The organism is Halorarius halobius (genome assembly GCF_024298865.1).
Classification (GTDB): Archaea; Halobacteriota; Halobacteria; order Halobacteriales; family Haloarculaceae; genus Halorarius; species Halorarius halobius.
This window is the reverse complement of sequence record NZ_CP101161.1, coordinates 388,972-496,385: the sequence shown is the minus strand read 5'-3', so window position 1 is coordinate 496,385 and position 107,414 is coordinate 388,972. Positions and strand designations below refer to the sequence as shown.

Annotated in this window: 119 protein-coding genes and 1 pseudogene (2 of these 120 only partly in view); 54 read left to right on the top strand and 66 right to left on the bottom strand. The window is 69.2% G+C overall.

The genetic code is table 11. The features are described 5' to 3' along the window. Window positions 1-361, top strand: partial view of a WD40/YVTN/BNR-like repeat-containing protein gene (locus NL112_RS02550; RefSeq protein WP_255151063.1) — the 3' portion only. Its footprint begins 620 nt before the window's first position; 361 of the gene's 981 nt are visible here — the last part of the coding sequence; its start codon lies beyond the left edge, outside the window; its stop codon occupies window positions 359-361. A 4-nt stretch (window positions 362-365) separates the two neighbouring features. Here NL112_RS02550 and NL112_RS02545 read toward each other — a convergent pair whose 3' ends face one another. After that, window positions 366-1,010: a helix-turn-helix domain-containing protein gene (locus tag NL112_RS02545; RefSeq protein ID WP_255151062.1), complete on the bottom strand. Its 645-nt coding sequence runs from the start codon at window positions 1,008-1,010 to the stop codon at window positions 366-368. Window positions 1,011-1,093: 83 nt separating this feature from the next. On the opposite strand from NL112_RS02545, the gene hutU reads away from it, so the two are divergent. From hutU to hutH, 4 genes are read left to right on the top strand one after another with little or no spacing between them, the layout of a single operon-like run. Further along, window positions 1,094-2,833, top strand: a complete 1,740-nt coding sequence (gene hutU, locus NL112_RS02540) for a urocanate hydratase (RefSeq protein ID WP_255151061.1) — start codon at window positions 1,094-1,096, stop codon at window positions 2,831-2,833. After that, window positions 2,830-3,759, top strand: coding sequence for a formimidoylglutamase (hutG, locus tag NL112_RS02535; protein ID WP_255151060.1), 930 nt, complete (start codon window positions 2,830-2,832; stop codon window positions 3,757-3,759). Before hutU ends, hutG begins: the two co-directional genes overlap by 4 nt. Further along, window positions 3,756-5,000: an imidazolonepropionase gene (gene hutI / locus NL112_RS02530; protein WP_255151059.1), complete on the top strand. Its 1,245-nt coding sequence runs from the start codon at window positions 3,756-3,758 to the stop codon at window positions 4,998-5,000. Before hutG ends, hutI begins: the two co-directional genes overlap by 4 nt. Further along, on the top strand, window positions 4,993-6,630 hold the full coding sequence (gene hutH / locus NL112_RS02525; protein ID WP_255151058.1) for a histidine ammonia-lyase: 1,638 nt from the start codon (window positions 4,993-4,995) through the stop codon (window positions 6,628-6,630). The genes hutI and hutH overlap by 8 nt, the downstream gene beginning before the upstream one ends. 22 nt (window positions 6,631-6,652) lie before the next feature. On the opposite strand, the gene NL112_RS02520 is transcribed toward hutH, so the two are convergent. Both NL112_RS02520 and NL112_RS02515 read right to left on the bottom strand, forming a co-directional pair. Beyond that, window positions 6,653-7,003, bottom strand: a complete 351-nt coding sequence (locus tag NL112_RS02520) for a nuclear transport factor 2 family protein (protein ID WP_255151057.1) — start codon at window positions 7,001-7,003, stop codon at window positions 6,653-6,655. Window positions 7,004-7,124: 121 nt separating this feature from the next. Then, entirely contained in the window at window positions 7,125-7,538 is a 414-nt protein-coding gene (locus NL112_RS02515) for a DUF8146 domain-containing protein (RefSeq protein ID WP_255151056.1), read from the bottom strand. Window positions 7,539-7,642: 104 nt separating this feature from the next. Here NL112_RS02515 and NL112_RS02510 point away from each other — a divergent pair, with 104 nt between their 5' ends. Continuing rightward, complete coding sequence (locus tag NL112_RS02510) at window positions 7,643-8,512, top strand: universal stress protein (protein WP_255151055.1); 870 nt, start codon at window positions 7,643-7,645, stop codon at window positions 8,510-8,512. Next, window positions 8,509-9,711, top strand: a complete 1,203-nt coding sequence (locus NL112_RS02505) for an inorganic phosphate transporter (protein WP_255151054.1) — start codon at window positions 8,509-8,511, stop codon at window positions 9,709-9,711. The genes NL112_RS02510 and NL112_RS02505 overlap by 4 nt, the downstream gene beginning before the upstream one ends. Here NL112_RS02505 and NL112_RS02500 read toward each other — a convergent pair. The 5 genes from NL112_RS02500 to NL112_RS02480 form a co-directional block, all read right to left on the bottom strand. Beyond that, window positions 9,708-10,136: a universal stress protein gene (locus NL112_RS02500; protein WP_255151053.1), complete on the bottom strand. Its 429-nt coding sequence runs from the start codon at window positions 10,134-10,136 to the stop codon at window positions 9,708-9,710. The two genes, NL112_RS02505 and NL112_RS02500, sit on opposite strands and share 4 nt — an antisense overlap. A gap of 127 nt (window positions 10,137-10,263) precedes the next feature. After that, the gene (locus NL112_RS02495) at window positions 10,264-10,860 is read right to left on the bottom strand and encodes an RPA family protein (RefSeq protein WP_255151052.1); all 597 of its coding nucleotides are present in this window, start codon (window positions 10,858-10,860) and stop codon (window positions 10,264-10,266) included. Window position 10,861: 1 nt separating this feature from the next. After that, entirely contained in the window at window positions 10,862-11,785 is a 924-nt protein-coding gene (locus NL112_RS02490) for a replication factor A (RefSeq protein WP_255151051.1), read from the bottom strand. Between the two features lie 114 nt (window positions 11,786-11,899). Next, window positions 11,900-12,739: an alpha/beta fold hydrolase gene (locus tag NL112_RS02485; RefSeq protein WP_255151050.1), complete on the bottom strand. Its 840-nt coding sequence runs from the start codon at window positions 12,737-12,739 to the stop codon at window positions 11,900-11,902. A gap of 34 nt (window positions 12,740-12,773) precedes the next feature. Further along, window positions 12,774-13,340 carry a GNAT family N-acetyltransferase gene (locus tag NL112_RS02480; protein ID WP_255151049.1) on the bottom strand — a complete coding sequence of 189 codons (567 nt, stop codon included), beginning with the start codon at window positions 13,338-13,340 and terminating at the stop codon, window positions 12,774-12,776. A gap of 180 nt (window positions 13,341-13,520) precedes the next feature. On the opposite strand from NL112_RS02480, the gene NL112_RS02475 reads away from it, so the two are divergent. Together NL112_RS02475 and NL112_RS02470 are read left to right on the top strand one after the other, a co-directional pair. Then, a complete protein-coding gene (locus NL112_RS02475) occupies window positions 13,521-13,808 on the top strand; it encodes a DUF7091 family protein (protein WP_255151048.1) in 288 nt (95 codons plus the stop codon). Window positions 13,809-13,837: 29 nt separating this feature from the next. Further along, on the top strand, window positions 13,838-14,827 hold the full coding sequence (locus tag NL112_RS02470) for a mannose-1-phosphate guanylyltransferase (RefSeq protein WP_255151047.1): 990 nt from the start codon (window positions 13,838-13,840) through the stop codon (window positions 14,825-14,827). On the opposite strand, the gene NL112_RS02465 is transcribed toward NL112_RS02470, so the two are convergent. From NL112_RS02465 to NL112_RS02445, 5 genes are all read right to left on the bottom strand, one after another. Continuing rightward, window positions 14,824-15,609, bottom strand: coding sequence for an SDR family oxidoreductase (locus NL112_RS02465; protein WP_255151046.1), 786 nt, complete (start codon window positions 15,607-15,609; stop codon window positions 14,824-14,826). The genes NL112_RS02470 and NL112_RS02465 overlap by 4 nt on opposite strands. A 44-nt stretch (window positions 15,610-15,653) precedes the next feature. Further along, window positions 15,654-16,898: a sensor histidine kinase gene (locus tag NL112_RS02460; protein WP_255151045.1), complete on the bottom strand. Its 1,245-nt coding sequence runs from the start codon at window positions 16,896-16,898 to the stop codon at window positions 15,654-15,656. Then, the gene (locus NL112_RS02455) at window positions 16,898-18,088 is read right to left on the bottom strand and encodes an FIST signal transduction protein (RefSeq protein WP_255151044.1); all 1,191 of its coding nucleotides are present in this window, start codon (window positions 18,086-18,088) and stop codon (window positions 16,898-16,900) included. The genes NL112_RS02460 and NL112_RS02455 overlap by 1 nt, the downstream gene beginning before the upstream one ends. A 63-nt stretch (window positions 18,089-18,151) precedes the next feature. Next, the gene (locus NL112_RS02450) at window positions 18,152-18,622 is read right to left on the bottom strand and encodes a Tfx family DNA-binding protein (protein WP_434084201.1); all 471 of its coding nucleotides are present in this window, start codon (window positions 18,620-18,622) and stop codon (window positions 18,152-18,154) included. Continuing rightward, window positions 18,610-19,089, bottom strand: a complete 480-nt coding sequence (locus tag NL112_RS02445; protein ID WP_255151042.1) for a TRAM domain-containing protein — start codon at window positions 19,087-19,089, stop codon at window positions 18,610-18,612. The genes NL112_RS02450 and NL112_RS02445 overlap by 13 nt, the downstream gene beginning before the upstream one ends. 121 nt (window positions 19,090-19,210) lie before the next feature. Here NL112_RS02445 and NL112_RS02440 point away from each other — a divergent pair, with 121 nt between their 5' ends. Beyond that, window positions 19,211-19,876 (top strand): hypothetical protein, encoded by a 666-nt coding sequence (locus NL112_RS02440; RefSeq protein ID WP_255151041.1) that lies wholly within the window; start codon window positions 19,211-19,213, stop codon window positions 19,874-19,876. A gap of 8 nt (window positions 19,877-19,884) precedes the next feature. On the opposite strand, the gene NL112_RS02435 is transcribed toward NL112_RS02440, so the two are convergent. The 3 genes from NL112_RS02435 to NL112_RS02425 are packed head-to-tail and all read right to left on the bottom strand — an operon-like array spanning window position 19,885 to window position 23,932. Continuing rightward, window positions 19,885-20,877 carry a radical SAM protein gene (locus tag NL112_RS02435; protein WP_255151040.1) on the bottom strand — a complete coding sequence of 331 codons (993 nt, stop codon included), beginning with the start codon at window positions 20,875-20,877 and terminating at the stop codon, window positions 19,885-19,887. A gap of 54 nt (window positions 20,878-20,931) precedes the next feature. Continuing rightward, window positions 20,932-23,277, bottom strand: a complete 2,346-nt coding sequence (locus NL112_RS02430; RefSeq protein ID WP_255151039.1) for a hypothetical protein — start codon at window positions 23,275-23,277, stop codon at window positions 20,932-20,934. A 58-nt stretch (window positions 23,278-23,335) separates the two neighbouring features. Beyond that, window positions 23,336-23,932, bottom strand: a complete 597-nt coding sequence (locus NL112_RS02425; protein WP_255151038.1) for a YbhB/YbcL family Raf kinase inhibitor-like protein — start codon at window positions 23,930-23,932, stop codon at window positions 23,336-23,338. A 77-nt stretch (window positions 23,933-24,009) separates the two neighbouring features. Between NL112_RS02425 and NL112_RS02420 the strand changes: the two genes are divergently transcribed. Together NL112_RS02420 and NL112_RS02415 are read left to right on the top strand one after the other, a co-directional pair. Beyond that, the gene (locus tag NL112_RS02420; RefSeq protein WP_255151037.1) at window positions 24,010-25,332 is read left to right on the top strand and encodes an MFS transporter; all 1,323 of its coding nucleotides are present in this window, start codon (window positions 24,010-24,012) and stop codon (window positions 25,330-25,332) included. A 55-nt stretch (window positions 25,333-25,387) separates the two neighbouring features. Continuing rightward, on the top strand, window positions 25,388-26,488 hold the full coding sequence (locus NL112_RS02415; RefSeq protein ID WP_255151036.1) for a DUF373 family protein: 1,101 nt from the start codon (window positions 25,388-25,390) through the stop codon (window positions 26,486-26,488). 277 nt (window positions 26,489-26,765) lie between these two features. On the opposite strand, the gene NL112_RS02410 is transcribed toward NL112_RS02415, so the two are convergent. Then, complete coding sequence (locus NL112_RS02410) at window positions 26,766-27,608, bottom strand: polyprenyl synthetase family protein (RefSeq protein WP_255151035.1); 843 nt, start codon at window positions 27,606-27,608, stop codon at window positions 26,766-26,768. Window positions 27,609-27,693: 85 nt separating this feature from the next. Here NL112_RS02410 and NL112_RS02405 point away from each other — a divergent pair, with 85 nt between their 5' ends. Next, window positions 27,694-27,996, top strand: coding sequence for a hypothetical protein (locus NL112_RS02405; protein ID WP_255151034.1), 303 nt, complete (start codon window positions 27,694-27,696; stop codon window positions 27,994-27,996). Between the two features lie 69 nt (window positions 27,997-28,065). Here NL112_RS02405 and NL112_RS02400 read toward each other — a convergent pair whose 3' ends face one another. The 3 genes from NL112_RS02400 to NL112_RS02390 form a co-directional block, all read right to left on the bottom strand. After that, window positions 28,066-29,037 carry an electron transfer flavoprotein subunit alpha/FixB family protein gene (locus NL112_RS02400; protein WP_255151033.1) on the bottom strand — a complete coding sequence of 324 codons (972 nt, stop codon included), beginning with the start codon at window positions 29,035-29,037 and terminating at the stop codon, window positions 28,066-28,068. After that, entirely contained in the window at window positions 29,034-29,828 is a 795-nt protein-coding gene (locus NL112_RS02395; RefSeq protein WP_255151032.1) for an electron transfer flavoprotein subunit beta/FixA family protein, read from the bottom strand. Before NL112_RS02395 ends, NL112_RS02400 begins: the two co-directional genes overlap by 4 nt. A 117-nt stretch (window positions 29,829-29,945) precedes the next feature. Continuing rightward, entirely contained in the window at window positions 29,946-31,154 is a 1,209-nt protein-coding gene (locus NL112_RS02390) for a helix-turn-helix transcriptional regulator (RefSeq protein WP_255151031.1), read from the bottom strand. 150 nt (window positions 31,155-31,304) lie between these two features. Here NL112_RS02390 and NL112_RS02385 point away from each other — a divergent pair, with 150 nt between their 5' ends. Beyond that, window positions 31,305-32,561, top strand: coding sequence for a carboxypeptidase-like regulatory domain-containing protein (locus NL112_RS02385; protein ID WP_255151030.1), 1,257 nt, complete (start codon window positions 31,305-31,307; stop codon window positions 32,559-32,561). A 21-nt stretch (window positions 32,562-32,582) separates the two neighbouring features. After that, window positions 32,583-32,684, top strand: a pseudogene (locus NL112_RS23015) (archaellin/type IV pilin N-terminal domain-containing protein); the annotation flags it as partial. A 353-nt stretch (window positions 32,685-33,037) separates the two neighbouring features. On the opposite strand, the gene NL112_RS02375 reads toward NL112_RS23015, so the two are convergent. Next, window positions 33,038-33,697: a methyltransferase domain-containing protein gene (locus NL112_RS02375; protein ID WP_255151029.1), complete on the bottom strand. Its 660-nt coding sequence runs from the start codon at window positions 33,695-33,697 to the stop codon at window positions 33,038-33,040. Between the two features lie 217 nt (window positions 33,698-33,914). Between NL112_RS02375 and ahaH the strand changes: the two genes are divergently transcribed. From ahaH to NL112_RS02315, 12 genes are all read left to right on the top strand, one after another. Next, window positions 33,915-34,247, top strand: coding sequence for an ATP synthase archaeal subunit H (ahaH, locus tag NL112_RS02370; protein WP_255151028.1), 333 nt, complete (start codon window positions 33,915-33,917; stop codon window positions 34,245-34,247). Continuing rightward, complete coding sequence (locus NL112_RS02365; protein ID WP_255151027.1) at window positions 34,234-36,507, top strand: V-type ATP synthase subunit I; 2,274 nt, start codon at window positions 34,234-34,236, stop codon at window positions 36,505-36,507. Before ahaH ends, NL112_RS02365 begins: the two co-directional genes overlap by 14 nt. Window positions 36,508-36,664: 157 nt before the next feature. Next, window positions 36,665-36,928: a hypothetical protein gene (locus tag NL112_RS02360; protein ID WP_255151026.1), complete on the top strand. Its 264-nt coding sequence runs from the start codon at window positions 36,665-36,667 to the stop codon at window positions 36,926-36,928. Window positions 36,929-36,952: 24 nt separating this feature from the next. Then, entirely contained in the window at window positions 36,953-37,537 is a 585-nt protein-coding gene (locus NL112_RS02355; protein ID WP_255151025.1) for a V-type ATP synthase subunit E, read from the top strand. Then, the gene (locus NL112_RS02350) at window positions 37,534-38,592 is read left to right on the top strand and encodes a V-type ATP synthase subunit C (protein WP_255151024.1); all 1,059 of its coding nucleotides are present in this window, start codon (window positions 37,534-37,536) and stop codon (window positions 38,590-38,592) included. Before NL112_RS02355 ends, NL112_RS02350 begins: the two co-directional genes overlap by 4 nt. Next, window positions 38,589-38,918 (top strand): V-type ATP synthase subunit F, encoded by a 330-nt coding sequence (locus NL112_RS02345; protein WP_255151023.1) that lies wholly within the window; start codon window positions 38,589-38,591, stop codon window positions 38,916-38,918. Before NL112_RS02350 ends, NL112_RS02345 begins: the two co-directional genes overlap by 4 nt. Further along, window positions 38,915-40,672: an ATP synthase subunit A gene (locus NL112_RS02340; RefSeq protein WP_255151022.1), complete on the top strand. Its 1,758-nt coding sequence runs from the start codon at window positions 38,915-38,917 to the stop codon at window positions 40,670-40,672. Before NL112_RS02345 ends, NL112_RS02340 begins: the two co-directional genes overlap by 4 nt. A 2-nt stretch (window positions 40,673-40,674) precedes the next feature. After that, window positions 40,675-42,090, top strand: coding sequence for an ATP synthase subunit B (locus NL112_RS02335; protein WP_255151021.1), 1,416 nt, complete (start codon window positions 40,675-40,677; stop codon window positions 42,088-42,090). A gap of 161 nt (window positions 42,091-42,251) precedes the next feature. Beyond that, window positions 42,252-43,625, top strand: coding sequence for a wax ester/triacylglycerol synthase family O-acyltransferase (locus NL112_RS02330; RefSeq protein ID WP_255151020.1), 1,374 nt, complete (start codon window positions 42,252-42,254; stop codon window positions 43,623-43,625). A 43-nt stretch (window positions 43,626-43,668) separates the two neighbouring features. Continuing rightward, on the top strand, window positions 43,669-44,307 hold the full coding sequence (locus NL112_RS02325) for a DUF7504 family protein (RefSeq protein WP_255151019.1): 639 nt from the start codon (window positions 43,669-43,671) through the stop codon (window positions 44,305-44,307). Window positions 44,308-44,334: 27 nt separating this feature from the next. Then, window positions 44,335-45,027, top strand: a complete 693-nt coding sequence (locus tag NL112_RS02320) for a V-type ATP synthase subunit D (RefSeq protein ID WP_255151018.1) — start codon at window positions 44,335-44,337, stop codon at window positions 45,025-45,027. A 79-nt stretch (window positions 45,028-45,106) separates the two neighbouring features. Further along, window positions 45,107-46,357 carry a hemolysin family protein gene (locus NL112_RS02315; protein WP_255151017.1) on the top strand — a complete coding sequence of 417 codons (1,251 nt, stop codon included), beginning with the start codon at window positions 45,107-45,109 and terminating at the stop codon, window positions 46,355-46,357. 9 nt (window positions 46,358-46,366) lie between these two features. Here NL112_RS02315 and NL112_RS02310 read toward each other — a convergent pair whose 3' ends face one another. The 6 genes from NL112_RS02310 to eif1A form a co-directional block, all read right to left on the bottom strand. Next, window positions 46,367-46,960, bottom strand: coding sequence for a cupin domain-containing protein (locus NL112_RS02310; RefSeq protein WP_255151016.1), 594 nt, complete (start codon window positions 46,958-46,960; stop codon window positions 46,367-46,369). A 164-nt stretch (window positions 46,961-47,124) separates the two neighbouring features. Then, window positions 47,125-48,798, bottom strand: coding sequence for a thermosome subunit alpha (gene thsA / locus NL112_RS02305; protein WP_255152629.1), 1,674 nt, complete (start codon window positions 48,796-48,798; stop codon window positions 47,125-47,127). Between the two features lie 134 nt (window positions 48,799-48,932). Then, on the bottom strand, window positions 48,933-49,547 hold the full coding sequence (locus NL112_RS02300; protein ID WP_255151015.1) for a KH domain-containing protein: 615 nt from the start codon (window positions 49,545-49,547) through the stop codon (window positions 48,933-48,935). A 103-nt stretch (window positions 49,548-49,650) separates the two neighbouring features. Continuing rightward, window positions 49,651-50,139: a GNAT family N-acetyltransferase gene (locus NL112_RS02295; RefSeq protein WP_255151014.1), complete on the bottom strand. Its 489-nt coding sequence runs from the start codon at window positions 50,137-50,139 to the stop codon at window positions 49,651-49,653. 48 nt (window positions 50,140-50,187) lie between these two features. Continuing rightward, window positions 50,188-51,042 (bottom strand): serine/threonine-protein kinase Rio1, encoded by an 855-nt coding sequence (gene rio1, locus NL112_RS02290; RefSeq protein WP_255151013.1) that lies wholly within the window; start codon window positions 51,040-51,042, stop codon window positions 50,188-50,190. Between the two features lie 22 nt (window positions 51,043-51,064). After that, complete coding sequence (eif1A, locus tag NL112_RS02285; protein WP_255151012.1) at window positions 51,065-51,361, bottom strand: translation initiation factor eIF-1A; 297 nt, start codon at window positions 51,359-51,361, stop codon at window positions 51,065-51,067. A 136-nt stretch (window positions 51,362-51,497) separates the two neighbouring features. Here eif1A and NL112_RS02280 point away from each other — a divergent pair, with 136 nt between their 5' ends. From NL112_RS02280 to NL112_RS02270, 3 genes are all read left to right on the top strand, one after another. Continuing rightward, the gene (locus tag NL112_RS02280; RefSeq protein ID WP_255151011.1) at window positions 51,498-52,565 is read left to right on the top strand and encodes a zinc-dependent alcohol dehydrogenase family protein; all 1,068 of its coding nucleotides are present in this window, start codon (window positions 51,498-51,500) and stop codon (window positions 52,563-52,565) included. A gap of 246 nt (window positions 52,566-52,811) precedes the next feature. After that, window positions 52,812-53,000: a DUF7470 family protein gene (locus NL112_RS02275; protein WP_255151010.1), complete on the top strand. Its 189-nt coding sequence runs from the start codon at window positions 52,812-52,814 to the stop codon at window positions 52,998-53,000. Between the two features lie 51 nt (window positions 53,001-53,051). Further along, a complete protein-coding gene (locus NL112_RS02270) occupies window positions 53,052-53,258 on the top strand; it encodes a DUF7470 family protein (protein WP_255151009.1) in 207 nt (68 codons plus the stop codon). Here the strand turns inward: NL112_RS02270 and NL112_RS02265 are convergent. Beyond that, the gene (locus NL112_RS02265; protein WP_255151008.1) at window positions 53,255-55,231 is read right to left on the bottom strand and encodes a DUF460 domain-containing protein; all 1,977 of its coding nucleotides are present in this window, start codon (window positions 55,229-55,231) and stop codon (window positions 53,255-53,257) included. The genes NL112_RS02270 and NL112_RS02265 overlap by 4 nt on opposite strands. Before the next feature lie 100 nt (window positions 55,232-55,331). Here NL112_RS02265 and NL112_RS02260 point away from each other — a divergent pair, with 100 nt between their 5' ends. Together NL112_RS02260 and NL112_RS02255 are read left to right on the top strand one after the other, a co-directional pair. Next, window positions 55,332-55,727 (top strand): hypothetical protein, encoded by a 396-nt coding sequence (locus NL112_RS02260; protein ID WP_255151007.1) that lies wholly within the window; start codon window positions 55,332-55,334, stop codon window positions 55,725-55,727. Window position 55,728: 1 nt separating this feature from the next. Further along, entirely contained in the window at window positions 55,729-55,926 is a 198-nt protein-coding gene (locus tag NL112_RS02255; RefSeq protein ID WP_255151006.1) for a helix-turn-helix transcriptional regulator, read from the top strand. Here the strand turns inward: NL112_RS02255 and NL112_RS02250 are convergent. The 3 genes from NL112_RS02250 to rnz form a co-directional block, all read right to left on the bottom strand. Next, on the bottom strand, window positions 55,918-56,589 hold the full coding sequence (locus NL112_RS02250) for a carbonic anhydrase (RefSeq protein WP_255151005.1): 672 nt from the start codon (window positions 56,587-56,589) through the stop codon (window positions 55,918-55,920). The two genes, NL112_RS02255 and NL112_RS02250, sit on opposite strands and share 9 nt — an antisense overlap. A 93-nt stretch (window positions 56,590-56,682) precedes the next feature. Then, the gene (locus NL112_RS02245) at window positions 56,683-57,090 is read right to left on the bottom strand and encodes an HIT family protein (RefSeq protein WP_255151004.1); all 408 of its coding nucleotides are present in this window, start codon (window positions 57,088-57,090) and stop codon (window positions 56,683-56,685) included. 29 nt (window positions 57,091-57,119) lie between these two features. Further along, entirely contained in the window at window positions 57,120-58,046 is a 927-nt protein-coding gene (gene rnz, locus NL112_RS02240) for a ribonuclease Z (protein ID WP_255151003.1), read from the bottom strand. 262 nt (window positions 58,047-58,308) lie between these two features. Between rnz and NL112_RS02235 the strand changes: the two genes are divergently transcribed. Beyond that, window positions 58,309-59,769, top strand: coding sequence for a hypothetical protein (locus tag NL112_RS02235; RefSeq protein ID WP_255151002.1), 1,461 nt, complete (start codon window positions 58,309-58,311; stop codon window positions 59,767-59,769). Window positions 59,770-59,873: 104 nt separating this feature from the next. Further along, the gene (locus NL112_RS02230; protein ID WP_255151001.1) at window positions 59,874-61,352 is read left to right on the top strand and encodes a DUF4382 domain-containing protein; all 1,479 of its coding nucleotides are present in this window, start codon (window positions 59,874-59,876) and stop codon (window positions 61,350-61,352) included. Between the two features lie 165 nt (window positions 61,353-61,517). Here the strand turns inward: NL112_RS02230 and lrp are convergent, their stop codons facing one another. Further along, window positions 61,518-61,970, bottom strand: a complete 453-nt coding sequence (gene lrp / locus NL112_RS02225) for an HTH-type transcriptional regulator Lrp (protein ID WP_255151000.1) — start codon at window positions 61,968-61,970, stop codon at window positions 61,518-61,520. A gap of 127 nt (window positions 61,971-62,097) precedes the next feature. On the opposite strand from lrp, the gene glnA reads away from it, so the two are divergent. Next, complete coding sequence (gene glnA / locus NL112_RS02220; protein WP_255150999.1) at window positions 62,098-63,471, top strand: type I glutamate--ammonia ligase; 1,374 nt, start codon at window positions 62,098-62,100, stop codon at window positions 63,469-63,471. A 218-nt stretch (window positions 63,472-63,689) separates the two neighbouring features. Here glnA and NL112_RS02215 read toward each other — a convergent pair whose 3' ends face one another. Genes NL112_RS02215 through NL112_RS02205 form a run of 3 tightly spaced genes read right to left on the bottom strand, consistent with a single transcriptional unit; the run spans window position 63,690 to window position 67,035 of the window. After that, window positions 63,690-64,592 (bottom strand): phosphatase PAP2 family protein, encoded by a 903-nt coding sequence (locus NL112_RS02215; protein ID WP_255150998.1) that lies wholly within the window; start codon window positions 64,590-64,592, stop codon window positions 63,690-63,692. Continuing rightward, entirely contained in the window at window positions 64,592-65,866 is a 1,275-nt protein-coding gene (locus tag NL112_RS02210; protein ID WP_255150997.1) for a YihY/virulence factor BrkB family protein, read from the bottom strand. The genes NL112_RS02215 and NL112_RS02210 overlap by 1 nt, the downstream gene beginning before the upstream one ends. A 44-nt stretch (window positions 65,867-65,910) precedes the next feature. Then, window positions 65,911-67,035 (bottom strand): tRNA (guanine(26)-N(2))-dimethyltransferase, encoded by a 1,125-nt coding sequence (locus NL112_RS02205; protein WP_255150996.1) that lies wholly within the window; start codon window positions 67,033-67,035, stop codon window positions 65,911-65,913. Between the two features lie 394 nt (window positions 67,036-67,429). On the opposite strand from NL112_RS02205, the gene NL112_RS02200 reads away from it, so the two are divergent. Further along, window positions 67,430-67,777, top strand: a complete 348-nt coding sequence (locus NL112_RS02200; protein ID WP_255150995.1) for a hypothetical protein — start codon at window positions 67,430-67,432, stop codon at window positions 67,775-67,777. A 12-nt stretch (window positions 67,778-67,789) separates the two neighbouring features. Here the strand turns inward: NL112_RS02200 and NL112_RS02195 are convergent, their stop codons facing one another. Together NL112_RS02195 and hisH are read right to left on the bottom strand one after the other, a co-directional pair. After that, entirely contained in the window at window positions 67,790-68,002 is a 213-nt protein-coding gene (locus NL112_RS02195) for a dodecin family protein (RefSeq protein WP_255150994.1), read from the bottom strand. 145 nt (window positions 68,003-68,147) lie between these two features. Continuing rightward, the gene (hisH, locus tag NL112_RS02190; protein WP_255150993.1) at window positions 68,148-68,792 is read right to left on the bottom strand and encodes an imidazole glycerol phosphate synthase subunit HisH; all 645 of its coding nucleotides are present in this window, start codon (window positions 68,790-68,792) and stop codon (window positions 68,148-68,150) included. 132 nt (window positions 68,793-68,924) lie between these two features. On the opposite strand from hisH, the gene phnD reads away from it, so the two are divergent. From phnD to NL112_RS02175, 3 genes are all read left to right on the top strand, one after another. Next, complete coding sequence (phnD, locus tag NL112_RS02185; protein WP_255150992.1) at window positions 68,925-69,908, top strand: phosphate/phosphite/phosphonate ABC transporter substrate-binding protein; 984 nt, start codon at window positions 68,925-68,927, stop codon at window positions 69,906-69,908. 84 nt (window positions 69,909-69,992) lie between these two features. Continuing rightward, window positions 69,993-70,805, top strand: coding sequence for a phosphonate ABC transporter ATP-binding protein (locus tag NL112_RS02180; RefSeq protein ID WP_255150991.1), 813 nt, complete (start codon window positions 69,993-69,995; stop codon window positions 70,803-70,805). Continuing rightward, window positions 70,798-71,817: a PhnE/PtxC family ABC transporter permease gene (locus tag NL112_RS02175; RefSeq protein WP_255150990.1), complete on the top strand. Its 1,020-nt coding sequence runs from the start codon at window positions 70,798-70,800 to the stop codon at window positions 71,815-71,817. Before NL112_RS02180 ends, NL112_RS02175 begins: the two co-directional genes overlap by 8 nt. Here NL112_RS02175 and NL112_RS02170 read toward each other — a convergent pair. The 3 genes from NL112_RS02170 to NL112_RS02160 are packed head-to-tail and all read right to left on the bottom strand — an operon-like array spanning window position 71,814 to window position 73,170. Continuing rightward, window positions 71,814-72,407 carry a uracil-DNA glycosylase gene (locus tag NL112_RS02170; protein ID WP_350356146.1) on the bottom strand — a complete coding sequence of 198 codons (594 nt, stop codon included), beginning with the start codon at window positions 72,405-72,407 and terminating at the stop codon, window positions 71,814-71,816. The two genes, NL112_RS02175 and NL112_RS02170, sit on opposite strands and share 4 nt — an antisense overlap. Window positions 72,408-72,430: 23 nt before the next feature. After that, complete coding sequence (locus NL112_RS02165) at window positions 72,431-72,988, bottom strand: endonuclease dU (RefSeq protein WP_255150989.1); 558 nt, start codon at window positions 72,986-72,988, stop codon at window positions 72,431-72,433. After that, window positions 72,985-73,170 carry a DUF5786 family protein gene (locus tag NL112_RS02160; protein ID WP_255150988.1) on the bottom strand — a complete coding sequence of 62 codons (186 nt, stop codon included), beginning with the start codon at window positions 73,168-73,170 and terminating at the stop codon, window positions 72,985-72,987. The genes NL112_RS02165 and NL112_RS02160 overlap by 4 nt, the downstream gene beginning before the upstream one ends. 84 nt (window positions 73,171-73,254) lie before the next feature. Between NL112_RS02160 and NL112_RS02155 the strand changes: the two genes are divergently transcribed. Beyond that, complete coding sequence (locus NL112_RS02155) at window positions 73,255-73,866, top strand: MBL fold metallo-hydrolase (RefSeq protein ID WP_255150987.1); 612 nt, start codon at window positions 73,255-73,257, stop codon at window positions 73,864-73,866. A 208-nt stretch (window positions 73,867-74,074) separates the two neighbouring features. On the opposite strand, the gene NL112_RS02150 is transcribed toward NL112_RS02155, so the two are convergent. Further along, a complete protein-coding gene (locus NL112_RS02150; RefSeq protein ID WP_255150986.1) occupies window positions 74,075-74,224 on the bottom strand; it encodes a 50S ribosomal protein L40e in 150 nt (49 codons plus the stop codon). A gap of 82 nt (window positions 74,225-74,306) precedes the next feature. Here NL112_RS02150 and NL112_RS02145 point away from each other — a divergent pair, with 82 nt between their 5' ends. Beyond that, window positions 74,307-75,326 (top strand): hypothetical protein, encoded by a 1,020-nt coding sequence (locus tag NL112_RS02145; protein WP_255150985.1) that lies wholly within the window; start codon window positions 74,307-74,309, stop codon window positions 75,324-75,326. On the opposite strand, the gene NL112_RS02140 is transcribed toward NL112_RS02145, so the two are convergent. Continuing rightward, the gene (locus NL112_RS02140) at window positions 75,327-75,821 is read right to left on the bottom strand and encodes a DUF367 family protein (protein WP_255150984.1); all 495 of its coding nucleotides are present in this window, start codon (window positions 75,819-75,821) and stop codon (window positions 75,327-75,329) included. Between the two features lie 73 nt (window positions 75,822-75,894). Between NL112_RS02140 and NL112_RS02135 the strand changes: the two genes are divergently transcribed. Further along, complete coding sequence (locus tag NL112_RS02135) at window positions 75,895-76,221, top strand: nuclear transport factor 2 family protein (RefSeq protein ID WP_255150983.1); 327 nt, start codon at window positions 75,895-75,897, stop codon at window positions 76,219-76,221. On the opposite strand, the gene serS is transcribed toward NL112_RS02135, so the two are convergent. Continuing rightward, the gene (gene serS / locus NL112_RS02130; RefSeq protein WP_255150982.1) at window positions 76,218-77,597 is read right to left on the bottom strand and encodes a serine--tRNA ligase; all 1,380 of its coding nucleotides are present in this window, start codon (window positions 77,595-77,597) and stop codon (window positions 76,218-76,220) included. The genes NL112_RS02135 and serS overlap by 4 nt on opposite strands. A gap of 107 nt (window positions 77,598-77,704) precedes the next feature. Here serS and NL112_RS02125 point away from each other — a divergent pair, with 107 nt between their 5' ends. The 3 genes from NL112_RS02125 to NL112_RS02115 all read left to right on the top strand — a co-directional run bounded on the left by NL112_RS02125 (window position 77,705) and on the right by NL112_RS02115 (window position 82,589). Further along, on the top strand, window positions 77,705-78,619 hold the full coding sequence (locus NL112_RS02125) for an MBL fold metallo-hydrolase (protein WP_255150981.1): 915 nt from the start codon (window positions 77,705-77,707) through the stop codon (window positions 78,617-78,619). Between the two features lie 237 nt (window positions 78,620-78,856). After that, window positions 78,857-80,839: a cation:proton antiporter domain-containing protein gene (locus tag NL112_RS02120; RefSeq protein WP_255150980.1), complete on the top strand. Its 1,983-nt coding sequence runs from the start codon at window positions 78,857-78,859 to the stop codon at window positions 80,837-80,839. Between the two features lie 58 nt (window positions 80,840-80,897). Then, window positions 80,898-82,589, top strand: coding sequence for an aldehyde ferredoxin oxidoreductase family protein (locus tag NL112_RS02115; RefSeq protein WP_255150979.1), 1,692 nt, complete (start codon window positions 80,898-80,900; stop codon window positions 82,587-82,589). A gap of 1 nt (window position 82,590) precedes the next feature. On the opposite strand, the gene NL112_RS02110 is transcribed toward NL112_RS02115, so the two are convergent. From NL112_RS02110 to NL112_RS02090, 5 genes are all read right to left on the bottom strand, one after another. After that, window positions 82,591-83,034 carry a PaaI family thioesterase gene (locus NL112_RS02110; RefSeq protein ID WP_255150978.1) on the bottom strand — a complete coding sequence of 148 codons (444 nt, stop codon included), beginning with the start codon at window positions 83,032-83,034 and terminating at the stop codon, window positions 82,591-82,593. Between the two features lie 159 nt (window positions 83,035-83,193). Beyond that, window positions 83,194-84,216 carry a BtrH N-terminal domain-containing protein gene (locus NL112_RS02105; RefSeq protein ID WP_255150977.1) on the bottom strand — a complete coding sequence of 341 codons (1,023 nt, stop codon included), beginning with the start codon at window positions 84,214-84,216 and terminating at the stop codon, window positions 83,194-83,196. 71 nt (window positions 84,217-84,287) lie between these two features. Next, window positions 84,288-84,440 (bottom strand): DUF1059 domain-containing protein, encoded by a 153-nt coding sequence (locus tag NL112_RS02100; RefSeq protein WP_255150976.1) that lies wholly within the window; start codon window positions 84,438-84,440, stop codon window positions 84,288-84,290. 96 nt (window positions 84,441-84,536) lie between these two features. Continuing rightward, window positions 84,537-84,758 (bottom strand): hypothetical protein, encoded by a 222-nt coding sequence (locus NL112_RS02095; RefSeq protein WP_255150975.1) that lies wholly within the window; start codon window positions 84,756-84,758, stop codon window positions 84,537-84,539. Window positions 84,759-84,989: 231 nt separating this feature from the next. Further along, a complete protein-coding gene (locus tag NL112_RS02090) occupies window positions 84,990-86,144 on the bottom strand; it encodes a thiolase family protein (protein ID WP_255150974.1) in 1,155 nt (384 codons plus the stop codon). A 156-nt stretch (window positions 86,145-86,300) separates the two neighbouring features. Between NL112_RS02090 and NL112_RS02085 the strand changes: the two genes are divergently transcribed. The 4 genes from NL112_RS02085 (at window position 86,301) to NL112_RS02070 (ending at window position 89,344) form a co-directional block, all read left to right on the top strand. Continuing rightward, window positions 86,301-87,614: an ATP-binding protein gene (locus NL112_RS02085; RefSeq protein ID WP_255150973.1), complete on the top strand. Its 1,314-nt coding sequence runs from the start codon at window positions 86,301-86,303 to the stop codon at window positions 87,612-87,614. A gap of 195 nt (window positions 87,615-87,809) precedes the next feature. Further along, the gene (locus NL112_RS02080) at window positions 87,810-87,959 is read left to right on the top strand and encodes a hypothetical protein (RefSeq protein ID WP_255150972.1); all 150 of its coding nucleotides are present in this window, start codon (window positions 87,810-87,812) and stop codon (window positions 87,957-87,959) included. 240 nt (window positions 87,960-88,199) lie between these two features. Continuing rightward, entirely contained in the window at window positions 88,200-88,493 is a 294-nt protein-coding gene (locus NL112_RS02075) for a hypothetical protein (protein ID WP_255150971.1), read from the top strand. A 26-nt stretch (window positions 88,494-88,519) separates the two neighbouring features. Then, window positions 88,520-89,344 (top strand): MBL fold metallo-hydrolase, encoded by an 825-nt coding sequence (locus NL112_RS02070; RefSeq protein WP_255150970.1) that lies wholly within the window; start codon window positions 88,520-88,522, stop codon window positions 89,342-89,344. Here the strand turns inward: NL112_RS02070 and NL112_RS02065 are convergent. From NL112_RS02065 to NL112_RS02055, 3 genes are all read right to left on the bottom strand, one after another. Next, window positions 89,341-89,535, bottom strand: coding sequence for a hypothetical protein (locus NL112_RS02065; RefSeq protein ID WP_255150969.1), 195 nt, complete (start codon window positions 89,533-89,535; stop codon window positions 89,341-89,343). The genes NL112_RS02070 and NL112_RS02065 overlap by 4 nt on opposite strands. 62 nt (window positions 89,536-89,597) lie before the next feature. Beyond that, window positions 89,598-90,890 (bottom strand): aryl-sulfate sulfotransferase, encoded by a 1,293-nt coding sequence (locus tag NL112_RS02060; protein ID WP_255150968.1) that lies wholly within the window; start codon window positions 90,888-90,890, stop codon window positions 89,598-89,600. Between the two features lie 40 nt (window positions 90,891-90,930). After that, a complete protein-coding gene (locus NL112_RS02055; RefSeq protein ID WP_255150967.1) occupies window positions 90,931-91,872 on the bottom strand; it encodes a DUF5787 family protein in 942 nt (313 codons plus the stop codon). A gap of 157 nt (window positions 91,873-92,029) precedes the next feature. Here NL112_RS02055 and NL112_RS02050 point away from each other — a divergent pair, with 157 nt between their 5' ends. Further along, window positions 92,030-92,503 carry a DUF7384 family protein gene (locus NL112_RS02050; RefSeq protein ID WP_255150966.1) on the top strand — a complete coding sequence of 158 codons (474 nt, stop codon included), beginning with the start codon at window positions 92,030-92,032 and terminating at the stop codon, window positions 92,501-92,503. On the opposite strand, the gene NL112_RS02045 is transcribed toward NL112_RS02050, so the two are convergent. From NL112_RS02045 to NL112_RS01985, 13 genes are all read right to left on the bottom strand, one after another. Next, window positions 92,500-93,288, bottom strand: coding sequence for an SDR family NAD(P)-dependent oxidoreductase (locus tag NL112_RS02045; protein ID WP_255150965.1), 789 nt, complete (start codon window positions 93,286-93,288; stop codon window positions 92,500-92,502). The two genes, NL112_RS02050 and NL112_RS02045, sit on opposite strands and share 4 nt — an antisense overlap. Window positions 93,289-93,327: 39 nt before the next feature. Further along, entirely contained in the window at window positions 93,328-93,843 is a 516-nt protein-coding gene (locus NL112_RS02040) for a GNAT family N-acetyltransferase (protein WP_255150964.1), read from the bottom strand. A 105-nt stretch (window positions 93,844-93,948) separates the two neighbouring features. Continuing rightward, complete coding sequence (locus NL112_RS02035) at window positions 93,949-94,596, bottom strand: non-canonical purine NTP pyrophosphatase (protein WP_255150963.1); 648 nt, start codon at window positions 94,594-94,596, stop codon at window positions 93,949-93,951. A 205-nt stretch (window positions 94,597-94,801) separates the two neighbouring features. Then, window positions 94,802-95,080, bottom strand: a complete 279-nt coding sequence (locus tag NL112_RS02030) for a DUF5808 domain-containing protein (RefSeq protein ID WP_255150962.1) — start codon at window positions 95,078-95,080, stop codon at window positions 94,802-94,804. 43 nt (window positions 95,081-95,123) lie between these two features. Continuing rightward, complete coding sequence (locus NL112_RS02025) at window positions 95,124-96,695, bottom strand: bifunctional N(6)-L-threonylcarbamoyladenine synthase/serine/threonine protein kinase (protein ID WP_255150961.1); 1,572 nt, start codon at window positions 96,693-96,695, stop codon at window positions 95,124-95,126. A gap of 66 nt (window positions 96,696-96,761) precedes the next feature. Next, a complete protein-coding gene (locus tag NL112_RS02020) occupies window positions 96,762-96,896 on the bottom strand; it encodes a 30S ribosomal protein S27ae (RefSeq protein ID WP_255150960.1) in 135 nt (44 codons plus the stop codon). After that, window positions 96,896-97,207 carry a 30S ribosomal protein S24e gene (locus NL112_RS02015; RefSeq protein ID WP_255150959.1) on the bottom strand — a complete coding sequence of 104 codons (312 nt, stop codon included), beginning with the start codon at window positions 97,205-97,207 and terminating at the stop codon, window positions 96,896-96,898. The genes NL112_RS02020 and NL112_RS02015 overlap by 1 nt, the downstream gene beginning before the upstream one ends. A gap of 63 nt (window positions 97,208-97,270) precedes the next feature. Beyond that, window positions 97,271-99,496: a CocE/NonD family hydrolase gene (locus NL112_RS02010; RefSeq protein ID WP_255150958.1), complete on the bottom strand. Its 2,226-nt coding sequence runs from the start codon at window positions 99,494-99,496 to the stop codon at window positions 97,271-97,273. Window positions 99,497-99,595: 99 nt separating this feature from the next. Further along, window positions 99,596-100,138: a GTP-dependent dephospho-CoA kinase family protein gene (locus tag NL112_RS02005; RefSeq protein WP_255150957.1), complete on the bottom strand. Its 543-nt coding sequence runs from the start codon at window positions 100,136-100,138 to the stop codon at window positions 99,596-99,598. Beyond that, window positions 100,139-100,336, bottom strand: coding sequence for a transcription elongation factor subunit Spt4 (spt4, locus tag NL112_RS02000; RefSeq protein ID WP_255150956.1), 198 nt, complete (start codon window positions 100,334-100,336; stop codon window positions 100,139-100,141). Then, window positions 100,337-100,903 (bottom strand): DNA-directed RNA polymerase, encoded by a 567-nt coding sequence (locus tag NL112_RS01995; protein WP_255150955.1) that lies wholly within the window; start codon window positions 100,901-100,903, stop codon window positions 100,337-100,339. 3 nt (window positions 100,904-100,906) lie between these two features. Then, window positions 100,907-101,275: a type II toxin-antitoxin system VapC family toxin gene (locus tag NL112_RS01990; RefSeq protein ID WP_255150954.1), complete on the bottom strand. Its 369-nt coding sequence runs from the start codon at window positions 101,273-101,275 to the stop codon at window positions 100,907-100,909. Further along, window positions 101,276-102,490 (bottom strand): translation initiation factor IF-2 subunit gamma, encoded by a 1,215-nt coding sequence (locus NL112_RS01985; RefSeq protein ID WP_255150953.1) that lies wholly within the window; start codon window positions 102,488-102,490, stop codon window positions 101,276-101,278. 229 nt (window positions 102,491-102,719) lie between these two features. Between NL112_RS01985 and NL112_RS01980 the strand changes: the two genes are divergently transcribed. Beyond that, a complete protein-coding gene (locus NL112_RS01980) occupies window positions 102,720-103,937 on the top strand; it encodes an acyl-CoA dehydrogenase family protein (protein WP_255150952.1) in 1,218 nt (405 codons plus the stop codon). Window position 103,938: 1 nt separating this feature from the next. On the opposite strand, the gene NL112_RS01975 is transcribed toward NL112_RS01980, so the two are convergent. After that, window positions 103,939-104,262: a hypothetical protein gene (locus NL112_RS01975; RefSeq protein ID WP_255150951.1), complete on the bottom strand. Its 324-nt coding sequence runs from the start codon at window positions 104,260-104,262 to the stop codon at window positions 103,939-103,941. A gap of 106 nt (window positions 104,263-104,368) precedes the next feature. Between NL112_RS01975 and NL112_RS01970 the strand changes: the two genes are divergently transcribed. From NL112_RS01970 to NL112_RS01960, 3 genes are read left to right on the top strand one after another with little or no spacing between them, the layout of a single operon-like run. Continuing rightward, the gene (locus NL112_RS01970) at window positions 104,369-105,331 is read left to right on the top strand and encodes a winged helix-turn-helix domain-containing protein (RefSeq protein WP_255150950.1); all 963 of its coding nucleotides are present in this window, start codon (window positions 104,369-104,371) and stop codon (window positions 105,329-105,331) included. 13 nt (window positions 105,332-105,344) lie between these two features. Then, window positions 105,345-105,635 carry a hypothetical protein gene (locus tag NL112_RS01965; RefSeq protein WP_255150949.1) on the top strand — a complete coding sequence of 97 codons (291 nt, stop codon included), beginning with the start codon at window positions 105,345-105,347 and terminating at the stop codon, window positions 105,633-105,635. Between the two features lie 57 nt (window positions 105,636-105,692). Continuing rightward, the gene (locus tag NL112_RS01960) at window positions 105,693-107,024 is read left to right on the top strand and encodes an aryl-sulfate sulfotransferase (protein WP_255150948.1); all 1,332 of its coding nucleotides are present in this window, start codon (window positions 105,693-105,695) and stop codon (window positions 107,022-107,024) included. Here NL112_RS01960 and NL112_RS01955 read toward each other — a convergent pair. Beyond that, window positions 107,005-107,414, bottom strand: partial view of a PQQ-dependent sugar dehydrogenase gene (locus NL112_RS01955; RefSeq protein WP_255150947.1) — the 3' end only. Its footprint extends 517 nt past the window's final position; only the last 410 of its 927 coding nucleotides appear in the window; the start codon falls outside the window, past its right edge; the stop codon is at window positions 107,005-107,007. The genes NL112_RS01960 and NL112_RS01955 overlap by 20 nt on opposite strands.

Genomic DNA, 107,414 nt, shown 5'->3' with positions numbered 1-107,414 from the left:
GGGCCGGTCGTGGACGCGCCTCGACGGCGGCGTCGACCAGCGGTACTTCCGGTCGGCACACGTCCACGACGGCGTGCTGTACGCCGCGGGCGCGTGCAACCCCCCGAGCGAGCGGTGGGAGGACCACGAATCGGACCCCACGCTGTTCGCGTGGCGGGACGGCGGCCTCGAGCGCGTCGACCGCCCCCGACCCGACGAGATGGTCGTCGGGTGGGCGAGCGTCGGCGAGGCGCTCGTCGCCGCGACCCACCGGGGGACCGTCCTCCGGCGCGACGGCGGGGACTGGCGCGCGGTCGCCGACATCCCCTCCCCGGAGACGATAGCCGGCTGTTACTGCAACCTGGCGTGGGTCGATCCGTGACCCGTTACAGATACTCGACCAGCGCGTCGGCGAGTTTCTGCTCGGCGCGCCGGAGGTGGTGTTCGGCGGTCCGGCGCTCGATGCCGGCGCTCTCGGCCACCGCTTCGGTCGTCGTCTCGCGGGGCATCTCGAAGTAGCCCTGCCGGTGGGCCGTCGTGAACACCTCGCGCTGGCGCTCGGAGAGCGAGGGGAGAAGCGCGTCGAGCGACAGCAGGGGTTCGTCCACGCGGACGCCCGACACTTCCCGTTTCGACTCGACCGTGACGGTGTAGTCGTCGGTGATGTCGCGGTAGAACTCGGTGAGGCTCCGGGTGTCGAGCGCGAGCACCCTGACGACCTTCGCGCCGTTCTCGTAGCGGAGCGGCGGCAGGGTGAGACAGTCGTGGGCCGCGAGATACTGCTCGACGTAGTCGTCGCCGTGCTGTTTCAGACACGCCTCCGTGACGAGCAGGCGGTCGTCGCCGTCGGCGACGCGCTGGCGGACGCCCACCTCGTCGCGGATGTGGTCGAGCACGAGGCCGTCCTCGTCGCCGACGACGTGGAGCAGGTCGCAGTGGTCGTTGCACCACAGCTCGATGCCGGTGGTGCTCGCGGCCGTCGCCCGCTCGTAGGGACCCTCTCCCGAGATGTGGAACACGGCCTGGTGCATGATACCGCGTGACGACCCAAATATAAAAGAATGACCATGCGGAGACTCTATTCTCTCGGCTCTCGAGCGTGTCACTAGTCATCATGGAACAGCACCAGTCGTCGACCGAGGACCGCATCGGCGAGCCCTCCGAGCAGTGGCGCGAGTACCAGGGCGCGCCCACTGGGACGGACATCGAGTGTGAGGGATGGCGACAGGAGGCCGCCCTCCGCATGCTGAACAACAACCTCGACCCGGAGGTGGGCGAGGACCCCGAGAACCTCGTCGTCTACGGCGGGACGGGACGGGCGGCCCGCTCGTGGGACGCGTACGACGCCATCCTCGCTGAACTGCGCGAACTGGGCGACGACGAGACCCTGCTCGTCCAGAGCGGGAAACCCGTCGGGCGGTTCCGGACCCACGAGCGTGCGCCCCGCGTGCTCATCGCCAACTCCAACCTCGTCGGGAAGTGGGACAACTGGGAGCACTTCCACGAACTGGAGGCCGAGGGGAAAATCATGTACGGCCAGATGACCGCCGGGTCGTGGGCGTACATCGGCACCCAGGGCATCATCCAGGGCACCTACGAGACGCTCGCGGCCGCCGGCCGCGAACACTTCGACGGCTCGCTGGAGGGACAGATAGTCGTCACCGGCGGTCTCGGCGGGATGGGTGGTGCCCAGCCGCTGGCGGTGACGATGAACCACGGCGTCTGCATCGCCGCGGAGGTGAACGAGGACCACATCGACCGCCGCATCGAGACGGGCTACTGTCAGGCGAAGACCGACGACCTCGACGAGGCCATCGAACGCGCGGAGGCCGCCGCCGAGGCGGGCGAGGCGTTCTCCATCGCGGTCCACACGAACGCCGCCGACATGCTCGAAGCGATGCGCGACCGTGGGTTCGTCCCGGACGTGTTGACCGACCAGACGAGCGCCCACGACGAACTGGAGGGGTACTACCCGTCGGGCTACACCGTCGCGGAGGCCGACCGCCTGCGGGAGGAGGACCCCGACCGCTACGTCGAGGAGAGCCTGGACACGATGGAACGCCACGTCCGCGCGATTCTCGACCTCCAGGAGCAGGGCGCGGTCGCGTTCGAGTACGGCAACAACATCCGCGGACAGGTGCAGGAACACCGGGACGTGACGGACGCCTTCGAGTTCCCGGGGTTCGTCCCCGCGTACATCCGGCCGCTGTTCTGCGAGGGGAAGGGCCCCTTCCGGTGGGCCGCGCTGTCGGGCGACCCCGAGGACATCCACCGAACCGACGAGGCGGTCACGGAACTGTTCCCCGAGAAGGAGGCCCTGCACCGGTGGATTGACCTCGCACAGGAGCAGGTGCAGTTCCAGGGGCTCCCCTCGCGGGTCTGTTGGCTCGGCTACGACACCGACGACGACGGACTCACGGAACGCGCCCGGTTCGCGCTCCGCATCAACGAACTCGTCGCCGAAGGGGAAATCACCGCGCCCATCGTCGTCACCCGCGACCACCTCGACGCCGGGAGCGTCGCCAGCCCCAACCGCGAAACCGAGGCGATGCAGGACGGCACCGACGCCGTCGCGGACTGGCCCATCCTCAACGCCCTGCTGAACTGCGCGGCCGGCGCCGACATCGTCAGCGTCCACGACGGCGGCGGCGTCGGCATCGGCAACGCCCTCCACGCGAACAACCACGTCGTCCTCGACGGGACGGACCAGGCCGCCGAGACGGCCCGCCGCGTGTTCACCACCGACCCCGGAATGGGCGTCATTCGCCACGCCGACGCCGGCTACGAGCGGGCTATCGAGACCGCGGAGGACTCGGACGTGGCCGTCCCGATGCGCGACCGGACGGACGAATGACCGGCCTCGACACCCCTGCCTTCGACTGGACCGGCCCCTCGGGCGACCCGAACGACGAGCAGTTCGGCGACGTGGTCGAGGCGGCGACGCTGAACGACGCGGACGCGTACGACGCTGTCCTCGTCGGTGAACCGTACGACGGCGCGGTCATCGGCCGCCGCGGAGCGCGGGAGGGCCCCGCCGCGATTCGCCGCGAACTCGCCGGCGTCAAGAGCCACCAGTTCGACGCCGGCCCCGTCCGGTCGGTCGGCGACCTCGGCACCGTCCCGATACCGGAGGGCGATACCGCGGCAGTCCAGTCGGCGGTCCGGGAGACGGCCGCCGCGGTTCACGACGCCGACGCCTTCCCGGTGTTCCTCGGCGGCGACAACTCGCTCACGTACGCGAACGTCGCGCCCCTGCTCGACGGGTCGGTCGGCGTCGTCAACCTCGACGCCCACCTCGACGTGCGGGAACCGCAAGACGGGCCGACGAGCGGGACGCCGTACCGACAGCTCCTCGATGCGGGCCTCGACGCCTACGCCTGCGTCGGCGCGCGCCACTTCGAGACCTCCACGCGGTACCACGACTACGTCCGCGAGCGGGGCGGCGCGGTCGTGACGAGCGAGGAAGTCGGTGCGGACCCCGTCGCGGCGGCGGACGCGGCGCTGGACGCGATGGCCGGCGTCGACCGCCTGTACGTCTCGCTGGACTGCGACGTGCTCGACGCGGCGGCCGCCCCCGGCGTGAGCGCCCCCACGCCCGGCGGCCTCTCGACGCGGGGGTGTTTCCGCCTGTTGCGGATGCTCGCGGCCGACGACCGCGTCGCCGGCTTCGAGGTGGTCGAGTGCGCGCCGCCGCTGGACCGCGACGGCCTGACGGTCGCGGCGGCGGCCCGCGCCGTGGCCCACGTCCTAAGTGCCCGGACCGCGGAGGTGGGGGCATGATAGACGCCGTCGTCCACGGTGCAAGCGAGGTGATAGTCGACGCCGACACCCGGCACGAGTCGGCCGCGGTCGCCGTCGCGGACGGGGAGGTGGCCGCCGTCGGCCCCACCGACGCGGTGACCCGCGAGTACCCGCCGGAGAACGCCGTCGCGAGCGTCGACGCCGACGGCCGTGCCGTCGTCCCGGGGTTCGTCGATTCCCACACCCACGGGCTGTTCGCGGGTGACCGCTCCGACGAGTTCGCCGCCAAACTCCGCGGCAAGGAGTACCAGGAGATACTCGAAGAGGGCGGCGGCATCCTCCGGACCGTCCGTGCCGTCCGCGAGGCGGGCACCGAGCGCCTGCTCGGCAACCTGCTCGGCCACCTCGACGTGATGCTCGCTCACGGGACGACGACGGTCGAGGTGAAGTCGGGGTACGGCCTCGACACCGACACCGAGTTGCGGATGCTGGACGTGATAGCCGAGGCGGACGCGCGCCACCCGGTCGACGTGGTGCCGACGTTCATGGGCGCCCACGCGGTTCCCGAAGGGACCGACGCCGACGACTACACCGACGCCGTCGTCGACGAGCAACTGCCGGCCGTCGCCGAGCAGGGTATCGCGGAGTTCTGCGACGTGTTCTGCGAGGAGGGGGTGTTCTCCGTCGAGCAGTCGCGGCGGGTGCTGGAGGCCGGCGAGGAGTACGGTTTCACGCCCAAAGTCCACGCCGAGGAACTCACCCACCTCGGGGGGTCGCAACTCGCCGCCGACGTGGGTGCCGCGAGCGCCGACCATCTCCTGCATGCGACCGACGAGGACGCCGCGGCGCTCGCCGACGCGGGCGTCACGCCCGTCCTCCTGCCGGGGACGGCGTTCTCGCTGGGCGCGGAGTACGCCGACCCCGAGCAGTTCCGCGAGGCGGGCGCGACCGTCGCGGTCGCCTCCGACTTCAACCCCAACTGCCACTCGCAGTCGATGGGGATGGCCGTCGCGCTCGCCTGCGTCGGGATGGGGATGGCGCCCCGCGACGCGCTCGACGCCGCGACCAGGGGCGGTGCCCACGCGCTCGACCGGACCGGGGGCACCGGCACCCTCCGTGAGGGCGCGCCCGCCGACCTCGCGGTGCTCGATGCGCCCAGCCACGCCCACGTCCCGTACTCGTTCGGCGTGAACCGGGTGGCGACCGTCCTGAAGCAGGGGTCGGTCGTCCACGACGCCGACGGCCTGGCGGTCCCCGCCCCGGAGGCACTCGATGCGTGAGTTCCTCCCCGGGCCGGACGAGGCCGACGTGGTGCTCGACGGCGCGTCGCTGACCGTCGAGGAGGTGGTCCGGGTCGCCCGCGAGGACGCGACGGTGGCGGTGAGCGACGACGCCCGCGAGGCGGTCCGCGAGGCCCGCGCCCGCGTCGAGGACGTGGTCGAGTCCGGCGAGGCGGTGTACGGCATCAACACGGGGTTCGGCGAACTCGTCGACACCCGCATCGAGACGGACCGCGTCGACGAGTTGCAGACGAACCTCGTCCGCTCGCACGCGGCGGGCGTCGGCCGCGAACTCGACCGCGACGAGACGCGCGCGATGCTCGTCACCCGCGTCAACGCCCTCGTGAAGGGGTACTCCGGCGTCCGCGAGGTGGTGGTCGACTACCTGCTCGCCCTGTTGAACGCGGGCGTCACCCCGGTCGTCCCCTCGCGGGGGAGTCTCGGCGCGAGCGGCGACCTCGCGCCGCTGGCCCACGCGATGCTGGTCCTGCTGAGCGAGGGCGAGGCCACGGTGGACTCGGAGCTCGGCCCCCGCCGCATCTCGGGCGAGGAGGCGCTGGACCTCCTCGAACTGGAGCCGCTGACGCTCCGCGCGAAGGAGGGGCTGGCGCTCATCAACGGCACCCAGCTGACCGTCGGCGTGGCGGCGCTGGTCGTGCGCGACGCCGAGCAACTCCTGCGGGCCGCCGACGCGGCGGGCGCGCTCACGACGGAGGTGACGATGGGGACGACCGCCGCGTCGGACCCGGCCCTCCAGCGGGTCCGCCCACACTCGGGGCAGGCCGCGAGCGCCGCGAACGTGAAGCGCCTCTGTGCCGACTCCGAGATCGTCGAGTCGCACCGCAACTGCGACCGGGTGCAGGACGCCTACTCAATCCGGTGTCTCCCGCAGGTCCACGGCGCGGCCCGCGACGCTGTCGCCCACCTCCGCGATGCCGTCGCTATCGAACTCAACAGCGCGACCGACAACCCGCTCGTGTTCCCGGCCGGCGAGGTGGACCACCGCACCTCCGGCACCGACCACGCGGACGTGGTCTCGGGCGGCAACTTCCACGGCGAGCCGCTGGCGCTCCGCCTCGACTACGCCGCGGACGCGCTCACCGAACTGGCGGCCATCGCCGAGCGCCGGGTCGACCGCCTCCTCAACCCGAACGTGCAGGAGGACCACCTCCCGCCGTTCCTCGCCCGCGAGAGCGGCGTCGAGTCCGGCTACATGATAGCCCAGTACACCGCCGCCTCGCTCGTCGCGGAGTGTCGCGGCGAGGGTCGCCCGTCGACGGACAACGCCGTCGTCTCGGGCAACCAGGAGGACCACGTCAGTCTGTCGGCGACGGCGGCGTTCACCGCCCGTCGGACGCTGGGCCACGCCCGCACCGTGACGGCCATCGAACTGCTGTGTGCCGCCCAGGCCGCCGAGTTCGTCGACGACGACCTCGCACACGGCGAGGGGACGGGCGCGGCCTACGAGGCCGTTCGTGCGGTCGTCCCCGAACTGGAGGGCGACCGCTCGCCGCGACCCGACATCGTGGCGGCCAACGACCTCGTGGCGACCGGGGCGCTGGACGACGCGCTGGCGGCGGCGCTGGGCGACGACTGGGCGGCGGGCGGCGAGGCGGCCGGCGACCGCTGACGCGGCGCGGCCGCCCCGGCGTTCACTCCTTCGCCGTCGTCTTCGCCGCGAACGTCTGTGTCTCGATGACGCCGTCGCGGACGACGAACGTGTCGACCGCGTACTCGTAGACTGTCTCGGGGGTCTCCCCGTGCCAGACGATGTGGGCCGTCTCGTCGGCGACGGTCCGCTCGTCGACGTCGAGCGAGGCCTCCGTCCCGTCGAACTCCGCGAGCATCCCCTCGAACAGCGTCTCGATGTCGTCGCGACCGCGGTACGTCCCCGTCGGCGTGATGACGACCGACTCCTCGGTGTAGTCGGTCATCAACTCCGGGAGGTCACGGTCGCCGAACGCCGTCAGGTGGTGGTCCAGTACGTCGTCTGTCGTCGTCATCCCTGGAGCGTCGGCCGCGCCGGCCGATAATTATACGCCGCCTGCTGGGCGTGGGAAGCCGTAGTCACGGCTTACGGGTCCGAGAAGACGCCGACCGCAAAAGCGAGCGGGACGGTCCGGGTCAGCCCAGGCGGAAGGAGGGCTCCTCCTCCTCGCCGCCGTCGAGGTCCTCCAGTTGGATGACCTCCTCCTCGTCCTCCTCTTCGAGCCGCTGGGAGAGTTTGGTGACGTACCGCTTGTACTCGTCCAGTTGCTCGCGGAGATGTTCGGCTTCGAGTTCGAGGCGTTCGTGTTCGCGGACGAAGCTCTTCGGGACCTCGACCTTCGGCGGGAACGACTCCACGTCGGACGACTCCGAACTGTTCACCTCGTGTTCGGGGACGACCTTCACCTGACCGTCGTGGGCAACGAGCGTCTCCACGTAGTCGCGGAACACCGCAGAGAGGGAGATGTCGCGCTCCTCCGCGATTTCGCGCAGGGTCTCGAACGCGTCCTCGTTGACCCGGAAGGAGATGGTCTTGTTCTTGTTGCCCATCGTGCTAGGGACGTACGTGCCCCCTCCCTCTTAAGGGTTCGTCAGACATCTGCACGCCGCGTCTGGCACGAACGCTTTTGCCCGGACGGGTCGAACTCCGGTCGATGGAGCCACCGCGGTCCGGCAGTCCGGTGCTCGTGGGGGTAGACGACCTCGACCACGTCCAGCAACTGGTGCGGACGGCCGGCGACCTCGCCCGCCTCGGCGCGGGGACGGTTCGGCTCGTCACCGTCGCCGTCAAGGGGCGGGACTCGCCGTTCAGCGTCCTCAGCGACGAGACCATCGTCCGGGAGTTCGCCGACCCGAGCCACGAACTGCTCGCACGGGCCCGGACGCCCGAGGGCGTCGCCGTCGAACGCGACGTGCTCGTCGCGCGGTCGGCCGCGAGCGGCCTGCTCGCGGCGGTCGAGGAGACCGACCCCGCGGCGCTCGTCGTCGGGTGGCGCGAGCGGTCGGGGGCGGCCGACGCCGTCTTCGGCACCACCGTCGACACGCTCGTCGAGCGAGCGCCCTGTGACCTCTACGTCGAGCGGGTCGGGCGGGAGGCCGACGGCGTCGGCTCCGTCCTGCTGGCCGTCGCGGGCGGCCCGCACGTCGAAACGGCCGCCCGGGTCGCCGCGGCCATCGCGGCCCGCAACGACGCCCGCGTCGTCGTCTACAGCGTGGACGCGGGGGAGGGGGACGCCGAGAGCTTCGTCGCGGCGGGCCGCGAGGCCGTGACCGACGCCGCCGACGTGCCGGCCGAGACGGTCGTGGAGGCGAGCGACGACGTGACCGACGCCGTCGTCGCCGCGGCGGTCGACCACGACGTGGTGGTGCTGTCCGCGACCCGGAAGGGGGCGCTTCGGCGAACGCTCGCGGGGTCGGTGCCGCGCCGGGTCGTCGCCCGCACGGACTCGACGGTCATCATCGCCCGCGACGGCGACGTGGTCGGTGGCCCGCTCCACCGCCTCGGCCGACTCCTCAGACGATGACAGGGCCGCTGTTCTGGGCGCTGGTCGTCGTCGCCACGCTCACCAGCCTCGGCACCGCGTGGGCGCTGGGTGCAAACAGCAACTCGCCGCCCTTCGCGCCGGCCATCGGCGCCAACGCCATCTCGACGATGCGTGCGGCCTTTCTCATCGGCATCCTCGCGGCGCTGGGCGCGCTCACCCAGGGCGGCAGTATCTCCGAGACTGTCGGCTCCGGGCTGGTCGACGGCGTCGCGTTCACGTCGCTGGCCGCCACCGCGGGGCTGTTGACCGCCACGCTGTTCATGGCGTTCGGCGTCTACACCGGCTACCCGGTGCCCGCGGCCTTCGCCACCACCGGCGCGATGGTCGGCGTCGGCCTCTCGCTCGGCGGGGCGCCCGCCGTCGACACCTACCGACGCATCGCGGTGTTCTGGGCGCTCGTCCCTCCCGTCTCCGGGGGGCTGGCGTACCTCACGGCGACGCTTCTGCGCCGCGATGACGTCCCCGAGACGGTCGGGGTGCCCCTCCTGGCGGCCGTCGTGGGAGGTATCGTCGCCAACGTCCGGTTGAGCGTCATCCCCTCGGAGACGGGTGAGCAGGGGTCGGTCGCGGCGTACGTCGCGGACCTCGCCGGAAGCCCCGTCGTCGGAGGGGTCGACCTCACGGTCGTCGCGGTGACCCTGCTCGCCGCGGTTGCGAGTTTTCAGTTCATCCGCCGACGGACGCAGGAGTCGGTCGAGACGGGGGTCAAGACGTTTCTCGTGGCGCTGGGGAGCGTCGTCGCGTTCTCCAGCGGCGGCAGTCAGGTGGGGCTGGCGACCGGACCGCTGGAGAACCTGTACGGGACCGAACTCGGCCTGCCGCCGCTGGTGTTGCTCGGCGTCGGTGCGACGGGCATCCTCGGGGGCGCGTGGATGGGCGCGCCCCGCCTCCTTCAGGCCACCTCCCGCGAGTACGCCCAACTCGGTGTCCGCCGCTCCATCGCCGCGCTCGTGCCGGGGTTCATCATCGCACAGGCCGCCATCGCGCTCGGCATTCCCATCTCCTTCAACAACATCATCATCTCGGGCGTCATCGGTGGGGGACTGGCCGGCGGGTCAGCGGGCGTCTCCCGGCGGAAGGTGGGGGTCACGCTCGGCTTCTGGCTACTCACGCTCGTCACCTCGGTCGGCATCGGGTTCGGTCTCTATCGGCTGTTTGCGGCGGTGTTGGGCGGCTAGCGGACGACCGTGACGGTCACCGGCGCCTCGCTGACGACCGTCGTAGCGACGGTGCCGAGCAGGCGCTCCGCGAGCCCGGGGTCGTCGCCGTGGCCGCCCATCACGACGTGGTCGATGTCGCTCGCCTCGACGTACGCGAGGATGGCGTCGGCGGGGTCGCCCGTCTCGACGGCGGTGTCGACGCTCCGGCCCGTCTCGGCGGCCCGGTCGCGCGCCCGCTCGACGAGCGCGTCGGCCCGCTCGCGGGCGGTCGCCTCGCGCTCGTCGTCGGCCCCGAGCACGCCCCCCTCGCTCATCGGCCGGTCGAGCGGCGTCACGACGTTCAGCACCGTCACCGGGCAGTCGAACGTCTCGAGCGCGTGGACCAGCGCGTCGTCCGAGAGCGGCGACCCGTCCAGCGGGACGAGCACGTGGGTCGGGGCCATACGCCCCCTCGGGCGTCGAGCCACAAGTATGCCCCCGGTCGGGAGTTCCCTCGGCGGCCCGCACCTGCGGCTCGTGGGGACGAAAACAGGGAAAACCGACACCGGGCGTGTGCAACCCGGTGGCGCGTCAGGCCTCGGCTTCGGGTGCGTCGGCGTCGTCTTCGAGCGACTGAAGCGCCTCGAGGACGACGTCGCGGTAGTCGTCGCCGGCCCGCTCGTACTGCTCGCGGGCCATCGCGGCGTACTCGTTGTCGTCGTCGTCGAACGCCTCGATGCGGTCGAGCGTCCGGTCTGCGGTCTCGACGACCCACCGGTCGCGGGTCGTCGCGTCGACGACGCTTATCGACTCGGGACGGACGGAGACGTTGATGTCGCCCTCGTCGGTCTCGTAGGTGCGGGGCTTGCCCACCATCGCCACGTACGCGGGCGGTTCGAGGTCACGGAGCGTGCTCGCGGCCTCGGGCTGGTACTGCCCGGCGTACGTGAAGAACGTGCCAGTCGGGTCGACGATGCGACCCTGCCAGTACTCCGAGTCGTCGCCGATGTCCTCGGTTTCGGTGAGCGTGCCGACGATGAACACGCGGTTGGCGCGTTCGCCGGTCGGCAACAGCGCGTAGACGGGCGCGCGCTCGTCGTCGCTCTCCTTGAACGTGTAGCCGGCGTCGTTGAACTCGCGGGCGAACGACCGCCGGGCGACCTCTCGGGTTGGGACGTTGTCGGCCATCTCAGATCGACCTCGCGCGGATGAGGGTTGCCTCGGCATCCGGCGCACCGAGCGTCTCCATCTCGTTGACGAGGACGTACCGGCCGAGCGTCGGCCCGGTGACCCGGTAGTAGCGACCGAGGACGCCCTCGGCCATCTCGTCGGCCACGACCGTCGTGTCTAAGGCGTCCATCGCCATCTCCTTGGCCTCGTCGAGCGAGATGCCGGTCAGCCGTTCGGTGGCGTCCTGGTCGAAGATGACCTCGTGGACGGCGTCGCCGTCGTCGAGGACGCCCTTGATGCGGAGGTCGAACTCGCCCTCGCCCTCGCCGTGTTCCGAACAGCGGCCGTTCTGGAGGACGCGCGTACAGCCCTCCTCGGGACACCGCTTGATGAGGCCGCTACCGGACTGGATGTCCACCAGGGCCCCCTCGACGGTGGTGCTGTCGTCGCCGACCTCTATCTCCTCGTCGAGTTCGGTGATGGTCGTCGTCTTGTTCAGTTTCACCGAGTAGGTGCCCTCGTACTCGTCGGTCACGACGTTGCCGAGCGCGTACGACTGGCCCTCCTCGAGTTTCGGGAGTTCGCTGGTCTTGAACGAGACGAACTTGATGGTACCCGACTCGTCGCCGAGCAGGCCGACCTGCGAGATGCTCTCGGAGCGGGGCTCCCACAGGTCCGCGACGGTCACGCGGAGGTCGACCCACTGTTCGTCCTGGTCGACCTCGCCGACCAGCACCGTGTCGTTCGACCCGCCGCCGAGTTCGTCGCGCTCCATGCCGGCCTCCTCGAGGTAGTTCGAGACGACCGAGCGGCGCGCCTCCTCGACCGGGACGCGGTACTCGTTGACGAGCGTGTTCAGACGGTCTTCGACGTCCTCGACGGTGATGTCGAGCTCGTCGGAGAACTGTTCGTGTATCTCCTGGGCGTGCTGTTGCACGTTCATCGGTGGTCACGCCTCCGCTCTGTTTTCAGTGGGAGGCGTACGACGGTTGGCGCTCTATCGTATTTAAAGCTATCCGACCACGGTGAAAGTGAAAAATCGGACGGATGCGGGCGGCTACGACAGGAAATTGCGGATGGGCTCGGTCTGCTCGGGGACGTTCAGGGCGGGCGCGTGGCCGCAGTCGACGGTGACCGTCTCCATGTCGGGTTTGCGTTCCTGCATCCGCTCGAACGTCTCCGTGGCGAGGATGTCCGACTCCGCTCCGCGCACGACCATCACCGGCTGGTCGATGGCGTCGAACAGCGCCCACTGGTCGGTGTCGGTGTCCGCCGCCAGCAGGGGTTCGACGATGCGGGTGTCGTAGTTCGGGGTGAACTGTCCGTCGTCGGTGCGCCGGGCGGAGGTGCGCGCGAGATTGCGCCACTCGGCGTCGGTCATCGGCGAGAACGTGTCGTACACGTCCCGGAAGTACGCCTCCAGGTCGGAGAACCGGTCGAACGTCGGCGGGTCGGTGAGGTACTCGACGATGCGGTCGATACCCTCGTCGGCCGCGTCGTCGTCGGCCGGGTCGGGGCCCACGTCCACGAGGACGAGGTTATTCACGCGGTCGGAGAGGGGGCCGGGGACGAGCCCGATGCCGAGTTGGCCGCCCATCGAGAGGCCGAGGTAGTTCGCGGCCTCCAGTTCCAGCGCCTCGAAGAACGCGACGACGACGGCGCCGAGCGACTCGGGGTCGTACATCTCTGGGTCCCACTCGCTCTCGCCGCGGCCGGGCATGTCGGGACACAGCACCCGGAACTCGTCGGACAGCGCCTCGGCCAGCGGGTCGAAATCGCGGCCGGTCCGCGAGAGCCCGTGGACGCACACGAGCGGCGTCGCGTCGGGGTCGCCCCACTCGGTGTAGTGTATCTCGGTGTCGACGAGCGTGACGTAGCGGTGGGTCGGCGATGGCATTCTCCGGTACTATCCGGGGAACTGCCTTAGGTTTTCACTCGAGGACGGCGTCGACCCCGGCCCACTCGGAGTCGAGCAGGCCGTACCGCTCGCGGTCGACGTAGCCGCCGTCGCGGTAGATGTCGTCGCGGCTGGTGCCCTCGTGGACGAACCCCAGCCGTTCGACCAGCGCGCGGGAGGCGTCGTTGCCGGCGTCGACGTACGCCGCGACGCGATGAAGCCGCAGGTCCGCGAACCCGTACGCCAGCAGGTGCGCACAGGCCTCGGTCGCGTAGCCGTTCCCCCACGCCGTCGGGTGGAGCCACGCGCCGAGGTTCGCCCACCCGCGGCTGTCGACGACGGGTGCGAGTTGGGCCGAGCCGACAGCCTCGCCGGCGTGTTCGCCCTCCTTCGGAACGACGAGGAGGCTCGCGCTGTCCTCGTCCGCCTCGTACTGCTCGTAGAGGTCGTCGTACTCGGCGGCGGTCGTCGGCGTGCGGAACTGGTCGACGTGGCGACGGACGTCGGGGTGGTTGTGACCCTCGCGGAGGAACTCCTTGTCCTCCTCCTCGGGCGTTCGCAGTTCGAGTCGGTCGGTGTCGATGAACAGGTGTCCTGGCATGAGTGTACGAAAGCTGTCGCTTGACGGTGCGGGACGTGACGGCACCCCGACGGAAGCGCCGTCAGGAGGAGAGAACGGGCATCTCATCGGGGTGTCGACCCGGGTCTCGAAAAGCGTTCGGGTGGTGTGAGAGCGACTCACGGCCGACGGATTGTAGTGGTCCGGACCCCACGTCCGGGTATGAGCAACCGCCGGCGTCTCGCCGCGCTCGTCCGGCAGAAACTCCGGTCGGCCGGCCGTCAGTACGCCGAGGCCCGCGAGGAGTACGAGCGTGGGAAGGCCGGGCGGTTCGACCTCCCGGTCGACGAGGCGGGGGACGCTCGCATCGTCTGTCGGCGCCACGCCGAGAAGCGCACGGTAGCCGTCGACGGGCAGGGTCGTCCCGAGTGTTTCGAGGCCGGCCACCCCGACTGCGAGGGCTGTGCCGAGGACGTCCGCGAGGGCACCGTCGAGACGTGGCACCCCTGATTTATCGGCCACGGTGACGACGGTCGAGTATGCCCACCACCGTCGCCGTCGTCCTCGCCGGGGGGCGGGGGACCCGCCTGTACCCCGCAAGCACCGACGATACGCCCAAGCAGTTCCGTGCGTTCGGCGGCGACCGCTCGCTGTTGTCCCGGGCGGTCGAGCGCGCCCGCGCCGTCGCCGACGAGACGTACGTGCTGACGCGGCCGGCGTACGCCGACAGAATCCACGAGCACGCGCCCGGCGTCGCCGTCCTCACGGAACCCGAACCGAAGGACACCGGGCCCGCACTCGTCTACGCGGCCCACCGGATTCGCGAGCAGGTCACGGACCCGGTCCTGCTGTGTCTCCCGAGCGACCACCACGTCGGCGACGGCTACCGGGAGACGTTCGCCCGCGCCTGCGAGGTGGCCCGCGAGACGGGGGGGCTGGTCACGCTCGGCGTCGAACCGACGCGTACGGCCACCGAGTACGGCTACATCAAGCCCGGCGAGGACCGCGGCGGCTACCACCCGGTCGAGGCGTTCAAGGAGAAACCCGACCCCGGCGGGGCGGCCCGCTACCGCGAGCACGGCTATCTCTGGAACGCGGGGGTGTTCGCGTGGACGCCCGACGCGCTCCTCGATGCGGCCCGTGCGGGCGAACTCGGGGCGTTCGTCGACGCGCTCGGTGCCGACCCCGAGGGCGCGTTCGCGGCCGTCGACCCCGTCAGCGTCGACTACGCGGTGATGGAGGAAGCGGAGAACGCCTACGTCGTCCCCGCCGCGTTCGACTGGGACGATTTGGGGTCGTGGGACGCGCTCGAACGGATGCTCGACCCCGACGCGTCCGGCACCGTCTCGCTGGGCGAGACGCTCGCCGTCGACACGGAGGACTGCGTGCTCGCGGCGGGCGACGGCCAGCACGTCGCCGCGGTCGGCGTGAACGACCTCGTGGTCGCCACCTACGACGGCCGGACGCTCGTCGCTCCGAAACGCGAGGCCCAGCGCGTCCGCGAGGTGGTCGCCGCGCTCGACGATTAGGCCGAGCGGGTGCTCCCGCCGTCGACCGGCACGGCCGCGCCGGTGACGTAGGAAGCGGCGTCGGAGGCCAGCCACGCCACCGTCGCGCCGAGTTCCGCGGGGTCGCCCACCCGTTCGAGCGGGATGCCCTCGGACCACGAACCGAGACCGGCCTCGTAGTCGTCGAACTCGCCGCGTTCGACGCTCTGCTCGACCAGCTCCTCGATGCGTGAGGTCTCGTGGGCACCCGGCAGGACGGCGTTGACCCGGACCTCCGGGGCGAACTCGCGGGCCTGCGTCTTCATCAGGCCGATGACCGCCCGCCGCACCGAGTTCGACAGCACCAGGTCGTCGATGACCTCCTTCACCGAGCGGGAGGTGATGTTCGTGACCGTGCCGCCACCCTGTTCGAGATGCGGGTGGGCCGCACGGGTCGTCCAGACGACGCTCATCACCAGCAGGTCGTAGGCCGTGTACCAGTCGCGGTCCGCCGTGTCGAGGAACGGGCCCGACGGGGGGCCGCCAGCACTCGTCACGACGTGGTCGAGGCCGCCGAACGAATCGACCGTCGCGTCGACGAACGACTCCACGTCGGCCTTGTCGGTGATGTCGGCCTCCATCGCCAGCACGTCGCCGTCGCCGGTCGCTTCCAACCGGTCGCGCGCGTCGTCGACGTGGTCGGGCGTCGTGCCACACACCGCGACGTGACAGCCCTCGCGGGCGAGCGCCTCCGCGGAGGCCAGTCCGAGCCCCGAGGAGCCGGCGGTCACCAGTGCCGCGTCGTCGTCGAGTCCGAGGTCCATACGCGGTCGTGTGGCCGGCGGCCCAAATAGCTGACCGCTCCGGGTCAGGCCCGCTCGACGCCGGTGAACTCGAAGCGGGCGCCGTCGGCCTCGCTCTCGGTGACGGCGACCGACCAGCCGTGTGCTTGCGCGATCTCCTTGACGATGAACAGCCCCAGTCCGGTGCCCTCCTCGTTGGAGGTGTGGCCGGCATCCAGCACCGCGTCGCGCTCGTCGGCCGGGATGCCGACGCCGTCGTCGGCGACGAACAGGCAGTCGCCGTCGAGGCCGACGCGGACCGCGAGCGGCCGTCCGGCGTCGTCCGCCGGGCGGCCGTGCTCGATGGCGTTCCGGAACAGGTTCTCGAACAGCGCGAGCAGACGGCTCCGGTCGGACTGCACGGTCGCGTCCGGTACCGAGAGGTCGGCTGCGGGCGTCTCGACGTGCTCCCACGCCTCGCGGGCGGCGGGAGCCAGGTCGACAGGCTCGGGCTCGCTGATGGTCTGGCCGAGCCGCGCGAGCGTCAGCATGTCGTCGATGATGGCGCCCATCCGCTCGTGCGCCTCGGCTATCTCCTCGGCGTGTGGCACGTCGGCGTTCGACCGGGCCAGCTCGAAGTAGCCCTCCGCGATGTTCAGCGGGTTCCGCAGGTCGTGGCTGACGATGGAGGCGAACGCCTCCAGATGCTCGTTTCGCCGCCGAAGTTCCGCCTCGCGGCGCTTCTGCTCGGTGATGTCGGTGTAGACGAAGTAGGCGACGGAGACGCCGTCCGGCTCGACGAGCCCGACGCCCCGGAGCCGGTAGGCCCGGTCGTCGTCCCGCACCTCGATGTCGATGTCCTCGCCGGCGCGCACCTGCGAGAGGACGTCTGTCCACTGGTCGGCGTCGCCGGGCGGCACGTCCAGCCCGGTGACTGGCTCGCCCACGACCCGGGCCGGGTCGACGTCGAACGCCCGCGTGAACTTCTCGTTGACGCGCCTGACGACCGGCTTCCCGTCGAAGCCGAGTTCGACGACGGCGTCGGTCGTCCGCTCGAACAGCGAGGTGGCCGTCGTGTCGGTCCCCTCCAGCCGACGCAGGCGGATGCGGTTGCGGAGCGTGTTCGCCACGAGCGACAGCGACTGGTCGTGCTCGTCGGCGATGACCCGGCAGATGGTCTCCGCGTCGCCGTGGCCGTACTCGGCGTCGGCCTGCAGACCGACCTGCTCGGCGGCGGCCGCCACCACCTCCTCGGCCCGCTGGTAGCCCACCGTCTCGCTGATGCCGGCGACCAGTTCGTCGTACCCCACGCGGTCCTCTGTCAGTTGCATCACTCGGGGAGCAGCATGATGACCGTCGTGGTGTTGTGGTAGCCGCTCAACTGGCCCCGCTCCATCGCCATCTCGCCGTACGTCTCGAACCCGATGAAGGGGACGCCGAGTTCGTCGTCGATGGCGTCGACGGCCTCGGCGAAGCGGTCGCCGAGCGACGTGGAGCGACAGATGCAGTCGAACACGAGCGCGCCGGCCACGTCGGTGTCGCCGGCCAACTCGGCGGCCGACCGGGCGGCCTCGCGGGCCGACGCCACCTGCTCGTCGGTCGAACTCGCGGCGACGCGTAGCACCGTCCCTTCCGGAATCGAGCAGGTGAACTCGATGGGGCCGTCCGCCCGCGTCGTCGGCCCCGGCCAGCGTATCTTCAGCCCGGTCCCCGTCTCGAGACCGAACACGTAGTTGGTCAGCGCCGCCGCGAACGCGTCGGTGCCCGGGTCGAGGTTCTCGACGTGGCAGTCCATCTCCTCGCGGACCCGCCCGGCGACGTGTTCCTTCCAGACTTCGAAGGCGGGCCGGCCGTCGAGTTCGTGGACCGTGTTCCCCTCCGCACGGGTGACCGTCAGCGGCGGCGAGATGGGTTCGTGGCCGTGCTCGACGCTGATGACCGGCGGCGATGTCGACGCGAACTGGCCTAGGGCGACGGCGTCCTCGGCGACGGTGTCGTCGCGGAACACGCAGGTCCGCTCCATGTTCAGGTCGTCGCCCGCGGAGCCGCCGGCGAACCGCACGTTCTGCCCGAGCGCGTTGAGACACGTCAGCGACAGCTCCTCGCCTTTCCCCGCGAGCCCGTCGTGGAGGTTCACGACCGACCGGTGAGGGTAGTCGGGCACCTGCGTCGGGAGCGACCCCGCCGCCTCGCGGACGGCCGCCGTCTCGTCGTCGCGGAGGCCGGTGCCGAGTCCGGTGAAGAACCGGTGGCCCCCGCCCCCGCCCACGGCGACCGCGACGCTCCCGTCCGCGACCCGCCGGTCGGTGAACTCGCCGGCCGACGAACAGCCGACGAGCGGTGCCTCGCCCGTCTCCTCGCGCACGCCCTCGACGACGGTCTCGTAGTCGTAGCGGCTCGAACAGAAGACGACGCTGTACGCGGGGTCGCCGTCGACCCCCGACAGCGCGGCCCGCGTCGCCCGCCGGGCGACCGCCGCCCCGTCGTCCCCCCGGTCGAGCCCCGTCCCGAACTGTGCCATCGGTTCACACGGTCGGAACTCACGCTCAAGAATCTACCCCTCGAAACGAGCCCGGAAACGAGCTCAGGCGCTCCGGACGCGGACGCGTCCCTCGCTGGTGACGCCGACGACGATGTCGCGTTTCACCTCGCGGCCCTGGATGGCGTCGCCCGCCTCGTCCGCGACCAGTTTCATCAGTTCGGGTGCAGTGCGGTTCACCTTCACGTCGGCGTCGTCGCAGGCGGTGAACACGCGGCTCGGCACGTCGTAGAGGTCGGTGCCGGCCGTGACGGTGATGCGGACGGGCGCCTGGAGCGCCTCCGCGAACGCCACCGTCTCGTGGGCCTTGCGGACGTTCTCGCGGGCGCTGGCCTCGACGGAGGAGACGTTCGCCCGCGAGGTGCCCAGCTCGTCGGCGATGGCCTGCTGGGCGGCGCCCCGCTCGCGGAGCGCCAGCACCTCCGCCTGCCGCCGGGTGAGCACGTTCTCGTCGGCGTCGAACCCCAGTTCCGACAGCAGGGCGTCGGGGTCCGGCAGGTCGGTCACGACCCCCAGAAGTTCTCGCGGCTGCCCAGCCGCTCGCGGCTCGCCCGCCCCTCTTGTCCGTCGGTCGACTCCTCGTCCGTCTCCTCGTCGTCGTCGCTCGCTTCGCTCTCGTCCGCCCCCTCGTCGTCCTCGCCGTCGGGGTCCCACGCCAGACGTTCGACCTCCTCGGCGCGGGCGTGGTTCGACCGCACCTTCGTGATGCGGACCTTCGCCCGCGCGTCCGGCAAGATGCCGTCGACCAGCACGATGAACCCGTCGTCGGTGCGGCCGACGCCGGCGCCGGACTCGTGGATGTCGGTCACCTCCACGACCATCTCCTCGCCCAGTTTCACGGGCTGGGACTTCAGGTCGCGTATCGGCTGGTTGTAGTGGTTGCACCACTCGGCGCCGCCCCGGTCGCCGTAGTGCGTACACCCCATCCCCTCGATACGCTCCTGAAAGCTGGGGCAGTCGTCTGCGAGTGGGCAGTCGGGCATACCGGGAACGTGGCGGCGGGCCGATTAAACGTTTGTGGGTACGGTACGCCTACCTGTGGCGGGTTTCGGCCGCCCGCGCCGGGACCGAAACCGTTTCCGCCGGGCCGACCCTCCGACCGGTATGTCGCGCCGCGGCCGCCGCGTCCCGGAAGCCGCCCCGCTGGTGGGACTGGTCCTCGCGTTTTCGGTGGCGCTGTTCGGCGTCCTCTTCGCGCCGACGGGCACCCTCCTGCCCGTCTTCCTCGTCGCGGTGCTCGCGCTGTACGCGTTCACCGCCTACGGTATCCTCCGGTCGGACGACCCCACCGCGGTCCTGCCGCCGGACCTCGTACTCGGCGGCGGCGTCATCGTCGCCGGCCTGCTGGCGGGCTACGGCGTCGTCACCGGCGATGCCGTGTTGGGTCTGTTCGTCGCGGCCATCGCGGGCGTTCCGCCCGCACTGTATCACGCCCGCTACGGCGAAGCGGTGAATCCGCTGTCGCCGGACGCGACGCTGGCGGCCGCCGTCGTCGCGGGCCTCGTCGTGCTCGGCGTCGGCGTCCTCGCCGGGTCTCCGGCGCTTTCGGCCGTCACCGCCGTCGTCGTAGTGCTCGCGGCGGCGGACTACCGCGACACCCGCGGCGGCCCGCTCGCGCCGCGTCTGGAGTTCGCGCTCGTCGCCGTTACCCTCGGGGGCGCGGCCCTCGCCGTCGGCTACTTCGCGCTCACCGGCGCGCCCACGCTCGGCCTGCTGGTCGGGAGCGCACTGCTGGCGCTCGGGGCGTTCTTCGCCATCGGGGAGCGGTGACCCACGACTTACGCCACGGGCGTCCGCTCGACGACGGTGCCGTCGTACGTCGGGTACTGCTCGACGATCTCGCCCTTCTCCACGTCGCCTTCCTCGACCATCTCCTCGAGGAGCCACCACGCGAGTTCGACGTGGTCGGATTTCACGGTGTAGAACTCCTCGGGGACGCCCAACTCCTGCAGGCGGGCCTCGGGTTCCCACGCCTTCCCGTAGACGAGCGTCCCGTCCTCGGTCACCTCGTCGAACTCCCGGCGGATGTTCTCGGCCATCCGCTTCAGCCGCGAGCGGTGCTGGGCGGCGTCCTTGAACACGCTGGTACAGAAGTAGACGCGCTCGTGGTCGCCCATCCGTTCGAGGATGTCGTGGCTCCCCTCGACGGCGCTCATGTGGCCCTCCTTCAACTCGAAGCCGGCCTCCTGCATCCGCCGGTAGTTGCCGTCGGACATCTCGAACTCGTTGACGTTGCAAAAGTCGGCGGCACCCTCGTCGAGGAACTCGATGAACTCCTCTTCGGCGCGGATGCCGGGAATCTCGAACGCCGGGGTGAGGCCCTCCTCGCGGGCGACGTAGAGGATGTCCTCCCACTCGGTGCCGTGGAGGTCACCCCACTGCTCGAACGGCGGGTGGAACCGTATCTCGTCGAGCCCCGCCTCCGACAGGCGGCGCATGTTCTCGCGGCCGCCCGTGATGCCGGTGTAGAGATGCGTGTGGTGGTCCTCGCCGAACTCGTCTTTCAGCAGGCGGAGGTAGCGGCAGGTCTTCTCCATCGCCTCCTGGGGTTCGCCGCCGGTGATGGACGTGCCGAGCGCGTCCATCCGCTTCGCCTCCTCGATGATTTCCTCGTCGCTCTCGACGGGCCGCTCGTTGGCGTACGTCTGCGTGACGTTCTTGCGGTTCTCGCCCAGCGGGCAGTAGAAGCAGTCCCGCTGGTCGCAGTAGCCGTAGACGAAAAGCACCATCTTCCCGCCCTTGGCGCACTGTTCACAGCCCTTCGAGATCATCAGTTACCCCCAGTTCGTGTCCCGAGGCGCAAAAGTCGTGCGTTCCGCGGCCGCTCACGCCCCGGCCGTCGGGGTCGGCGTCGGCTCCAGCGGGCGAGCGAGCGTCACCCGCCGCTCGGCGACCAGCCCCCGCGGCCCGTACGCGCGGACGACGTACTCGCGGCGTTCGTTGCCGGCGGCATCGTCGACGAGGCCGTCCGAGGGTCGTCGTTGCAGGAGCAGCATCGTGTCGTCGTCGAGCCACGTCAGGTAGCCGGTCCCGGCGACACGGACGGGGTCGTCGTACACCGTCTCGCCGGTCCGCGCGTCGGTGACTTCGAGTCTGAGGAGCCCCTCGCCGGCGGGTTCGGGTCTCACCGCCGCGTACGTCAGGTCGCCGGCGTCCTCCCGGGCGTCGACGGCGACCGTTCGCAGGGGGGCGTTCGTGACGTTGGCGGCCACGTACGTCGGTCCCGAGGGAGCGCGGACGACGAAGCGGGTGACGTTCGGTCCCTCCCGCTCCGGCATCGCGGCCAGCGCGTCCGGTCGGCGGCGGACGAGCGTGCCGTCGGCTCGGAGTTCGAAGGCGATGTCGAACGCGAGCGGTCGGTCGTCGGCCGTCGGCGTCACCGCCGCGCCGAGCGTCGTCGTGTAGTTCGTGCCGTTCGCGCCGACGGCGGTGACGCGAGCACCCGCCGGGACGGTGGCGCCCACGTCGTCGAGGTGGAACGCCGCGCCGACGACCCGGCCCGACCGGTACGCGGCGACCCCCGGCTCGGCGAGGAAGCGGTCGGGGTACAGCGGCGAGTCGACGGTGACGTTCCGCCGGACGGCCGCGACGACGCGCTCGGCCGCCCGGCGCGTCGCCCGCTCGTCGGACCGCCGGAACGCGTAGTCGAACCGGACGGCGCCGTCGTCCTGCGGCACGGTCACGTTCAGACGGAGCATCGCGCGCGTCTCGCGGGCGACGAGGAGGCGTCCCCGCGCCGGGAGGTGGTGGCTGTCCCTGGGGAGCAGCCACGACTTCGCCGCGTACGCGACCGCCGGGCGACCGCGGTACGTCGTCGTGCCGACGCGCCGGTAGGCGAACCGCTCCGCGACGTCCGCCGGGTCGAACAGGCCGGTGCTGATATCGCCCCACTCCTGCACGTACACCGTCCGCGTGTCGTCGTCGCCGTGGCGCCACTCGTCGGGGTCGTCGTCGCGCCGGAGGGTCCGGTACACGTCGCTGCTGTCGGCGCTGACGACTCGGTAGACGAGCGGGCCGTCGGCGACGGCGCGCCGCTGGATGTGATAGCCGCCGCGCCGGTCGTCCGTCCACACGACGGTCCGCTCGCCGGCCGTCGCCTCCCGGATGGCGACCAGTTCCCGCTCCGTCCCGTTGGGGTGCTGGAACGCGATGCGGCCCTCGTAGACGTACGCGTCCGCGGCCGGCGTCGGCGGCGAGTCGGGGGCGTACGCGGTCGACACCTCGCTCCCGTAGGCCGTCGCTCCGGCCGCGACCACGGGTGCGGTGACGAGCAGGCCGGCCAGCACGACGCCCGCCAGCCACCGGCGGGGTCGCGCGGACGCGGCGCCCGCGACGGCCGGTCGAACCGACGACGCGTACGTCTCGACGTGGAGGACGGCCACGAGCGCCCGGCACGCCGCGACGACCCAGCCCAGCAGCAGCGCCGCGGCCATCCAGCCGACGGCCGGGCCGGGGAGGCGTCCCGACTCGACGCCGACGGCGAAGGCGGCCACCCCGACGCCGGCCGCGACCACCGTCACGGCGGACCGGGCGAGGAGGTAGCGGGCGCCGCGCCGTGGGGCCGCGAGCAGGCCGCCGAGCGCGTCGAGCGGCGCGCGCGCCACCTCGCGGCGCGTCGGCCGCCCGTCCTGGTCGAGGAGGCGGAGGTCGGCGAACGCCACCGGGAGGTACGCGAGGACGTAGCCGACGGCGACCGTCCCCATCCCGAGGATGCGAAGCGTCGAGTCGGGGAGCGGCCGGGCCGACAGCACCGCGGGGTCGCCGGTGGCCGTCGCGGCCACCTGCACCCCGACCAGAACGACCGGCGCGGCGACGACGAGCGCCGCCGGGAGCAACAGGAGCGCGGCCGCGTGGCCGGCGGCGCTTCCGGCGAGGAGGCGCGGATACCCCGACCCGACGGCCGGGAGCACGTCGCGGCGGCCGAACGGCTCCGTCCGGCAGGCGGCGTACAGCACCGCCAGGGGCACGGGTCGGACGACGAGCGCTGGACCCACGGTGAACAGGCCGACCGCGAGATACTGGAGGGGCGTCTCCGGCGAGGACGTGACGACGAGGCCGGCGGCCGCGAGACCGGCGAACGAGGCGACGGCTTCGCAGGCGACGACGGCGGCGCCGGCGACGAGGAGCCACGGTCGTGCCCGGAGGCGGGCGACGCCAGCGAGGAGGAACACGCCCCGCCGTCCGCCGCCCGCTAGCTTAGTAGTTCGGTTCGTTCGCCCGGACGAAGGGTCAGCCCCGCTCGAACGTCCCGGTCAGCGTCGTCCGCGCGAGGCTCCGGCCGTCGACGGCCGCGAGCAGGTCGTCGCGGCTCGCACCCGGGTCCAGACCGGTCGACGACTCCAGCGCGAACAGCCGGAACCGGTAGGTGTGGGGGCCGTCGCCCCGGGGTGGACAGGGCCCACCGTAACCGAGGTTGCCGAACCCGTTGGTGCCCTGTGCGGCGCCGTCGAGCGCGTCGACGCGCGCCTCTGCGGGCACCGCTTCGGGTATCGTCCCCACGTCGGCAGGCACGTCGTACAGTAGCCAGTGGACGAACGGCTCCGCCGAGGGCGCGTCGGGGTCGTCGACGAGCAGAGCCAGCCGTGCGGCCGTGTCCGGGACGCCAGCCACGTCCAGCGCGGGCGAGCGGTCCGCGCCCTCGCAGGTGTACTCGGCGGGGATGGCCGCTCCGTCGTCGAACGCCGGCGACGACAGCGACAGCGCGGTGCCGCCGTCGGGCATCGGCGTTCCGCCGTCCGGTTCGCGCGTCGGCGCGTCGGTGTCGGTGGGCGCCGAACAGCCGGCGACTGCGGCCGCGACCAGTCCGAGTGTGGTACGTCGGAACATAGCATGCAGTTCGACGCACGACCACTTCGGGGTTGCGCGGACCCGAGCGTTAAGTCGTCCGGCGGCATTCGGAGCGTATGGACCCGTCGCGTCGTCGTCGCGCGCTGGCGACGGTGTTCGGCGTGGTGTTTCTCGACCTGCTCGGGTTCTCCATCGTCATCCCCATCCTGCCGTACTACACGCGGGCGTTCTTCCCGGGACCGGGCAACGAGGTGGTCATCGGGGCGCTCGCGGCCTCGTACTCGGTGATGCAGTTCCTGTTCGCGCCGCTTCTGGGGTCGCTGTCCGACCGGTACGGGCGGCGGCCGGTCCTGCTCGTCTCCATCGCGGGGAGCGTCCTCGCGTGGACGGTGTTCGGGCTGGCGTCGGCGCTGTGGATGCTGTTCGTCTCCCGGATGCTCGCGGGCGCGATGGGCGGCAACATCTCGACGGCGCAGGCGTACGTCGCGGACGTGACGCCCGTCGAGGAGCGGGCGCAGGCGCTCGGCCTGCTCGGTGCGGCGTTCGGCCTCGGCTTCGTGTTCGGCCCGGCCATCGGCGCGGTGCTGTCGTTCCCCGAGGTGGTCGGCGCGGTCGACGGCGTCGTCGACGGCGTCGCCATCACCCGGTACAGCCTGCCGGCGTTCGCGGCCGCCGCGGCGAGTCTGGTGGCCCTGCTGGTCGGGTCGGTCGCGCTCCCCGAGTCGCGGGACCTCGGCACCGCCACGGAGCGCCGGTCGCAGGTCGCCCAGCTACGGGACGCCGTCGCCAACGACGCGGTGCGGGACCTTCTCGTGGCGTTCTTCCTGCTCTCCTTTGCGTTCGCAGGCGTCCAGACGATGTTCATCCCGTACGTCGCGGACGTGTACGGCTACTCGGAGTCGCAGGCGTCGCTACTGTTGACGTACATCGGCGTTCTCGCCGTCGTCGTCCAGGGCGGGCTCATCGGCCCGCTCACCCGCCGGTTCGACGCGGTCCGGCTCACCGCCGCGGGCACGGGCCTGCTCGCCGTCGCGCTGGGCGCCATCCCGTTCGCCCGGGAGCTGAGCGTGCTGTTCCCCGACCTCACGGGGGTCGCCGGCTTTCTGACCCCGGCGCTGTTCGCACTCCTGTTCGTGCTCGCGTTGCTGTCGCTGGGCAACGGCGTAGTGAACGTCACGCTGGCGGCGCTCGTCTCGACGCGGGCCAGCGCCGACCGGCAGGGGAGCGCGTTCGGCCTGACGCAAGGGGCCGGGAGTCTCGCCCGGGCCGTCGGCCCGGTCGTGATGGGTGGGGCGTACGCCGCGGTCGGGTTCCGTGCCCCGTTCGTGTTCGGCGCGGTGCTGGTCGTCCCGGTGCTTCTCATCGCGGCCCGCCTGAAGCGACCGGCCGACGCGGCGCCCGCGGAGGAGCAACCGACCGACCCGGGCCACGTCCGCTGACGCCGGCCGGTCGCTCCCGAAAGGACATAAACGCCGCCGACGAACGCCCCCGCAGATGCAGTTGGTGCTGTGTGTCGACCTCGACGACGACCTCGGTCGCAAGACCGACTTCGAGACGCCGGTCATCGGCCGGGACGCCGTCGAGGAGAGCGCGGTCGCGCTCGCCACCGCCGACCCCGAGGACTCCGACGTGAACGTCATCTTCGAGGGGGTCCATCTGCACGACGCGCTCGTCGAGGAGGCGGCCGAGAGCGTCGAGGTGGCGGTGGTCACGGGGCTGGCGTCGGGCGACGTGGCCGCCGACCGCAAGGTTGGCGAGGAGGTCGACCGCGTGCTCGCATCGCTCCAGACCGCCGAGGACGTGCGTGCGGTCGTCATCACCGACGGCGCACAGGACGAGTCGGTCCTCCCGGTCATCCGCTCGCGGGTCCCCATAGACTCCGTTCGGCGGGTCGTCGTCCGACAGGCACAGAACCTCGAGTCGATGTACTACACCATCAAGCAGGTGCTCGACGACCCCGAGACGCGAGGCACGATTCTCGTGCCGCTGGGCATCCTCCTGTTGATATATCCGGTCGCCATCCTGGCGGACCAGCTCGGGCTCCCGGGGTCGACGCTGGGCGTGCTGTCCGGCCTGCTTGGACTGTACGTGCTGTTCCGCGGACTTGGACTGGAGACGACGGTCGACGCCGTCATCGAGCGTGCCCGCGTCTCGTTGTACACCGGCCGGATGACGCTCGTCACCAGCGTCGTCGCGCTGGCGCTGGTCGCGGTCGGCATCGTCAGCGGCCAGGAGTATCTCGCCGCGCTGTCGGGAACGCGGGGCGCGCTCCCCGTGTTGGGCACCGTCGCCGCCGTCACCTACGGCGCAGTCGAGTGGTTCGCCGCCGCCGGCGTCGTCGCCTCGCTCGGCCGGGTCACCGACGAGTACCTCGCCGACTCACTGCGGTGGCGCTACCTCAACGCCCCCTTCTACGTGGTCGCCATCGCCGTCGTCGTCCACGCGCTGTCGGCGTACCTGCTCGAGTTGGAGTTCGCCACGCTGGGCTATCTCGCCGCCGCCCTGACCGCCGGCACCCTGCTGGGGCTGGCGAGCACGCTCGCGTTCGCCGTCGCGGAGTCGCGGCTCCCTCGAAAGCCCGACGCGGCCGCCTGACCGCTCACCGGAGTCGAGCGTCCATCAGGTCCTCCCACACCTGCAGGCACTCGGTGCACACGTACCCGGTCGACCCGTCCACGGAGTGTTTCCGGACCCGGGCGTGTGTCTTGCATCGCTCACATCGCATACCCGTTGAGCGTCGACTGTGCCCCCTATCGTTATACGTTTCTTACCACCTGTCGAGCGTTCGTTGCGGGATACTTACCAGTCGGTTCCCGGCTGGTGGTCGCTCGGCCGTAGAGCCCCGATACCGTCCCCCCGACACCGCCGCCGGTCACCGTTCGCGGACGACGACGAACTCCGCGAGGTCCCGCAGGTACGCGAGGGCTTGCGAGTCGTCCGCGTCGGTCCGTTCCAGGGCCTCGAGCGCCGCGTCCGACTGGGCGCGGGCCCGCTCGTTTGCATCCTCGGGCGTGAGGTCGGTCACCTGCACGAGCGAGGGGCGCTCCATCTCGGCGTCCTGGCCGGTCGGCTTCCCCAACTCGTCGGCGTCGGCCGTCGCGTCGAGCACGTCGTCGCGTATCTGGAACGCGATGCCGACGTGTTCGGCGTACTCGCCGAACGCCGCCACCGTCTCGGCGTCGGCACCTGCGGCGACCGCGCCCAGTTTCGCCGCCGCGCGGAACAGCGCCCCCGTCTTCCGGCGCGCCAGGTCCATGTACTCGCTCTCGTTCGAGGGCTGGGCGACCAGTTCGGTCGCCTCGCCCTCGCCGAGTTCCGCGACGGCGTCGGCGGCGATGGTCAGCGCCCGCGGCTCCGCCGAGAACAGGTTGAACGCCTCCCCGAGCAGGCCGTCGGAGGCGATGATGGCCGGCCCGTGGCCGAACTCCGCGTGGGCCGCCGAGACGCCCCGGCGTACGTCCGACTCGTCGATGATGTCGTCGACCACGAGCGAGGCGTTGTGGACCAACTCGATGCCGACGCCGAAGTCGACGGCGTCGGCCGCTTCGCCGCCGGCGGCCTCGCAGGCGAGCACCGTCACCGTCGGGCGGACGCGCTTGCCCCCCGACAGCGAGACGTGCTCGACCTGCTCGCGAAGTTCGGCGGGTTCCACGTCCGCGAGGACGGCTTCGAGCCGCGACTCGATGCGGTCCCGCCGCCGCTCGAGATACTCCATTGTCGGACGAGAGGGGCGCGCGTCGCAAGTAGGTGACGGAACGCGACATCGACGGACTCAGGTAGCCCGCGGCCCACCTATCGGTGTGTACCCGCTCCGGTTCCTCCTCGTCGTCGGGGCCGCCGTCGTGGGCCTCGCGTACGTCGCGGTCGGCTTCGCGTGCTACATCTACGGCCACCGCCGCGACCGCACCCGTGTGCAGGCGTTCGGCCGCACCGTGGTCACGTTCGCACCCGCGCCCCTGCTTGCGGCCGCAGTCGGCTTCGGCCTCCAGGTGCTGTCGAGCGCGCTGACCGTCTTCGTGGTCGCCGCGGTGCTTCTGGCCGGGGGACTCCTCGTTCCGCCCGCCCGGGGCGTGATGGTCGCGCTCGACGACGCGGCGGCGTGACCCCCGGTTTCGGGTCGAGCGCGGTGCCGCCGCTCACGACGAGGAAAAAGAGAGAGAACGGGGTGGACCTCAGACGCTCGGCGCCTCGCCGCCGAACTGTTCGATGAGTTCGGGGACGACGTCGAAGAGGTCGTCGACGATGGCGTAGTCGGCGATGTCCATGATGGGGGCGTTCGGGTCGGTGTTGATGGCGATGATGGTGTCGGAGCCTTTCATGCCGGCGACGTGCTGGACGGCGCCGGAGATGCCGATGGCGATGTAGACGTCGGGCGTCACCACTTTCCCCGACTGGCCGACCTGCCGGTTCTTCGGGAGCCAGCCGTTGTCGACGATGGGTCGGGACGACGACAGCGTCGCGCCCAGCGTCTCGGCCAGCGCCTCGACGAGCGGGAGGTTGTCCTCCTCTTCGATGCCGCGGCCGATGGAGACGAGCACGTCGGCCTCGGTGATGTCGACGTCGCCGGAGCCGACTTCTTCGAACCCGTTGACGGTCGAGCCGACGGCGTCGTCGTCGATGTCGACGTCGGCGGCCTGCACGTCGGCGTCGCCCTGGCCGTCGGCCTGGGGCCACTCGGCCGGGCGGACGGTGACGGCGTACTCGTCGGCATCGACGTCCAGGGTCGTTTCGACCTTTCCGCCGTACTGTTCGCGGGTGACGGTGAGCGCGCCGTTCGGCTCGATGCCGATGGCGTCGGTCACGAGCGGCAGGTCGAGCGCGCCGGCGACCGCGGGGGCGTAGTCGAGGCCGTTGACGGTGTTCGGCATGAGCAGTGCGGAGGCGCCGGTCTGGTCGTACAGTTGCTGGATGGCCTGGCTGTAGACGTCGTGGTTGAACTCCTCGCCTTCGGCGACGGTGTGGATGGCGTCGACGCCGTCGCGGTTCAGTTGGTCGGCGTACTCGTCGACGTCGCCGCTGATGACGGCGAGGTGGAGGTCGCCGCCCAGGGCGTCGGCGAGTTCGCGGCCGGCGGTGATCATCTCGTAGGAGACGTCGCGGAGTTCGCCGCGCCGGTGTTCGGTGACCGCGAGGACGTCGCTCATCCGTCGACCACCCCCTTGTCGCGGAGGAAGTCGGCCAGTTCGCCGGCGGTTTCGTCGGCGGCGCCTTCCCAGACGGTGGCGTCGCCCTCGCTTTCGGGTTCGTACATGTCGGTAATTTCGACGGGCGAGTGGGTGACGTCGCCGTCGAGGCCGATGTCACCGAGCGTCTGGACGTCGAGGGGTTTCTGTTGGGCCTGTCGGATGCCCCGGAGTGAGGCGTAGCGTGGTTCGTTGATGCCGGTTTGGATGGTGAGGACGGCGGGCAGTTGGACGTCGGTCAGTTCTTCGACGCCGCCTTCGAGTTCGCGGCGGACGGCGGCGATGTCGGCGTCGAGGTCGAGGTCGAGTGAGTTGACGACCGCGCCCCACTGGAAGCCGACGCGTTCGGCGAGCGCGACGCCGGTGGCGCCGAAGGAGTCGTCGGCGGCCTGGACGCCCGAGAGGACGAGGTCGGGTTGTTCTTGTTCGACGACTGCGGCGAGGACGTCGGCTTTGGTGGAGACGTCGAGGAACTGTGCGGTCTCGAGGTCGTCGTCCCAGACGCGGATGGCGCGGTCGGCGCCTTTCGCGAGGGCCATGCGGATGGTTTCCTCGGAGCGTTCGGGGCCGATGGTGACGGTGACGACTTCGACGTCGTCGTTTTCCTCGGCGGTCTGGACGGCTTCCTCGACGGCGTAGTCGTCCCATTCGTTGAGGTCGTATTCGAGGTAGCGTTCGTCGATGTCGAGTTCGCTGATTTCGAACTCGTCGTCGACTTCGGCCACCTCCTTTACGGTGACTAGTATCTTCATCGTCGTCGCGTGTGAATGACGGCCATCCGTGGTTAAACGTTTCCGAATGAAGCAACAGAACTCCGCGGTTATCGGGGTCTGACGCGGTGTGTGGTGTGTTCTCGTGCCACCAGTGGTCTACTCGTCGTCGAACTCGCCTATCTCCTCGTCCGGCAGGGAGATGAGGTTCTCGCGCCCGATGCGGAGCTTGTCGATGCGGCCGTCGTCGTCCATCGCGGACAGCAACTGCGACACCTTCGCGTTCGACCAGCCCGTCTCCTTGACGATGTTGGCCTGCTTCATTCGGCCGCCGTTCTCCTCCAGCAGGTACTCGACCCGCTCTTCGTCGGACAGCAGGTCGATGTCCGGGCCGTCGTCGTCGTCGTCGGCCGCGTCGTCCGTTGCCGGCCCGCTCGGCGGGTCGGTCGCGCCCGTCGTCGCCCGCGTGACCGCCTCACCGTCCGTGCCGCCGTTGGGGTTCGGCTCGCCCACGCCGCCCGGAGTCGGGTCCCCGTCGTCGTGTCGGGCGAGCACGTACGCCCCGACCGCGAGCGCGCCGAGTGCGATAACGACGACGCCGACGAGTCCGAGCATCGAGAAGTCGATTCCCTCGTTGGGGGTGTCGGTCACCGAGGGCGTCGGGTCGGTCCGCTCGTAGGTCAACTGGCCGAGATACCCCGGCTCGAACGCGGCCGGCCCCTCGACCGTGACGGTGCCACCCTCGGCGCCCAGTCCCCGGGGAATATCGAGCAGGGTGTAGCTCTCGGGGGGGACGATGACGAGCGTCTGGCGCTGGGTGAGCCCGGGGAGCCACGTCCCGCTCGTCGTGTTGAACGCGTCACCGACGACGAGCTGTCGACCACTGGATTCGGTGAAGTTCGTCCACCGGAACGTCATCCGAAGTCGACCGACGGTGGCGTTCTCGACGGGCGTCGTCGTCGCGTTGTAGCGGACGCGCTCGATGCGCATCTCCCGGCCGGTGGCGTTGCGGCCGGCCGCGGCCGCCCGTTCGAAGGTGGCGACATCGTAGGAGACGCCGGCGTCCCCGGAGGTGAACCCGGATTCGAGCCGCTGGAACGCCTCCCGGTCGCTCTCGTTTTCCAGGAGGAACGCCGTGGTGACGACCCACCGCGCGTCGCCGTTCGGCCGGAGCTGGATGGTCATCGTCGTCGACTCGATGGGCGCGGTGACGTTGCCGTCGTCCGTCTGTGCCACAGCCGGCCCGACCGACGGTGCGGCGGCTGACCGGTCGGCCGGTGCCGCCGCTGACTGCCCGGCGACGACACCTGGGGCGGCGGCCGCGAGCAGGAGCAAACACAGGAGGGCGAACCGCGGCCCGGACCGCATGGTTCCGAGTGGTCCCGCCTTCCGCAAAACGCTTTCCATCCCCGATGAAATGTGAGCGGGCCGCATGAATCGTCTCGTGGCCGCTCGTGGCCTCCTGTGGTACCCGGTCGGATAGGCGGATTTTTGTAGCCGCCGACACGACTGGCGGGCATGCACGGTCCCCTGCGCGTCGCGGCCGCGCTCCTGCTGGTGCTCGCCTCCTCCGCGGCCGCCGCCCCTCTCACGCTCCAGACGGACTCCGAGGAGGTGGCGGCCACCGCACCCGCACCGGTGGTACAGGAGCCGAACACGACGTCTCATCTGGTGCTTCCGGACGACGAGATGCGAACCGTCCGGTTCGGAACGGCGACGCTCGACGTGGGGGGTGCCGTATCGACCGACAACACCCGACTACACGGCCGGTACAGCGTCACGCGTCTCCGGGAGGCGTTCGAGGCGGCGGGCGACGACCGGGCCGAACAGCGAGCGGTCGTCAACCGGACGACAGAGCGGCTCAGCGACCGCATCGACGACCTCACCGACCGCGAACGGGCGGCGCTCGCCGCCTACAACGACGGCGACATCGACACCCGCGCGTATCTCCGGGAACTCGTCGCCATCCAGGCGTCCGCGGAGGCGCTCCGAAAGGTCATCAGTCAGCTGTACACGTTCGACCGCGCGGCCGGGATGCCCGTGGACGTGACACGCATCGCTCGCATGAAGGCGGAACTGGCGCCACTTAGCGGCCCGGTCCGGGGCCGGCTCACGACCGCAATGACCGGTGAGCGGACGACGCCACTGCGGGTGTACGTCGAGACGTCCGAGACCGGGTTCGTCATCTCGATGGTCGCGGAGGGACAGTTCAGCACCCACTACATCCGCGAGGCGTACTACGGTGGGGGTATCGACAACCAGTGGGCCGACAAACCGATCAACATCACCGAGTTCTCCCGGCGGTTGGGCGAACTCTACCCGTGGGTGGCGGAGAACAACGTCGGGTCGTCGTCCATCCTCACGAACACCCCGCGGTACCTTCGGGCGGGTATCTACGGCATCGCGTTCACCCATCCACACGGCATCTCCGGGAGCCGCGACCTGGTCGTCTACTACGACGCCGGTACGGACGACGTGTTCTACGAGGTTCAGCGGCTCAACACGGACGAACTGCCCAACGACCGGCTCGCCGATGCGACGGACGACGACCTCCGGGTCACGGTCAACGGCACCTACGCCAGCGGCCCCCTGTACGTGCACGTCACCGACAGCGTCACCGGCGAGCCGGTCGGCGCGACCGTCGCGGTGAACGGCGAGCGGGTCGGAACGACCGACGACGGCCGCCTCACCACCGTCGCGCCCCGCGAGGAGTTCACCGTCACGGCCAGCTACCGGGGCCGCAACGTCACTGCCACCGTGGACACCTTCATGTAGGATGCCGCGGCCACCGGCCGCGTGTCCCACCGTGGTGTCTCCCCGGTCGTCGGCGTCGTCCTGCTCGTCGCGCTGACCGTCCTGCTCGCGGGGAGCCTGGCGGCCGCCGCGCTGACGGTGACGCCGCCGACCGCCGAGGGGCCGGTCGCGGTGACCGTCACGGCCACCGACGACGGTCGGGTCGAACTCCGGCATCTCGGCGGCCGGACGCTGTCCGTCGACGCGCTCGAACTCCGGGTCATCGTCGACGGCGACCCGCTGGCACACCAGCCGCCGGTGCCGTTCGTCGGTGCACCGGGGTTCCGTGGCGCGCCGTCGGGACCGTTCAACCGCGCCGGCGACGGCGCGTGGTCGGCCGGCCAGCGGGCGGCGTTCGTCGTCGCGGGGACGAACCGCCCACCACTGACGGCGGGCGCGCGGCTGACGGTGACGGTTTCGGAGAACGGACGGCAGGTAGCGACCGCGGCGACGACGGTTCAGGCCTCGGCTTCCAGCGGCTCGGACTCGCGGTCGGCGTCCTCGGGGACCCGCGCGACGGTAGTGATGGCCCGCGGCGTCCCCCGGTGGCGTTGCTGGATGTGGTGTTCGAACTCCTCGAAGCCCGCCGCCTCGAACATCCGGTCGGCCTCCTCGTCGTCGTAGAACAGCATGATGGCGTCCGCGAGCTTCTGGAACGGCGTCGTCTTCGGGTAGTCGGGACCGACGACGAGCACGGTGCCGCCCGGCTTGGCGACGCGGCGACACTCCGCGAGTGCGTCGACCGGGTTCGGCCAGTACTCGATGCTCCCCGACGACCAGACGGCGTCGAACGCGTCGTCGCGGAACGGGAGCCGCTCGGCGTCGCCGCGGTAGAACTTCACGCGGTCGGTCTTCCCGAACTTGGCGAACGCCTTCTCCAGTTGGTCGGCGGACTGGTCGAGCCCGTGAACGTCGTCGGTGTGTTCGAGTAGCCCCTCGGTGGCGAACCCGGTGCCACAGCCAACGTCGAGCACCCGGTCGTCGGCGTCGACGTCGAACCACTCCAGCGCCTCGTCGCGCATCCGTTCGTTCCAGATGTACGGGTTGATGGTGTCGTACACCGTCGAGAGGTACCGGTAGAACACCCGGGCGCGCGCCTTGTCCTCCAGGAATCCCATCACCCGCGAGTTGGCGCTCGCCCGGCTTAGTTCCCCGGATTCGGGTCGCGGGTCGTCGCTCCGCTCCCCGCTCGCTGTTCCGTGGCCTCGCTTCGCTCGACCACGCAGTTCGCGGGTCGTCGCTCCGCTCCCCGTTCACCGTTCCGTGGCACTCGCTCGCGCCACGCATTTCGCAACTACCATATACGGCGTTGCCCAAGCGTCGCACGATACGAATATGGCGAGGCCAGAGGTTCTGGACCGAATCAAGGAGGCCGAGCAGGAGGCCGACGAGATCGTCGCCGAGGCCGAACAGGCCCGCGAGGAGATGATCTCGGAGGCCCGCGACGAGGCCGACGAGATCCGCGAGGAGGCCGAGCAGGAGGCTTCCGAGCTTCGCGACGAGCGGCTCTCCGAGGCCCGCGAAGAGATCGAACAGGAGCGGGAGGCCCTGCTCGAGGAGGGGCAGGCCGAGCGCGAGAAGCTCGAAGCTCGCGCCGCCGACCGCGAGGAGGAGGTCGTCGACGACGTCCTCGAACGCTTCGAGGAGGCGGTACATGCTCAGACCTGAGCGAATGAGCCGGGTCTCGGTGACGGGGTCGAAGTCCGTGATGGACGACGTCATCGAGGCAGTCCACGACCTCTCGCTGTTCGACGTAACGGACTACGACGGCGAGTGGGAGGGGTTCGACCCGGGCGACCCCGAAGCGGGGGCCGACGAGGCTTCCGAGAAGCTGGTCACCGTCCGCTCGCTCCAGTCCATCCTCGGGGTCGAAGAGGAGGACGCCGGCCCGACGCGCATCGTCACCGACGAGGCGCTCGACGAGGAGCTCGAGGACGTCCGCCAGCAGGTGAACGAACTCGACGACCGACGCGACGAGCTCGAGGACGAACTCCGCGAGGTCGAGGAACAGCTCGACGCTGTCGAGCCGTTCGTCGACCTCGGCATCGACCTCGACCTCCTGCAGGGGTACGACAACCTCACCGTCAGCGTGGGGCAGGGCGACTACGAGGCCGTCCGCCGCGCGCTCGTCGAGGCCGACGGCGTCGACAGACACCAGATAGAGCAGGGCGAGGACACGCTCGCCGCGTTCGTCTACCCCGAGACCGCCAACGTCGATGACGCCCTGGTCGGCGCGAACTTCACGGGACTGGAGGTGCCGGAGACCGACTCCGAACCCGAGGAGTATCTGGATGAGCTGACCCACCGCAAGCAGAAGCTCGAATCGAAGCTCTCGAACGTCGAGGACGAACTCGACAACCTCCGGCTGGAGGTCGGCGGCTTCCTGTTGGCCGCCGAGGAGAAGCTCGCTATCGAGGTGCAGAAGCGGGAGGCGCCCCTCTCGTTTGCGACGACCGAGAACGCGTTCGTCGCGGAGGGGTGGCTTCCGACCGACCGTTTCGTCGACCTCGCGGAGGCGCTCCAGAACCGGGTGGGCGACCACGTCGAGGTCGAGGAACTGGAGCGTGCCGACTACGACGAACACGGCTTCGCCAGCGGTAGCGACCAGCCGGAGGCCGGCGGTGCCGCGGCGGGCGGTGCCGCCGCCGGCGAGGTCGCCACGGACGGTGGCCACGCCGCGGCCGACACGCCGATGAGCGGCGGCGCGCCGCCCGTCGTGCAGGACAACTCCGACGTGGTGAAGCCGTTCGAGGCGCTCGTCGAGGTCATCAACCGCCCGAAGTACTGGGAACTGGACCCGACGATAGTGCTGTTCCTGACGTTCCCGCTGTTCTTCGGGTTCATGATCGGTGACCTCGGCTACGGTCTGCTGTACATGGGGCTCGGCTACTTCCTGATGTCCAACTTCGAGTCGGACGTCATCAAGTCGCTCGGCGGCGTCGGGCTCCTGTCCGGGCTGTTCACCGCCGTCTTCGGCGTGCTCTACGGGGAGTTCTTCGGGCTTCACCAGCTCGGCTACATCCTCTGGGGCACCGAGTCGAGTGCCGGACTCCTGTTGAATCTCGGCCACCCGCCGATTCACAAGGGGCTCCAGCCGCACTACATCGCGTACGCTCAGGCGTGGCTCCTGTTGAGCGTCGTCGCCGGCGTGTTCCATCTCGTCATCGGACGGACGTTCGACTTCGTGAACAACCTCAGCCACGGCGTCCGGGAGGCGTTCATGGAGAGCGCCTCGTGGATCATCCTGACGGTGAGCCTGTGGGTCTGGGTGTTCTCCCGGACCGCGCTCAACGCGAAGCCGCCGTTCATGTATGCCGTCTTCGCCAAGCCGGGGATGACCAACCCCGCGACGGGCGAGGCTATCGAGGAGAGCGCCGTCGCGCTCAAACTCGGCTTCACCGGGTTCCCGGCGATAGACCTGTTCAGCGTCGGGAGCATCGTCATCGACCTCGCGTTGGTGGTGACGTTCGTCGGCCTGGCGCTCGTCATCGCCGCTGAGGGCGGCATCGGCATCATCGAGTCCATCACCCAGGCGTTCGGACACGTCATCTCCTACACGCGGCTCGCGGCCGTGTTGCTGGCGAAAGCCGGGATGGCGCTGGCCGTCAACCTGCTCGTGTTCGGGGCGGCCGCGGAGGGCGGTGAGTTCCACCTCCTGTTCTTCGCGGACCACTCGTACCCGCAGGAGCAGATAATCTTCGGCGGCCTGCTCAACGGCGAGGGCGCCGCCGCCCTCATCCTGGGCGGGCTGGCGGGGCTTGTCATCCTCGTGCTCGGCCACCTGCTCGTGCTCGTGCTCGGCATCACCTCCGCCGGTCTGCAGGCGGTGCGTCTCGAGTACGTGGAGTTCTTCGGGAAGTTCTACGAGGGTGGCGGCCGCGACTACGAGCCGTTCGGCTACGAGCGGCAGTTCACCACCGAGGACTGAGCCCGCCGCTCGCTTTCCTGTCCGCCCGCGGACACCGGTAGTGGTATCCGTTCGCATACCGGCCGCAGACGGCCTCCTTGGCGCGTTTGGGAAGTTTTATGGGTTGTCTACTGTGAGGTACGGCTGTTCGGAGACAACCACCGAGGACTGACTACCCATGTACGAATTCGCCATTGCGCTGTTCAGCAGTATCGCACCGCTCCTGCAGAGTACGGCTCCGGCCATTCCCGCGACTTCCGCGGCCGCCCTCGCGGTCGGGCTCGCCGCCTTCGGCGCGGGGTACGCCGAGCGTGGTATCGGTGCCGCGGCGGTCGGCGCCGTCGCCGAGGACGACGAGATGTTCGGTCGCGGGCTCATCCTGACGGTACTCCCGGAGACGCTCGTGATTCTGGCGCTCGTCGTCGTGTTCCTCACGCTGTAATCACACGGACCCCCTTTTGCACAAATGAGCCTTGATACGGTCGTAGAGGACATCCGAGACGAAGCCCGCGCGCGTGCGGAGGAGATTCGGGCGGACGGCGAAGCCCGTGCCGAGGAGATAGTGGCCGAGGCAGAAGACGACGCGCAGGACATCGTCGCGGAAGCCGAACGGGAAGTGGAACAGCAGATAGAACAGGAGCGAGAGCAGAAGCTCTCCTCCGCGAAACTGGAGGCGAAACAGCAGCGGCTCGAAGCCCGCCGCGAGACGCTCCAGGACGTCCGCGAGCGCGTCGAGGCGGCGGTCGCCGACATCGACGGCGAGAAGCGCGAGGAGCTGACCCGCGCGCTGCTCGACGCCGCGGCCACCGAGTTCGAGGACGCCGACACCGTCCACGTGTACGGACGGGCCGACGACCAGGAGCTACTCGGCGACATCGTCGCCGACTACGACGGGTTCGAGGTGGCCGGCGAGACGGAGTGTCTCGGCGGCGTCGTCGTCGAGGCGGAGGCGAGCCGGGTCCGCGTGAACAACACGTTCGACTCCGTGCTCGAGGAGGTCTGGGAGGAGAACCTCCGGGAGATCTCCGAGGAACTGTTCGAGGAACGATGAGCATCAAGGAGGACGGCACCGCGAACTACGAATACGTCACCGCCAGAGTGCGGTCCCGGCGCGCGTCGCTGTTCGACGCCGACGACTACCGGAAGCTCGTCCGGATGGGCCCGGGCGAGATCGCCCGGTTCATGGAGGAGACGGAGTACGAGGGCGAGATGAACGCGCTCGGCTCCCGCTTCTCCGGCGTCGACCTCATCGAGTACGCGCTCAACGAGAACCTCGCCAAGCATTTCGACGACCTTCTCGACTGGGCCGACGGACAGCTGTACGACTACGTCGCCCGATACCTGCGGAAGTTCGACGCCTGGAACGTGAAGACGGTGTTTCGGGGACTCTACTCCGACGCCCCGAGCGCCGAGATCGAGGACGACCTCATCGAGGCCGGCGAGTTCACCGACGCGTTCCTCTCGCGGCTGGTCGACGCCAGCTCCATCGAGGAGGCCGTCGAACTCCTGTCGGGTACGATGTTCGGCGACTCGCTGGCCGACGCCCTCGAGACGTACGAAGAGGAGGGCGTGCTGGTCCCGCTGGAGAACGCGACGGACCGCGCCTTCTACGCGAACCTGCTCCAGGACCTCCCCGACGAGCCGAACCGCGCCGAGGAGCTGTACATCCAGTTCCTTCGGGCGGAGATAGATTTCCGGAACCTCCGGAACGCGCTCCGGCTCGCGCGGTCGGGCGCGGAGATCGAGCCCTCGGAGTACTTCATCGAGGGCGGCCGGCTGTTCGACGAGGCGACGGTCCGACAGCTCGCGTCCAACCCCGACGAACTCGTCGCACGGGTCCGTGAATCGCCGTACGGTGACGACCTCGACCGCGCGCTCGACGAACTGGAGGCGGCCGACGACCTCATCGGCTTCGAGCACGCGCTGGACGCGGCGCTTTTGGAGTACTCGGACAAGCTGTCGAGCCGGTATCCGCTGTCCGTCTGTCCGGTGCTCGCGTACGTCCTCGCCAAGGAGCGCGAGGTCGAGAACATCCGTGCCATCGCGCGGGGTCGGGAGGCCGGTCTCTCGACCGAGGAGATCGAGGAGGAGCTGGTGATACAATGAGCCAGGAGATCGGCGTCATCGGCAGTCCGGAGTTCACCACCGGCTTCAGGCTCGCCGGCGTCCGCAAGTGCGAGAACGTCCCCGACGACCAGAAGGACGAGCAGCTCGATAGCGTCGTCGAGGAGATGTTCGCCGACGACGACGTCGGCATCGTCGTGATGCACGACGACGACCTGGAGCACCTCTCGCGTACAGTCCGACAGAACGTCGAAACGAGCGTCGAACCCGTGCTCGTGACGCTGGGCGGCGGGGCCGGTTCGGGCGGCCTCCGCGACCAGATCAAGCGCGCAATCGGGATCGACCTGATGGAGGAAGACCAACAATGAGCCAAGCACAGGACACCGACGTCGAGCAGAACGGCGTCATCGAAAGCGTGAGCGGTCCGGTCGTGACCGCCACGGGCCTCGAAGCCAAGATGAACGACGTCGTCTACGTGGGCGACGAAGGACTGATGGGCGAGGTCATCGAGATCGAAGGGAACCTGACCACGATTCAGGTGTACGAGGAGACGTCGGACGTCGCGCCCGGCGAACCGGTCGAGAACACCGGCGAGCCGCTGACCGTCGACCTCGGGCCGGGGATGCTGGACTCGATTTACGACGGCGTCCAGCGCCCGCTCGACGTGCTCGAAGAGCAGATGGGCGCGTTCCTCGACCGCGGCGTCGACGCGCCGGGCATCGACCTGGAGAAGACCTGGGCGTTCGAACCCACCGTCTCCGAGGGCGACGAGGTCGAACCCGGTGACGTGGTCGGGGTCGTCGAGGAGACGGTCCAGATCGACCACAAGGTGCTCGTCCCGCCGGACTTCGAGGGCGGCGCCGTCAGCGAGGCGAAAGAGGGCGAGTTCGACGTCGAGGAAGCGGTCGTCGAACTCGACAACGGCGAGGAGATCACGATGCGCCAGGAGTGGCCGGTCCGGCAGGCTCGGCCCACCGCCGAGAAGGAGACGCCGACGACGCCGCTCGTCTCGGGCCAGCGCGTCCTCGACGGACTGTTCCCGATAGCGAAGGGCGGGACGGCGGCGATTCCGGGGCCCTTCGGCTCGGGCAAGACCGTCACCCAGCACCAGCTCGCGAAGTGGGCCGACGCGGACATCGTCGTCTACGTCGGCTGTGGCGAGCGTGGCAACGAGATGACGGAGGTCATCGAGGACTTCCCCGAACTGGAGGACCCCATCACGGGCAACCCCCTGATGTCGCGGACCTGCCTCATCGCCAACACCTCCAACATGCCCGTCGCGGCGCGTGAATCCTGCGTGTACACGGGCATCACCATCGCGGAGTACTACCGCGACATGGGGTACGACGTGGCGCTGATGGCCGACTCCACCTCGCGGTGGGCCGAGGCGATGCGGGAGATCTCCTCGCGGCTCGAGGAGATGCCCGGCGAGGAGGGCTACCCCGCGTATCTGGCCGCGCGCCTCTCGGAGTTCTACGAGCGGGCCGGCTACTTCCAGAACATCAACGACACCGAGGGCTCCATCTCGGTCATCGGCGCGGTCAGCCCGCCGGGTGGCGACTTCTCGGAGCCGGTCACGCAGAACACCCTGCGTATCGTGAAGACGTTCTGGGCGCTCGACGCCGACCTCGCGGAACGGCGGCACTTCCCCTCCATCAACTGGAACGAGTCGTACTCGCTGTACCGGGAACAGCTCGACCCCTGGTTCGAGGACAACGTCGAGGACGACTGGCCCGAACAGCGGCAGTGGGCCGTCGACACGCTCGACGAGGAGCAGGAACTGCAGGAGATCGTCCAGCTCGTCGGCAAGGACGCCCTGCCCGAGGACCAGCAGCTGACCCTGGAGGTCGCCCGCTACCTGCGCGAGGCGTGGCTCCAGCAGAACGCGTTCCACGACGTCGACACCTACTGTGAGCCGGAGAAGACCTACCGGATGCTCGGCGCCATCAAGACGTTCAACGACGAGGCGTTCGACGCGCTCGAGGCCGGGGTCCCGGTCGAGGAGATACAGGACATCGACGCCGCGCCGCGCCTGAACCGGATGGGCGTCGCGGAGGACTACAACGAGTTCATCGACGAACTCGAGGCAGACATCGCCGAACAGCTCCAGGAGCTGTACTGACAATGCAGAAGGAATACAAGACCATCACGGAGATCAGCGGCCCGCTGGTGTTCGCCGAAGTCGACGAGCCGGTCGGCTACGACGAGATCGTCGAGATAGAGACGCCCAGCGGCGAGACGCGACGCGGTCAGGTGCTCGAGTCGACGAGCGACTACGTCGCCATCCAGGTGTTCGAGGGCACCTCGGGCATCGACAAGGAGTCGTCGGTTCGGTTCCTGGGCGAGACGCTCCAGATGCCGCTGACCGAGGAACTGCTCGGGCGCGTGCTCTCGGGGTCGGGCCAGCCCATCGACGGCGGTCCGGACATCGAACCCGAGAAGGAGGAGCCCATCGTCGGCGCGGCCATCAACCCCACCGCACGGGAGTACCCCGAGGAGTTCATCCAGACGGGCGTGTCCGCCATCGACGGGATGAACACCCTCGTTCGCGGCCAGAAGCTCCCCATCTTCTCCGGGTCTGGCCTGCCGCACAACGAACTGGCGCTTCAGATTGCCCGCCAGGCCTCCGTCCCCGAGGAGGAAGAGGAGGGCGAGGAGAGCGAGTTCGCCGTCATCTTCGGCGCGATGGGCATCACCCAGGAGGAGGCCAACGAGTTCATGGACGACTTCGAGCGCACCGGCGCGCTGGAGCGCTCCGTGGTGTTCATGAACCTCGCGGACGACCCCGCAGTCGAGCGGACCATCACGCCGCGGCTGGCGCTTACCACCGCGGAGTATCTCGCGTTCGAGAAGGGGTACCACGTCCTCACCATCCTGACGGACATGACGAACTACTGTGAGGCGCTCCGCGAAATCGGCGCCGCCCGCGAGGAGGTGCCGGGTCGTCGGGGCTACCCCGGCTACATGTACACCGACCTCGCGACGCTGTACGAGCGCGCCGGCCGCATCGAGGGCCGGGAGGGGTCGGTCACCCAGATTCCCATCCTCACGATGCCGGGCGACGACGACACCCACCCGATTCCGGACCTCACCGGCTACATCACGGAGGGGCAGATATACGTCGACCGTGACCTCAACAGCCAGGGTATCCAGCCGCCCATCAACGTCCTGCCGAGCCTGTCGCGGCTGATGGACGACGGTATCGGCGAGGGGTTGACCCGCGAGGACCACGCCGACGTCTCCGACCAGATGTACGCCGCCTACGCGGAGGGTGAGGACCTGCGCGACCTCGTCAACATCGTCGGTCGCGAGGCGCTGTCGGAGCGTGACAACCGCTTCCTCGACTTCGCCGACCGGTTCGAAGAGGAGTTCGTCGACCAGGGGTTCGACCGCAACCGCTCCATCGACGAGACGCTCGACATCGGCTGGGACCTGCTGTCGATGTTCCCCGAGGAGGAGCTCAACCGCATCGACGAGGAGCTCATCGAGCAGTACCACGAGGGCGAGGAGTCGGAAGCCGAGGAAGTCACCGCGGACTGACGCGACCCGCGGTTTGACGGCGCGTTTTATTCTCCCTACCACCAGCAGATTCATCATCCGGTGTCCTCTGTTCTCCACCGTATTCGCATGGCGTCACAGCGCGAACGCGGTCGTGTCGAGGGGCGCGGCGGGCATCCGGAAGGAGGGCGGGAGGTGGTCACGTGACAGAGCGTGAACGGCTCTCGGGGCCGGACAACGCCTGGCTCCGGCTGGGCGAGCGGACCAATCAGATGGTCATCACCGGCGTCGTCGTGTTCGACGAGGCCATCGAGTTCGACCGGCTCGAACGGAAGTTCGACGAGACCCTGCTGTCGTTCGACCGGTTCACCCAGCGCATCGTCTACGACGCGCTCGGCCGCCCGAAGTGGGAGGAGGACCCCGAGTTCGCGCTGGAGTCACATCTCCACCACGTCGCGCTCCCAGAGCCACAGGACAAGGAGACGTTCGAGGAGTTCGTCGCCGGGCAGATGGCGACCCAGCTCCACCCGGAGATGCCGCTGTGGCAGGCGTACCTCGTGGAGGGGGCCGGCGACGGCAACGCCCTCGTGATGCGCATCCACCACAGCATCGCCGACGGGTTCGCGCTCATCTACCTCCTGCTCGGACTGGCCGACGACCCCAGCGAGATAGACCTCCCCATCGGCAACCTCCCCGACCCGCCCGACGTGGGCGAGGGTGACCCGCCCGACATCGACGACGGGGGCGGCTCACGGGACGACGCCCGGGGGTTGCGCGAGCGCGCGTCGGGGGTCGTCGACGCCGTGAAGGGCGGCGGCCGCGCGGCCGCGATGGCGGGGAAGGCCCCCCTGACGCTCGCCGACCTGCTGACGATGGACGAGGAGCCGGACACGTCGCTCGTCGGCGAACTGGGCGTTCCCAAGCGGGTCGCGTGGACCCAGCCAATCGACCTCGACGTGATAGAGGCCATCGGCGAGGAGTACGACGGCACCATCAACGACGTGCTGATGGCGGTGACGGCCGGCGGGCTCCGCCGCTACCTCCAGCGAGAGGAGGAACTGGAACTGGCGGAGGACCTCCGGGTGACGGTGCCGGTGAACCTGAAGCCGCTCGACCGCCGGACGGCGGACCTGGGCAACTACTTCGGGCTGGTGTATCTGGAACTGCCGGTCGGAATCGCCTCGCCCCGCGACCGGCTCCAGACGGTGAAATCGCGGATGGACGACCTGAAGCGGAGCCCGCAGGCGTTTCTCATCTACGCGCTACTGCTGGCGGGTGGCAACCTCCCGAAGCCGGTTCAGGACCTCGTGGAGCGGCGGTTCCACGACCGGGCGACGGCCGTCGTCACCAACGTCCCGGGGCCGACCGACTCGTTCACGTTCGCTGGCGAGGAGGTCGAGGACATCTTCTTCTGGGTGCCCCAGTCGATGGGTGCGGGGGTCGGCCTCAGCATCTTCAGCTACGACGGAAGCGTCCGTATCGGCGTCGCCACGGACGCCGGGCTCGTCTCCGACCCGGAGGCGCTGGTCGACGCGCTCCGGGCCGAGGTCGACGCGTTCGAGTCGAACGTCGAGTGAGCGCAAGCAGGGGGTTGATAACCGTGGCCCCGGTTCTCCGCGTATGAGCCAGGAGGCACGGCTCCGGGGTGAACTGGGGAACGCTCGGAGCGTACTGGTGCTCGCGCCGGGGCTCTCGGAGGCGCGGGACGCCGTCTGCGAGTCGCTGCTGGCGCGCGCGCCGGCCGACGACCTCCATCTCGTCGGGGTGACGTACAACCGTGGAGTCGACGAGTGGCGCGACCACGCCGAGGCCGCCGCCGGGGGACCGCCGGCCACCGCACGCCTCGTCGACACCGGCGGCGGCGACGGGAGCCTGCCGGGCGTCGTCGAGCAGGGACCCGAGGACCTGACCGGCATCGAGATCGCCGCCACCGACACCCTGCCGTACGACGACGGGGAGACGGCGTTCTGTTTCGACTCGCTGACCGCACTCCTGCAGTACGTCGACCCCGACCGCGCGTACCGGTTCGTCCACGCGCTCGTCGAGCGACTGTGGGCCGCCGAGGCGTACGCACATTTCCATATGGACCCCGGCGCCCACGACGCCGAGACGGTGGTGACGCTCGCGGCGCTGTTCGACGCCGTCGTCACCGTCGACCCCGAGGACGCCCCGGTCGGCGTGGACGCCACCGTCCCCGTCGGCGAGGAGTCGGTGGGCGTGGCGCGCCGCCCGGCGGTCGAACCGGAAGGAAACGCCTAACACCCTGCGAACGGAAGGCTTCGGCAAATGGCCAAGGACGTCAAGCCCACCCGAAAGAACTTGATGGCGATAGAGGATCGCATCGAGCTCTCCGAGCGGGGCCACGACACGCTCGAGAAGAAGCGGGACGGCCTCATCATGGAGTTCATGGACATCCTCGACCAGGCGCAGGACGTCCGGGAGAACATGGACGACCGCTACGAGCGGGCCCAGCGGGCCATCAACATGGCTCGCGCGATGGAGGGTGACGTCGCCGTCCGGGGCGCGGCCTCGGCGCTGAAGGAGCACCCCGAGATAACGACGGAGTCGAAGAACATCATGGGCGTCGTCGTCCCGCAGATCGAGTCCTCGAAGGTGAAGAAGAGCCTCGACGAGCGCGGCTACGGCGTGATGGGCACCTCCGCACGCATCGACGAGGCCGCCGACGCCTACGAGGAACTACTCGAGACCATCATCCTCGCCGCGGAGGTCGAGACGGCGATGAAGAAGATGCTCGAGGAGATAGAGACGACGAAGCGCCGCGTCAACGCTCTGGAGTTCAAACTCCTGCCGGACCTGTACGACGCCCAGGAGTACATCGAGCAGAAACTCGAGGAGCAGGAGCGCGAGGAGATCTTCCGCCTCAAGAAGATCAAGGCCAAGAAGGAAGAGGAGGAGGAAGACGAGGAGGTCCAGCGGCAGGGCGAACCCGCAGAGGAGCCGCTGACCGCCGACGACTGATTCGACGCAGTTCCCGCTTTTCCCGTTCTCGGTCGTCGCCGCGCGTCAGCCTCTTGGCCCCCTCACGAGAGGAGAGCGTATGGTCGCGCTCACCTCGTCGTTCGTCCTCGGTATCGTCGGCATCGTGGTCATGTTGTTGGTCTCCGCGTTCTTCTCGGGCAGCGAGATAGCGCTGTTCTCGCTGGACCCAGTCCGCGCGGACGCGATGGCGACGGACGACCCCTCGGGGGCGGCGCTCGCCCGCCTCCGGGCGGACCCCCACCGCCTGCTCGTCACCATCCTCGTCGGCAACAACTTCGTCAACATCGCCATCGCCAGCGTCGGCACGGTGCTGCTCGTCCGTGAACTCCCGGCGGGCATCGCGGTCACGGTGTCGACGCTCGTCGTCAGCACGCTCGTCCTGCTGTTCGGCGAGATCGTGCCGAAGTCCTACGGGGTGGCGAACCCCGAGCGGGTCGCCCGCCGGGTGGCCCGCCCGCTCGCCGTCGTCCAGCGGCTCCTCTACCCGCTGGTGGTCGTGTTCGACGGGCTCAACGAGGGCATCCGGCGGCTCATCGGCGGGGCCCGCGACATCGAGAAGCCGTACGTGACCCGTGAGGAACTGGCGGCCATCCTCGAGACCGCGGAGGAGACCGGGGCCATCGACCCGGCCGAGGGGACGCTCATCGAGCGCGTCCTGCGGTTCAGCGACGTGCCCGTGCGGCAGGCGATGGTGCCCCGGGCCGACATCGTGGCCGTCGACGCCGGCGCGACGGTCGGCGAGGCGGTCGACGCCTGCGCCGACGAGCGGGTGAACCGCCTCCCCGTCTACCGCGAGGGCGAGGACGTTGTCGGCTACGTCGACCTCAGGGACCTCGTCGACGCGGACCGGGACGCGCCGGTCGAGGAGTTCCTCCTCCCGGTCGTCCACGTGTTCGAGAGCCGCGAGGTGGACGAGGTGCTCGCGGACCTCCAGCGCGAGCGGCTCGAGGTCGCCATCGTGTTCGACCAGTTCGGCGCCGTCGAGGGGCTCGTCACCGCCGAGGACATCGTCGAGGAACTCGTCGGCGAGGTGTTCGACGTGGGCGAGCGCCGCGACGTCGTCGCCGTCGACCCGGGGCGGGTGAGCAGTCGCGGGCGGGTGTCGGTGACGCGCATCAACGACGAACTGGGCACCCAGTTGCCGGCCGTCGAGAGCGGGACGCTCGCCGCGTTGCTCGCCGACGAGTTCGGTCGCGTACCCGAGGTGGGCGAGTCGGTGACCGTCGGGGGCGCTCGACTCACCGTCCGGGCCGTCAGCCGGAACCGCGTCCTGCAGGTGCTCGTGGAGCGGGTCGACGACGCCGCGTAGCGTCTCCAGTCAGGTGCGGTCGGTCACGTCCTCGTGTGCGTGGGTCGCCTCGTAGCCCGCAAGCCGGCCGACGGCCGCGAGCGCGCCGAACATCGCTTTCTGGACGACGACGGGGGGAGTCGGCCGGTAGGTGTGGCCGGGGTACTCGTCGACCAGCACCGCGGTCCGAAGCAGTCCCGGCATCCCCTTCTCGTCGGTTTCGCCCGCCTGCGCGAGCGCGTAGAACGACTCGAATATCTCCGCCGACTCTCGGGGTGGCCGGTGTTCGTGGACGACGCGTATCGGCTCGGCCGTCGGGTTGAACTGCCGGTGTGGCGTGCCCGCCGGGACGGTGAGTTCGTCGCCCGGCGTCAGCCGGTGTTCGGTGCCGTCGCGCTCGATGCCGTACTCGCCGGCCACCACCTCGAACCGCTCCTCCTGCTTCGGGTGGACGTGCGGGTCGGAGTTGTCGAACAGGTGTCGTTCGTGGGCGAGTCCCCCGTCGCCCGCGCCCGGCCGCGGGTGAACCGTCACCTCGAAGCGGACGAACTCCTCGCCCGCCTCGTCGGTTCCCCCCGTGACGACCAGCGGGTCGGCGTCGACGCCCCCCGTCTGCTCGCTCATGGCTGGAGGGTTGCACGCTCCGAGCACTTAGTAGTACGTTACCGACTCGCACAACTCGTCCCGGCGACGCGCGCGGCTGTCGGGTCAGCACGCGAAAGAAAGCGGAATCGGTCGAACGGCGATACGGCGTCAGACGGTGGGGGTGGTGTGGCCTGTAGGGGCGCTCACATCGCGCCGCCCATGCCGCCCATGCCGCCCATGCCGCCCATGCCGCCGCCCATGCCGCCGCCGGGGCCGCCGGGCATCTCCTCGTCGTCGTCGTCGTCGGTGCCGCCGCCCTTCAGGTCGCCGGCGGCGATGACGTCGTCGATGCGGAGGATCATGACCGCGGCCTCCGTGGCGGACTCGACGGCCTGGGTCTTGACGCGGAGGGGCTCGACGACCTCCTCGTCCATGTCGACCACGTCGCCGGTGTAGGCGTCGAGGCCGGCGGTGGTGTTGCCGTCGTCGTGCTCCTTGCGGAGGTCGACCAGCGAGTCGATGGGGTCGTGGCCCGCGTTCTCAGCGAGCGTGCGCGGGATGACGTCGATGGCGTCGGCGAACGCCTCGACGGCGAGCTGTTCGCGCCCGTCGACGGAGTCGGCGTACTCGCGCAGACCCATCGACAGCGCGACCTCGGGGGCGCCGCCGCCCGGCAGAACCTGGCCCTCCTCGAGGGTCGTGCGGACGACGCCGAGGCTGTCCTCGATGGCGCGCTCGACCTCGTCGACGACGTGCTCGGTGCCGCCGCGAAGCACCAGTGAGACGCTCTTGGCCTCGTCGACGTCCTCGACGAACACCTTCGTGTCGCCGCCGATCTCCTTCTCGCCGACGTGGCCGGCGAAGCCGAGGTCGTCCTCGGTGATGTCGTCGATGTTGGAGACGATGCGCGCGCCCGTCGAGCGGGCCAGCGCCTTGATGTCGGACTTCTTCGCGCGGCGGACGGCGAGGATACCCTCCTGCGCGAGGTAGTGCTGGGCCATGTCGTCGATGCCCTTCTGGCAGAAGACGACGTCGGCGCCGACCGCCTTCAGCTGGTCGACCATCTCGCGGAGCTGCTGTTCCTCCTGCTCGAGGAACTGCTCCAGCTGGCTCGGGTCGGTGACGTTGACCTCGGCGTCGATCTCCGTCTCCTTGACCTCGATGGGCGTGTCCAGCAGGGCGATGTTGGCGTCCTCCTTGAAGTACGGCATGTTCTCGTGGACGCGCTCCTTGCCCACGATGACGCCCTCGACCAGTTCGGAGTCGGCGACGCTCCCGCCGACGACCGTCTGGACGTTGATGTTGTCCGTGTCGATACCGTCGTCGTCGGCGACGGCCTGCACCGCGCGGACGACGAGTTCGGCGAGGGTGTCCTTGGCGTTCTCGGCGCCCTTGCCGGTCATCGCGGTGCCGGCGATGCGCTCGAGCGTCTCGGTGTCGTCGGCGTCGACCTCGATGGCCATCTCGTCGAGGATCTCCTTGGCCTTCGCGGCGGCCTGTCGGTACCCCTGCGCGAGGATGGTCGCGTGGATGTCCTGCTCGAGGAGGTCCTCGGCTTTGGCGAGGAGTTCACCGGCGATGACGACGCTCGTGGTGGTGCCGTCCCCGACTTCCTCCTCCTGTGTCTCCGCGACCTCGACGATCATGTTGGCCGCGGGGTGCTCGATGTCCATCTCCTTGAGGATGGTGACGCCGTCGTTCGTGACGACGACGTTGCCCGTCGAGTCGACGAGCATCTTGTCCATCCCTTTCGGGCCGAGGGTGGTGCGGACGGATTCGGCGACCGCTTTCCCGGCCGAGATGTTCATCGACTGGGCGTCCTTGCCGGACGTACGCTGACTCTCCTCCGAGAGTACGATGAGGGGCTGGTTACCCATCTGCTGAGCCATAGTCGAGCGAAAGTTTGTCCACGATTCTATATAAAGGCTTCGAACCGGGTTCGGTAACCGCGGGACTGCAGGCTATCGGTTGGCGTGCGAAGGGGTGGCAAACGCGCTATTTAAGAGGGTCGTTACGGCTCCTCGAACTCCGTCCGGATTTCGAAGTCGGCCTCCTCGGCGTCGGGCGTCTCGCCTTCGCCCCCCGGGAACTGGTGGTAGCCCATCTCCTTGGCCTGCATCTCGTTGTGCTTGCGCTCGAGGAACGAGTAGACCGCGCCGTGGGGCGCGCCGTCGAGTATCATCTCGATGGCCGACCGGACGGCGTCGACCTCCTCGGGGCCGCCGATGATGCCGGCGGTCTTCCCGTAGATGACGACCGACGCGCCCGACAGCTCCTCCATCAGTTCGCGGGTGCGGCCGTCCTCGCCGATGAGCCGGCCCTTCTGTCGCTGGAGGTCCTTGCTGTTGCGCGTCGCCGCGTCGAGGTCGACGATGTCGAGCATCCGCATGTCGTCCTCGAGTAGCGAGAGCGCGTCCTCGGGGTGGAAGCCACGGCCGATGGCCTTCACGATGTCCGGTCCCTTCAGCCCCGTGATGGGGTCGCCGACCGACTCTATCTCGACGGCTCCGGTCTCGGAGTCGATGTTGAGCCGCACCTCGGCCCGCTCCTCGATCTCCCGCATCGTGTCGCCCCCCTCCCCGATGAGAGCGCCGATGCGGTCCTGCGGAATCGTCACGTGTTGCATGAGTGGCGGTACTTGCCGTAGAAATTTAAGGGTTGGTTTGCTCGGCCGTCTGGACCCGACCAGACCGGCCGCACGCGCCGTGAGCGGACGGTCCACGGCCCCATCACAGCGGCTTCTCGAACACGTCCTCCGGAACCTCCCGCTCCCCGAACGCCGCCGTCCGGGTCTCCACGCGCTCGAACCCCCGGGTCTCGACGAACGCGCGACCGACGCTGTTGCCCGAGAGGACGCCAACCCGGAGGCGGTCGGCCCCCGCCTCCGCGGCTGACGCCGCGACGCTCTCCAGCAGTGCGGTGCCGATGCCCGCCTCCCACCGGGACGGTTCGACGTACAGCGTGTGTATCTCCACCTCGTCGGCCCACGTCTGCTGGGCGGTGGCGAACCCGATTACGCCGTCGTCCTCGGCGACGAGATACAGCAGGTCGTCGCGCTCGCGCATCGCCTCGCGGACGAACTCCTCGTCGTACACCTCCTCCAGGGTCGCCTCGATGACGTCGGTGTCGAGGATTCCCGGATACGTCTCCCACCACGCGGCACGGGCGACGGCGGCGATGCCGGTGGCGTCCTCGGGGTCGGCAGGACGGACGTTCATGGACGGGGTTCGGCCCGCCGACTAATCAGCGTTGGCGACCGTGGCCGGTCACACGTCCTCGGGGTCGGCGTCGGTGACGAACGCGAGCAGGTCGTCGGCGTCCACCTCGTACCCCTGCCGACCGAAGAAGGCGGCGACGTTCCGGCAGTCGCGTTCGAGAAACTCGCGGCTGTTCGGGTGATGGACCGTCACGGCCTGCCCCAAATCGAGCACCACCAGTTCGCTGTCGTGGACGACGAGGTTGTACTCCGAGAGGTCGCCGTGGACCAGTCCCGCCGCGTAGAGCCGTCGCATGTACTCGCGGACCACCTCGTAGGTCGTCTCGGGGTTCTCGACGGTCACCTCGCTGAGCCGCTTCCCACGGGTGCCGTCGCTCCCGACGAACTCCATCACCAGAGCGTTTCGCTGGACGGCGATGGGGTCGGGCACGCGGACGCCCGCGTCGCGGGCGCGCCGGAGGTTGGCGAACTCCTTTTTCGTCCACGCGACGACCACCTTCTTCTTGTCGGAGCCGATGCCCTCGAACCGCGGGTCGCCGTCGAGGTAGTCGCGCATCGCCCGGAAGTCGGAGGCGTTGATGCGGTATATCTTCACCGCCACCTCGCCGTCGGGGCCGTCCGCGAGGTAGACGTTCGCTTCCTTGCCGGTCGAGAGCGGGCCACCGAAGGCGGTGATGTGGCCGTCCTGGACGAGTTTGTAGACGGCCGCGAGCGTGGCGTCGTCGAACACCGACGCCTCCACCTTGAACTGGTCGGCGTCCTTGATGCGTTTGCGGAACTCCAGGAACTCGCGGTCCCGCTTGCGGGCGATGCGGTCGGCCTCGTCGTCCGAGACGTCGAGTTCCTCCCACTCGTCGCCAGGGGTGTCGACGGCGTCGGCGTCGACCAGGTCGAACTCGCTCATGCGGCCGTCTGGACGGGCATCGTCAGGCAGTCTCCTGGATGTGCCCCTCCTCGCGCAACTGGTCGGCGTCCTGCTTCTCGTAGCGCCAGGTGATGTCGGCTTTCTCGTCCTGCCAGTCCCACGGTTCGACGAGCACGACGTCGTCCTCCCGGATCCACACCCGCTTCTGCATCCGGCCGGGGATGCGTGCGGTCCGCTCCGTGCCGTCCATACAGCGTACCTTCACGCGGTTCGCCCCGAGCATGTTCGTGACGACCGCGAAGACCTCGTCGTCGTCGGGCATACGGAGGTCCTTCCGGCCGCCGCCGTCGTCGCTCATACGAGGTCGTTGTGCATCGGGGCGTATAACTTCTTGTAACCTCCAGAGCCCGTCGCCCGCCCCGCAACGGGGTATGTAAACGCTCCGCCGATGGCCCACACATCACTTAAGACGGCCCACTCGCTTGGTAGGGTACATGCGAGCCGTTGTCTTTCAAGGGGCCAACGAGCCGATGGAGATAGAGGAGGTCGACCGCCCCGACTGCCCGGACGATGGGGTCGTCGTCGAGACCGAGGCCTGTGGCGTCTGCCGGTCGGACTGGCACGCCTGGCAGGGCGACTGGTCGTGGATCGGCGTCATGTCGACGCCCGGCCTGATATTCGGCCACGAGCCGGTCGGCACCGTCGTCGAGGTCGGCGATGAGGTCGAGGAGTACCGCGAGGGCGACCGCGTCACCAACCCGTTCAACCTCGCGGACGGCTCCTGTCCCCACTGCCGGGAGGGCCGACAGAACATCTGTGAACGCTCCATCCCGATGGGGTTCGTCCCGTTCTCGACGGGCGCGTTCGCCGAGGAGTACCCGGTCCGCGCGGCGGACACCAACCTCGTGCCCGTCTCCGACGACGTCGACGCCGTCGACATCGCGGGGCTGGGCTGTCGGTTCGCCACCGCGTTCCACGGCGTCGCCCACCGGGTCGACGTCGACCCCGGCGACTGGGTCGCCGTCCACGGCTGTGGCGGCGTCGGCCTCTCGGCGATTCACACCGCCGACGCGCTCGGCGCGAACGTCATCGCCGTCGACCTGAAACAGGAGGCGCTCGACAAGGCGCTCGACCTCGGTGCGACCCACACCGTGAAGGTGGACGAAGTGCAGGACGTCCCGCAGGCCGTCAAGAAACACACCCCCGGCTCGCAGGGCGCGGAGGTGTCCGTCGACGCGCTCGGCATCGCGCAGACCTGTCGTAACTCCGTCAACAGCCTCAACAAGGGGGGCCAGCACCTCCAGATAGGCCTCACCACCAGCGAGGAGGAGGGCGAGGTGTCCATCCCCGTGGACCAGATAGTGTTCGACGAACGCGAGTTCATCGGCTCGTACGGCATGCCCGCCCACGAGTACGACGAGATTTTCCGCATGATGGAGACGGGGAAGATCGACCCCGGCCGCATCGTCTCGGAGACCATCTCGCTCGAGGAAGTGCCCGACACGGTGGCGTCGATGGGCGACTACGACACGGTCGGGATTCCGGTCTGCAACGAGTTCTAGCCCACTTTTTGCTCGGGGGTCTCGCTCCGCTCGACCTCCGGCAAAAACTGGTGGAACATATGCGTGGCCTCCGCCAGCCGCGGCGCTCCCTGCGGTCGCGCCGCGTTAGTCGTCGGCCGCTACCGCGCCCCGCTCGCGCCTCGCGGTGCAGTATCGGCGTGTCGGTCGGCTGTCCGGGGTCGTGCGGTCGCTTCCGTTCCGCTCGCCATCGCACCTTTTAACACACGAACGGCGGAGACGCCGAGTATGCGTGACCGTCTCGGACTCACCGGCATCGCAGGCGTCGTGTTGCTCGTGGTCGGCCTCGCCGTCGTGGCCTACAAGTCGCCGCTCGTCGCGGGTGGCCTCGGCCTGACCATCCTCGGACTGCTGGCGCTGTTGAAGGGCGTCATCGACTCCGCGATGGCCGCCATGGGCATGGGCGGGATGTTCTGAGAAGCCTGCGGCGACCACCGCGCTTATCGGGGGCCGCTCGCAGATACGGACATGGCAGACGTCGAAGAAGCGCGCGAACGGCTCGGGTCGACCGGCGAGAAGGGCGTCCTCGTCCTGCTCGTCGGCCTGCTGATTCTCGCCACGCACGACAAGAAAGCCGCCGCCGGCACCGCCGTCGTCGTCGCGGGCCTCGGTCTGGTCGCCGGTGGTCTCGTCGACACCGCCCTCGAGGAGATGGGGATGAAGGGCGCGCTCTAACCTTCGTTGCGCCGCTCCGCGCGGTGCTCGCTGATGAGTTCGTCGACCATCGACTCGGTCTCCTCCTTCCGGCGGTCGGCGGCGCGGTCGCGCCAGTCGTCGACCACCGCCTCCACGTCGGGTTCGCTGGCGATGGCCAGTTCGTCGACCTCCTGTATCGACACGTCTTCGGCCGGACCGTAGGGTATCTCGTGGTCGTGTAGCACGCTCCGGGCCTGCTCCGGGAGCGTCCCGTCCTTCAGGACGACCCGGGGTTCGACTGCGGCCAGTCGCTCGGCCGAGGAGGTACCGGCCCCCGACGCGTCGCGCAGGAGCACCACGTCGCCCGCCGCCAGCCCGAAGTCCTCGTCTGCGGCCTCGATGGCCGCGGTCGTGAACTGCTCGACCGGCTTGACGGGGACGAGGTCCGCGCCGCCGGCCACGTCCGCGAAGTTCGAGTGGTCGAGCTTCCAGAGCCGCTTCAGCCGCTCCAGTTTCGCCTCCAGCGTCTCGTTCTGCTCGCGTGCGTCCGAGAGTTCGCCCTCCAGCCGGTCGATTTCGCGTTCGAGCCGCGTCACCTCCCGGCGCTCGCGGGCCTCGCGGCGCTCCTCGCGGCGCGCCTCCGAGAGCTTCTCCTCGTACTCGTCGATGCGCTCGTCCTTCTTTTCGACCGTGTCCTTCAGGTCGGTGACGTGGCCCTCCAGCCGCTCGACCCGCTCGCGGAGCCGCTTTATCTCCCGCTCCTCCTCGGTGAGTTCCCGGGGTTCGTGCTCGGCGCTCTCCTCGTCGGCGCCGTCCTCGTCGCCCTGCAGGTCCGCGACGACGCTCTCGACGGTGCCCTCCTCGCGCAGGACGCGGGCGGTCACCTCCCCGCGGTCGACCCGCGGAGGGACCTTCCGGGCGATGCGCTCGAACTGGTCGGCGTGGTCGTCGTACGCGAAAAGCGCCGCCGCGAGCGCGTCCCGCTCGTGGTCGTTGTCGTAGCCGACGTCCCGCGCCCGGTGTTTCTTCCCGTCGACGGGCAGGTCCCGCTCGGGTACCCAGGCGGTGGCGTCGAACGACCGCCGGAACTTCTCGACGGTCTCGGGCATCGGCGTCACGTCGGCGGCGACCAGAAGCGGCCGCCCGCGCTCGATTATCCACTCGGTCACCGCGGCGGTGTCGGCCGTCCGCGTCGAGTGGACGTCGAGCACCTCGCCGTCGAGGTCCAGAAGCGCCACCGCCGTCGTCGTCCCGGGGTCGATGCCGACGACGACGTGGTCGCGCCGCTTGGCGAGCGGCCGGAACTCGATGCCGTCGCGCTGTTCGCGCTCTACCTCGACGCGCACGTCGCCCGAGCGGCGCGGCGAGACGGGGATGTCGGCGGGCGTTCCCTCGACTTCGAAGACGGCCTGCGAGAAGCCGCCGTACTTCTCGGTCACGTCCCGCTCGTACTCGAGGTTCGCCCCCTCCAGGTCCGACTCCACCTCGCGGGTCGCGCGCTTGACGCTCCCGTGGATGCGACGGGTGTAGCGGTCCTCGCTCCATCCGCCCTTGCCCGTGGAGCGCCCCCGCGACACCTTCACCCGGGTCGTGTTCGTGAACGCAGACACCTCCTGGCCGACGTTCGCGGCCGCGAGGCGGGCCGCGGCCTCCGCTTCTTCCATCGGCTCTTTCCCGTAGGGGACGCCGTGGCGCTTGGCGACCCGCGAGAGGGGTTCCGGCCGCTCGGCGCCCGTCACCTGCACCAGTTTCGTCCCCGTCGGTAGCTCCCGCAGGAAGTGGACCAGCGCGTCCTTGTCGGGCGCGAGTTCGTACATGTTGTCCGTGGCGACCACTTCCGGTTCCTCGCGGTCGACCAGTCGCCGGAGTTTGCGGAGCGAGACCACGTCCCGGTCGACGTGCTCGCCGTCGAACGCAACCAGCGCGTAGGAGGGGGAGTCCCCACGGACGTCGCCGCTCTGGACGTCGACGCCGAACACCACGGCGTCGAGGGCACTCGTGCGGGTGCTCACGGCGTCGAGTAGGCGGCAGACGCGGATAAGTCTCCTGCCGGCGGTCGATAGAGCTAAGTGGATGTAAAGGAGACGTTACACTGTAAAAGGTGCTTTACACGTGGCCGAAACTGCAACTCCCCGACACATTGGTGGCCGAACGCTGTACGTGGCGCTGTGGGCGCTCGGGTTCGTGCTGTACGCGGGGCTCATCGTCGCCGGCTACCCCATCGCCGGCGTCGCGGGTTTCGCCGTCTGTGGCGTCGCGGCGCTGGCGTACGTCGGGACGCGCGACCGCGCGATGTTCGACGAACGCGACGGGCGCCTGCTGGGACACGCCAGCGCGAACACGATACAACTGCTCGGCGTCGTCTCGGCCGTCGTGTTCCCCTCGATGGTGGCACTCGACGCGCTCGGCGTCGCCGCGTGGCCGACGTGGCTGGGCTACTTCGGCTACTTCGTCGCCGGACTGTTCGCCGTCTGGGTCGCCTTCCTGCTGGTCGAACGCCGCCGCTGAGATGAACAACGAGATACGCGAACGGCGTGAGGCCGCGGGGCTCTCGCAGGGCGACCTGGCGGCGGCCGTCGGCGTCACCCGACAGACCATCAACGCCATCGAGCGGGAGCGGTACGACCCCTCGCTGGACCTCGCTTTCGAACTCGCCGACTACTTCGACTGCCGCATCGAGGACCTGTTCACGCCCGAGCTAGAGTAGCGACCGCACCGCCGAGGCGTTCTCCGCGCCGGCGAGTTCGCGGAGCGCGTCGGGGGCCGTCTCGTCGTCGGCCGCCACGAGGTAGACGCGACCCCGCTCGTCGCCGTACGTCGCGTGGAGGTCGTAGACGAACCCGTAGACAGTGGTCTCGTCGGGCACCTCGCCGCTCGAATCGAGAAACGCCACCTGCTCGCGGACGTTGTACTCGACGAGGCGGTCGACGACCCCCTCGCCGTCGTCGACGGGACCGGCAAGCGCCGCCTTGATGACCGGCACCAGCGGCTCGATGCGGCGCCGGATGCCCGGTGCCTCGGGCCACACGTCGTCGGTGACCGCGCCGTATGCGGCGGTGACCGCACCACAGCCCGTGTGGCCGACCACGGTGACGGTCGGGGTGCCGGTGTGGGCCACCGGGTACAGCAGGTTCCCGTCCACGTCGCCCTCCCGGTCCCACGCGAGGTTGCCGATGTTCGATGGCGTGAACAGCCATCCCGGCTCCTCGACGTTCCACATCCCCTCCTGTGAGACCCGGGAGTCGGAACAGCACAGCGAGACGACCGGGGGGTACTGCCCCTCCAGTACGTCCGCGAAGTGGTCGTCGGCGATGGATTCGGCGTGGGCGCGGTTCCGCGCGAGGAGGTCGGAAAGCGTTGCGTTCGGCATGTGCATGCTAACGGATAACAACCACTAAACGTCACCTATCGTAACAGGTGGCGTCCGGGGGCATCTACACATCTACAGGGGGCATCTACACATCTACAGGTGGTCGCGCACGCGCGAGGCCAGTTCGTCCAGGTCGTCCCGGTCGGCCGGCGTCTGGTTGCCCCGGAACACCACGCCGTCGCCCTCATGGCGCGGAATCACGTGGAGGTGGACGTGGAACACCTCTTGGCCGGCGGCCGCCCCGTCCGCGAGCAGGAGGCCGATACCGTCGGCGTCGACCGACGCTCGCAACGCCGCGGCGACGCGCTGGGCCACCCCGAACATGTGTCCGCCCGTCTCGGCGGGTAGGTCACCGAGCCCATCGGCGTGGTCGCGGGGCACGACGAGCGTGTGACCGGGGTTCGCGGGCTCGATGTCGAGGAAGGCGACGGCGGTGTCGTCGGCGTGGACGACGCTCGCGGGCGCGTCGCCCGCGACGATGGCACAGAACGGGCAGTCCATGCGCCCGCGTAGGCGCACGGGACACTAAACTATTCGTCGGGGTAGGCCACGTCGGTCTCGTCGCCGTCGTCCGGCAGGAACGCCTCGCCATCGAACACCTCGCGCGCCTCCGACTCCAGGACGCGTTCCTCGCCGGCGTACCGCGAGGAGACGTGATGGAGCGCCAGCCGCTTCGCGCCGGCCCGGTTGGCGAGTTCGGCCGCCTGCCTCGCCGTCGCGTGGCCCGTCTGTCCGGCCCGCTCGCGCCGGTCGTCGGCGAACGTCGCGTCGTGAATCAGGAGGTCCGCGTCCTCGCTGGCCTCGACGGTGGCGCCCGTCGGTCGGGTGTCCCCGGTGTACACCAGTCGGCGGCCGGGCCGGGGGTCGCCGACCACCTGCTCGGGGTCGACGACGGTGCCGTCCGCCAGTTCGACCGGCTCGCCGCGGTGGAGTTGCGAGAACTTCGGGCCGACGGGGACGCCCAGTTCCTCGGCGCGCTCGCGGTCGAACCGGCCCTTCCGGTCGTCCTCCACGAGGACGTAGCCGACCGACTTCGCGCGGTGGTCCGTCTCGAAGGCGCGTACCTCGTACTCGCTCGCGTCGAGTGCCACGTCGCCGGGGCCGACCTCGTGGACGCGGACGCCGAAACTCGGCGCGGCACCGGTCGCGGTGACGAGATTCTCGATGGTGCCACGCGTCCCGTTGGGCGTGTGGATGGCGACGGGGTCCTCGCGGTCGTTGAAGTCCCACGTCTGGAGCAGGCCGGGGATACCGAGCACGTGGTCGCCGTGGGTGTGCGTGACGAACAGGTGCGAGACGGCGAACCCGGTGCCGAACCGCATCATCTGTCGCTGGGTGCCCTCGCCGCAGTCGAACAGGAGGCGGTCGCCCTCCCGCTGGACGAACACGGCGCTGGTGTTGCGGGCCGTCGTCGGCACCGCGCCACCCGTCCCCAGGAACGTCACGCGCAGGGTCATGTACGAACGGGGGACCGCGACCGGTAAACCCCCTTCGGAACCCGCCCGAAACCGGGCCTTACTCGCCGGGGGCCACGGCCAGCGAACGGCGAGTAGAAGCCCCGTATCTCCCCCACGCCGGCCTTACCGTTCGGATGAATCCGGCTACGTTTCTGAACAGTCTGAGTCGTTTATTCGCGTTCTCGTTCTCCCTCCGGCCGCAACGATGACAACAACCAGACGGACTGCATTACTTCTCGCGGTCGTGGTAGCGCTGTCCTCCGTGACAGCCGTGTGGGCGTTCGCGGGCGCGAGCGTCCAGGCCCAGGAGGAACCCGAGGACGACGGAGCGTCGTTCACGGTCGACTCGCTCGATGCACCGGTGTCGGTCGAACAGGGCGAGACGGTCACCGTGACGGCGGTGGTGTCGCTCCCCGAGGAGGGAACCGCGACGGCCACTGACGAAGGTACAGCCACTGACGAGGGTACGACCACCGACGAAGGTACAGCCACTGACGAGGGTACGGCCACCGACGAAGGTACAGCCACTGACGAGGGTACCGATATGGGTACCGAGACGGCGGCGGGCCAGGCGACCGAGACGGAGACGGTGACCGACGAGGGCACGGAGACGGCGGTCGGCACGGAGACGACGGCCACCGAGACGGGGAACGAGACCGGTACGGCGACCGCCTCCCCGGAGGACGGGGAGGTCGGACTCGTCACTCAACTGGTGGAGTTCCGCGTCCAGGGTGACGTGGTCGCCCGCCAGCAGGTGACGCTCGCGCCCGGCGAGTCGACGAACGTCACGTTCACACTCGACACGACGGGCGTCGACATCGGTACGTACATCCACGGGGTCTACACCGAGCAGTTCGGCGAGGAGGCGACTCTGCTCGTGACCTCCCCGGCGCCGACGACGCCGACGACGCCGACGACGCCGGAGCCGGCCACCGAGACGCCGTCGGACGAGGAGACGCCGGCCACCGAGACGCCGTCGGACGAAGAGACGCCGGCCACCGAGACGCCGTCGGACGAAGAGACGCCGGCCACTGAGACGGCGGCCGACGAGGGTACCGAGACCGATATGGGTACCGAGACGGCGGCGGGTCAGGCGACCGAGACGGAGACGGCGACCGCCGAGGGCACCGAGACGGCAGTCGGCACGGAGACGACGGCCACCGGGACGCCCGTCCAGACGGACGAGCCGGTGACCGACACGCCCGCCCCGACCACGCCGACGGCGACGCCCGAACCGCTCGTCACCGGCCCGTCGTTCGACGTGGTCGGCTTCGAGGCACCGGACGAGGTGACCGTCGGCGAGACGGTCACCGTGAACGCGACCGTCGGGCTCGACGCGACCGCCGAGAGCAACGTCACCCAGACCGTCCAGTTCCGCGTGAGCGGTGACGTGGTCGACGAGGCCGAACTGACGCTGAGCCCCGGCGAGACGGCGGAGGTCCAGTTCCTGCTCGACACGACGGGCATCGACCCCGGCATCTACATCCACAGCGTGTTCACCCGCGACTTCGGCGAGGTAGCGACGCTCGTCGTCCGCTCGGAGGAGGCGCCCGAACCGACCACCGAGACGCCGACGAACGCGACGGAGACGCCGACGAACGCGACGGAGACGCCGACGAACGCGACGGAGACGCCGACGGACGGAACTGACACCGAGGCGGGCACCGAGACGCCGATGGACGGAACCGACACCGAGGCGGGCACCGAGACGCCGACCGGCTGACCGTCCCCGACCGTTCATATCGTTTTCGCCACACGACGGCGGGATTGAACGGCCCGAACGGCCACACGGCATTTATGCCAGCCGCGAGTATCCCGTCGTGAAACATGCGACGGAATGCAGTAGCAGCGGTCGCCATGGCCGCCTTGCTTGTGACCGCGGGCTGTTCGAGCATGCTCGGCCCCGGCACTGGTAGCGGCACCGGCACCGTGAACTTCTACGTGAGCGACCAGCCCGGTGCGATAGACGACTTCGAACACCTGAACGTCACCGTCGACAACGTGACGTTCGTGCGCGCCGACGGCAACCAGACGACCGTCGAGGCCAACGAGACGTTCGACCTGACCCGGCTCGAGGGGTCGAACGCCTCGCTCGTCGAGGCCTACGAGGTGGAGAGCGGCAACTACTCGAAGGTGTTCATGTCGGTCAGCGAGGTGGACGCCACCTACACGGGCGACGCCTCGGGCGACGTAAAGCTCCCGTCGGGGAAACTCCAGTTGAACCAGAACTTCACCGTCGAGTCGAACGAATCGGTCGACTTCGTCTACGACGTGATGGTCGTGAAGGCCGGCAACTCCGGCAAGTACGTGCTCCGACCGGTCGTCAGCGAGTCGGGGACCGACGTCGACATCGAGGAGGTCGACGCCAGCGTCGACGCTGACGCCGAGGCCGGCATGGAGGGCGACGTCTCGATGGCCCAGCGACAGGGCTCGCTCGACTTCTACGTCAGCGACGAGAAGAACGCCATCGACGACTTCGAGCATCTGAACGTCACCATCACCGAAATCGAGTTCCGGCGCGCGGGCGAGGACTCGGAGAACGAGTCGGAGATGGAGAACGAGTCGGAGATGGAGAACGACTCCGACGACGAGATGGAGGACGGCGACGGCGAGTGGGTGAGCCACGAGGTGAACGGCACCACCGTCGACCTGACGGAACTGCAGGGCGACAACGCGACCCTGCTCCGGACGTTCAACCTCTCGGAGGGTAACTACACGAAGGTCTTCGTCCACGTCTCGGAGGTCAACGGCACGCTGACGGACGGCTCCACGACGGAAGTGAAGCTTCCGTCGAGCAAACTCCAGTTGAACGACAACTTCCGCGTGGAGGCGAACGAGTCGGTCGACTTCGTCTACGACATCACCGTGGTCAAGCGCGGTAACTCCGGGAAGTACAACATCAAGCCGGTCGCCAGCGAGTCCGGCACGGACGTCCCCATCGACGAGGTTGACGGTGACGATGCGGACGAGCGGACGGAGCCCACCGACGACGAAGTCGAGCGGCCGGCGTCGCTGAACGCGACGTTCGTCGGCAACGTCTCGGCGGGCGAGAACGCGACCGTGGCCGTCTCCTGGAACGGCACCGCCGTCGAGAACGCGACGGTCGTGTACGACGGCACCGAGTACGCGACCGGCGAGGACGGCGAGGTCACGTTCGCGGTCCCCGAGAACGCCACGGCCGTCGAGGTGACGGTCACCTACGAGGACAGCGAGGCCGAACTCGAACGCGAGTTCGAGTCCGAATCCGGGGCCTCGACGAACGCGAACGGTAACGGGGACGGGCAGAACGCGCTCGCGCGACTGTAGCGCCACGCGACGCCGGTGGGTACGGTACGGTTCCGCGGGCCACACCATCCCTCTTCTCGCACGCGCTGACGCTCCCGAGGGTAGTCACCGTCGACCAGCGCGAGCACACGCGACGTGGAGCGCACGCGACGTGGAGCGACACGTCGAGAAGCGACGCGTCCAGGGTCAGTAGTCGAGTTCGAACTGCTGGTTCTCGACGACCGTGTTCAGGACGACGCTGGTGTTCGACTCCTTGATGTCGGGGTCGATGAGCAGTTCCTTGATCTGCTCGTTCATGTGGTCGGTGTCGGTGAACTTCCCGATGGCGATGACGTCGTGGTCGCCGGTCACCTCGTAGACGGAGACCATCTGGTCGTGTTCCTGCAGGCGGTCGGTGATGTCCGGAAGCGACGAGCCCTCGACCTTCAGCTGGATGACCGCGGTGACGTCGTAGCCGAGCTTGTCGTAGTCGACGACGGGGGTGTAGCCGGTGATGATACCGTCGTCCTCCAGCGTCGACAGGTGGTTCGAGACGGTCGTCACCGAGACGTCGAGCTCCTCGGCGAGCGAGCGGAGCGAGGCGCGGCCGTCGTTCAACAGGGCGTTGATGAGCTTCCGGTCGAGGTTTTCGTACGTCATTACACCTCACCACTCCGGGGAGCTACTATAATTTTACGAATATCCACTTCCGAGACGGGCGCGAGAGAAATTGCGAGGATAGATACGGTTTTATTACTTCGGATGGTCGGATAGGGTGTCCAAGACGATGACAGAAGAACACGCTACGCCCGACGGCGGCCTCTCGGCGGAGGCCCAGCGCGTCGTAGAGGAGATAGACGAGAAGAACGTGGACTTCCTGCGCCTGCAGTTCACCGACATCCTCGGCACCGTGAAGAACGTCTCGGTGCCGGCCGACCAGGCCGAAAAGGCGTTCACGGAGGGTATCTACTTCGACGGCTCCTCCATCGAGGGGTTCGTCCGCATCCAGGAGTCGGACATGCGGCTGAAGCCCGACCCGTCGACGTTCGCGGTACTGCCGTGGCGCAACAGCGACGAGCACGCGTCCGCGCGGCTCATCTGTGACGTCATCAACACCTCGACGGGCGAACCGTTCGAGGGCGACCCGCGCTACGTGCTGAAGCAGGCGCTCCAGCGCGCCCACGACATGGGCTACACGGTCAACGCCGCGCCCGAACCCGAGTTCTTCCTGTTCGAGGAGGACGAGGACGGCCGTGCGACGACCAAGACCAACGACGCCGGCGGCTACTTCGACCTCGCGCCGAAGGACCTCGCCTCGGACGTGCGCCGCGACATCATCTACGGGCTCGAATCGATGGGGTTCGACATCGAAGCCAGCCACCACGAGGTCGCCGAGGGCCAACACGAGATCAACTTCGAGTACGACGACGCCTTGACGACGGCGGACAACGTCGGCACGTTCCGGACGGTGGTGCGGGCCATCGCCGCGGAGCATGACCTCCACGCGACGTTCATGCCCAAGCCCATCCCGCGCATCAACGGCTCGGGGATGCACACCCACATCTCGCTGTTCACCGAGGACGGCGAGAACGCGTTCCACGACGAGGACGACGAGTTCGACCTCAGCGAGACGGCCAAGCAGTTCACCGCCGGCATCCTCGAGCACGCGCCCGCGCTGGCGGCCGTGACGAACCCGACCGTCAACAGCTACAAGCGCCTGGTGCCCGGCTACGAGGCGCCCGTTTACGTGGCGTGGTCCGACCGCAACCGCTCGGCGCTCATCCGCAAGCCCGCCGCGCGCGTTCCGGCGGCCTCCCGCATCGAGGCACGGTTCCCGGACCCGTCGTGTAACCCGTATCTGGCCTTCGCCGCGCTCATCCACGCGGGGCTGGACGGCATCGAGGACGACCTCGACTGCCCGGACCCGGTCCGCGAGAACATCTACGAGTTCGACGAGCAGAAGCGCGAGGAGTACGGCATCGAGACGCTCCCGACCAACCTCGGGGAGGCCGTCGACGCGCTCGAGGAAGACGAGACGGTCCTCGACGCGCTCGGGCCGCACATCGCCGAGAAGTTCGTCGAGGCGAAGAGGTCCGAGTTCCAGGACTACCTGGTTGACGTCTCCCAGTGGGAACTCGACCGGTATCTGGAGACCTTCTAGGACCCACTTTTTGCGCGAGGGGCTTCGCGGCCGAAGGCCGCTCAGCCCCCCGGCAAAAACGTGGGGAAAAATAGCGCCTGCTCCCTCCGCGCCTTCGGCGCGTCGGTCCGCGGGCGCTAGCCTCACTGCGTTCGGCTTCCGTGAACCGCGCTCGCTCCGCTCGCGCGGATGCGTACGTCGAATCGACCACCGAACGTACGACCCCGATCCGTGGTCGCTCACACGGGGTCTTTTCCGAGAACCTGCCGCGCCGCCAGCGGCGCCCCGAGCACCGTCGCCAGCGCCAGCCCGGTCCCGAGGAAGCCGACGACCGGTGAGGGCGTGGTCGCACCGACGCCGATGAGCGCGCCGCCGACCGGAACGGCGACGGCCAGCGCGACGGCACCCTCGCGGCGGGTCACCGCGCCGGTCGTCGCCCGCTCGCCGAACACCGTCCAGCCGATGCGTCCGCCGAGCGCGCCGCCCAGCGCCGCCAGCGTCTCCACCGAGAAGTGGATGGCCGCGGCGGCCGCGCCCGCAAGCACCGCGAGCGTGAACGCCCGCTTGACGCGCTGGCCGCCGCCGGTCGCGCGGTGGACGACGGCGAGATACGTCAGTCCGGCGACGACGCCGACCACGACGTCCAGCAGATAGTGGACCCCGATGACGACCCGCGAGAGTGCGACGAGCAGGACGGCGACGGCCGCAAGCAGGTAGCGGGCGCGGGCGCGGCCGTAGCGGACGAACAGCGCGGCGGCGCCGTAGACGGCCGCGCTCCCGGTCGCGTGACCCGACGGGAGCGCGTAGCCGTCGGCGGTGGCGAAGCTCTCGACCACCGGCACGAGCACCGCGGGGAGCCACGGCATCGGCCGGAGCGTCCCCGCACCCGGGGGTCGCGGGTGCGCGAACAGTTCCTTCAGCCCCGCGGTGACCGCCAGCGCGCCGACGGCGACGGCGACCACGGCCGCGATTCGCTCGCGCGAGACGGCGTCGCCCACGAGCGACTCGCCGAACGCGTACGCGACGGTGAGCGCGAGGAAGTAGAACCAGAGGTCACCTAGCTGGGTCACCAGCGCGAACAGCAGGACGACCGCGTCCGGGACGGAGCGGAGCGCCTCGGTGACGCCGATGCCGTGGGCCATCAGCTACGGAACTCGTCGACGCGCTCCTTCAGTTTGCCGGGCAGGCCGGCGGCCGTGACGGTGACGCCGACCATCAGCATCACCACGTAGAGGCCGAGCGTGGACAGCCAGATGACGAGCATGGCGAGGATGGCCCAGCCGCTCGACAGGAAGTAGAACGCGCCGAGCGTCATCGCGGTCCCGTACAGGAGCACGAGATACGGCCCCCAGCCGCGGGCCTTCCCGCGGCGGAGCCGCGAGCGGACGTACTGCTTCAGGTCGCGCTCGATCTCCTCGCGGTGGACGGTCCGCTCGTCGACCGCCTCCTCCATCTCGGCCAACTCCTCGCGGAGCCGGCGCACCTCCTCTTCGAGCTCCTCGTCGTCGGCCACGTCTACCCGGTCGATTGAACGCCTGCCTGATAACTGCTCCCCATCGGAGTCGCGGGCGACCGCCTCCCGTACCTCCCGCGGGAGGTCGAGGTTCTCGCCCTCCTCGATGCGGCCCGCGAGCACCGCGTTGAGGACGACTCCGACCAGAAGCACCAACCCCCCGAAGTAGAGGAACGTCACGAGCAACAGCACGCCACCGAGCACGCCGTACGCCTGATAGCTGGCGGCCATCCCGGCGTACACGCGGAACCCGGTCGTGAGCGCGACCCAGCCGACGGCCGCGAACGCCGCGCCGGGGAGCGCCTCGCGGACGGTGACCTCCCCTTCGGCGGGCAACACGTAGTACAGCGGCAGGAACGCGGCGGTGAGCCCGCCGAACAGCACCAGCGAGCCGGCGAGGTTGAGCACGTCGACGCCCGCGACGACCCCGTCGAGTTCGGCCGTGGCGATGCCGACGGCCACCGTCGCCACGACGGCGACCCCCACGCCGACCAGCGTGACGACGGCGTTGTACAGCTGGTCGAGGAACGACTCCTTGTCGGCGGTACCGTACACCGTCGAGAACGCGACGTCCATCCCGCGGAACAGTTTCAGCCCGGACCACACCAGCACCGCCAGCCCGAAGACGGTCGCGCCGCCCCGGCCGGAGGCGCTCGTGAGCGCGTCGGCGACCAGCGCCCCCGACTCCTCGCCGAAGGAGGCGGCGACGTCGTTGCCGACCTCGGTGGCGAGGTCCGGCCCGCCGACGACGGAGACGGCGACGAGCCCCAGAAGCATGAGCGGCAGCAGCGAGATGAACGCGTAGTAGGCGAGGCTGGCGGCGATGAACGTGATGCGGTCCGACCGCACGGCGTCGACGACGGCCAGGACCGTCGCCACCAGCCCCGCTGCCTGTCGATTCACGGCCGGTGGTTCGGCGGTCGGCTACAAATAGTCGGTGGGACGCCTCACGGCGCCGCGGCGCGTATCTCCGCGACCGACGCCGCCGTCTTGAACGTCGTCCCGCCGTAGTGGGTGCGGGACGCCTCGTGGCCCGCCGCCCGGAGCGCGTCCAGGAACTCGTCCATCGCCGTCGCGGGTTCGCTCCACTGCTCGTAGAGGCGGTGCTGGTCGTAGTGGGTCGGCTCGTCCAGCTCGACTCCGAGGCGGTCGAGCAGTTTCCGGGCGCGCTTCGCCGTCCCCATGTAGTCGGTGACCCGGTCACGGACCGCCCCCACGAACGCGGGGTCGTGGGTCGCGCCGAGCCATATCGGCCCCGCAGTCTCGACGTCCGCGCCGCAGTGCGGGCAGGCGTCGCGCGGGTCCGCAATGAGGCCGCGCTCGTGGTCGCGCCAGAGACACGACCGGCACCAGTCGACGTGGCCCAGGGCGTCGACCCGCTCGTTGGCGGCCCTCGCGCCCCCGTCGAGTGCGAGATACGTCCGGACGTAGTGGCTCGTCGCGTGGGTCAACACGGGCGTCGCGGCCACGTCGTAGCGGGCCGCGGTGCGGACGCAGGCCGACAGCAGGACGCGGACGCCCATCTCGGCGTGAAACTCGGTGTTGCGGGGCGTCGTCATGTACTTGCGGACGCCGCTCTCGAAGTGGGCGCCACACAGCGGCGCGGTGTCGGTCGCCGTCACGCACAGCAGGTCCCGGGCCGCGTTGCACGCCGAATCGAGGAACGGCACGGGCGTCCCGAACGGGTCGAGGTCCACGACGTCGTAGTACGACTCGTGCATGTGGGCGTTCGCGTCCGCCCGGGTCGCTTTCCCGGGCAGGTCGTTCCGCTCGAAGTTCTCGCGAGCCAACTCGACGGCCGCCTCGTCCACGTCGACGCAGGTGGCGTCCCAGCCGGCGTCCGCGGCCCGGACGCCGCGGATGCCGGAGGCCGCCATCGCGTCGAGATACGACCCCGACCCGGCCTCGATGCCGGGACACTCGCCGTCCGCGACGGCGTCGAGGACGGCGACGGTCACGTCGCGGTTCAGTTCCTGCTCGGGGTTGTAGAACACGCCCTCCCCGGCGCCCTCGCTTGCGCCGTGGCGCCGCTCGGGCACCGACAGCGTGATGCCGCCCTCGCTGACCTCCATACCTCCCCTGCCGGCGCGCATCGAATAAGCCACACGGATGCCGGCGCTCGCGGTTCCCGTCGGCTGTCGGTCGCCGTTCGGTGGCCTCCCTGCGGTCGGCTGTCCGCGGCTCACGGCTCACGACGTTCGCCGTTCGCTATCCGGTGGCCTCCCTGCGGTCGGCCACCCTGCTCGCGGGTCGCTTCGCTCACGGGCTTCGCCCGTTCGCCGTTTCGAGGGCTCGCTTCGCTCGCCCTCGCTCTCCTCTCCGCTCGCAGTAACGTGGCTCTCCCTGCGGTCGACAATTCGCCGCTCGCGGGTCGCTTCGCTCCCCGCTCGCAGTAACGTGGCTCTCCCTGCGGTCGAGCCACGCACCCTCCGAACCCCTTTTCCCGCCCGCCCGAGAAGCGGAGTCGTGAACGCGGTCGAGGAGTGGCAGGCGGCGCTCGACGACGCGGGGGAGCTATCCCCCGACGTAGTCGACCGCATCCTCACGGTCCACGGCGAGCGGGGCGCGAAGGCCATCGAGGCCGTCGCCGAGGAACGCGTCAAGGAGTACAACGACTTCACCGTCGTCGTCGGCCACGAGGAGGAGTACGTCGTCGAGGACGGCGGCTGTCAGTGCCGCGACTCCCAGTACAATCTCGACCCCGACGACCCGACACAGCTCTGCTGGCACGTCATCGCCGTCTCTATCGCCGAACGCGTCGGCGAGGTGGACTACCACGACATGTGGTACTCCGAGGTCCGCGAGTTCCTGTAGCCGCCGGAGAGGTCACTCCTGTTGGGCGTGAACGGGGAACGCTACCTCCACGGTGGCTTTGTACTCCGTGACCTGCCCGTTCTCGACGTTGGCGGTCCAGTCCTCGACTTCGATGCCGTGGATGTCGTCGATGGTCTCGTTGGCCTGTGCGACCGCCTCGTGGGCGGCGTCCTCCCACGACTCGCTGGAGGTGCCGAGCACCTTGATTATCTTGACTGCCGTCATGGCGGTTCCGGCTACCGCGGAGCGGCGGTTAACTATAGACGCGCTATCGCGGCGGGCGACCGGCCGCCGACGAGTACGCCCGGCGTACCGGACGACCGAGGAAGAGTGCGGCTATCATCGCCTGACGGCGGGTGGAAACCTCCCGTTACCGCTCGGCACAGAGGTCGACGAAGTTCCGGAGGATGCGAAGCCCGGTTTCGCCGGACTTCTCGGGGTGAAACTGCGTACCGAACACGGTGCCCCGTTCGTCGGCGATGACGGCCGGGAACTCGATACCGTAGTCGGTCGTTGCGACCACCGCGTTCGGGTCGTCCGGCTCGGCGTAGTAGGAGTGGACGAAGTAGGCGTACTCCCCGTCGACGCCCCCGACGAGGGGGTGGTCACGCTGGACGGACAGTTCGTTCCAGCCCATGTGGGGGACCTTCTGTCCCTCGCGGAACCGGAGGTTCGTTCCCGGAATCAGGTCGAGTCCCTCGGCGTCGCCCTGGCCGTCCCGCTTCGACTCCTCGCTGGAGGTGAGTAGCATCTGCATCCCGAGACAGATGCCGAACAGCGGCGTGCCGCTCTCGGCCGTCTCGACCAGCGCGTCCCGGACGGGTTCGGCGTTCTCCATCCCCTCGGCGAACGCCCCGACTCCCGGGAGGACGACGCCGTCGGCACTCTCGAAGGCGGCCGGGTCGTCGCTCACCGTCACCTCGGCGCCCGCTCGTTCCAGCCCCCGGGCCGCCGACCGGAGGTTGCCGAGCCCGTAGTCGACGAGGACGATTTCGGCCGTCGTCTGGACACTCATAGCTACATCTGGGTGGGCGACCGACAAGTCGGTTTCCGTCGTCACTGCCCGTCCGGTGCCCGGCTCTACCCGACAGTATATAGAGTTAATCGGAATTTTTATACGTGTCATACGGAACTTCTTGGTGTTCGCATGTCACAGCGACGTACCTTCCTCAAGACGGCTGGCGCAGTCGGCATCGCGGGGCTGTTCGCCGGCTGTACCGGGAACACGGACAACAACAACGACGGCGGCGGTGGGGATACCGACGACGGGACGCCGACGGCGACGAAGACGCCGGTGCCGTACGGCAACGGCGAGGTGAACTTCGTGATGTCGCCCTCGGAGCCGCAGGATCTGATGGAGAAACAGTATCAGCCGATAAAGGAGTACCTGAACGAGCAGACGGGGCTCCCGACGACGCTGAAGTACGCCCGCAACTACAGCGCCGTCCTGCAGGCGATGGGCTCGGGGACCGCCGACATCGCGGAGACGGGACCGTTCGCGGCCGCGCTCGGCGTCAAGGCCGACAAAGCCGACATCGCGCTCCAGCGGTACGCCTACGGTTCGTGGGAGTACACCTCGGTCATCGTGACGAAGGAGAGCTCCGACATCAACAGCCTCTCCGACCTGAAGGGGAAGACGGTCGGCTTCGCCGACCGCCTGTCCGCGTCGGGCGCGCTGTTCCCGCTGTACATGCTCAAGCAGGCCGGGCTGAAGGTCGGTGGCTACCCGCAGGAGCAGGGGAGCGCCAACTTCGAGGCCACGTTCTCCGGGCACGCCCAGGCGTTCGAGCAGCTGGCGAACGACCAGGTCGCGGCCGCCGGCGTCGGGCAGTTCATCACGCTCAACGACGACCGCAACCTGAAGGACGGCTACGAGTACGTCAAGACGTACGACGGCATCCCGCGTGCGCCCATCGTCACCTCGCCGGAGCTCTCCGACGAGGAGCAGAACGAACTCGTCAACGCCCTGAAGGACGCGCCGGACTCGATGTATCTCGGGGCCGACGGCGAGGAAGGGACCGACGACGACCTCTGGTTCAGCGACGTCCGTCCCGCCGACGTCGAGAAGTACCAGCCCGTCATCGACGTGGCGAACGAACTCGGCATCGAGACCGAGTATCTCGACTCGTAACGTCGGCCCGTGGACTCGTTTACCCCGTCCCGGTCTGTCGGAGACCGGGAAGCTAAAGACGGCGTGCGCAATTTTTGCTGACACATGCCGGTCGTCTCACTTTCGGACGTACGGAAAGTCTACGGTGGCGACACCGTGGCACTCGACGGCGTCTCCTTCGACATCGACCAAGGGGAGTTCGTCGTCATCCTCGGCCCTTCGGGGGCGGGCAAGTCGACGCTTCTGCGCGTGCTCAACGGACTCACGACGCCCACCTCCGGGGAGGTCAGCATCAACGGCCACCGCCCCGGCGCGGGCTCGGACGTCGGGATGGTGTTCCAGATGCACTACCTCATCGAGTCGATGTCAGCGTACCGGAACGCGCTCACCGGCGCGCTGTCGCGGGCCGGCTGGATTCGGAGTATCCTCACGGCGTACTACCAACCCGACAAGGAGTCGGCGCTCCGGGCCCTCGACACGGTCGGCCTGCTGGACGAGGCCGAACAGCGCGCCGGCTCGATGTCCGGCGGGCAGAAACAGCGCGTCGGCATCGCCCGCGCGCTGGTGCAGGACCCCCAGCTCCTGCTCGCGGACGAACCCGTCTCCAGTCTCGACCCGAAGGCGGCCCGCGACGTGATGGGGTACATGAAGCAAGCCGCCGACGAGCGGAACCTCACCACGGTCGCGTCGCTCCACCAGGTGAACGTCGCCCGCGAGTTCGGCGACCGGTTCATCGGAATCCGCGACGGCGAGGTCATGTTCGACGGCACCCGCGAGGAACTGTCGATGGAGGTCGTCGACGACCTCTACTACGGCGAGGACACCGCCGGCGCGTACGCCGACGAGGACGACGAGGCCGGCCCCACTGGTCCCGACGCGACCGCCGGGGACGCCGCGGAGGTGCAGGCGGATGAGTGACGACACCGGCCGTGTCCAGCAGACGCTCGACCGGATCGAGCGCCGGACGGCCATCCGGCGAATCGCTGCGCTCACGCTGCTCGCCACCGTCGGCGTCACGACGTACTTCGGCATCGGCTATCTGGCCGGGAGTTCGGTGAGCCAACTGCTCGCGGACCTGGGTCGGCAGATGCCGACGTTCATCGACAGCATCCGCGACTTCCTCAACCCGAACTTCGTCGACTTCACCGTCTACTCTCAGGAGAACGAAGTCACGGGGCTCGACGGGCTGTTCCAGTCGTTCGCTCACCCGTTGACGTTCATCGAGACGGCCCAGACGGGCTCGAGCGGCCTGCTCGTGTCGGGGGCCATCCTCACGGTCGTCATCGGGTTCACCGGGACGGTGCTCGGATTCCCGCTCGCGCTGCTGTTCGGCGTGCTCGGCTCCGAGCGCGTGACGCCGTTCCCGTTCAACTTCATCTTCCGCGGGACGATGTCGACCATCCGCGCGGTGCCGGCGCTGGTGTGGGTGCTCATCTACATCCCGCTTGCCAGCATCTCGCCCATCGGCGCGATGCTCGCCATCGCCACCGACACCGTCGGCAACCTCGGCCGTCTGTTCACCGACGAACTCGAGGAGATAGACGAAGGGCCCATCGAGGCCATCAAGTCCACCGGCGCGAACTGGCCGCAGGTCATCTCCTTCGGCATGCTCTCGCAGGTGTCCAGTTCCTTCGTCGCGTGGACGCTGTACATCCTCGAAATCAACACCCGCATCGCCATCTCGCTGGGCGTCGTCGGCGCGGGCGGTATCGGGCAGTACATCAACGGCCGCATCAGTCTGCTCCGCTTCGACGAGGCGGTCGCCGGGCTCATCATGGTCGTGTTCATCGTGCTGACCGTCGAACTCACGTCCTCCCGTCTGCGGGCCCGGCTCCGGCCGGGCGAACACGAGGGGAAGGGGTTCATCGAGGGCCTGCGTGACCTCGGGAGCCCGAAGAAGTGGCTCGGCTACGGCGACCAGACGAACTAGTAGTCGCCGAGTCGCGACTGTCCACCGTCGGCGTCGCCGACGCCCGCTAACTCGGCGGCCGCCTCGATGGCGTCGGTGAACGTCTCCTCCTGACTCCGGTCGTACAGCGTCGCCGCCGGATGGACGCAGACGAGCAGTCGGTACGTCGCGTCGCCGACGCGGGCGTCGAACACCTCGCCGGCTTCCGACGTTACCGCGACCGACCGGTCGAGCAGGTGCTCGGAGGGCACCTTACCGAGTGTGACCACGAGTTCGGGGTCGAGTCGTCGTAGCTCCGTCTCGAGATACTCGCGGCAGTTGTCGAGTTCCGCGTTCGTCGGGTCGCGGTTCTCCGGCGGTCGACACCGCACGCAGTTGGTGATGCGGACGTCCGCTCGCGCCAGCCCCACGTCGCGGAGCGCGTCGTCGAGCACCGTGCCGGAGCGGCCGACGAACGGCTCGCCCTGCTCGTCCTCGTTGGCTCCGGGTGCCTCCCCGACGAACACCAGGTCGGCGTCCGCGGGGCCGACGCCGTTGACGATACGCGACCGCGACTCACAGAGGTCGGGGCAGCGCTCACACGCCGTCACCTCCAGTCCCTCCATCGGCATGCTCGTCGTGAGGCGCCGGAGGGCTAAGAATCCGCCCGGAAGTGGTCGGCCGCGCGCGCGGCCAGCCGAGCCACGCGGAGCGGCTCCGGCCGGCCGCCCTCGGGCGTGAACGCCCGAACGACGTCGGCGGCTTCCTCGTCGTCGAGCCCGACGGTGCGGACCCACACCTGTTCGCCGTTGACGGTCACCTCGCGGCGCGGCGGCTGGCGACCGTAGATGTCGAGTCGGCAGTCGAGCGCCTCGCCGTCGAACTCGCGGCGCAACGCCGGCTCCAGCCCGGGACTCGCCTCGAACGACACCGAGACGACGGCCCGGTCGGTCGCTTCGTGGAGACGGTGCAGGTCGAGGAGGTTGTACCACGCGGGTGCGATGCCCGCGACGAGCAACCGCTGGACGTCCGGGCGGTCGAGTTCGGCGACGATGTCGGCGACGGCGTCGGTCGCGTCGCTACCGCCGACAGTACACGTCGAGAACGCGAACGCCTCGACCGCGCGGTCCGCGCGGACGACCGCGCCGGCCAGCGTGCTGGTGTCACCCCGGTAGGACTCGGCGACGCCGAGCGTCCGGGCCCCGGATTTCACTCCTCGTCGTCCTTGATGTCCTGGAACTTGTCGAGCAGTTCGTCCGAGGAGGTTTCGTCGAACTCGAAGGAGACTTCACCGCGGTGGTCGTGGTCGGACGTGTTGACGGCCTCGTCGTCGTCGTAGTCGGTGTCGTACTCCTGGTTCTCCTGTTCGGACTCGTCGTAGCTCCCGAAGCCCATGGTCGGTTGGACATTAACGACCCTGACGGAAAAATGCCTTGCCGCGCCCGCCAGCCTCAAGCGGCCGGCACGACTCCTCGGAGTATGGACGTACTCGACGTCACGCCCGACACCGACACGTTCGCGGGCAACGCCTTTCTCGTGCTCGGCACACGGCCGACGCTCGTCGACACCAGCGGCCACGCCGAGGTGGTCGAGGAGGTGGCCGCTCACACCGACAGCCTCGATGCGGTCGTGCTCACCCACCAGCACTGGGACCACGCGAACGCCCTCGATGCGGTCGTCGAGCGATTCGACCCCGACGTGTACGCCTACGCGGACCACGAGCTTCGGACCCACGCCATCGACGACGGCGACAGCGTCGAGATGGGCGACGAGACGTTCGAGGTGGTCTACACCCCGGGTCACGCCGCCGACCACGTCTCGCTGTGCTCGGAGACGACGCTGTTCTCGGGCGACGTGGTCGTCCACGACGACGGCGCGTTCGACTACGGGAGCTTCGGCCGGACCGACCAGCCCGGCCAATCGCGCGAGCGGCTAATCGAGTCCATCCGCACGCTACTCGACCGGCTCCCCGAGTCGGTCGAGCAGATGTACGCGGGCCACGGCGACGCGTTCCACGGCGACGTGCGCGACGTGGTCGAGACGGCACTCTCGCGCGCGGAGAAGCGGGAGCCGAAGTACCCCGACGAATAGCGAGCAGGCGGTCCATCGAGTGGTCCGCGGCGGCGGACCGCACTCCCGCCGTGACCGCCGCGGACGACGCTCAGGTCACGCGGCGGATGGCCGCGTTCCCCGATAAAAACGTTCGGCTACGGCTGGTGACGGGAGTTGCGGGAGAACGTCGGTACCCCGTTCGGCCACGCGGCTCCGCGGGGCCACCGAACTGCGGGTCCGGCTACGATCAGGCCGCCCGCCGTTCCTTCGCCTTCGGCCGGAGCTTCGCGTAGCCGCATTTCCGGCACCGCTCGGCACGCTTCGCGTTGCGCGCGTTACATCGCATGCAGATCATCTTCTCGAGCGTTCGTGCCTCCGCTTCCTCGAAGTTGGCCATACCCACGCTACCGTCAGGCCGCGGTTAAACCTTTCCGAGTCGTCTCGCGGCGGTTTATGGGGATGGACGCCCTCGTCTCGGTATGCGCCACTACGACCTGATTGCGGACCTGCCCGTCGCAGTGGAGTCGCTCACGCTCCAGCGGCGCGAGCGGGACACCTCCAGCGGTTTCACCCGCGTCACGACGACGGTGGAACTCGGTGGCGACGGCCACGTCGGCCGCGGCGAGGACGTCTGCTACGAGGCCGACGACCACGACCCGTACCCGCGCCCGGACCTCGCGGGCACCTACGAGTTCGACGGGTTCTCTGCCGCGCTGGAGCGGGGCGACCTCTGGCCCGAGGAGCCGAGCCAGCACCACGCGCCGGCGATGCGCCGGTGGGCCTTCGAGAGCGCCGCGCTCGACCTGGCGCTGAAGCAGGCGGGGATGACGCTCGGGGAGGCGCTGGACCGCGAGCCGGAGCCGGTCCGGTTCGTCGTCTCCACCCGCCTCGACGGGTTCGACCGCATCGAGGCGGTGTTCGCCGTCAATCCGGACGCCGAGTTCAAACTCGACCCCACCCCGGAGTGGAGCGACGACCTGCTGGAACGGCTCGCCGACACCGGGCGGGTCCGCACGCTCGATTTGAAAGGGCTCTACGAGGGAACGGAGGTGGACACGGAGCCGGACCCCGAGTTCTACGAGCGGGTGCTGTCGGCGTTCCCCGAGGCGGTCATCGAGGACCCCGGCGTCACCGAGGAGACGACGCCGGTGCTGGAGCCCGAGACCGACCGGCTGGCGTGGGACTACCCCATCACGGGCGTCCCCTCGGTGCAGGCGCTCCCGTGGGAACCGAACTGGCTCAACATCAAGCCCTCGCGGTTCGGCACCGTCGAATCCCTGTTCGACACCATCGACTACGCTCGCACGCGGGACGTGTCGCTGTACGGCGGCGGTCAGTTCGAACTCGGCGTCGGCCGCGAGCAGATACAGGCGCTCGCCGCGCTGTTCTACCCCGACGGCCCCAACGACGTGGCGCCGGGCGGCTACAACGACCCCGACCTCTCGCCGTCGTTGCCGACGAGCCCGCTCGACCCGCCGGTCGGGTTCGGCCGCCGGTAGCTACTCGGGGTCGACGTACTCCTCCTGTACGGCTACGACTTCCGTCGAGTCCGCACAGTTCGCATATCGCTCCAGCGGCTCGGCATTGAGTTCGAGGAACGTGTGGCCCCACCGGAACTTCGACATGAGTCGCTCCGCCTGCTCCTCGTGGCCGAGGATGTAACAGCCGGCGGCGAACGCCTCGACGGTGTTGAGACGGAACGGCGTCCCGTAGCTGACTGGGTTGCCAGCGACCAGAAACGGGAGTGCGCGGTGTGGTCCGTCGAGTTTGAACGCCTCCTCCTCGGCGGTTTCCCACGAGCAGTCGAGCGCGACGAGTACGTCCTCGTCGGCGTCGGCGGGCGACAGCGCCCGCTCCGCGTACGGGTCGAGCACGACCCCCGGCGGCACGGACCGCGGCGACCGGTGCAACTCCGCGAGGTCGAACCGGGCCAGTTTCCGGGCCGTGCATTTCTCGGGGTCGTCGTCGCCCTCGTACCGGACGTGGAGGTCCACGGCCGGAGTAGCCCGGGAGGGAAGAAAAACGGCTCGCCACCGGTTTCTTGTCGAACCCCGCCGTCGTCCCGGCATGGACCCCGCGGCCGCCGCGCGCGACTACTACGACGCCATCGACAGCGGCGAGTACGACCGCCTGCGCGGCCTGCTCGCCGACGAGTTCGTCCACGACCGCCCGGACCGCGTCATCGACGGCGCGGACGCGTTCGTCGCGTTCATGCGGGAGGACCGGCCGCGCACCGACACGGACCACGTACTCGAGGAACTGTACGTCGCGGCCGAGCGCGTGGCCGTAGAGGGGCGGCTCGTCGCCGCCGACGGCGACCCGATGTTCGGATTCGTCGACACGTTCGAGTTCGACGGCGACCGGATACGGAGGATTCGGACCTACACCGACTAATCCTTCCGGCCGGCGCCGACCGCCGACTCGCCGACGGGTTCGTGGCCCTCGATGACCGCCGTCCCGCCCATGTACGGCTGGAGCGGCTCGGGCACTTCGACCGTCCCGTCGTCGTTCTGGTAGTACTCGAGGAGCGCGACCAGCACGCGCGGGATGGCCACTCCCGACCCGTTGAGCGTGTGGAGGTACTCCGCCGACTCGTGGCGCTCCGGTCGGTACTGGATGCCCGCCCGACGCGCCTGGAACGCCTCGAAGTTCGACACCGACGACACCTCCAGCCAGCGGCCGCCCTCCTCGGGCCCCTCGTCCATGTCGTCGCCGGGCGCCCACACCTCGATGTCGTACTTCTTCGCCTGCGTGAACCCCATGTCGCCGGTGCACATCTCCAGCACGCGGTAGGGGAGCCCCAGCCGCCGGAGCACCTCCTCGGCCTCGTCGCGAAGGCCTTCGAGCCGGTCGTAGCTCTCCTCGGGCCGGACGAAGTTCACCATCTCCACCTTGTTAAACTGGTGGACGCGGACGATGCCGCGCGTCTCGGTGCCGTGTTCGCCGGCTTCCCGTCGGAAGTTCGGCGAGTACGCCTGGTACTTCAGCGGCAGGTCGTCGTCAAGCAGTATCTCGTCGCGGTGGAGGTTCGTCACCGGCACCTCAGCCGTGGGGAGGAGCCACAGGTCGTCGTCGTCGTACGGCTCCTCGTTCTTGCCGCCGACGCGGTAGGCGTCGTCGACGAACTTCGGGAACTGGCCGGTGCCCCGCATCGACCGCGAGTTGACCGGAATCGGGGGGAACACGTCGCGGTACCCCTGCTCGCGGTGGAGGTCGAGCATGAACTGCACCAGCGCGTGCTCCAGTTGCGCGCCCGCGCCTTTCGCGAAGTAGAAGCCGCCGCCCGACACCTTCGCGCCCCGCTCGAAGTCGAGGATGTCGAGTTCCTCGCCGAGGTCGTAGTGGGGGACGACCGGGTCGGGCAACTCGCGCAGGTCGTCGAACCCCTCGCGGGCCACCTCGACGTTGTCCGACTCGTCGTCGCCGACGGGCGCGTCCTCGTGGGGAACGTTCGGTAGCTCCAGCAGGGCCTCCTCCAGTTGTGCCTCCAGTTCGTCGGCCCGCTCCTCTATCTCCTCGAGCCGCTCTTTCAGCTCGCTCGACCGCTCGATGGCCGCCTGGGCCTCCTCCTCCTTCCCCTCCTGTTTCAGCTGACCGATCTTCGAGGAGACCTCGTTGCGCTCCTGCCGGAGGTCGTCGCCCTTCGATTTGAGGTCGCGCCACTCCGCGTCGATCTCCAGCACCCGGTCGAGGTCCACGTCGACGCCCTTCGTGTCGAGGGCACGACGCACCTCCTCCGGGTTCTCGCGGACGAACTGTCGTGACAGCATTTGTCGACCTTTCTCCGCTTCGGGCCAAATGGGTGTCGGTGCTGTGTCGCGGGTTCCCACCCGCCGCCGACCAGCGACTTTAGTAGCCCGAGTGTCGACACCCGGACATGGCAATCGGCGACGTGTACGGCGTGACGACCGGGTCGGTGTCCGACACCTACTATCTCGACACCGGGATGTACGACACCGCTGAGTTCGGCGCGGTGTACGTCGTCGACGCGCCGGAGCCCACCCTCGTCGACACCGGCATCGGGGCGAACTACGAGAACACGCTCGCGGCGCTCGAGGAACTGGGCATCGCCCCTGCTGAACTGTCGTACATCGTGCCGACCCACGTCCACCTCGACCACGCTGGCGGGGCGGGCTATCTCGCCGCCGAGTGCGAGAACGCCGACGTGGTGTGTCACGAGCGGGGCGCCAAGCACCTCGTCGACCCCTCGCGGCTCTGGGAGGGAACGAAGCGGGCCGTCGGCGACCAGTTCAGGTACTACGTCGAGCCGGAGCCGGTCCCCGTCCGCCGGATTCGGCAGGTCCGCGACGGGAGCCGCATCGACCTCGGGGATAGGGAACTGGTCGTCCACGACGCGCCCGGCCACGCCCCCCACCACGCGGTGTTCCACTCGCCGGCCGACGACGCCGTCTACGTCGCCGACGCCGCGGGCGTCTACGTGCCCGCCATCGACGCGGTGAAGCCGACGACACCGCCGCCGAACTTCGACTTCGAGCAGTGTCTCGCGGACGTGCGCATGCTTCGAGCCATCGGCCCGGAGACGCTGTTGTATACCCACTACGGCCCCGCACCGACTGACGACCGGCTCTCGGAGTACGTCGGGACGCTCACCGACTGGGTAGAGGCCGTCGCAGCGAAACGCGAGGAACTCGGCGACGACGACGCGGTCGTCGACCACTTCGTCGCCGCTACGGAGATGGACGACGTCTGGACCGAGCGGAAGGCGACCGCGGAGGCCGCGATGAACTCCCGCGGCGTGCTGAGCTACCTCGACGATCGCGAGGCGGAGTAGCGCCCGCGCCGCGTCGGTCACTCGCCCCACGTTCGCCCATCGAACCCGCGCGTGTTCGTCGGTGTCCATATCTCCGGCTCTCTATTCTGCACGATTGTTTCACTCTGTCGCCGATGCTCCCCGGCAAATCGAACGACTTTGCTTCGGAATACGTAATCGACGTTGAAACCTCACGATATGAGTGCGGACGTTTAATGTAGGGGCCGACCCAACCCACGACGTGATGGAGGTGTTCCGATGGCCGGCGGCGCCGGCAACCTGATTCCGCTGGTCGCAGCCATCATCGGCCTCGGCGTCGGCGCCCAGATACTCTCCGACCGGTTCGAGGTGCCGAGCATCATCTTCCTCATCGGTGCCGGCATCGCGCTCGGGCCGGAAGGGCTGGGGCTCGTCACCCGAACGTCGTTCGGTAACGCGCTCCCGGCCATCGTCGGCCTCTCCGTGGCAATCATCGTGTTCGAGGGGGCGTTCCACCTGCGGGCGGAGAAACTCAGACAGGCGCCCGCCGAGAACATCCGACTGGTCACCGTCGGCGCGTTCATCGCGCTGGTGGCGACCAGCGCCGTGACCAAGTTCGCGTTCGACGCGCCGTGGGACGTCTCCTTCCTCATCGGTGCGCTACTGGTGGCGACGGGGCCGACCGTCATCACGCCCATCTTGGAGGTCGTTCCCGTCCGCGACCGCGTCGAGGCGGCCCTCGAAACTGAGGGCATCGTCAACGACGTGACGGCGGCCATCATCGCGGTGGTCGTCTTCGAAATCATCGTCGCCGGCGACACCAACCCCGAGGAGTTTCTGGTGCTGTTCGCCGAACGGCTCGGTATCGGCGTGTTCGTCGGCATCCTGGTGGCGGCGGTCGTCTGGTACCTGCTCAGGTACGTCGACCTCTCGCCGGGCAACGCCCCGCAGAACGCCCGCCTGCTCGTGCTCGCTGGCGCACTCGTGGCGTTCGGCACCGCCGACTTCATCGCGAAGGAGGCCGGCGTCGCCGCCGTCGCCACCGCGGGTATCATCCTCGGCAACCTCGACGTGCCCTACGAGGAGGATATCTCCGAGTTCAAAGGCGACGTGACGCTCGTCGTCCTCTCGTTCGTGTTCATCGCGCTCGCGGCGCTGTTGCGGTTCGAGGACCTGCTCGAACTCGGCGTCGCGGGTATCGTTCTCGTGGTGGCCGTCGCGCTGGTCATCCGCCCCGCGCTCGTCTTCCTCTCGCTCATGGGCGACCGGTTCACCAGAAGTGAGAAGGTGTTCATGAGCCTCGTCGGTCCCCGGGGCATCATCCCGGCGTCGGTGGCGACGCTGTTCGCCGTCGAACTCCAGAACCGCGCCACGGAACTGCGGACCGAGGCGGCCGACCTGGCCGGCGGCACGGCGACGGCGGCCAACGTCTGTACGACGAATCCGACCGGCGAGGTCGCGGGGCTGTGTGCACAGGCGGCGCAACTCGACTCCGGCGCGACCCTGCTCGTCGGCACGGTGTTCCTCGTCATCCTGGCGACCGTCGTGTTCGAGGGCGGGTTCGCGCGCCGACTCGCAAAGACGCTCGACGTGATACCCATGCGTGTACTCGTAATCGGAGGCGGGCAGGTGGGCCGGTCGCTCGCCGAACGCCTCGAAGACCGCGGAGAGAACGTCGTCATCATCGAGGACGACGAGACACAGGTGGAGGTGGCCCGCAACGGGGGCCACACCGTCCACATCGGCGACGGCACCGACACCGAGGTGTTGCGGGCGGCGGGTGCGGACAACGCCCGCATCGTCGTCGCCGCCACCGGGGACGACGACGTGAACCTGCTCGTCGCGCAACTGGCGTCCTCGAAGTTCGACGTCGAGACGATTCTCGCCCGGGCGAACAACCCGGACAACGTGGAGGCGTTCGAGGACCTCGGGGTTCGCACCATCTCGTCGGCGCTGGCGACCGCACAGGCCATCGACAACGCTATCGAGCGGCCGGCGCTCGCCGACTGGATGAGCAAGGTCGGCGAGGCGGGCGACGTTCAGGAGATAGAGGTGACGAGCGAGGAGCTCGTGGGCCGCACCGTCCGCGAGGTGGGGCCGGAACTTCCCGGCGGCTGTCTCATCGCGGTCGTCGCCCGCGACGGCGAGACGAAGGTGCCCGAGGCCGACTTCACGTTCGAGTACGGCGACCGCATCACCGTCATCGGCCAGCACGACTCCGTGCGGGAGGCGATGGACTTCTGTCATCCCGGCGAGCGTTAAAACCCGCCGCGAACGGAGGGAGGCAGATTCAAGGGTGCCGGGTCGAACCATCGTGTAGATGATTCACGCCGAAGGACCGCTGTTGTCCGTCGACGTTGGCGCTCGCGAGACGACCGAAACCGACGTCGACGACGTGCTGGAGTCGTTCGTCGGCGGCCGGGGCGTCGGCACGAAACTCGTCCACGACCGCGTGCCGTTCGACGCCGACCCGTTCGGCCCGGAGAACCGCCTGGTGTTTGCCGCCGGGCCGCTCCAGACCTCGCGGATGAGCTACACCGGCCGAATGTCCTGTACGGGACTGTCGCCGCTCACCGACGGCCTGCTGTCGTCGAACGCCGGCGGCTTCGTCTCCCGGCCGTTCGTCGACACCGGCTACGCGGCCCTCGAACTGACCGGCGCGAGCGACGAACTCGTCGGCCTGCACGTCTCCGACGAGGGCGTGGAGTTCGAGACGGTTTCCGACCTGGAGGGGGCCATCGTCGACGACGTTCTCGAGTATCTCGACGCCGAGCACGACGTCGACGCCGAGCAGACGATGGTAATCGGTCCGGCGGGCGAGAACCTCGTCCGGTACGCCGCCATCATGACCTCCGAGTCGCGCGCGTTCGGCCGCGGCGGCCTCGGTGCCGTCCTCGGCTCGAAGAACGTGAAGTTCCTCACGTTCGAGGGCGACTCCGCGCCCGAGGTGGCAATCGACGAGGACCTCGCTTCGGAGATTCACCAGGAAGCCGCGACGTCCGGCTCCCCGATGAAGGACGCCGGCACCGTCTCGGTGTCGGACTACGCCAACGCCGTCGGCGCGCTCCCGACCCGCTACTTCGAGGAACTGGAGTACGACGCCGTCGACGACATCGGCTCCGCGGCGGTCATCGACCACAAGTACAAGAAGGGCACCTGCTCGCAGTGTGCGTTCGCGTGCAAGCTCCCCACCCGCGACGAGGAGAGCGGCCTCGAGACCGAAGGCCCCGAGTACGAGACGATGATGTCGTTCGGCTCCAACCAGATGGTCGACGACTTCGCGGCGCTGATGAAGTCGAACGAACTGTGCGACCAGCATGGGCTCGACACGATCTCCTGTGGCGACGCCATCGCGGCGTATCTCTGGGCGGAAGACGAGATGGGCAACGCCGAGTTGGTCCACGACCTCATCGAGCAGATTTCCCGGCGCGAGGGCGTCGGCGACACGCTCGCGGAGGGTATCGACCGGTTCCACGACGAACTCGGCGTCGAGAACTGGACGATGAAGGGGATGGAGTTCGCCGCCCACGACGGCCGCACGCTCAACGGCCAGGGGCTCTCCTTCGCCACCTCGAACCGCGGTGCCGACCACATGTACGCCGAGATGTACCAACTGGAGTATCCGCTGGTCGCGCCCGACCAGGCGCTCGATTCAGACGGCGTCGCCGGCAAATCCGACCGGCTCGTCGAGCAGGAGAACAAGAACGCCGTCCACGACTCCGGGGTGCTGTGCAAGTTCGCCTACTCGAACATGACGAAGGAGCGATTCGAGCGCCTGCTGGAGGCCGACTGGGATGACCTGATGGACGTGGGCGGGCGCATCGTCGAACTGGAGCGACACTTCAACAACCAGCGCGGGATGGACCGCGCCGACGACGAGGCGCTCCCCTACGAACTGGCGGGGCTGAGCGAGGAACTGTCGAACTACTACGACCTGCGCGGCTGGAACGACGACGGCACCGTCCCCGACGCGAACGTCTCGGCGTCGGACGCCGCCCCCGCCGACGACTGACCTACTCCAGCGCGTCGGCGTCCGACTCCTCGCCGACCCACGCCGTCTCGCCCTCGCCGCCGCCCGTCTTGTAGACGCCGCGGGCCGTCGCCACGTCCGTCCCGTCGCCGTCCGTGACAGCGACGTCGACGGCCGCGACGCTGTTGCCGAGCCGCGTCACGTCGGCCGACGCGTGCAGTTCGTCCCCCGTCGCCGGCGCGAGATAGTCGATGCGCATGTCGATGGTCGGCGTCACGTCCTGCACCTCGCTGATGACCGCGGCGCCGCCGACGGTGTCGGCCAGCGCGTAGGCGACGCCGCCGTGCGCGACCATCCGCTCCGGGTTCGAGGAGTGCTCGGTCCGGAGCGGGAGGCGTCCCTCGGCGTGTCCGTCCTCGGCGGCGGTCACCTCGATGCCGAGATGCTCGGCGAACGGCATGTGTTCGAACAGCCACTCGACTCCCATACCCGACGGTCAGCGAGTAGCGACTTAACCGACCCGACTCCCTGATGGCGAACAGGCGGTCCGTGCCCCGAGTCGCGGCAGGTGGACCGCACACCCGCCTCGGCCTGCCGCGACGACGTTCACGTCACGGGGGCGGTGGCCGCCTTCCCCTCCTTGAATCTACGCCAGCGCGTCGAGCACGTCCTCGTAGAACCGTTCTTCCGTGTCGGCGATGTCGGTAACCCGCTCGCTCGCCGCCGCGAACAGGTCCGCACGCTCGTCGGCGTCGTCGGTCTCGCTGGCCGCTTTCAGCACCTCGCCCGCCGCGGTCCAGTCGTCGGCGATGGCGTGCATCCGGTCGGCGAACCCCGCGAGGTCGACGTCCGTCTCGCGGGCGTCGAGGAACGGGGCGTAGAGGCCGCGGAACGCGCCGCCGCCGGTGCCGCGCCGCTCGACGTTCTGGTAGGCGAACCGCGCGGCCCACGCCGGGTTCGGGAGGTCGGTCCACTCGGGAAGGTCCGCCGCGAGCGCGCGAATGCCAGCGAGGCCGGCAGTCCCGAAGCCGAGTTCGCGTGCCGCGCTCTCGGGGTCGAGCATGTACGCGGCCGTCTCCGTCATCGCCTCCCGCACCGCGGCGGCCGTGTCGGGTCGAGGCTGACCGTCGACGGCGAGCCAGCGGTTGTGGAGCGGCATCACGTCCTTCGAGGCCCACGCATCGCGCAGAGAATCGAGCGGCAGTTCCTGTATCTCGTCGAACTCCGAGTCGGCCATGTAGGCGACGCCCGTCGACCCGTCGGGCGCTTCCTTCTCTTCGTCGTACCCCACCACGAGAAGCGAGTGGGGCGCGAAGTGGGTGTCCGTCTCGTAGTAGTCGAGGTAGTAGAGGTCGACGAACACCATCACCGGGTCGCCGTGGTCGAGGCGGTCGGTCACCTGCTCCCACGCCGTCGCCCAGTCGTCGCCCTCCCGCTCCGTGTGTGGGATGTCGAGGTGGTCGAAGAACGCGCGCTCGAGCCACATCGGGCGGCCGACGAACATGCGCCACGGCGACCGGGAGAGTTCGAAGAAGGTGAACCCGAGCCCGGAGGCGAGGCCGAAACACTCCGGTTCGGTGAACCCCCAGCCGTAGTGCTCCGAGAGGTCACGCAGGGAGGTGGAGCCGCAGTGCTCGCCCGCGGCGTGTTCGAACCCGTCGACGTGCATGCTCGAACCTCACCGGCCGCCAGCAAAACGGTTAGGGGTCGTCCGGGCCGGGAGGGCGCCTGGGCCTGGGTTCAGACCGTCCGCGCGATGTCCATCACGTCCGACCGCGACATCTCCATGTCGTGGCTCTCCTTGGCGTGCTGTTGGACCATCTCGACCAACTGGTCGGTCGACTCCGAGCGGATCATGAACTCACAGTCCGGACATTGTAGCTCGCGTGTCATCGGTGGAACACCGGCCGTGACTGCGATAGCGTCGCGGGTAGTTATTGACCGCTTGCGGGCGTTCACCCCGGCTTACGCCGGCCGGAACGCCGCCGCTCACTCGGATCGCTTGTCGTGGTAGCCGAGCGCCTCCTCGACCGGGACGGTCCGCCACTCCGCGTCGTCACCGTGACGCACCTGCACCGTCCCCGCTGGCAGGTCGGCGTCGACTTCGCGGGCGTGTTCCGCGACCAGATGGTCGGCGTACTGTTCGCGTGCGGCCCGCTCGGTCGGCGCGATGGCACACCAGCCACAGCCGTCGTAACCACAACGTACCATTCACCCGCTCCTACGGGCCGGACGGCTTAACGGTTCGCTCCCCGGGGAGCAGTCGGAACTCATCCGACGTTGTTCGGTACGTATCCGGGCGCGTTCCGGTCGGAATCCGGCAGGCGTTCGGCAGTCTCCCGCCGCGTCACCGCTGGCCGGAAAGTGGTCTCTAGAGGGTCGTCTCGTGGGGCGCGGCCGCAGGGCTGGCCGGCGGGAAAAAATCGAGAACCGCGACGCGGGTCAGTTCGGGAGCGAGAACTCGATGGCGGCGCCCTGCCCGAAGCCGACACACTCCGTGGCGAGACCCTTTTCGGCGCCGCGTTTGTGCATCTCGTGGATGAGCGTCACCGGCAGGCGCGCGCCCGACGCGCCCAGCGGGTGGCCGATGGCGATGGCGCCGCCGTTGACGTTGAAGATGTCGTCGTCGAAGCCGAGCTGGTCTTGGCAGTACAGCGTCTGGGAGGCGAACGCCTCGTTCAACTCGACGAGGTCGTAGTCCTCCGCGGAGGTGCCCGACCGCTCGAACAGCTGTCGGCACGCGGGCACCGGGCCGATGCCCATGATTTCGGGCTCGACGCCGGCGACGGCGTTGTTGCCGACCTCCGCGAGCACGTCGAGGTCGTGCTCCTCGGCGAACGCCCGCGAGGTGACCATCGTCGCGGCCGCGCCGTCCGAAATCTGCGAGGCGTTACCCGGCGTGACGGTCCCGTCGGCCTTGAACACCGTCGGGAGCCCCTTCAGTTTCTCCGCGGTGGTGCCGGGGCGGATGCCCTCGTCCTCGGTGACGGTTATCTCCTCGCCGTCGTCGTCGTGGCCCTGGACGGGGACGATTTCGTCGTCGAACCGGCCCTCTTCGGTGGCGGCGGTGGCGCGCTGCTGGGAGCGGGCGGCGTACTCGTCCTGTGCTTCCCGCGAGATGTCGAACCGCTCGGCGACTTCCTCGGCGGTCATCCCCATCTGGAGCGAGGCGACGTTGTGCTCCTCGTTGAGTCCGGGGTGAATCTCGTTGTTCTGGCCCATCTGGACGCGGGACATGTTCTCGACGCCACCGGCGATGATGCAGTCGCGCTGGCCGGCCCGGATGGCGTCCGACGCGGAGATGATGGCCTGCGCGGAGGAGGCACACCAGCGGTTGATGGTCGTCGCCGGCACGCTCTCGCCGAGGTCGGACATCAGCGCGATGACCCGCGCCATGTTGTTGCCCTGCTCGCTCCGCTGCTGGGCACAGCCCCACATCAGGTCGTCGACGTCCTCGCCGTCGAGTCCCGTCTCCGCGAGCATCTCGTCGATGAGCGCGATGGAGAGGTCCTCGCTACGGACGTCGGCGAACACGCCGTCCTCCTTCCCCTGTGCAGTTCGGCACGCCTGTACGACGACTGGGTCCGAGTCGCTCATACGCCGGGAATCGGTGTCCTTCGTGTTAAGTTCTCTCGTCTCACCGCTTGTTGCTGTAAGCATTGCCGGGGCTGTAGGTTACCGAGCGGTAACGACGCCGGCGGATTCCGCGCGTGACGACGCCCTTATAGCCCGCAAGTCCGTACGTCGGGGAGAATGAGCAGTCCCGAGGTCGATGTCGTCGAGTTTCTCCTCACCGCGCGGGTCTACAGCGACGCCACCGAGCTGGACGAGCGGGACCTCCCGCCCCAGTACCGTCGGGTGTTCTGGACCGACGGCGAGGTCGAGCGCCCGCTCACGACCACGAACTCCAACGCCGCCGCCGCCACCGGCGTCGAGCGCCCGTGGGAGGCGGTCAAGGGGCTGATGTTCACCGAGCGGGACGACTTCTCCGGCTCCATCGACTTCACCGACGAGGAGATGGCCGAGGAGTGGCTGCTGGACCGCCTCGACGCCGACCGGGTCGCCGAGAACCCGACGCTCGCGTACGAGTACGGCGAGGAGTTCGGCGTCGAGTACGAGCAGGCCCGGCAGGCGAACCGTCCCATCCACGCCGACCGGGTGTGGATCGACTCCCTGCTGGAGGAGATGTTCGACGAGGACGAAGAGGAGATGCTCGACCTCGTCGAGGTGCGTGCACCCGACGAGATAGAGATGACGCTGGACGAACTGGTGCTCACCAGCGACCAGGAAGACGAGATAGAGAAGGTGATGAAGGCCATCGAGCACCGCGACTACCTCGCGCGCATCGGCCTGCGCGAGATCGGTAAGCTCCTGTTCGTCGGCCCGCCGGGCACCGGGAAGACGAGCGTGGCGCGGGCGCTGGCCCACCAGCTCGACCTCCCGTTCGTCGAGGTGAAGCTGTCGATGATAACGAGCCAGTATCTCGGCGAGACGGCCAAGAACGTCGACAAGACGTTCGAGGTGGCCAAACGGCTCTCGCCGTGCATCCTGTTCATGGACGAGTTCGACTTCGTCGCCAAGACGCGTTCCTCCGACGAGCACGCCGCCATCAAGCGCGCGGTCAACACCCTGCTGAAGTCCATCGACGAGATTTCGCTCATTCAGGACGACGTGCTCCTCATCGGGGCGACGAACCACCCGAACGAACTCGACTCGGCGGCCTGGCGCCGGTTCGACGAAATCGTCAACTTCCCGAAGCCGGACCGGGACATGCGTGCCGACATCCTCCGTATCGTCACCCGGCGGATGGACGTCGAGGAGTTCGATCCCGACGAACTCGCGGACCTCACCGAGGGGCTCACGGGAAGCGACCTGCGACTCGTGCTCCGCGAGGCCGTCCTCGACGCCCTGACAGAGGAACGGACGACGCTCACCCAGGCCGACATCCGCGACGCCATCGAGGGGTTCGAGGAACGGGACAACCTCAAGAATATGGACATGATGAGCGACACCGACGCGCTGGTGGCCGGGGACGGCGGACACGACCACGACCACGACCACGACTGACGCACGCCGTTCGTCCAGCGCTCCTCACTCGTCCAGCGTCGCAAACCCGATGCCGATGAACGCGCGCGGTCGGCGACATTTGATGGATAAGCGTTTCACTAACAGTGCTTTTAGGCACATGTTCTAGGGGTAGATAGGGGATTTAGTAGTTAATAGAGAATATTTATGCGGTATTGGTGGACATTTGTCGATGTAATGTCGGTCGACGATTCCACGTTCGGTACGAACCGCCCGTTCAACTCCGCGAACTACGCACCTTGTCCGGACTGTCTGGAGGGGACGCTCGTCTGGGACGAGACGACCGGGGGCAACGTCTGCACCGGCTGTGACGGGCCGGTGGGGTGAACACGGAAGACGCCTCTGGCGGCGACCGGAGCGGGACCTCGGCGACTCGATTTCTGTTTCACGCTTGTTCAGACATCTCGTTTTTACCTCTCTGTTCTAGGACCTTTGCGACCATATAGTTCTGATACAGAAAAGATTTATCCGAAATTGCGTTCACACGTCTACTGTGATGTCTGTCTTCGAAAGCACGTCCACGTTGAACGCAACGGTCGAAAACGTGTCCAGTTCGAGTACCGTTCCGTGTCCCGCCTGTTCGACCGGGTCGATGGCGTGGGACGACGGCGCGGCGACGAACCGGTGTCCGGACTGCGGGCTCCATACGGGCTGATGTCGGTCGCAAACGAGTCGGTCCCCGAGTGGCCGGGGTTCGCGGGCTGGTTCGGCCTCCTGCTCGCGCTGGTGTGGCTCACTCGCCCGGCGACGTTCCCGGTGCCGCTGGCAGCGGTGACGGTCGCGCTCGTCGGCTGCTGGCTGTTCGGCCTCTACCGACATCTCCAGGTCGTCGGCTGGCTCCCGACCGACCGCGGGGTTTAGGCGCACGCGCCGCGTGACTCCTGTCGATGGAGGTCACGCTTCTGGGAACCGGGGACACGACGGGAACGCCGACGCCCCGGTGCGACTGCGACACCTGCGAGCGTGCCCGCGAGTTGGGCGTCGAGCGCACGCGCTTCTCGGTCCACGTCCACAACGACCGAACCGACCGCTCGCTTCTGGTCGACGCCTCGCCCGACTTCCGCCACCAGTTCCTCGAACACGACGTGCAACTGCCCAGCGAGATACTCGTCACGCACGTCCACTTCGACCACCTCGATGGGCTCGGCAACGCCTACCGCCTGCTGTCGGACGTGTCGGTCCACGCGGCCGACGAGACGGACCCCGAGACGGGGCAGTCGGTCGCCGACACCGTCACCGAGAAGTACGACTACCTCGACGCGGTGACGACGGTGCCGCACGCGCCCCACGAACCGTTCGACGCCTGCGGGTTCGAGGTGCGGCTCGTCCCGGTCGTCCACCCGCCGCTGGTCTGTTACGGGGTCGTCGTCGAGGACCCGGAGACCGGCGCGAAGCTGTCGATAACCGGTGATACGAACTACGACGTCCCCGACCGCTCGCGCGAGGCGCTCGCCGACCCGGACCTGCTTCTGGCCGACGGCATCGTCCCCGCACATCTCTGCGAGTACCACCCCCGCGGCGGCGACCACCACGGGCCCGACGGCACGGCCCGCACGTTCGGCACCAAGCACATGACCATCGAGGGGGCACGCGAACTGGGCGAGGAACTGAACGCCGACGAGACGCGGGTCGTCCACGTCTCGCATTTCGTCCCCGCCGACGAGGCGTTCGACGACGACCTCGCGGTCGACGGCGAGCGGTACTCGCTTTAGCTCTCGACGGCGACCGTCGGCGACTCGCGGCCGTCGGGCGTCAGAAACAGGAGTTCGTCGTCGGCCGTCTCCACTACCTCCAGTCCCGTCTCCGGGTCGAAACAGCAGACCGACCACTCGCCGCGCTCGAGGCGGGTCCACACGTCCTCCTCGTCGTAGCTCCGTCCGTCGGAGCCCCGGTAGTCGTCCATCGGGCGACCTGTTCCGGAGGCCGGGACAAAGTCCCATCCCCTGAATGAACAGGCCGTTGGGGTCAGCGCCGCACGAGAAGTGCCGCCGCCGCAAGCGCCGTCAGCACCGCCGCGAGCCCGAATCCGGGCTGTTGGGTCGGCGTCGGGGGTGTCGGCGTCGCCGCCGTTCCGTTCCCCGTGGAGACGTCGCGCACCTCGTCGGGGCCGACGCTCGAGATGGTCGAGGCACACGCCTCCTGGTCGGCCGTCGAGAACAGCGGCGCGTTCGACAGCGAGTAGTCGCCCTCGGCGCCCATGTCCGCGATGGTCGGTCCCTCGCGCACGTCGTCGTCGCCGACCCTGACGCGTTCGGCGTCGTACACCAGCCACGGCGAGTACACCTCCCAGACGACGGTGCCGTCCGGTGTGACCTCCATCACGCGGTTGTGCCGCGAGTCGACGACGAGCGTGTTGCCGTCCGCGAGGCGGTCGGCGTCACGGGGCCACTCCATGGTCGCACCCGAGCCAAGCGACCACGTCTCCGCCCAGCCGTCGCCGCGTTTCTCGTACTCGACGATGCGGTTGTTGTCCGAGTCGGCGACGAGAAGCGTCGGTCGCCCCTCCTCGCTTTCGAGATACTGCGGGTTGTGCTGGCGCTTCATCGTCGCCCACTCGTTGTCGCTCCCGAGCTTCAACTCGATTTCGCCCGTCTCGATGTCGACGAGGATGACCTGGTCGAGGTTCCGGGGCGACAGCAGGTAGTGGCTCCCGTTCACCCGGTCGACGTCGTTGACGTGCGTCCAGTCCTCGACGTAGTCGCCGCCGGTGTCCCGCTCGTAGTGGTCGCGGAACAGCCACTCCTCCTCGTACGTGTCGGTCGTCCGGTTGTAGATAACCAGCCGGTCGTCGTTCGTTCCGTTCGCGTGGTCGTAGTTCCGCATGTTGGCGATGGCGATGCGACCGTCGGGCAGGAGGTCGGCGTCGTGGGTGTCGGTGATGTTCACCGTCTCGGTCCACACCTGCTCCTGTGTCCGGGGGTTGAACTCGTAGAAGACGGTCTTCCCGTGGCCCCCCTCGCGGACGGTCCCGACGACGAACAGGTTGCCGTTCTCCATCGGGTCGACGTCGTACCCCCAGACGAGCCCATCGGGGCCGTCGTGGACCCACTTGACCTTCCCGCGCGGGCCGACGCCGACGAGCCGTGCCTGCGTCTTCTCACCGCCGCGGGCACCCTGCACGCTGATGACTGTCGTGCCGCGGGCGGGTTCGTCCATCGTTCCGACACACGGCGCTCCGTCCGACTGCACGCTGGCGGCGGCCGTCGCGCCTGCCGGCACGACCAGCAGGAGCGCGACGAGGACCGAGAGGCGGCGCATACCCCGACTCACGACGCCCGGGGTAAATGCTTTCCCGGATTCACTCGCGGAAGCGGTCGAGCGCGGCCTGTCGCCGCGCCGTCCCCTCGGGGTCACGCACCCACGGCGAGTGAGCCGCCCGTAGCGTCCGCGTGTCAACCTCCGGCCCCGACCCCTCGCAGTCGCAGGCGTCGGCGGGACGGACGTACCGTTCCTGGCGAGTGCAGTACGGCAGTCCCGGCACGCCGGCGACGGGCCGGTCCTCGACCGCGGGGCAGTCGGGAAACGGCACCCGCCACCCCTTCCCGTAGGCGCGTTCGGCGACGCGGCGCCGATAGCGGCGCTTCTCCCCGGCCGTGACGGGCCGCACATCCGCCCGTTCGGGGTGGGTATCGACCACTTCGATGCCCGGCTCGTCCGTCGCCAGCGGCGTCGGCTCCCGGAGCACCTCGTACCCCTCCGGGGGGTCGACGCGCCAGACGCCCACCTCGTCGGGAATCCGGTTCAGGTGCGCGCCGGTGACGTGGCTCAGGGTGGCGAGCACCACCCGGTCGAACAGTGCCAGCGAGACGTCCTTGCGCAACTGCAACCGGAGGTCGCCCGGCCGCCCGAGCTCCGGCTTGTTCTCGATGCCGACCAGTCCGCCGAACCAGTCGTCGGGGTAGCGGGCCGTCGCCCGCACCCGCTTCTGGCCGTCGCGGCGCTCCCGCTGGAGGTAACCCACCTCGACGCCGCGCTCGACGAGCGCGCGGGCGCGGTCCGAGTCGCCGACCAGCGTCGCCGGGCGGCGTGCCCGTCCCGGTCCGATGTCCGATTCCAGCAGGGCGGGCGGAATCGTCTCGGGCGTGAGCCGCGTCCGCTCGTCGAACGACGGCCCGGGCTCGACGACGACCACGTCCATCACCCGCGAGCCGTGGACGCCGCCGGCGAGTTGGCGGGCGACGAGCCGCCCCTCGCGCTCGAGGTGGGCACACACCGCCAGCTCGAAGTCGAACTCGCGCACGCTCCGAGTGAGGACTCGGCGGGCAAAAACCTCGCGTCGTTTATGGGGTCGCCGGCCACAGTCCACGGCATGCGATGGGCCGACCTGTTCGAGCGCGCCGAGCGGTACGAGACGACCGTCGGCGACATCGAGACGGAACTTTCCGAGCGGCGGGCGCATGACTGACCGGCCGAACGTCGCCCGCGTCGTCGCGGACGCGGACGTGCTGGCGGCCGACCTGCTGGTCGGCGGGCCCGCCCGCGAGGCGCTCGACGTCGTGCGGAGTCACTCGTGGGTCGAGTTGGTCGCCTCCGATGCCCTGCTCGACGACTGCGAGGCAGTCGTGGCGACGCTTTCCGACGCCGACCTCGCCACGGACCACCGCGAGAAACTCGACGCTCTCCGCGTTCGGGTCGACCAGCCGGCCGACGACCACCCCGGGCTGGCGTCGGCCTACCGGGGCAACGCCGCGCACCTGCTCTCCTTCGACCCGCGGCTCCGGTCGGCGACGGCGGGCGCGTCGCTCCGCTCGCGACTGGACGTGAGCGTCAAGCATCCGCGGGGGTTCTGCTCGCTGTTCGACCCCGAGCGCGTCTGGCCGGAGGTGGGCGACGGCGCGTACCCGGGACCGGACCGCGACCCCCGCGATTAGTGGTTCAGGTCGGCCGCCAGCCGCCGGGTGACCGACCGCGGGAGGAGCCGGGTCAGTATCGACAGCAGTTTGTACTCGATGCCCGGCACCACGACCGCTTTCCCCTTCTCCAGTCCGGCGATGCCCGCCTCGGCCACGTCGTCGACGGCCTGCCAGCGCATCAGCCCCGCGTCGGGGTCGCCGATGGGCGCGTCCTCGTTGTCCGCACGGGCCTGGAACTCCGTCTCGACGGGGCCGGGACACAGCGCCGTCACCGTCACGCCGTCGTCGGCGAACTCCTCGTGGAGCGCCTCCGACAGCGACAGCGCGTACGATTTCGAGGCGTAGTAGACGGCCATGAACGGCCCCGGCTGGAACGCCGCCGTCGACGCGACGTTCAACACGCCGCCGTGCCCCCGCTCGCGCATCCCCCGTCCGAACAGTTTGGTGAGATGCGTGGGGGTAGCGACGTTCAACTCGACCTGCTGGAGTTCGTCGTCGACCGGGATATCGAGGAAATGGCCCTGCGTGCCGACGCCGACGTTGTTGACGAGGTAGTCCACCTCGATGCCGCGCTCGGTCACCTCCTCGTACAGCGCCGCTCGGCCCTCGCGTGTGGCGAGGTCCTGCGCGACGACGTGGGCATCGACGCCGAAGCGCGCCTCGTACGTGTCGGCGGCCTGCCGCAGTTTCGCCTCGCGGCGTGCGACCAGCACCACGTCGTGGCCCCGCTCGGCGAACTGCCGTGCGAGTTCCGCCCCGATGCCCGCCGACGCGCCCGTCACGAGCGCCGTGCCCTGTTGCATACCCGGGCGTTCGGCCCACGGCAGGTAGCCGTTCGGGTTTCAGAGACGCTTGCGCATCTCGATGACCGGGAGGCCGCCGGGGCTCTCGCCGTCCTCGACGCGTTCGTAGCCGCTCCGCTCGTAGAAGCCCACGGCGTTCAGCGACGACTGGAGCGAGAGCGCCTCGATTCCCTGCCCGCGGGCGAACCCCTCCAGTTCCGCGAGCAGGGCCGAGCCGACGCCCGCCCTCGCGTGGTCCGGGTGGACGTAGACGGCGTGGACCGCCCGTTCCTCGATGGCGAGGTGGCCGAACCCCGCCACCGCGCCGCGGCGCTCGCGGCTCCCGTCGGTCGCCGTTCGCGTGTCTCGTGGTGTGTCCTCCGGTCGCACCACGCAGACGGTGAAATGCTCGCCCGCTTCCCCCACGGGGTAGTCGTCGGCCGACCGCTCGCCCCGTTTCGCCCAGTCGTCGACCTGTTCGTCGGTGTAGTGGCCGTGGCCGAACGCCTCGACGGCCGCGCTGTGGAGGTCGGGGAGCGCCTCGGCGTCCTCGGAGGTGGCGACGCGCACCTGCATGCCCCCCGCTTCGGGTCGAACGCCCTCAAACCGGATGGTCGTGCAGGCGCGACTGTCCACACCTGGCGGACTGGACGGGGAGGACGTAGCGACCGCAGAACGGCTCTATCGCTCGGCGTACCACTCCGCGAACTTCGCCAGCGCCCGCCCGCGATGCGAGATGGCGTTCTTCTCGGCGGCGGACATCTCCGCGAGCGTCTTGCCGTCGTGTTCGAAGATGGGGTCGTAGCCGAACCCGCCGTCGCCGCGGGGTTCGACGACGGTGCCCGGCACCGCGCCGGTGAACAGTTTGACCGGGAGGTCGCCGGTCGCCACCTGCTCGTCGGTGGTGGCGCTCGCGCGGTCGTCGGCCGCGAGGTCCTGCCCGCGGCGCTCGCCCCGGTCGACGGGTTCCGGCGTCGCCTCGAACCCCTCGCCGTCGCAGTAGGCGATGACACAGCGGAACTGCGCGTCGAGGCTCCCCTCCTCGCGGGCGAGTTTTCCGACCCGTTCGACGCCCAGCGTGTGCTCGACGTACGCGGAGTAGGGGCCGGGGAACCCGTCGAGGTCCTCGATGAACAGACCGGCGTCGTCGACGATGACCGGTTCGCCCGCATAGGCGTACGCCTCGCGGGCACCGTGGGCCGCGATGGGGCCGAGTTCCTCGGCCTGTATCTCCGGGTAGTCGTAGTCGAGTTGCGTGACCGTATCGTCGAGGTATTCGAGGGCCTCGCGGACCTTCCCCTCGTTCGTCGTGACGTAGCGGAGGCTCATACCTGTGGATGCGGCGAGGGGAGTAAAGGCGCGTCGAAACCGCCGTGCCGGGCGTGGAAGCCCCGCCAACTGCTCGGTCGTCGCCGGATGTCTCGACGGCGACCACTCGGTCGTCGCCGGATGTCTCGACGGCGACCACTCAGTCGTCGCCGGATGTCTCGACGGCGACCACTCAGTCGTCGCCGGATGTCTCGACGGCGACCACTCAGTCGTCGTCGACGAGCACTTCGACCGGTTCCTCCTCGGACTCCTCCTCGCTGTCCCCGGCGGACTGGGACTGCTGGTAGTAGAGACCGCCCGCGACGAGGAGGACGACCCACGAGCGCCAGTTGGCGAGGTTCAGCGTGTAGCCGATGCCGAACGGCTTCTTCACCAGCATTCCCTCGCCGGGTTGCCAGTAGGCGGAGAGCATCCGGCCGAGCGACGGGCGCTCGAAGTTGTACGGGATTCCGAACAGTTCACCCGACTGTGGTTTGTCGGCCATATCCCGGCGTACGACGGCCCCGCTCAAGGGGTTTCCGGTAGGGTCACTGGTAGCGGCCGCGCCCCTCTATCTCCCGCAACTGGTCGACGACGGTGGGGTCACCCGCCTCGCGGTAGGCCTCCTCGAACGCCGTCTGCAACGAGTCGGCGTCGTCCGCGGTGCCCGAAAGCGCCTCCGCGAACACGTGGAGGTCCATCGCGTAATCCTCCACGTCTTCGGTGTAGTACGCCAACCCGAAGTCGATGAGGTAGGTGCGGTCCTCCCCCACCCGAGCGTTCCGCGGCGTCGGGTCGCCGTGGACGAACCCCGCGGCGTGACAGGCCGCGAGGTGGCGGGCCACCTCCCGGACGCGCTCCTCGACCAGCGACTCCCTGAGGTCCGCGCGCCCGACGCGCTCGAACGTCAGTTCGGCCTCGCGGTCGTCCACGTCGTAGACCACGGGCGTGGGGACGCCCGCACGGCGCGCCTCGCTCGTCACGCGGGCCTCGCTCCGGGTGCGCTCCGTCCGCAGGCGCTCGTCGAGTTCGGGGTGGCGATACCGCTTCGGCCGGCGCTGTTTCCGCACCCGCTCGCCGAGCGTCACGAGCGCCTCCGCGCCCCGCACCTCGTCGGGGTCGCCCGCCCGCGACCGCTCGGGTGCCGTTTCGCGCCACGTCACGGGCACCTCGTCCGGGCGGAAATCCGGGTCGACGGCCGACGCCTCGATGGCGATGGTGTCGCCCGCGTCGTACATCGTCGCGCCCAGCACCGCTATCATCCCGGCGTTGTCGCGCAGGAACCGCGGGTCGGGCGCGTGGAACTCCGCACCGCGGTCCTCGCACATCTCCGCGAGCATCTCCCGCAGGCGGGCGTTCTGTCCGACGCCCCCGCCGAGGACGAGCTGGTCGCTGTCGGTCACCGACAGCGCCCGCTCGCTCACCTCGGTCAGCATCCCGAACACGTTCTCCTGGAGCGAGAAGCAGACGTCCTCGACCGGGGTGCCGTCGTCGACCGCTTGCTTGGCGGCGCTCATGATGCCCGAAAACGAGAAGTCCATCCCCTTGACGACGTACGGCAGGTCGACGTACTCGCCCCGTTTCGCGTGTTCCTCGACCTTCGGGCCGCCGGGATGGGTCCAGTCGAGGTGGCGGGTGAACTTGTCGATGGCGTTGCCGACGCCGGTGTCCATCGTCTCGCCGAGCACGCGGTAGCGGCCGTTGCGGTAGCCGAGCAGGTGGGCGTTCGCGCCGCTGGCGTTCAGACACACCGGGTCCTCGAACCCGGAGGTGTGGCGGCCGATTTCGAGGTGCGCGACCATGTGGTTGACGCCCACGAGCGGCACGTCGAGCGTGCCCGCGAGCGCCCGGGCGGCGGTGGCGACGATGCGCAGACAGGGACCGAGACCGGGGCCACGGGAGAAGGCGACGGCGTCGACCTCGTCGTCCGCGGCCTCGCGGACCCGGGTCACGACCGCCGGAATCGCCTCGCGCATGTGCTCGGCCGCCTCGCGCGGGTGGATGCCACCGCTCTCCGGCTGGTACGCCTCCGACTCGATGCGGACGTCGTCGGTCGCGGTGTCGTACAGGGCGGCGCTTGCACACCACGCGGTCCCCTCGATGCCGAGCACGCGGCTCATGGCGCGGTGGCTGGAACGGGGGTGAGCGGTGCGGGAGAACGGTCGGTCATCGGACCCGGGCGGGGTCTACTTGAACTCGGTGTAGCTACACTTGCCGCAGTGTAGCCGGTCGCCGTAGTCGCCGAGGAACGTGTCGCCACAGCGCGGACACGTCTGCTTGTCGGTGGTGCCGTCCTCGTTGTAGTACTCGTGGCGCGCCATCAGGCTTCAGCCTCCTCCTCGCCCTCCTCGTCGGCGCCGATCTTGTTGCGGTCGAGCATGTACTCCTGCTCGACGTCGGCGGCGTGGTCGGCGCTGTCGTACACCTTCGCGTAGCCGATGGTCTTGCGCATCCCGTACTTCGTGTCCAGTTTGTGGACGACGACCTCGTCGGAGTCCTTGTTCAGTTTCGCGGCCAGCGAGTCGCGGACGGAGAGCCGCGAGGGGGTCGCCTCCTCGTGGACGATGCGGAACCGGACGTCGGTCCGGTGTAACATGGGGTTCTCCTGTTCGGAGATGATGTCGATGTCCATGGTTCGTTGTCGGATAATGCCGCCGAAGCGCGTAAAAGGATTTCGAGTCCGGGAGACGGCCGCTCAGGCCCGCGGGCCGGCGACCACGACGTCGCTGGTCGTCCCGGCGACCGTCTCCCACTCGCCGTCGACCTCCGCCTCGACCGGCCCGAGCGTGTAGAGACCGCTCGCGTCGGCGCCTTCCGGCGCTTCGGCGAGATACTCGAACGTCGTCTCGCCGTCGGCGTCGTCGGCGAACACGACCCGCGTGACGCCCGCGTCGGCATCCGTCTCGACGCGGGCCACGTCGTCGCTGTACGCCGTGAGGACGTTCCAGTCGGCGGGCACGGTGTCCCGGACTGCGACGGGGTCGGTCGCCCTGACGGTCACCCGCTGGGTGGTGGTCTGCCCGCCGGTGAACGCCGAGGCGTCGCTGGTTCGGCTCCCGGCGACGGCGAACGACGCGCCCGGCAGGTCGTCGCCCCACGCCTCGACGGTGAGGGCGGCGTCGCCGCCCGTCTGTACCTGTATCGGCGTCGGCGTGGGGGACTCGACGCGCCCGGAGACGGTGCCCTGGTTGAGCACGACCGCAAGCCGGTGGCCCGCGGGGACGACGGCGTCGAGCGGTTCGATGGGGATGCGCACGTCGATGGCCTCGCCGGGTACGACCGGCTCCCCCCGGGGCCGGTCTTTGGCGAACCGGAGGTCGACCTGCCCCCAGCCGAGACGCTCGGCCGTCCCGTCGGGCGCCACCGAGAACAGGTGCGTCGTGAGGTGGGGCGCGGAACTCGTCGGTGTCGCCGTCACCTCGACGGTCGGGACGCCAGCGAGGCGGAACTCGGCGTCGAACGGCTCCGTCTCGACGGTGACACAGCCGCGGGCGCCCGGTGCCGGCGAGGTGGTGCCGTCGGTGTAGACGGTGCCGGTTCCCGTCTGCGGGTCCGGCGAGGGGCGCACGTCGCCGTCCGACCCGAGATACAGCGTCCGCGGTTCGGCGGCTTCGGGCGGCCACGACTCGGCAGTGTACCAGTCGCCGTCCGAGCGCTGGGCGTACACCTCGGGCACGGGGTCGTACGCCGTCTCGGGGTCGATGCCGTCGTGCTCGGGGAACTCGCCGACGTACTCCTCGCCGTTCAGTTCGCTCTCGAACCACGCCAGCAGGTAGTCGGCCCACTGCTCGTTGTAGTTCGCCTCCCCTTTCTCGCGGCCGTCGTCGGGGTAGCGGTGCCCGAACTGGCCGAAGTAGACGTGGGTCTTGATGCCGGCCTCCTGCAGGTCGTTCACCCACGGGTACACCTGCGAGGGGTCGACGTTCCAGTCCTGGAGGCCGTGGACGAGCAGGATGCTCCCCTCGTAGTTGCGGGCCACGCCCGGCTTGAGCACCCGCTCGGTCCAGTAGCCCGAGGGGTCGCGGTTGCCAGACGCGCCCGAGTACAGCGACCACGCGGTGCCTTGCGCGTAGTTGTCCGGACAGGCCGCCCGCGAGAGGTACGTCTCGAGGCCGGTGCCCGACCCGGGTGAGTGTTCGGCCAGCGAGATGACGTAGTAGAGCGCGGGCAACACCGCGTAGCCGCGCGACTCGGGCGCACCCCGCTTGTACATCAACTCGAAGATGTCGGTCACCCCCGAGAACGGCACCATCGTCTTCAGGTGGGGGTTACCCGCCCGGGCAGGCATCCACGGCGTGCTGCCGTCGTACGACCGGCCGACGATGCCGACGTTGCCGTTCGACCACGGCTGTTCGCCGAGATACGTCACCGCCTGGTCGACGTCGGCCTGCTCGTTGGCGCCGAACAGCTCCATACAGCCGCCCGAGCCGCCCGTCCCGCGGACGGAGACGACGGCCACGGCGTACCCCTGCTGGACGAAGTTCTCCGTCAGCCGCTCGATGCGCGTGCAGTCGCGTAGCGAGTCGGCCTTTCGCAGGTCGCTGACGTACGGCGTCGCCCGCAGGATGACCGGGTAGTCGCCGTCCGTCTGGTCGTCGTCCAGCGGCTCCGGCCTGATGTAGCCCAGCAGTATCTTCTCGCCGTCGCGGGCACTCGGGAGTTCGACCACCGTCTCCTCGCCGAAGTCGTGGGTCGGCTCCCGCGACACCTCGGTGTAGGACGCGTGGGTCTCCGGGTCGCAGTCGAACCCCATCGGTGCGATGGTCGGTCCGGGAAGCGGTTCGTCCAGCGGCCCCGTCGGGTCGTCGTCGGCGGCGCTCGCCAGCCCCGCCGTCGAGAGGCTCGCCGTGGTCGCCACCGCTACCTGAAGCATCCCGCGCCGCGAGAGCCGCGAGCCGTCGGGGTCGGTATCGTCCGGCATGGGACGTGGTGACGACCCGCTCTACTAAGTTATTTCGACCACTGGAATGAAACGAAATAAACTGCCGGAGATGACTGGGTCCCGGTCGACGGTGATGTATCAGGCTTCGACGCCCAGCGCCGCGTACGCCGCCCCGTGGTCGCCGTCGAACGCGTCGAGCAGTTCGCGGACCGCACGCCGCGCGTCGTCGTCGACGGTCGCCAGCACCATCCCCTCGTCCGGCTGGCCGTAGACGACGCTCGCGCCGTCGGGCGCGGCGAGCACCGCCGGGAGCGCCGCGAGGTCCTCCTCGCCGACTACCTCGACGAGCGTCGCGCTCTCGGCGCCGATAGCGGCCGCGAGCGTCTCCAGTAGTTCCGCGGTGAGCGCGCCCGCGGGGTTCTCCACCTGCACGCGGCGGTCGAACCCCTCGATAGCGTCGCGGACGCGCTGGTCGACCTGCTCGCGTTTCGTCTTCCCGTCGACGAGCGCCACGTCCGGGTGACGACCCGCCTCCAGCAGGTGGTACGTGACGACGTCACCGACACAGACGACGGGCTCGCCCGCCTCCGCCAGAAGTGCGTCGGCGTCGGTGTAGACGGGGCCGAGCGGCTCCTTCAGCTCCGCGCGGAGCGCCCGGGGCAACTCCAGGACGACGGCCATCTACCGGACCTTCAGCGCGTACTTGCCGGGTTCGTCTATCTCCATCTCGGCGGCGATTTCGGACCGCTCGGGGTGGGCGATGACGACGTAGCCGGCCCAGTCCTCGGTCAGCGAGTTCGACCCGCAGACGGGGCACTGCTCGCCCTCCTCGACGTCGAGCACGCGGTGGCAGTCGCGACAGACGAGTCGGTCCGCCATCTAATCACCCGACGCGGCGCGTTTCTGCCGCTCCTCTTCGAGCCAGCCGTGCTTGCCGAGCCCCACCTGCTTCGCCGTCAGACCGATCTTCGAGTCGCGGGGGTTCCGCTCGTCGATGCTCTTGGTGACGATGCGCGCGCGGACGGCGTCCCCGACCGTCAGCACGCGGTTGGAGTCCCGCGAGGCGAGTTGCTGGTTCTCCTCGTCGAACGCGAGGTACTCGTCGGATATCTGGGAGACGTGGAGCAGTCCGTCCACGGGGCCGATGCCCACGAACGCGCCGAAGTTGACCACCTCGACGACCTCGCCGTCGACGACCTCCTGCATCTGGGGGTCGAACGTGATAGCGTCGAACTCGGCGTTGTAGTAGACGCCCGGCCGGTTGGGGACGACCGCGCCCTCGCCGATGTCGTGCACGTCCGTGACGGTGACGACGGAGCCGACCTCCTCGTCCATCCGGCCCTCGAGTTTGTCCTGGAGGAGCCGTTTCACCAGCTCCGGCGATACGTCCGCGAGGTGCTCGGGTGGCACCTCGACCGTGTCCTTGAGTCTGACCCGTTTGTACATGCGTTAGTTCGTTACCGCGAGTTTCGACCGGCCGCGTAAACAGATTGTGGAAACGTCTCGCTTCCGGAGACGGCGTCTGAGCGGCCGGTCGTTCGTCACCACGTAGTCGCAGTCCGCCGCCAGTTCGACGATGGCGTCGTCGGCGAAGTCGGCGTCGGTCGACACGACGGTACACCGCTCGACGAGGTCACGGCCCACGGAGGCGGCCGTCGCCTCCTCGCCGTTGCCCTCGGAGAGCCGGTCGAGTTCGGCCACGACGCTCTCGGGCACGACCGCCTCGTAGTCGTCGAGGAGGCGGTCGAGTTCCTCGAACAGCCGAACGCCGCTCTCGACCGGCATCATCAGTGCGTTCGTGTCAACCGCGACGCGCATCTACTTCAGCGTGCCGACGCCGATGAGCCGCCAGCGGGCCCCGACGCGCCGGTTGATGGCTATCTTCGCGCCCGCCTCCGCACAGACCGGGCGCTTCAACTGCACCTCGCACTCGTCGCCGCGCGCGGAGGTGACGGAGCCGACGGTGGTGGCCGTCCCCACCGTCAGCATCAGCGGTTCGCCGGTGTTGATGTCCTCTACCTCGTCGTCGACGTCGCCGACGACGCGGTCGAGCAGGTCGACGTCCATCTCGAAGGCGTTCCGCACCGGCGGGAGCGTCCCCGGGGGTCCGGCGACCTGTCCCGCCAGCGCGTCGCCCTTCGTCAGCGACGGGTCGAGCCCGGTGCCGACGCCGATGAGCCCACCGGGCGACACCTCGTCGACCATCTCGCCGCCGGCCTGGAGCGACCGCACGGTCGTCTCGACCGGTTCGTAGCCGCCGTCGACGTCACGGCCCGGCAGGACCTCGATGTCGTCGTCGACGTGCAACTGGCCCGCCGTCAGGGAGCCGCCGATGACGCCACCCGTCAGTTTGTCGAACGTCGTGCCCGGGCGGTTGATGTCGAACGAGCGGGCGACCTGCATCCGCGGGTCCGCGTCGGGGTCGCGCTCGGGCGTCGGAATCTCCGCCTCGATGGCGTCGATGAGCACGTCGATGTTGATGCCCTGCCCCGCGGAGATGGGAACGATAGGCGCGTCCTCCGCGACGGTGCCCTCGACGAACTCCTGTATCTGCTCGTAGTTGGCCCGCGCCTGGTCGGCGTCGACGAGGTCTATCTTGTTCTGCGCGATGACGATGTTGTCGATGCCGATGATGTCCAGCGCCATCAGGTGCTCCTCGGTCTGAGCCTGTGGGACGTCCTCGTTGGCGCTGACGACGAGCACCGCGCCGTCCATGATTGCGGCGCCGGACAGCATCGTCGCCATCAGCGTCTCGTGGCCCGGCGCGTCGACGAACGAGACGGTCCGGAGCACGTCGGTCTCCTGGCCGTCCACCGTCTCGTCGACGGTGTAGCAGTCGGGCGCGTCTACGCCCGGAATCTTCCGGAAGGTCGCATCGGCGTAGCCGAGGCGGATGGAGATGCCGCGCTTCATCTCCTCGGAGTGCTGGTCGGTCCACTCGCCCGACAGCGCCTCCACGAGCGTCGTCTTCCCGTGGTCGACGTGGCCGACCAGCCCGATGTTCACCTCCGGTTGTCGGTGGTTTGCAGTCATTGAGTAATTAGGTGAAGTTCGCCCCGTGCGAGGTATAAATTTGCCGTTCCACCTTTTTGGGCTTCGGGTGCGCTTCGCGCACCGCTCGCGCAAAAAATCTGGATCAAAAAAGCCCGCAGGCTCGGCCGGGGGCCTCGCCGCGGTGGAACCGCTCGTCCAGTCTGCCGCCGATTCCCACCGGCTGACATTCGGGGTGTGGCTCTTTTCGTGCCGGCGTTCGACTCGGCGTATGGTCTCGTTCGACGACTCCGAGGCGGCCGAGGAACTGGCGGCGCGAGCGCGAGCACTCATGGAGGACGTGGTTCTCCCGACGGAGCGGGAACTGCGCGGCGACACCGCCGTCTCCCGGGGAACCGTGAAGGAACTTCGGGCAGCGGCCCGCGAGTACGACGTCTACTGCCCGCAGATACCCGAGGAGTGGGGCGGGATGGGCTATGAGTTCCGGGACGTGTTGCCGGCGTTCGAGGAGGCGGGTCGCTCCCTCCTGGGGCCGGTCGCCATGCGCGTCGACGCGCCAGACGAGGGGAACATGCACCTGCTGGAACTCCACGGCACGGAGTTGCAGAAACAGCAGTACCTGAAGCCGCTCGTCGCCGGCGAGATACGGTCGGGGTTCTCGATGACCGAACCGATGCAGGGCGCGGGCTCGGACCCGAAGATGATCAAGACTACGGCCGAGAAGGACGGCGACGAATGGGTCATCGACGGTCACAAGTGGTGGACTACGCAGGGGCTGGAGGCCGACGTCCTGTTCGTGTTCGCGCGGACGGACCCCGACGCCCACCCCTACGAAGGCTGTTCGGTGTTCATCGTGCCCGCGGACGCGCCGGGCGTCGAGGTGGTCCGGGACGTCCCCCACCTCGGGAGCGAGATGACCGGCACGGGCCACGCCGAAATCACGTACGACGGCGTGCGCGTCCCCGAGGAGCATCTGCTCGGCGAGGAGGGCGAGGGGTTCCGCCACGTCCAGGAGCGGCTCGGTCCCGCCCGTCTCACCCACTGCATGCGGTTCTCGGGGATGGCCACCCGCGCCATCGACGTGGCCGTGGCGTATCTCTCCGAGCGGGAGGCGTTCGGCGAGACACTCGCCGAGAAGCAGGGCCCGCGCAACGACCTCGCGGAGGCGGCGACGCGGCTGACCGCCGCCCGCTCGCTGGTGCGGACGACGGCTGACCGCATCACGGCCGGCGAGGAGGCGCGCGTCGAGGTGTCGATGAGCAAGCTGTTCACCGCGAACGTCACGCAGGACGCCGTCGACGCGGCGCTCCAGCTGTGTGGCGGCAACGGCGTCGGCAAGGACCTGCCGCTCGCGGACTTCTACGAGTCGGTCCGGGCGTTCCGCATCGTCGACGGCGCCGACGAGGTCCACCGCCGGACGGTCGCACGCGACGTGTTCGCGGACCCCGACCCGGCGGAACTCGACCCAGTGACGCGGTTCCGCGGCTGACTCACCGCGGATGCCGGCCCGCTCTGAGCCGCCGGGCGCTCCCGGCGGCGAGCCACGCGCCCCCGACCAGTGCGGCGGCCGCGACGGCCGCGAGCGCCACCCGTCCGGCCGCGGACACCGCCGTCGTCGAACAGCTATCGGCACGGAGTCCGTAGGTGTACACGCACGCCTCCAGCGGCAACCCCGCGAACACGAGCGCGGCGACGACGCCGCCGAACACGAGCGCCACCCCCGCGAGCAGTCGCGTCGTCAGGCGTCGTTCCCGCTCCAGGGCTCGCCACTCGCGGCGGACCGCGGCACACTCGCGGTCGGTGCCCTGCTCCATATATCATGATTTCTCATGACCTGTGGTAACGCTTTCGACCGTTCAACGAACGAACAGAAACCAGTTCCAGCCAAGACTTTAGCCGTTCGGGCGTCCAACACGGGGTATGAGCGACTCACCGGCGTCCGACGCGGACAGCATCCTCGCGTGCGAGGAGTGTCTCTCCCCCGCGGAGGCGTTCTCCGTCGTCGGCAACGAGACGCGCCTCTCGATTCTGGAGGCGCTGTGGCGGATGGACCGGCCGGCGGCGTTCTCGGACCTGCGCCGCGAGGTGGAGATGCGCGACTCCGCGCAGTTCAACTACCACCTCTCGAAACTGACGGGTCAGTTCGTCACGAAGACCGACGACGGCTACGACTTCCGGTCGGCGGGCCGGGCGGTCATCCAGGCGGTGCTGTCGGGGACCATCAACCAGGACCCCGAGATAGAACCGTTCGAGGTGGCGGGCGACTGCGTCAACTGCGGCGCGCCCCTGGAGGCCCACTACCGGAACGAGCAGGTCCGCATCCGGTGTACGGAGTGTGGCCGGCCCCACGGCGGCTACTCGTTCCCCCCCGGCGGCCTGGAGGAGCGCACGCCCGAGGAGTTGATGAACGCGTTCAACCAGCGGGCGCGGCATCTCTCGTGTCTGTCGGCCGACGGCGTCTGCCCGGAGTGTTCCGGGCGGATGTCGACCCACCTGTACGACGTCGACGACGACGAGGTGTTCGACATGGACGTCCGGGTCGAACACGAGTGCCAGCGGTGTCAGCACAGCATCGTCTCGTCGGTCGGACTGGTGCTTCTCGACGACGCGGAGATAGTGTCGTTCTATCGCGACCACGGCATCGACCTGAACACGGTGCCGTACTGGACTCTGGAGTGGTGCGTGACGGACAACTACACCACCGTCGAACGCCGGGGGGGTCCGGACGCGAACGACGAGTGGCGCATCACGCTCACCATCCCCGTCGAGGACGAGCAACTCGTGTTGGACCTCGACGGCGACCTGAACGTCCTCGACACGGAGCGGCGCGAGGCTCGACCGGCAGGCGAGAGCCTCGGTGAGGAACGGGCCGGAGGCCCGTGAGCGGGGTGCCGGCATGAGCGTCGTCCGCCGCGTCGTCGACCGCGTCGTCGGCCCGGAGACGCGCGCCCGCCTCCGCAGGGACGCCGGCAACGTCGCCGCTGACCTGCTGGTCGGCGCCGTCGTCCTGCTGGTCGCGCTCGCCATCGTCGTGGCCGCGGCGCTGGCGCTGGGGTCGCTCGTCCTCGATGCCGGCGGCACCCTCGGCATCGTCGGCGGGTGGGTCGGGATGTTCACGCTCGTCCTGCTGGTCCCGCTTGCGACCCTGAAGACCGCCACCGCGCTGTACGGTCGGTTCGGCCGCTGACCGCCGCTCGCGGTGGGCTACCGTCACGCCTTTGCCTGCCGGGACGCAGGTCCGGGTATGGAGCCGTCCCCCCGCGTCGTCGCGCTCGTCGCGGTCGTCCTCCTCTCCTCGGGCCTGCTGGCCGGGCAGGCGCTCTCGGACCCCGGTGATCCCGCCGTCGGAAACGAGACCGACGCCTACCCCGGCCACACGCTCGTCACGTTCCAGGCCGAGGGCTGGTTCGGCAACAACAACGGCTACGCGCTGGTCGTCGGCCCCGACGGCGAGTCGGTCTGGAAGTGGCAGGTGCCGAACTCCCGGGTGTTCGACGCCGAGCATCTCGAGAACGGCAACATCCTCGCCAGCGTCGCCGTCGTCGTCCCGGGACCGGAGTGTCCCGACGAACACGACGGCCGCGACGTCTGTGTCCACAACCGCGTCGTCGAAATCGACTGGGAGTCGAAAGACGTCGTCTGGGAGTACGACTGGTACGACGCGTTCCCGACCCACCACGAGGTCCACGACGCCGACCGACTCCCCAGCGGCGAGACGGCCATCGCAGACATGGGGAACCACCGCGCGTTCACCGTGAACCAGCAGGGGGAGGTGACCTGGGAGTGGAAAGCGGAGAACCACATCTCGGAGGGCACCGAGTTCTGGAACGAGTACGTGCCCGACGACCAGCAGGAGGAGTTTCGCAGGAAGGGCCCCGAGAGCGACTGGACCCATCTGAACGACATCGACCGGCTGGAGAACGGCAACTTCCTGCTGTCCGTCCGTAACTTCGACGTGGTGCTGGAGGTGAATCGCGCGAAGGAGATCGTCGAGGTGTACGGCTCCCCCGGCGACCACTCGGTGATGAACGAACAGCACAACCCGAACCTGCTGGAGCGCCGGGGGACGATGCTGATAGCGGACTCCGAGAACAACCGCATCGTCGAAATAGACGCCGAGACCGACGAAATCGTCTGGCGGTACGCGACCCTGCCGGCGGACTCGCCGCACAGCCCGAAGTCCCTGCAGTGGCCCCGCGACGCCGACCGCCTCCCGAACGGCAACACGCTCATCACCGACTCCCGCCGGTTCCGCGTGGTCGAGGTGAACCCCAACGGGAGCGTCGTCTGGTCGTTCGACACCCAGGAACAGCTAGGTGCGAAGGGCATCGTCTACGAGGCCGACCGCATCCACCTCGACGGCGAGTATCTGCCCGAGGAGCCGGAGAACGTCCCATCCGGCCGGAACCTGGAAGGGCAGGCTGGCGGCCCCCTCGGGGAGACGCTCGGCACGCTCGACTCCTGGCTCGGGTTCGTCCTCCCGCCGTGGATGGGGCTGACGGGCGTCGCGCTCGCGCTGGTCGACCTCGGGGCGCTGGTCGCGCTCGGGGTCGAACTCAGGCGGGCGCGAACCTGAGCACGCGGTCGTCGCCTTCCTGGGGACTCCCCCGCCCGTCACGGTTGCTCGTCACCGCATACAGGTGGTCGTCGGGCCCGACGAACGTCGTCCGCAGGCGGCCGAACGTCCCCTCGAAGTGGCGGTCGTTGCCCGTCACCGTCGTCCCCTCGATGGTCGTCCGGTGGAGATGCGAGCCGGCGAGCGTGCCGAACAGCAGGTCGCCCTGCCACGCGTCGATGGGTCCGTCGTTCGGATAGAACGTCGCACCGCCGGGCGCGATGGTCGGCGTGAACGAATCGAGTGCCGGCGTGTACCGCTCGCCGCCGCGGGTCCCCTGCAGTTCGGGCCAGCCGTAGTTGTTGCCCGCCTCCAGGAGGTTTATCTCGTCGTCGGAATCGGGGCCGTGTT

Excerpts from the sequence above, each read along its gene's own strand:
- NL112_RS02545 (WP_255151062.1), bottom strand. The coding sequence starts at position 1,010 with ATGCACCAGGCCGTGTTCCACATCTCGGGAGAGGGTCCCTACGAGCGG.
- hutU (WP_255151061.1), top strand. The coding sequence starts at position 1,094 with ATGGAACAGCACCAGTCGTCGACCGAGGACCGCATCGGCGAGCCCTCC.
- hutG (WP_255151060.1), top strand. The coding sequence starts at position 2,830 with ATGACCGGCCTCGACACCCCTGCCTTCGACTGGACCGGCCCCTCGGGC.
- hutI (WP_255151059.1), top strand. The coding sequence starts at position 3,756 with ATGATAGACGCCGTCGTCCACGGTGCAAGCGAGGTGATAGTCGACGCC.
- hutH (WP_255151058.1), top strand. The coding sequence starts at position 4,993 with ATGCGTGAGTTCCTCCCCGGGCCGGACGAGGCCGACGTGGTGCTCGAC.
- NL112_RS02520 (WP_255151057.1), bottom strand. The coding sequence starts at position 7,003 with ATGACGACGACAGACGACGTACTGGACCACCACCTGACGGCGTTCGGC.
- NL112_RS02515 (WP_255151056.1), bottom strand. The coding sequence starts at position 7,538 with ATGGGCAACAAGAACAAGACCATCTCCTTCCGGGTCAACGAGGACGCG.
- NL112_RS02510 (WP_255151055.1), top strand. The coding sequence starts at position 7,643 with ATGGAGCCACCGCGGTCCGGCAGTCCGGTGCTCGTGGGGGTAGACGAC.
- NL112_RS02505 (WP_255151054.1), top strand. The coding sequence starts at position 8,509 with ATGACAGGGCCGCTGTTCTGGGCGCTGGTCGTCGTCGCCACGCTCACC.
- NL112_RS02500 (WP_255151053.1), bottom strand. The coding sequence starts at position 10,136 with ATGGCCCCGACCCACGTGCTCGTCCCGCTGGACGGGTCGCCGCTCTCG.
- NL112_RS02495 (WP_255151052.1), bottom strand. The coding sequence starts at position 10,860 with ATGGCCGACAACGTCCCAACCCGAGAGGTCGCCCGGCGGTCGTTCGCC.
- NL112_RS02490 (WP_255151051.1), bottom strand. The coding sequence starts at position 11,785 with ATGAACGTGCAACAGCACGCCCAGGAGATACACGAACAGTTCTCCGAC.
- NL112_RS02485 (WP_255151050.1), bottom strand. The coding sequence starts at position 12,739 with ATGCCATCGCCGACCCACCGCTACGTCACGCTCGTCGACACCGAGATA.
- NL112_RS02480 (WP_255151049.1), bottom strand. The coding sequence starts at position 13,340 with ATGCCAGGACACCTGTTCATCGACACCGACCGACTCGAACTGCGAACG.
- NL112_RS02475 (WP_255151048.1), top strand. The coding sequence starts at position 13,521 with ATGAGCAACCGCCGGCGTCTCGCCGCGCTCGTCCGGCAGAAACTCCGG.
- NL112_RS02470 (WP_255151047.1), top strand. The coding sequence starts at position 13,838 with ATGCCCACCACCGTCGCCGTCGTCCTCGCCGGGGGGCGGGGGACCCGC.
- NL112_RS02465 (WP_255151046.1), bottom strand. The coding sequence starts at position 15,609 with ATGGACCTCGGACTCGACGACGACGCGGCACTGGTGACCGCCGGCTCC.
- NL112_RS02460 (WP_255151045.1), bottom strand. The coding sequence starts at position 16,898 with ATGCAACTGACAGAGGACCGCGTGGGGTACGACGAACTGGTCGCCGGC.
- NL112_RS02455 (WP_255151044.1), bottom strand. The coding sequence starts at position 18,088 with ATGGCACAGTTCGGGACGGGGCTCGACCGGGGGGACGACGGGGCGGCG.
- NL112_RS02445 (WP_255151042.1), bottom strand. The coding sequence starts at position 19,089 with ATGCCCGACTGCCCACTCGCAGACGACTGCCCCAGCTTTCAGGAGCGT.
- NL112_RS02440 (WP_255151041.1), top strand. The coding sequence starts at position 19,211 with ATGTCGCGCCGCGGCCGCCGCGTCCCGGAAGCCGCCCCGCTGGTGGGA.
- NL112_RS02435 (WP_255151040.1), bottom strand. The coding sequence starts at position 20,877 with ATGATCTCGAAGGGCTGTGAACAGTGCGCCAAGGGCGGGAAGATGGTG.
- NL112_RS02425 (WP_255151038.1), bottom strand. The coding sequence starts at position 23,932 with ATGTTCCGACGTACCACACTCGGACTGGTCGCGGCCGCAGTCGCCGGC.
- NL112_RS02420 (WP_255151037.1), top strand. The coding sequence starts at position 24,010 with ATGGACCCGTCGCGTCGTCGTCGCGCGCTGGCGACGGTGTTCGGCGTG.
- NL112_RS02415 (WP_255151036.1), top strand. The coding sequence starts at position 25,388 with ATGCAGTTGGTGCTGTGTGTCGACCTCGACGACGACCTCGGTCGCAAG.
- NL112_RS02410 (WP_255151035.1), bottom strand. The coding sequence starts at position 27,608 with ATGGAGTATCTCGAGCGGCGGCGGGACCGCATCGAGTCGCGGCTCGAA.
- NL112_RS02400 (WP_255151033.1), bottom strand. The coding sequence starts at position 29,037 with ATGAGCGACGTCCTCGCGGTCACCGAACACCGGCGCGGCGAACTCCGC.
- NL112_RS02395 (WP_255151032.1), bottom strand. The coding sequence starts at position 29,828 with ATGAAGATACTAGTCACCGTAAAGGAGGTGGCCGAAGTCGACGACGAG.
- NL112_RS02390 (WP_255151031.1), bottom strand. The coding sequence starts at position 31,154 with ATGCGGTCCGGGCCGCGGTTCGCCCTCCTGTGTTTGCTCCTGCTCGCG.
- NL112_RS02385 (WP_255151030.1), top strand. The coding sequence starts at position 31,305 with ATGCACGGTCCCCTGCGCGTCGCGGCCGCGCTCCTGCTGGTGCTCGCC.
- NL112_RS02375 (WP_255151029.1), bottom strand. The coding sequence starts at position 33,697 with ATGGGATTCCTGGAGGACAAGGCGCGCGCCCGGGTGTTCTACCGGTAC.
- ahaH (WP_255151028.1), top strand. The coding sequence starts at position 33,915 with ATGGCGAGGCCAGAGGTTCTGGACCGAATCAAGGAGGCCGAGCAGGAG.
- NL112_RS02365 (WP_255151027.1), top strand. The coding sequence starts at position 34,234 with ATGCTCAGACCTGAGCGAATGAGCCGGGTCTCGGTGACGGGGTCGAAG.
- NL112_RS02360 (WP_255151026.1), top strand. The coding sequence starts at position 36,665 with ATGTACGAATTCGCCATTGCGCTGTTCAGCAGTATCGCACCGCTCCTG.
- NL112_RS02355 (WP_255151025.1), top strand. The coding sequence starts at position 36,953 with ATGAGCCTTGATACGGTCGTAGAGGACATCCGAGACGAAGCCCGCGCG.
- NL112_RS02350 (WP_255151024.1), top strand. The coding sequence starts at position 37,534 with ATGAGCATCAAGGAGGACGGCACCGCGAACTACGAATACGTCACCGCC.
- NL112_RS02345 (WP_255151023.1), top strand. The coding sequence starts at position 38,589 with ATGAGCCAGGAGATCGGCGTCATCGGCAGTCCGGAGTTCACCACCGGC.
- NL112_RS02340 (WP_255151022.1), top strand. The coding sequence starts at position 38,915 with ATGAGCCAAGCACAGGACACCGACGTCGAGCAGAACGGCGTCATCGAA.
- NL112_RS02335 (WP_255151021.1), top strand. The coding sequence starts at position 40,675 with ATGCAGAAGGAATACAAGACCATCACGGAGATCAGCGGCCCGCTGGTG.
- NL112_RS02325 (WP_255151019.1), top strand. The coding sequence starts at position 43,669 with ATGAGCCAGGAGGCACGGCTCCGGGGTGAACTGGGGAACGCTCGGAGC.
- NL112_RS02320 (WP_255151018.1), top strand. The coding sequence starts at position 44,335 with ATGGCCAAGGACGTCAAGCCCACCCGAAAGAACTTGATGGCGATAGAG.
- NL112_RS02315 (WP_255151017.1), top strand. The coding sequence starts at position 45,107 with ATGGTCGCGCTCACCTCGTCGTTCGTCCTCGGTATCGTCGGCATCGTG.
- NL112_RS02310 (WP_255151016.1), bottom strand. The coding sequence starts at position 46,960 with ATGAGCGAGCAGACGGGGGGCGTCGACGCCGACCCGCTGGTCGTCACG.
- thsA (WP_255152629.1), bottom strand. The coding sequence starts at position 48,798 with ATGGGTAACCAGCCCCTCATCGTACTCTCGGAGGAGAGTCAGCGTACG.
- NL112_RS02300 (WP_255151015.1), bottom strand. The coding sequence starts at position 49,547 with ATGCAACACGTGACGATTCCGCAGGACCGCATCGGCGCTCTCATCGGG.
- NL112_RS02295 (WP_255151014.1), bottom strand. The coding sequence starts at position 50,139 with ATGAACGTCCGTCCTGCCGACCCCGAGGACGCCACCGGCATCGCCGCC.
- rio1 (WP_255151013.1), bottom strand. The coding sequence starts at position 51,042 with ATGAGCGAGTTCGACCTGGTCGACGCCGACGCCGTCGACACCCCTGGC.
- eif1A (WP_255151012.1), bottom strand. The coding sequence starts at position 51,361 with ATGAGCGACGACGGCGGCGGCCGGAAGGACCTCCGTATGCCCGACGAC.
- NL112_RS02280 (WP_255151011.1), top strand. The coding sequence starts at position 51,498 with ATGCGAGCCGTTGTCTTTCAAGGGGCCAACGAGCCGATGGAGATAGAG.
- NL112_RS02275 (WP_255151010.1), top strand. The coding sequence starts at position 52,812 with ATGCGTGACCGTCTCGGACTCACCGGCATCGCAGGCGTCGTGTTGCTC.
- NL112_RS02270 (WP_255151009.1), top strand. The coding sequence starts at position 53,052 with ATGGCAGACGTCGAAGAAGCGCGCGAACGGCTCGGGTCGACCGGCGAG.
- NL112_RS02255 (WP_255151006.1), top strand. The coding sequence starts at position 55,729 with ATGAACAACGAGATACGCGAACGGCGTGAGGCCGCGGGGCTCTCGCAG.
- NL112_RS02250 (WP_255151005.1), bottom strand. The coding sequence starts at position 56,589 with ATGCCGAACGCAACGCTTTCCGACCTCCTCGCGCGGAACCGCGCCCAC.
- NL112_RS02245 (WP_255151004.1), bottom strand. The coding sequence starts at position 57,090 with ATGGACTGCCCGTTCTGTGCCATCGTCGCGGGCGACGCGCCCGCGAGC.
- rnz (WP_255151003.1), bottom strand. The coding sequence starts at position 58,046 with ATGACCCTGCGCGTGACGTTCCTGGGGACGGGTGGCGCGGTGCCGACG.
- NL112_RS02230 (WP_255151001.1), top strand. The coding sequence starts at position 59,874 with ATGCGACGGAATGCAGTAGCAGCGGTCGCCATGGCCGCCTTGCTTGTG.
- lrp (WP_255151000.1), bottom strand. The coding sequence starts at position 61,970 with ATGACGTACGAAAACCTCGACCGGAAGCTCATCAACGCCCTGTTGAAC.
- glnA (WP_255150999.1), top strand. The coding sequence starts at position 62,098 with ATGACAGAAGAACACGCTACGCCCGACGGCGGCCTCTCGGCGGAGGCC.
- NL112_RS02215 (WP_255150998.1), bottom strand. The coding sequence starts at position 64,592 with ATGGCCCACGGCATCGGCGTCACCGAGGCGCTCCGCTCCGTCCCGGAC.
- NL112_RS02205 (WP_255150996.1), bottom strand. The coding sequence starts at position 67,035 with ATGGAGGTCAGCGAGGGCGGCATCACGCTGTCGGTGCCCGAGCGGCGC.
- NL112_RS02195 (WP_255150994.1), bottom strand. The coding sequence starts at position 68,002 with ATGACGGCAGTCAAGATAATCAAGGTGCTCGGCACCTCCAGCGAGTCG.
- hisH (WP_255150993.1), bottom strand. The coding sequence starts at position 68,792 with ATGAGTGTCCAGACGACGGCCGAAATCGTCCTCGTCGACTACGGGCTC.
- phnD (WP_255150992.1), top strand. The coding sequence starts at position 68,925 with ATGTCACAGCGACGTACCTTCCTCAAGACGGCTGGCGCAGTCGGCATC.
- NL112_RS02180 (WP_255150991.1), top strand. The coding sequence starts at position 69,993 with ATGCCGGTCGTCTCACTTTCGGACGTACGGAAAGTCTACGGTGGCGAC.
- NL112_RS02175 (WP_255150990.1), top strand. The coding sequence starts at position 70,798 with ATGAGTGACGACACCGGCCGTGTCCAGCAGACGCTCGACCGGATCGAG.
- NL112_RS02170 (WP_350356146.1), bottom strand. The coding sequence starts at position 72,407 with ATGCCGATGGAGGGACTGGAGGTGACGGCGTGTGAGCGCTGCCCCGAC.
- NL112_RS02160 (WP_255150988.1), bottom strand. The coding sequence starts at position 73,170 with ATGGGCTTCGGGAGCTACGACGAGTCCGAACAGGAGAACCAGGAGTAC.
- NL112_RS02155 (WP_255150987.1), top strand. The coding sequence starts at position 73,255 with ATGGACGTACTCGACGTCACGCCCGACACCGACACGTTCGCGGGCAAC.
- NL112_RS02150 (WP_255150986.1), bottom strand. The coding sequence starts at position 74,224 with ATGGCCAACTTCGAGGAAGCGGAGGCACGAACGCTCGAGAAGATGATC.
- NL112_RS02145 (WP_255150985.1), top strand. The coding sequence starts at position 74,307 with ATGCGCCACTACGACCTGATTGCGGACCTGCCCGTCGCAGTGGAGTCG.
- NL112_RS02135 (WP_255150983.1), top strand. The coding sequence starts at position 75,895 with ATGGACCCCGCGGCCGCCGCGCGCGACTACTACGACGCCATCGACAGC.
- serS (WP_255150982.1), bottom strand. The coding sequence starts at position 77,597 with ATGCTGTCACGACAGTTCGTCCGCGAGAACCCGGAGGAGGTGCGTCGT.
- NL112_RS02125 (WP_255150981.1), top strand. The coding sequence starts at position 77,705 with ATGGCAATCGGCGACGTGTACGGCGTGACGACCGGGTCGGTGTCCGAC.
- NL112_RS02120 (WP_255150980.1), top strand. The coding sequence starts at position 78,857 with ATGGCCGGCGGCGCCGGCAACCTGATTCCGCTGGTCGCAGCCATCATC.
- NL112_RS02115 (WP_255150979.1), top strand. The coding sequence starts at position 80,898 with ATGATTCACGCCGAAGGACCGCTGTTGTCCGTCGACGTTGGCGCTCGC.
- NL112_RS02110 (WP_255150978.1), bottom strand. The coding sequence starts at position 83,034 with ATGGGAGTCGAGTGGCTGTTCGAACACATGCCGTTCGCCGAGCATCTC.
- NL112_RS02105 (WP_255150977.1), bottom strand. The coding sequence starts at position 84,216 with ATGCACGTCGACGGGTTCGAACACGCCGCGGGCGAGCACTGCGGCTCC.
- NL112_RS02100 (WP_255150976.1), bottom strand. The coding sequence starts at position 84,440 with ATGACACGCGAGCTACAATGTCCGGACTGTGAGTTCATGATCCGCTCG.
- NL112_RS02095 (WP_255150975.1), bottom strand. The coding sequence starts at position 84,758 with ATGGTACGTTGTGGTTACGACGGCTGTGGCTGGTGTGCCATCGCGCCG.
- NL112_RS02090 (WP_255150974.1), bottom strand. The coding sequence starts at position 86,144 with ATGAGCGACTCGGACCCAGTCGTCGTACAGGCGTGCCGAACTGCACAG.
- NL112_RS02085 (WP_255150973.1), top strand. The coding sequence starts at position 86,301 with ATGAGCAGTCCCGAGGTCGATGTCGTCGAGTTTCTCCTCACCGCGCGG.
- NL112_RS02080 (WP_255150972.1), top strand. The coding sequence starts at position 87,810 with ATGTCGGTCGACGATTCCACGTTCGGTACGAACCGCCCGTTCAACTCC.
- NL112_RS02070 (WP_255150970.1), top strand. The coding sequence starts at position 88,520 with ATGGAGGTCACGCTTCTGGGAACCGGGGACACGACGGGAACGCCGACG.
- NL112_RS02065 (WP_255150969.1), bottom strand. The coding sequence starts at position 89,535 with ATGGACGACTACCGGGGCTCCGACGGACGGAGCTACGACGAGGAGGAC.
- NL112_RS02060 (WP_255150968.1), bottom strand. The coding sequence starts at position 90,890 with ATGCGCCGCCTCTCGGTCCTCGTCGCGCTCCTGCTGGTCGTGCCGGCA.
- NL112_RS02050 (WP_255150966.1), top strand. The coding sequence starts at position 92,030 with ATGACTGACCGGCCGAACGTCGCCCGCGTCGTCGCGGACGCGGACGTG.
- NL112_RS02045 (WP_255150965.1), bottom strand. The coding sequence starts at position 93,288 with ATGCAACAGGGCACGGCGCTCGTGACGGGCGCGTCGGCGGGCATCGGG.
- NL112_RS02040 (WP_255150964.1), bottom strand. The coding sequence starts at position 93,843 with ATGCAGGTGCGCGTCGCCACCTCCGAGGACGCCGAGGCGCTCCCCGAC.
- NL112_RS02035 (WP_255150963.1), bottom strand. The coding sequence starts at position 94,596 with ATGAGCCTCCGCTACGTCACGACGAACGAGGGGAAGGTCCGCGAGGCC.
- NL112_RS02030 (WP_255150962.1), bottom strand. The coding sequence starts at position 95,080 with ATGGCCGACAAACCACAGTCGGGTGAACTGTTCGGAATCCCGTACAAC.
- NL112_RS02025 (WP_255150961.1), bottom strand. The coding sequence starts at position 96,695 with ATGAGCCGCGTGCTCGGCATCGAGGGGACCGCGTGGTGTGCAAGCGCC.
- NL112_RS02020 (WP_255150960.1), bottom strand. The coding sequence starts at position 96,896 with ATGGCGCGCCACGAGTACTACAACGAGGACGGCACCACCGACAAGCAG.
- NL112_RS02015 (WP_255150959.1), bottom strand. The coding sequence starts at position 97,207 with ATGGACATCGACATCATCTCCGAACAGGAGAACCCCATGTTACACCGG.
- NL112_RS02010 (WP_255150958.1), bottom strand. The coding sequence starts at position 99,496 with ATGCCGGACGATACCGACCCCGACGGCTCGCGGCTCTCGCGGCGCGGG.
- NL112_RS02005 (WP_255150957.1), bottom strand. The coding sequence starts at position 100,138 with ATGGCCGTCGTCCTGGAGTTGCCCCGGGCGCTCCGCGCGGAGCTGAAG.
- spt4 (WP_255150956.1), bottom strand. The coding sequence starts at position 100,336 with ATGGCGGACCGACTCGTCTGTCGCGACTGCCACCGCGTGCTCGACGTC.
- NL112_RS01995 (WP_255150955.1), bottom strand. The coding sequence starts at position 100,903 with ATGTACAAACGGGTCAGACTCAAGGACACGGTCGAGGTGCCACCCGAG.
- NL112_RS01990 (WP_255150954.1), bottom strand. The coding sequence starts at position 101,275 with ATGCGCGTCGCGGTTGACACGAACGCACTGATGATGCCGGTCGAGAGC.
- NL112_RS01985 (WP_255150953.1), bottom strand. The coding sequence starts at position 102,490 with ATGACTGCAAACCACCGACAACCGGAGGTGAACATCGGGCTGGTCGGC.
- NL112_RS01980 (WP_255150952.1), top strand. The coding sequence starts at position 102,720 with ATGGTCTCGTTCGACGACTCCGAGGCGGCCGAGGAACTGGCGGCGCGA.
- NL112_RS01975 (WP_255150951.1), bottom strand. The coding sequence starts at position 104,262 with ATGGAGCAGGGCACCGACCGCGAGTGTGCCGCGGTCCGCCGCGAGTGG.
- NL112_RS01970 (WP_255150950.1), top strand. The coding sequence starts at position 104,369 with ATGAGCGACTCACCGGCGTCCGACGCGGACAGCATCCTCGCGTGCGAG.
- NL112_RS01965 (WP_255150949.1), top strand. The coding sequence starts at position 105,345 with ATGAGCGTCGTCCGCCGCGTCGTCGACCGCGTCGTCGGCCCGGAGACG.
- NL112_RS01960 (WP_255150948.1), top strand. The coding sequence starts at position 105,693 with ATGGAGCCGTCCCCCCGCGTCGTCGCGCTCGTCGCGGTCGTCCTCCTC.